General features: G+C 40.8%; 94 protein-coding genes and 1 pseudogene (2 of these 95 cut by a window edge). 44 read left to right on the top strand and 51 right to left on the bottom strand.

The window, feature by feature from the left end:
* The 4 genes from WDB87_RS14325 to WDB87_RS14310 all read left to right on the top strand — a co-directional run.
* Window positions 1-1,244 carry the 3' end of a CotH kinase family protein gene (locus tag WDB87_RS14325; RefSeq protein WP_337850239.1) on the top strand. 1,312 nt of this gene lie to the left of the window's left edge, so only the last 1,244 of its 2,556 coding nucleotides appear in the window; its start codon lies off the left edge, out of view; its stop codon occupies window positions 1,242-1,244.
* 77 nt (window positions 1,245-1,321) lie between these two features.
* A complete protein-coding gene (locus WDB87_RS14320) occupies window positions 1,322-2,236 on the top strand; it encodes a polyphosphate polymerase domain-containing protein (protein ID WP_337850238.1) in 915 nt (304 codons plus the stop codon).
* Window position 2,237: 1 nt separating this feature from the next.
* Window positions 2,238-2,825 (top strand): DUF4956 domain-containing protein, encoded by a 588-nt coding sequence (locus tag WDB87_RS14315; RefSeq protein ID WP_337850237.1) that lies wholly within the window; start codon window positions 2,238-2,240, stop codon window positions 2,823-2,825.
* A 1-nt stretch (window position 2,826) separates the two neighbouring features.
* Entirely contained in the window at window positions 2,827-3,918 is a 1,092-nt protein-coding gene (locus WDB87_RS14310; RefSeq protein ID WP_337850236.1) for an OprO/OprP family phosphate-selective porin, read from the top strand.
* 367 nt (window positions 3,919-4,285) lie between these two features.
* Here the strand turns inward: WDB87_RS14310 and WDB87_RS14305 are convergent, their stop codons facing one another.
* The 4 genes and pseudogenes from WDB87_RS14305 to WDB87_RS14295 form a co-directional block, all read right to left on the bottom strand.
* Window positions 4,286-5,167 carry an NAD-dependent epimerase/dehydratase family protein gene (locus WDB87_RS14305; protein ID WP_337850235.1) on the bottom strand — a complete coding sequence of 294 codons (882 nt, stop codon included), beginning with the start codon at window positions 5,165-5,167 and terminating at the stop codon, window positions 4,286-4,288.
* 106 nt (window positions 5,168-5,273) lie between these two features.
* The gene (locus tag WDB87_RS14300) at window positions 5,274-5,642 is read right to left on the bottom strand and encodes a DUF2200 domain-containing protein (RefSeq protein WP_286248684.1); all 369 of its coding nucleotides are present in this window, start codon (window positions 5,640-5,642) and stop codon (window positions 5,274-5,276) included.
* Between the two features lie 279 nt (window positions 5,643-5,921).
* Window positions 5,922-6,093 (bottom strand): annotated as a pseudogene (locus WDB87_RS15785) (transposase); the annotation flags it as partial.
* A 220-nt stretch (window positions 6,094-6,313) separates the two neighbouring features.
* On the bottom strand, window positions 6,314-6,694 hold the full coding sequence (locus WDB87_RS14295) for a hypothetical protein (protein WP_337850234.1): 381 nt from the start codon (window positions 6,692-6,694) through the stop codon (window positions 6,314-6,316).
* 820 nt (window positions 6,695-7,514) lie between these two features.
* On the opposite strand from WDB87_RS14295, the gene WDB87_RS14290 reads away from it, so the two are divergent.
* Window positions 7,515-8,000 (top strand): hypothetical protein, encoded by a 486-nt coding sequence (locus WDB87_RS14290; RefSeq protein WP_337850233.1) that lies wholly within the window; start codon window positions 7,515-7,517, stop codon window positions 7,998-8,000.
* Between the two features lie 27 nt (window positions 8,001-8,027).
* On the opposite strand, the gene WDB87_RS14285 is transcribed toward WDB87_RS14290, so the two are convergent.
* On the bottom strand, window positions 8,028-9,233 hold the full coding sequence (locus tag WDB87_RS14285; protein ID WP_337850232.1) for an anhydro-N-acetylmuramic acid kinase: 1,206 nt from the start codon (window positions 9,231-9,233) through the stop codon (window positions 8,028-8,030).
* A 147-nt stretch (window positions 9,234-9,380) separates the two neighbouring features.
* Between WDB87_RS14285 and WDB87_RS14280 the strand changes: the two genes are divergently transcribed.
* The 4 genes from WDB87_RS14280 (at window position 9,381) to WDB87_RS14265 (ending at window position 13,585) form a co-directional block, all read left to right on the top strand.
* On the top strand, window positions 9,381-9,869 hold the full coding sequence (locus WDB87_RS14280) for a GNAT family N-acetyltransferase (RefSeq protein ID WP_337850231.1): 489 nt from the start codon (window positions 9,381-9,383) through the stop codon (window positions 9,867-9,869).
* Window positions 9,870-10,046: 177 nt separating this feature from the next.
* Window positions 10,047-11,075, top strand: a complete 1,029-nt coding sequence (locus tag WDB87_RS14275; RefSeq protein ID WP_337850230.1) for an NADP-dependent oxidoreductase — start codon at window positions 10,047-10,049, stop codon at window positions 11,073-11,075.
* Between the two features lie 48 nt (window positions 11,076-11,123).
* Window positions 11,124-11,741, top strand: coding sequence for a glutathione S-transferase family protein (locus tag WDB87_RS14270; RefSeq protein WP_286248672.1), 618 nt, complete (start codon window positions 11,124-11,126; stop codon window positions 11,739-11,741).
* A gap of 221 nt (window positions 11,742-11,962) precedes the next feature.
* Complete coding sequence (locus WDB87_RS14265) at window positions 11,963-13,585, top strand: methyl-accepting chemotaxis protein (RefSeq protein ID WP_337850229.1); 1,623 nt, start codon at window positions 11,963-11,965, stop codon at window positions 13,583-13,585.
* Window positions 13,586-13,807: 222 nt separating this feature from the next.
* Here the strand turns inward: WDB87_RS14265 and WDB87_RS14260 are convergent, their stop codons facing one another.
* Window positions 13,808-14,116 carry a YkgJ family cysteine cluster protein gene (locus WDB87_RS14260; protein WP_286248668.1) on the bottom strand — a complete coding sequence of 103 codons (309 nt, stop codon included), beginning with the start codon at window positions 14,114-14,116 and terminating at the stop codon, window positions 13,808-13,810.
* A 45-nt stretch (window positions 14,117-14,161) separates the two neighbouring features.
* Window positions 14,162-16,090 carry a RecQ family ATP-dependent DNA helicase gene (locus WDB87_RS14255; protein WP_337850228.1) on the bottom strand — a complete coding sequence of 643 codons (1,929 nt, stop codon included), beginning with the start codon at window positions 16,088-16,090 and terminating at the stop codon, window positions 14,162-14,164.
* 235 nt (window positions 16,091-16,325) lie between these two features.
* On the opposite strand from WDB87_RS14255, the gene WDB87_RS14250 reads away from it, so the two are divergent.
* The 3 genes from WDB87_RS14250 (at window position 16,326) to WDB87_RS14240 (ending at window position 21,467) form a co-directional block, all read left to right on the top strand.
* Complete coding sequence (locus WDB87_RS14250) at window positions 16,326-17,630, top strand: NAD(P)/FAD-dependent oxidoreductase (protein WP_286248666.1); 1,305 nt, start codon at window positions 16,326-16,328, stop codon at window positions 17,628-17,630.
* A 134-nt stretch (window positions 17,631-17,764) separates the two neighbouring features.
* Entirely contained in the window at window positions 17,765-19,855 is a 2,091-nt protein-coding gene (locus tag WDB87_RS14245) for a cupric reductase (RefSeq protein ID WP_337850227.1), read from the top strand.
* 112 nt (window positions 19,856-19,967) lie between these two features.
* Window positions 19,968-21,467, top strand: coding sequence for a phospholipase effector Tle1 domain-containing protein (locus WDB87_RS14240; protein ID WP_286248661.1), 1,500 nt, complete (start codon window positions 19,968-19,970; stop codon window positions 21,465-21,467).
* A 332-nt stretch (window positions 21,468-21,799) separates the two neighbouring features.
* Here WDB87_RS14240 and eat read toward each other — a convergent pair whose 3' ends face one another.
* Genes eat through WDB87_RS14225 form a run of 3 tightly spaced genes read right to left on the bottom strand, consistent with a single transcriptional unit; the run spans window position 21,800 to window position 25,505 of the window.
* On the bottom strand, window positions 21,800-23,203 hold the full coding sequence (gene eat / locus WDB87_RS14235; RefSeq protein WP_286248660.1) for an ethanolamine permease: 1,404 nt from the start codon (window positions 23,201-23,203) through the stop codon (window positions 21,800-21,802).
* A 20-nt stretch (window positions 23,204-23,223) separates the two neighbouring features.
* Entirely contained in the window at window positions 23,224-24,102 is an 879-nt protein-coding gene (gene eutC / locus WDB87_RS14230; RefSeq protein ID WP_337850226.1) for an ethanolamine ammonia-lyase subunit EutC, read from the bottom strand.
* Window positions 24,102-25,505 (bottom strand): ethanolamine ammonia-lyase subunit EutB, encoded by a 1,404-nt coding sequence (locus WDB87_RS14225; protein ID WP_337850225.1) that lies wholly within the window; start codon window positions 25,503-25,505, stop codon window positions 24,102-24,104. The genes eutC and WDB87_RS14225 overlap by 1 nt, the downstream gene beginning before the upstream one ends.
* Window positions 25,506-25,724: 219 nt before the next feature.
* Here WDB87_RS14225 and WDB87_RS14220 point away from each other — a divergent pair, with 219 nt between their 5' ends.
* A complete protein-coding gene (locus WDB87_RS14220) occupies window positions 25,725-26,693 on the top strand; it encodes a helix-turn-helix domain-containing protein (protein ID WP_337850224.1) in 969 nt (322 codons plus the stop codon).
* 978 nt (window positions 26,694-27,671) lie between these two features.
* Complete coding sequence (locus WDB87_RS14215; protein WP_286248652.1) at window positions 27,672-28,235, top strand: cytochrome b; 564 nt, start codon at window positions 27,672-27,674, stop codon at window positions 28,233-28,235.
* A gap of 31 nt (window positions 28,236-28,266) precedes the next feature.
* On the opposite strand, the gene arfA is transcribed toward WDB87_RS14215, so the two are convergent.
* From arfA to WDB87_RS14200, 3 genes are all read right to left on the bottom strand, one after another.
* A complete protein-coding gene (gene arfA / locus WDB87_RS14210) occupies window positions 28,267-28,467 on the bottom strand; it encodes a ribosome alternative rescue factor ArfA (RefSeq protein WP_286248651.1) in 201 nt (66 codons plus the stop codon).
* Window positions 28,468-28,633: 166 nt separating this feature from the next.
* Window positions 28,634-31,174 carry a TonB-dependent receptor plug domain-containing protein gene (locus WDB87_RS14205; RefSeq protein ID WP_337850223.1) on the bottom strand — a complete coding sequence of 847 codons (2,541 nt, stop codon included), beginning with the start codon at window positions 31,172-31,174 and terminating at the stop codon, window positions 28,634-28,636.
* A gap of 227 nt (window positions 31,175-31,401) precedes the next feature.
* Window positions 31,402-32,379, bottom strand: coding sequence for a sensor histidine kinase (locus WDB87_RS14200; RefSeq protein WP_337850222.1), 978 nt, complete (start codon window positions 32,377-32,379; stop codon window positions 31,402-31,404).
* Between the two features lie 110 nt (window positions 32,380-32,489).
* Between WDB87_RS14200 and WDB87_RS14195 the strand changes: the two genes are divergently transcribed.
* On the top strand, window positions 32,490-33,821 hold the full coding sequence (locus tag WDB87_RS14195; RefSeq protein WP_286248645.1) for an HD domain-containing phosphohydrolase: 1,332 nt from the start codon (window positions 32,490-32,492) through the stop codon (window positions 33,819-33,821).
* Window positions 33,822-34,151: 330 nt separating this feature from the next.
* On the top strand, window positions 34,152-35,171 hold the full coding sequence (hemH, locus tag WDB87_RS14190; protein ID WP_337850221.1) for a ferrochelatase: 1,020 nt from the start codon (window positions 34,152-34,154) through the stop codon (window positions 35,169-35,171).
* A 1,271-nt stretch (window positions 35,172-36,442) separates the two neighbouring features.
* On the opposite strand, the gene WDB87_RS14185 is transcribed toward hemH, so the two are convergent.
* Complete coding sequence (locus WDB87_RS14185; RefSeq protein WP_337850220.1) at window positions 36,443-37,600, bottom strand: benzoate/H(+) symporter BenE family transporter; 1,158 nt, start codon at window positions 37,598-37,600, stop codon at window positions 36,443-36,445.
* Between the two features lie 375 nt (window positions 37,601-37,975).
* Here WDB87_RS14185 and WDB87_RS14180 point away from each other — a divergent pair, with 375 nt between their 5' ends.
* On the top strand, window positions 37,976-38,692 hold the full coding sequence (locus tag WDB87_RS14180; RefSeq protein WP_337850219.1) for a hypothetical protein: 717 nt from the start codon (window positions 37,976-37,978) through the stop codon (window positions 38,690-38,692).
* Between the two features lie 56 nt (window positions 38,693-38,748).
* Entirely contained in the window at window positions 38,749-39,492 is a 744-nt protein-coding gene (locus WDB87_RS14175; RefSeq protein ID WP_055016617.1) for a zinc-dependent metalloprotease family protein, read from the top strand.
* Window positions 39,493-39,536: 44 nt separating this feature from the next.
* On the opposite strand, the gene WDB87_RS14170 is transcribed toward WDB87_RS14175, so the two are convergent.
* Window positions 39,537-40,757, bottom strand: coding sequence for an alkaline phosphatase family protein (locus tag WDB87_RS14170; RefSeq protein WP_337850218.1), 1,221 nt, complete (start codon window positions 40,755-40,757; stop codon window positions 39,537-39,539).
* 122 nt (window positions 40,758-40,879) lie between these two features.
* On the opposite strand from WDB87_RS14170, the gene dgt reads away from it, so the two are divergent.
* Both dgt and WDB87_RS14160 read left to right on the top strand, forming a co-directional pair.
* A complete protein-coding gene (gene dgt, locus WDB87_RS14165; protein WP_337850217.1) occupies window positions 40,880-42,343 on the top strand; it encodes a dGTPase in 1,464 nt (487 codons plus the stop codon).
* A 184-nt stretch (window positions 42,344-42,527) separates the two neighbouring features.
* A complete protein-coding gene (locus WDB87_RS14160; RefSeq protein ID WP_337850216.1) occupies window positions 42,528-44,156 on the top strand; it encodes a cell surface protein in 1,629 nt (542 codons plus the stop codon).
* A 264-nt stretch (window positions 44,157-44,420) separates the two neighbouring features.
* On the opposite strand, the gene WDB87_RS14155 is transcribed toward WDB87_RS14160, so the two are convergent.
* The 6 genes from WDB87_RS14155 to WDB87_RS14130 all read right to left on the bottom strand — a co-directional run bounded on the left by WDB87_RS14155 (window position 44,421) and on the right by WDB87_RS14130 (window position 49,847).
* Entirely contained in the window at window positions 44,421-44,984 is a 564-nt protein-coding gene (locus tag WDB87_RS14155; protein WP_337850215.1) for a hypothetical protein, read from the bottom strand.
* A 929-nt stretch (window positions 44,985-45,913) separates the two neighbouring features.
* Window positions 45,914-47,302, bottom strand: coding sequence for a HipA domain-containing protein (locus WDB87_RS14150; RefSeq protein WP_337850214.1), 1,389 nt, complete (start codon window positions 47,300-47,302; stop codon window positions 45,914-45,916).
* Window positions 47,286-47,612 (bottom strand): helix-turn-helix domain-containing protein, encoded by a 327-nt coding sequence (locus tag WDB87_RS14145; protein ID WP_337850213.1) that lies wholly within the window; start codon window positions 47,610-47,612, stop codon window positions 47,286-47,288. The genes WDB87_RS14150 and WDB87_RS14145 overlap by 17 nt, the downstream gene beginning before the upstream one ends.
* A gap of 234 nt (window positions 47,613-47,846) precedes the next feature.
* Window positions 47,847-47,996: a hypothetical protein gene (locus tag WDB87_RS14140; protein ID WP_337850212.1), complete on the bottom strand. Its 150-nt coding sequence runs from the start codon at window positions 47,994-47,996 to the stop codon at window positions 47,847-47,849.
* Between the two features lie 241 nt (window positions 47,997-48,237).
* On the bottom strand, window positions 48,238-49,371 hold the full coding sequence (locus tag WDB87_RS14135) for a DUF1570 domain-containing protein (protein WP_337850211.1): 1,134 nt from the start codon (window positions 49,369-49,371) through the stop codon (window positions 48,238-48,240).
* 2 nt (window positions 49,372-49,373) lie between these two features.
* Window positions 49,374-49,847, bottom strand: a complete 474-nt coding sequence (locus tag WDB87_RS14130) for a hypothetical protein (RefSeq protein ID WP_337850210.1) — start codon at window positions 49,845-49,847, stop codon at window positions 49,374-49,376.
* Window positions 49,848-50,572: 725 nt separating this feature from the next.
* Here WDB87_RS14130 and WDB87_RS14125 point away from each other — a divergent pair.
* The gene (locus tag WDB87_RS14125; protein ID WP_337850209.1) at window positions 50,573-53,725 is read left to right on the top strand and encodes a DUF3427 domain-containing protein; all 3,153 of its coding nucleotides are present in this window, start codon (window positions 50,573-50,575) and stop codon (window positions 53,723-53,725) included.
* A 405-nt stretch (window positions 53,726-54,130) separates the two neighbouring features.
* On the opposite strand, the gene WDB87_RS14120 is transcribed toward WDB87_RS14125, so the two are convergent.
* From WDB87_RS14120 to WDB87_RS14100, 5 genes are all read right to left on the bottom strand, one after another.
* Window positions 54,131-56,125 carry a hypothetical protein gene (locus WDB87_RS14120; protein WP_337850208.1) on the bottom strand — a complete coding sequence of 665 codons (1,995 nt, stop codon included), beginning with the start codon at window positions 56,123-56,125 and terminating at the stop codon, window positions 54,131-54,133.
* Complete coding sequence (locus tag WDB87_RS14115; RefSeq protein ID WP_337850207.1) at window positions 56,118-57,956, bottom strand: RNA-directed DNA polymerase; 1,839 nt, start codon at window positions 57,954-57,956, stop codon at window positions 56,118-56,120. Before WDB87_RS14115 ends, WDB87_RS14120 begins: the two co-directional genes overlap by 8 nt.
* Window positions 57,957-58,496: 540 nt before the next feature.
* Complete coding sequence (locus WDB87_RS14110) at window positions 58,497-59,300, bottom strand: hypothetical protein (RefSeq protein WP_337850206.1); 804 nt, start codon at window positions 59,298-59,300, stop codon at window positions 58,497-58,499.
* 456 nt (window positions 59,301-59,756) lie between these two features.
* A complete protein-coding gene (locus tag WDB87_RS14105) occupies window positions 59,757-62,708 on the bottom strand; it encodes a DEAD/DEAH box helicase family protein (RefSeq protein WP_337850205.1) in 2,952 nt (983 codons plus the stop codon).
* The gene (locus WDB87_RS14100) at window positions 62,709-63,311 is read right to left on the bottom strand and encodes a class I SAM-dependent methyltransferase (RefSeq protein ID WP_286248592.1); all 603 of its coding nucleotides are present in this window, start codon (window positions 63,309-63,311) and stop codon (window positions 62,709-62,711) included.
* A 285-nt stretch (window positions 63,312-63,596) separates the two neighbouring features.
* Here WDB87_RS14100 and WDB87_RS14095 point away from each other — a divergent pair, with 285 nt between their 5' ends.
* The 3 genes from WDB87_RS14095 to WDB87_RS14085 all read left to right on the top strand — a co-directional run bounded on the left by WDB87_RS14095 (window position 63,597) and on the right by WDB87_RS14085 (window position 66,033).
* The gene (locus WDB87_RS14095) at window positions 63,597-64,334 is read left to right on the top strand and encodes a substrate-binding periplasmic protein (RefSeq protein ID WP_337850204.1); all 738 of its coding nucleotides are present in this window, start codon (window positions 63,597-63,599) and stop codon (window positions 64,332-64,334) included.
* Window positions 64,331-65,080: a substrate-binding periplasmic protein gene (locus WDB87_RS14090; RefSeq protein WP_337850203.1), complete on the top strand. Its 750-nt coding sequence runs from the start codon at window positions 64,331-64,333 to the stop codon at window positions 65,078-65,080. Before WDB87_RS14095 ends, WDB87_RS14090 begins: the two co-directional genes overlap by 4 nt.
* 224 nt (window positions 65,081-65,304) lie before the next feature.
* Complete coding sequence (locus WDB87_RS14085) at window positions 65,305-66,033, top strand: substrate-binding periplasmic protein (protein ID WP_337850202.1); 729 nt, start codon at window positions 65,305-65,307, stop codon at window positions 66,031-66,033.
* 580 nt (window positions 66,034-66,613) lie between these two features.
* Here the strand turns inward: WDB87_RS14085 and hepT are convergent.
* The 3 genes from hepT to WDB87_RS14070 form a co-directional block, all read right to left on the bottom strand.
* Window positions 66,614-67,033: a type VII toxin-antitoxin system HepT family RNase toxin gene (gene hepT, locus WDB87_RS14080; RefSeq protein ID WP_337850201.1), complete on the bottom strand. Its 420-nt coding sequence runs from the start codon at window positions 67,031-67,033 to the stop codon at window positions 66,614-66,616.
* A complete protein-coding gene (gene mntA / locus WDB87_RS14075; protein WP_337850200.1) occupies window positions 67,026-67,415 on the bottom strand; it encodes a type VII toxin-antitoxin system MntA family adenylyltransferase antitoxin in 390 nt (129 codons plus the stop codon). The genes hepT and mntA overlap by 8 nt, the downstream gene beginning before the upstream one ends.
* 325 nt (window positions 67,416-67,740) lie before the next feature.
* On the bottom strand, window positions 67,741-69,009 hold the full coding sequence (locus WDB87_RS14070; protein WP_337850199.1) for a UPF0149 family protein: 1,269 nt from the start codon (window positions 69,007-69,009) through the stop codon (window positions 67,741-67,743).
* A gap of 195 nt (window positions 69,010-69,204) precedes the next feature.
* Between WDB87_RS14070 and WDB87_RS14065 the strand changes: the two genes are divergently transcribed.
* A complete protein-coding gene (locus tag WDB87_RS14065) occupies window positions 69,205-70,800 on the top strand; it encodes an ABC-F family ATPase (RefSeq protein ID WP_337850198.1) in 1,596 nt (531 codons plus the stop codon).
* 528 nt (window positions 70,801-71,328) lie between these two features.
* Complete coding sequence (locus WDB87_RS14060) at window positions 71,329-71,784, top strand: REP-associated tyrosine transposase (RefSeq protein WP_337850197.1); 456 nt, start codon at window positions 71,329-71,331, stop codon at window positions 71,782-71,784.
* A gap of 522 nt (window positions 71,785-72,306) precedes the next feature.
* On the opposite strand, the gene katG is transcribed toward WDB87_RS14060, so the two are convergent.
* Window positions 72,307-74,487, bottom strand: a complete 2,181-nt coding sequence (katG, locus tag WDB87_RS14055) for a catalase/peroxidase HPI (protein ID WP_337850196.1) — start codon at window positions 74,485-74,487, stop codon at window positions 72,307-72,309.
* A 192-nt stretch (window positions 74,488-74,679) separates the two neighbouring features.
* Here katG and WDB87_RS14050 point away from each other — a divergent pair, with 192 nt between their 5' ends.
* Window positions 74,680-75,426 carry a substrate-binding periplasmic protein gene (locus WDB87_RS14050; protein ID WP_337850195.1) on the top strand — a complete coding sequence of 249 codons (747 nt, stop codon included), beginning with the start codon at window positions 74,680-74,682 and terminating at the stop codon, window positions 75,424-75,426.
* Between the two features lie 457 nt (window positions 75,427-75,883).
* Entirely contained in the window at window positions 75,884-76,762 is an 879-nt protein-coding gene (locus WDB87_RS14045) for a tetratricopeptide repeat protein (RefSeq protein WP_286248571.1), read from the top strand.
* A gap of 672 nt (window positions 76,763-77,434) precedes the next feature.
* On the opposite strand, the gene WDB87_RS14040 is transcribed toward WDB87_RS14045, so the two are convergent.
* From WDB87_RS14040 to WDB87_RS14015, 6 genes are all read right to left on the bottom strand, one after another.
* A complete protein-coding gene (locus tag WDB87_RS14040; RefSeq protein WP_286249270.1) occupies window positions 77,435-77,602 on the bottom strand; it encodes a hypothetical protein in 168 nt (55 codons plus the stop codon).
* A gap of 168 nt (window positions 77,603-77,770) precedes the next feature.
* Window positions 77,771-78,091, bottom strand: coding sequence for a hypothetical protein (locus WDB87_RS14035; protein ID WP_004589283.1), 321 nt, complete (start codon window positions 78,089-78,091; stop codon window positions 77,771-77,773).
* Window positions 78,092-78,107: 16 nt separating this feature from the next.
* On the bottom strand, window positions 78,108-78,839 hold the full coding sequence (locus WDB87_RS14030) for a nuclear transport factor 2 family protein (protein ID WP_337850194.1): 732 nt from the start codon (window positions 78,837-78,839) through the stop codon (window positions 78,108-78,110).
* Between the two features lie 92 nt (window positions 78,840-78,931).
* The gene (locus tag WDB87_RS14025) at window positions 78,932-79,675 is read right to left on the bottom strand and encodes a ferredoxin--NADP reductase (protein WP_286248563.1); all 744 of its coding nucleotides are present in this window, start codon (window positions 79,673-79,675) and stop codon (window positions 78,932-78,934) included.
* Between the two features lie 390 nt (window positions 79,676-80,065).
* Window positions 80,066-80,767, bottom strand: coding sequence for a purine-nucleoside phosphorylase (gene deoD, locus WDB87_RS14020; protein WP_286248559.1), 702 nt, complete (start codon window positions 80,765-80,767; stop codon window positions 80,066-80,068).
* A 15-nt stretch (window positions 80,768-80,782) separates the two neighbouring features.
* Window positions 80,783-82,000: a phosphopentomutase gene (locus WDB87_RS14015; RefSeq protein ID WP_337850193.1), complete on the bottom strand. Its 1,218-nt coding sequence runs from the start codon at window positions 81,998-82,000 to the stop codon at window positions 80,783-80,785.
* Between the two features lie 194 nt (window positions 82,001-82,194).
* Between WDB87_RS14015 and udk the strand changes: the two genes are divergently transcribed.
* The 3 genes from udk to WDB87_RS14000 all read left to right on the top strand — a co-directional run bounded on the left by udk (window position 82,195) and on the right by WDB87_RS14000 (window position 85,297).
* Complete coding sequence (gene udk / locus WDB87_RS14010) at window positions 82,195-82,824, top strand: uridine kinase (RefSeq protein ID WP_004587190.1); 630 nt, start codon at window positions 82,195-82,197, stop codon at window positions 82,822-82,824.
* Between the two features lie 17 nt (window positions 82,825-82,841).
* Window positions 82,842-84,065 (top strand): NupC/NupG family nucleoside CNT transporter, encoded by a 1,224-nt coding sequence (locus WDB87_RS14005; RefSeq protein ID WP_055013477.1) that lies wholly within the window; start codon window positions 82,842-82,844, stop codon window positions 84,063-84,065.
* A gap of 512 nt (window positions 84,066-84,577) precedes the next feature.
* Window positions 84,578-85,297, top strand: a complete 720-nt coding sequence (locus tag WDB87_RS14000) for a substrate-binding periplasmic protein (RefSeq protein ID WP_286248551.1) — start codon at window positions 84,578-84,580, stop codon at window positions 85,295-85,297.
* Between the two features lie 269 nt (window positions 85,298-85,566).
* Here the strand turns inward: WDB87_RS14000 and WDB87_RS13995 are convergent, their stop codons facing one another.
* Window positions 85,567-86,247 (bottom strand): substrate-binding periplasmic protein, encoded by a 681-nt coding sequence (locus WDB87_RS13995; protein WP_337850248.1) that lies wholly within the window; start codon window positions 86,245-86,247, stop codon window positions 85,567-85,569.
* A gap of 196 nt (window positions 86,248-86,443) precedes the next feature.
* Window positions 86,444-86,653, bottom strand: coding sequence for a cold-shock protein (locus WDB87_RS13990; RefSeq protein WP_004587186.1), 210 nt, complete (start codon window positions 86,651-86,653; stop codon window positions 86,444-86,446).
* A 428-nt stretch (window positions 86,654-87,081) separates the two neighbouring features.
* Between WDB87_RS13990 and WDB87_RS13985 the strand changes: the two genes are divergently transcribed.
* From WDB87_RS13985 to WDB87_RS13975, 3 genes are all read left to right on the top strand, one after another.
* Complete coding sequence (locus WDB87_RS13985; protein ID WP_337850192.1) at window positions 87,082-88,878, top strand: glycoside hydrolase family 3 protein; 1,797 nt, start codon at window positions 87,082-87,084, stop codon at window positions 88,876-88,878.
* Between the two features lie 18 nt (window positions 88,879-88,896).
* The gene (locus tag WDB87_RS13980) at window positions 88,897-89,628 is read left to right on the top strand and encodes a 5-oxoprolinase subunit PxpA (protein ID WP_286248543.1); all 732 of its coding nucleotides are present in this window, start codon (window positions 88,897-88,899) and stop codon (window positions 89,626-89,628) included.
* Window positions 89,629-89,767: 139 nt separating this feature from the next.
* Window positions 89,768-91,804, top strand: a complete 2,037-nt coding sequence (locus WDB87_RS13975; protein WP_337850191.1) for a S9 family peptidase — start codon at window positions 89,768-89,770, stop codon at window positions 91,802-91,804.
* 478 nt (window positions 91,805-92,282) lie between these two features.
* Here the strand turns inward: WDB87_RS13975 and WDB87_RS13970 are convergent, their stop codons facing one another.
* On the bottom strand, window positions 92,283-93,884 hold the full coding sequence (locus WDB87_RS13970) for an isocitrate lyase (protein ID WP_337850190.1): 1,602 nt from the start codon (window positions 93,882-93,884) through the stop codon (window positions 92,283-92,285).
* A 245-nt stretch (window positions 93,885-94,129) separates the two neighbouring features.
* Between WDB87_RS13970 and WDB87_RS13965 the strand changes: the two genes are divergently transcribed.
* Entirely contained in the window at window positions 94,130-96,322 is a 2,193-nt protein-coding gene (locus WDB87_RS13965; protein ID WP_337850189.1) for a malate synthase G, read from the top strand.
* 95 nt (window positions 96,323-96,417) lie between these two features.
* On the opposite strand, the gene WDB87_RS13960 is transcribed toward WDB87_RS13965, so the two are convergent.
* The 4 genes from WDB87_RS13960 to WDB87_RS13945 form a co-directional block, all read right to left on the bottom strand.
* Entirely contained in the window at window positions 96,418-97,143 is a 726-nt protein-coding gene (locus WDB87_RS13960) for a YebC/PmpR family DNA-binding transcriptional regulator (RefSeq protein ID WP_286248537.1), read from the bottom strand.
* A gap of 121 nt (window positions 97,144-97,264) precedes the next feature.
* Window positions 97,265-97,882: an HAD family hydrolase gene (locus WDB87_RS13955; RefSeq protein ID WP_286248535.1), complete on the bottom strand. Its 618-nt coding sequence runs from the start codon at window positions 97,880-97,882 to the stop codon at window positions 97,265-97,267.
* A gap of 257 nt (window positions 97,883-98,139) precedes the next feature.
* Entirely contained in the window at window positions 98,140-98,631 is a 492-nt protein-coding gene (locus WDB87_RS13950) for a DUF6702 family protein (protein ID WP_337850188.1), read from the bottom strand.
* Window positions 98,631-101,063, bottom strand: a complete 2,433-nt coding sequence (locus tag WDB87_RS13945; RefSeq protein WP_286248530.1) for a M1 family metallopeptidase — start codon at window positions 101,061-101,063, stop codon at window positions 98,631-98,633. The genes WDB87_RS13950 and WDB87_RS13945 overlap by 1 nt, the downstream gene beginning before the upstream one ends.
* A 382-nt stretch (window positions 101,064-101,445) precedes the next feature.
* Here WDB87_RS13945 and WDB87_RS13940 point away from each other — a divergent pair, with 382 nt between their 5' ends.
* The 5 genes from WDB87_RS13940 (at window position 101,446) to WDB87_RS13920 (ending at window position 107,696) form a co-directional block, all read left to right on the top strand.
* Window positions 101,446-101,682: a hypothetical protein gene (locus tag WDB87_RS13940; RefSeq protein WP_154945621.1), complete on the top strand. Its 237-nt coding sequence runs from the start codon at window positions 101,446-101,448 to the stop codon at window positions 101,680-101,682.
* A gap of 135 nt (window positions 101,683-101,817) precedes the next feature.
* Complete coding sequence (locus tag WDB87_RS13935) at window positions 101,818-102,054, top strand: hypothetical protein (protein ID WP_286248525.1); 237 nt, start codon at window positions 101,818-101,820, stop codon at window positions 102,052-102,054.
* Between the two features lie 78 nt (window positions 102,055-102,132).
* Window positions 102,133-103,380: an exonuclease SbcCD subunit D gene (locus WDB87_RS13930; protein ID WP_286248523.1), complete on the top strand. Its 1,248-nt coding sequence runs from the start codon at window positions 102,133-102,135 to the stop codon at window positions 103,378-103,380.
* On the top strand, window positions 103,377-107,027 hold the full coding sequence (locus tag WDB87_RS13925; protein ID WP_337850187.1) for an AAA family ATPase: 3,651 nt from the start codon (window positions 103,377-103,379) through the stop codon (window positions 107,025-107,027). The genes WDB87_RS13930 and WDB87_RS13925 overlap by 4 nt, the downstream gene beginning before the upstream one ends.
* Window positions 107,028-107,039: 12 nt before the next feature.
* Entirely contained in the window at window positions 107,040-107,696 is a 657-nt protein-coding gene (locus WDB87_RS13920) for a class I SAM-dependent methyltransferase (RefSeq protein ID WP_337850186.1), read from the top strand.
* A 1-nt stretch (window position 107,697) separates the two neighbouring features.
* Here WDB87_RS13920 and WDB87_RS13915 read toward each other — a convergent pair whose 3' ends face one another.
* Together WDB87_RS13915 and WDB87_RS13910 are read right to left on the bottom strand one after the other, a co-directional pair.
* The gene (locus WDB87_RS13915) at window positions 107,698-107,868 is read right to left on the bottom strand and encodes a hypothetical protein (protein WP_164504452.1); all 171 of its coding nucleotides are present in this window, start codon (window positions 107,866-107,868) and stop codon (window positions 107,698-107,700) included.
* Between the two features lie 98 nt (window positions 107,869-107,966).
* Window positions 107,967-108,572, bottom strand: coding sequence for a short chain dehydrogenase (locus WDB87_RS13910; protein WP_337850185.1), 606 nt, complete (start codon window positions 108,570-108,572; stop codon window positions 107,967-107,969).
* A gap of 144 nt (window positions 108,573-108,716) precedes the next feature.
* Here WDB87_RS13910 and WDB87_RS13905 point away from each other — a divergent pair, with 144 nt between their 5' ends.
* Together WDB87_RS13905 and WDB87_RS13900 are read left to right on the top strand one after the other, a co-directional pair.
* Complete coding sequence (locus WDB87_RS13905; RefSeq protein ID WP_337850184.1) at window positions 108,717-109,598, top strand: LysR family transcriptional regulator; 882 nt, start codon at window positions 108,717-108,719, stop codon at window positions 109,596-109,598.
* Between the two features lie 116 nt (window positions 109,599-109,714).
* Window positions 109,715-110,146: a hypothetical protein gene (locus tag WDB87_RS13900; protein WP_286248511.1), complete on the top strand. Its 432-nt coding sequence runs from the start codon at window positions 109,715-109,717 to the stop codon at window positions 110,144-110,146.
* A gap of 63 nt (window positions 110,147-110,209) precedes the next feature.
* Here WDB87_RS13900 and WDB87_RS13895 read toward each other — a convergent pair whose 3' ends face one another.
* From WDB87_RS13895 to WDB87_RS13885, 3 genes are read right to left on the bottom strand one after another with little or no spacing between them, the layout of a single operon-like run.
* Window positions 110,210-110,608: an ACT domain-containing protein gene (locus WDB87_RS13895; RefSeq protein ID WP_337850183.1), complete on the bottom strand. Its 399-nt coding sequence runs from the start codon at window positions 110,606-110,608 to the stop codon at window positions 110,210-110,212.
* 17 nt (window positions 110,609-110,625) lie between these two features.
* Entirely contained in the window at window positions 110,626-111,168 is a 543-nt protein-coding gene (locus WDB87_RS13890; RefSeq protein ID WP_337850182.1) for a DUF6942 family protein, read from the bottom strand.
* 1 nt (window position 111,169) lies between these two features.
* Window positions 111,170-111,625 (bottom strand): YaiI/YqxD family protein, encoded by a 456-nt coding sequence (locus WDB87_RS13885; RefSeq protein ID WP_286248505.1) that lies wholly within the window; start codon window positions 111,623-111,625, stop codon window positions 111,170-111,172.
* A gap of 118 nt (window positions 111,626-111,743) precedes the next feature.
* On the opposite strand from WDB87_RS13885, the gene WDB87_RS13880 reads away from it, so the two are divergent.
* The gene (locus WDB87_RS13880; protein ID WP_337850181.1) at window positions 111,744-112,265 is read left to right on the top strand and encodes a lipocalin family protein; all 522 of its coding nucleotides are present in this window, start codon (window positions 111,744-111,746) and stop codon (window positions 112,263-112,265) included.
* Window positions 112,266-112,500: 235 nt separating this feature from the next.
* Here the strand turns inward: WDB87_RS13880 and WDB87_RS13875 are convergent, their stop codons facing one another.
* Genes WDB87_RS13875 through WDB87_RS13865 form a run of 3 tightly spaced genes read right to left on the bottom strand, consistent with a single transcriptional unit; the run spans window position 112,501 to window position 114,769 of the window.
* On the bottom strand, window positions 112,501-112,842 hold the full coding sequence (locus WDB87_RS13875) for a DUF3325 domain-containing protein (protein WP_337850180.1): 342 nt from the start codon (window positions 112,840-112,842) through the stop codon (window positions 112,501-112,503).
* Complete coding sequence (locus WDB87_RS13870) at window positions 112,839-114,434, bottom strand: PepSY-associated TM helix domain-containing protein (protein ID WP_286248496.1); 1,596 nt, start codon at window positions 114,432-114,434, stop codon at window positions 112,839-112,841. The genes WDB87_RS13875 and WDB87_RS13870 overlap by 4 nt, the downstream gene beginning before the upstream one ends.
* Window positions 114,431-114,769, bottom strand: coding sequence for a hypothetical protein (locus WDB87_RS13865; RefSeq protein ID WP_286248494.1), 339 nt, complete (start codon window positions 114,767-114,769; stop codon window positions 114,431-114,433). Before WDB87_RS13865 ends, WDB87_RS13870 begins: the two co-directional genes overlap by 4 nt.
* A 224-nt stretch (window positions 114,770-114,993) precedes the next feature.
* Between WDB87_RS13865 and WDB87_RS13860 the strand changes: the two genes are divergently transcribed.
* Window positions 114,994-115,343, top strand: partial view of a VOC family protein gene (locus WDB87_RS13860; protein ID WP_138682757.1) — the 5' portion only. Its footprint extends 7 nt past the window's final position; the window shows 350 of its 357 coding nt (coding positions 1-350); the start codon lies at window positions 114,994-114,996; the stop codon falls past the right edge of the window.

The following is a 115,343-nucleotide window of genomic DNA, read 5'->3' as shown; positions in this document are numbered from 1 at the left end:
GTAACAGTACCGGCTTTACTCATGCGTTTTTAACACCGACTCCAAGTAGTGAAAATACAGTTGCAACCGCCTTTACACCTACAGCGGTTAATACGCTTTCTATTACAATTAGCGACGAAAACTGGCAAGACATTCTAGATTACCCACTTGATGAGGAATATCACGAAACCGCTATTACCTTTAATGGGGTAACACTCGATAGCGTAGCCATTCGCACTAAAGGCGGCTCAAGTTTAAGCAGCGTTGCCAACTCTAGTAGCGACCGTTACAGCTTTAAGGTTGATATTAACAAATATGTGTCGGGGCAAACGTTTTTTGGGCTAAAAAAATTCACACTACAAAACTCGTTTAACGACCCGTCGTACATGCGTGAAGTAATTGCCTACGACCTAATGGACGAAATGGATGTACCTACCCCTGAGCATGCCTACGTTAATTTTTATGTAAACGGCGAACTATTTGGTTTGTATTTAATGGTAGAAGCCGTAGATGGCGAATTTGTTGAAAAACACTTTGCCAACAGTAATGGCGATTTATACAAGCCAGATGGCACAGGCAGCGATTTGCTATGGCTAGGTGACGACATACAAAGCTACACCGATATAAACCTGCAAACCAACGAAGAAACCACCGATAACGGCGCATTTATTAACTTTGTAGAGTCGCTCGATAAAGGCGAAACCAGCGCCATAGAGGTAGACACGCTGCTGCGTTATATGTCGGTAAGTACTTCACTGTCTAATTTAGATAGCTACCACGGGCCGCTTGCTCATAACTACTATATTTACGATGACGATGGCGTATTTAGCATTTTGCCGTGGGATTTTAACGAGTCATTCGGCACATTTAACATGGATTGTAATGGCGTAGATGTAAGAGAGCTCTACATTGATGAGCCTGTAAGCGGCGCATTAAGCGAGCGCCCGTTAATTGCTAATGTATTTGCCGAGCAAAGTAACCTTGATGTGTACCACAGCTATTTAACGCAGCTTATTAATGGCTCACTTTCAAGCGACACATTTAACGCACGCGTAAATGAAATAGCCGACCTAATTCGTGAGCACGTACAAAACGACCCAACCAGCTTTTATGGCTCAACCTACTTTGAGCAAAACCTTACCTCTACAACGGGGCAGTTTTACGGCTTAACGTCTTTTATGGAGTATCGCGTAGCAAATATGGCCGCGCAGCTCGATGGCACATTGCCCTCAGCTGGCGATGGCAGCGGATTTTGCTCTAGATAAACAACCCATCCTTCATGCGGTGTCAGCACGCTGGCACTGCACTCTATTACTTTGCAATTTAATAATCTGAGAAAATTATGACAATTCAAGCACGTTTTAAGGATGAACTTTTTGAAAAGGACGCTTCAATCTCACCTGTAGCAATTACTGCTATAAACACTAAAAATAAGCAGGCTCAGCCTGAAAAACCAGATGCGCTAGGCTCATTAACAAGCTTAATTAACGAGTTGCTCGCCCCGTTTGAAGGTTACGGATTAAACGATCTTAATAATGCTAATTTAATGAACCGTGTAGATAGCAAGTTTATGCTACCACTGTCTTTTTTACCTGAGCTACTTACTCATATACAAGGCCAGTATCGGGTACTTGATATACAAGGTAAGCGTTTATTTTCTTACTATAATCAGTACTTTGATACGCCCGAACTTGATTTATATAAAGCCCACCATAACGGTAAGCTTAATCGCTACAAAGTACGCCAAAGGCGCTACGTTGATACAGCTACCGAATACCTAGAAGTAAAACTAAAAAACAACCAAAGCCGCACAGTAAAAACGCGTATAAAGCTCGAAAACAATAACGAGCAAGCCCATTGTACTGCGTTTATGAAAGAGCAAATGAAAAACAGCTTTGCACATTTAAACGTAATCCAGCAAAGCGGCTATAACCGCATAGCCCTAGCTAACGAAGAAAAAGCAGAGCGCTTAACGCTTGATTTTAACCTGTGGTACAACACCCCAAAAGGCGATAACAAAATAACCTTACCGGGCTTTTTTATTGCCGAGCTTAAGCAAAGTAAAAAAACAAAACACTCCCCTTTTTATAAGCTGATGAGCAAACACCACATATTTCCGGCCTCGTTTAGTAAATACTGTATTGGCTGTGCTTTGCTCTACCCCGAGCGCTTAAAAGTAAACCGCTTTAAACCTGTTTTAGCCCGTTTAAAACACCTTAACCGCACTCACCCGCATTTACCTTTAGAGAATAATTAAAATGACCAAATTAGATCTTATTTTTCTTTCACGCTTTTTAGTAAACATCCTATCGCTGGCTGTACTTTGCTATGGCTGTTACTTTCGTATTAGTAAAAATGCAGTGGTGGCAGGCTCGTTTATTTTATTTGGTGTAGGCGTTTTTATTATTACCTTTTTGCTGCACGGCGTTGATATGTCGATGGAATTTGCCTTTGGCCTATTTGCCGTATTTACCATGCTTAGGTACCGCACTGAGTCTATTTCTATTAAAGAAATGACCTACTTATTCCTTGTTACTGCCATTGCTTTACTTACCTCTGTAGGGCAAATGAGCCTAATTGAGCTAAGCATTCTTAATGGCATAATTTGCTTAATTGCCTTTTTGATTGACTCAAGCGTATTTGTAAAACGCTACGAAGTACAAAGCGTTTGCTACGAGCGCATAGAAAACATAACCCCGCAAAACCAAGCCACACTCATCAACGATTTAAAACAGCGCACAGGCCTAAACGTAGTTGCCGTAGATATAGAACACATCGACTTTTTAAGAGACGTAGCGCAACTAAAAGTAAGTTACTTAGCCGAAAAACAAACAAAGGCAGCCTAACATGACCTCTAAACAAACGATTACCTATGCGGCACTTTCAGCTCTTTGCCTTGTTAGTAACGCAACATTTGCCAAAATTAACGACGACATAGACCTAAGCGGCTATATCATGCTCGACTACAACAAGTTTGATACCTCTTTGTTAGAGGGGCAATACGACAGCAACAGCTCAGAAAGTGCCTCAGAAATACGCCGCGCACGCCTAAGTTTTAAATCAGACATAAGCAAAGACTGGAAAAGTAAATTTCAACTTGGCTTTGCCGATGGCGAAACCGAAATAAAAGACGCCTACCTTGAATACTCTGGCTGGAAATATGCCGATTTAACCCTAGGCCAACAAAAAGAAGGTTTTGGCCTAGAAAAACTAACTAGCTCTCGTAATTTATTAATGCTCGAACGCAGCATGATAAGTGAAGCGTTTTCGCCAGGGCGTAGCTTAGGTATAAGCCTTTCCGGGGACATAGCCTCAGTAAATTGGCAACTAGGTTATTACGAGCCCGATGAAGACGAAGCAACATCTGCTATTACAGGGCGCGTAGCCTGGGTGCCATGGCAGCAAGATACTAACTTATTACACCTTGGGGTTGCATTTAGTGAAAGGCAGTACGATGGCAACGAATTTAGAGTAAATGAACCTCTTGAAGTTTATACCGCCGACTCATTAATAGAAGGCGATAAAATCAATACAGATAGCCTTTCGCAACAAGGCGTAGAGCTACTATGGCTTAAGGATAGATTTACCATGATGGCCGAGTGGCAACAAGCACAAGTAACCAGTATTGAAGAGTCAACCAATGATTACGAAGGCGGCTATTTGCAATTTGGTTATCAACTATCAGGCGGATACCGAAAATATAAAAACGCAAAACTAGGCGCAAGCTCAGAGCCAGGCTGGGAAATTACAGGCCGCTATAGCTTACTTAAGCTCAAGCAAGAAAACCAAGACGCTAAAACCTACGCCCTTGGCGTTAACTACACCGTAAACAAAAACATAAAGTTTATGGCCGACTACATTAAAGCCGATTACTACGAGGCAGCCGGCACTATCACATCGGGCAATGCAATCTCATTAAGGCTGCAGTATTCGTTTTAATGCGCTTTGCGTGTTTAATCGGTTAACCTAAAACTATAAAGCCCCTGTGTTACACGTTACGTTTAATACAGGGGCTATTTTAATAGCGCTGTTATAAACAATATTATTACACAGTCTCTGAAAGTTACTTATCAAGCTGGAACTTACTCCACTAGCTTTAAAGTACTAATTACAGTGAAACTTAGTGAACAAAAGATGGGCCATGGGCTAATACAGGCAGCTATCGATAAACTAAACTTGCAAACGGGTTTAGGGGAAAAGTAAAAACTTTTAAAAAAGTGTACTGAGGGCGAACTCGCCTTGCCTAATGTTAAAGCCAATGCATAGTAAAAATGCTGCCCATGCCGAATCATTCTTAATTGCTTTGTTAGCTGCGTTTCGAAATTGGCAATACTTCTGGTGTTTCAGTATCTAGCATTTCCAAAACGCTTTTAAAACCATGTATAGGTGACCACCCTAATTTCTCACATGCAGACGATGAATCATATACGCGATCCAATCTCTGGGGTAGTTGCCAATTTCTTTGTTTAAATGCTAGGGCGATGTCAGGACATTGACGCTCGATGACAGATGCAGCATCAGTATATAGAGCTTCACAATCAGAAAGTTGAAAAGGTGTAGCGCCTGAGATTATAAAACGATTAAAACCACTTAAGCGTTTTTCCACAGAACATAAATGTGCGTTTGCTACATCGCGAGCATCTATGCCACGAGTAAGGCGAAATACTGCCATTAAATCCGCAGGTTCAGGAAAGCATCTCGACATTTGCAGCACAGTAACTGGAAGCTGAAACAACTTTGAAATTTCTTCTAGCTTAGCTTCAGCCGCAATTTTACTTTTATGATAAATCGACTTGGGTTGAGGAGTGACGTCTTCATTTATCCAACCTGCAATACCTTTAGGTGTCGAAGCATAGCCGTACAATGCAGTAGTGCTGGTAAAAATAAAGTGCTTAATACCTGCTTTTAATCCAGCCAGGGCAAGTTTTTCGGTCGCGTCTACGTTGATAGATTGAAACGCTGAATCAGGTACTAAACCAACATGGGGAGCATGAAGAGCCGCTGTATGAATGACGGCATCAACATTTTTAAGAGCCCGATCAATCAGATCACTATCAAGAATATCGCCAATGTAATCAGTTGTTGAGCAAGGCGTTTTATCAATGCCGACCACGTCATGGGTGCGCATTAATTTAATATAGATTGCACGCCCGACTCTACCCGCAGAGCCTGTTACTAAAATTCTCACTATGACACCTTACTAATGATTGACCTCAAAGCAGCTAACGCCACCAACAAATCTGTCAGAGTGCATAGCGAACGATATTGCTTGGCCTTGTTATATGCGTACATTGCTATTTTGGCTTTCTCAGGATTTTCTCCATTGCTTTTCCTTTGGCAAGTTCATCTACTAACTTGTCTAGATACCTTACTTGCTGAGTCAAAGGCGTTTTAATGCCTTCAACTTTATAACCACAGATTTTTCCTGTTATTAGTTTTGCATTTGGATTGAGCGTCGCCTTTGCAAAAAACTCTGTAAATGTGACCTGACTATCTATCATTGTTTGCAGGACTGTCTTGTTGTACCCCGTAAGCCATAAAATCACTTCCTGAAGCTCTTCTTCACTTCGATTTTTTCGCTCTATTTTTGCAACGTATAAAGGGTAAATGTCTGCAAAAACCATGCGTGCAATTTGCTCATCTTGTTTTTGTGCGTCTTCCATTTTAAATCCTTACCCTCATCTTCATTGCATATACCGAGCCCGTAGATTAACTCGTTTTTTATTTATTTTTATTGATAAATAGACCATAGCTGAGTTCCTATTTTGGTTCAATTGATTACTGTATTTTTACACAGAATATAGATGTGTTTGATATTGTTTTAATTGCTGTTTTGGAAGGAATTACGGGGGTTGAAGTGGCTTTATTTTAGGTTAAAAGGGCTTTCTCTTCTTAATGCATCGTGTTTCGCAGTTTTTATATATTATGAACAAGGCAATGTCTGCCGCGCCCGTTTTGTCGTTGTTATACCACGCGTCAAATCCCAATAAATCGATTTTATTTTCGACAATTTAACAAAGGGCATATTCAAATGTGCCAGGCAAAATTTACTCAGCGAAATTGATAGGAATGAATTTATTTTTGACAGGATAAGTCAGGCTTATAGTTAGCCATAACAGTTTACCGTGGGTGAATAATATCTATTAGATCACAGTGAATAGATGGATTCAAGGTTAAAAGCAACAAAGAATAGTAGGATACCTTCCTAAAAAGAGTAATTCTACAGCCTCAACTTTTCAATAACGGGCACAGGCACATAGGGCATAATGGCGAAGCCACCCTGCGTGTAGGCGTCCCAGCGAACGAAGTGAGCGAGTTGTTATATGCGTGCCTATTACAACACATGGACGTCGTTGATAGTTGCTGCATAAAATCCATTACCTTGCGGGATAAACTCAAACTCCACGGTTAAATCCGTAATCTCACTATTAGACGGAAGATAAAAACCAAAAATTAGGTTTCCAGATTCGGTTTCAAAGTATTCAGGAAAACATTTGGAAAGGTCTTCATTATGGAATGTTACTGGCGATGTATTGTTGTAATATTCCTGTACAGCAAACATTAATTTGGCTTCAGTCCAAGTTTCTCCGTAGCTGTTTGGACAATCCAATAGTTTCTGGGCTTCGTTGAACTTTTGTAGAGAGAGCAGCCTTAACCAATTCTGACAGTAAGACTTTACATACACTTCTTTGTTTTGCTCAGCGATAGATAGCATGAATTCCTCAAAACCAACATTTTAGTATTTATGCGACACGCTGTTTGTGTTGCATGATCGCTTGTTGGACTGAGCCGCTACCTGCTCGGTGTGTCAGAGTTGGTGTTGTTTATGCTATGGGAATTTGCTTTTTGGAGGCTCTCACTTTCCTCGCTGATTTAATCAGCTAAGCTAGTGTTATGTAAGCTTTCCCTGCATTGCTCAGTGCTTATTATGTATTCATTACACCTAAATTTTCCTTAATAAGCAATTATATTTTTTACACGTACAGGGGCCGCTAGCCTGAGCAGTTAAGCAGGTTAACTCATTGATTTTAAGCAGCTACCTAGCTGCTAACTCGTTCGCTCTACTTTGGTCTCAATGAGCAGTTATCGCTCATAAACGTCTTACTACATTTTTAACATCAAATAGCTTGGTTTGTGCGGGCACTCTTTTAATACGGACTACAACAATAAACCGCTATCCAGAAAGTATTAAATCAAAAAAGATAAGTATGGAATATTAATTTAGGATCTTTATTTAATGCTTTGATTAGGTAAAGCCTAAAAACCAAATTCTATTCCCTATGAAGAGAAGCCTATGAGAAAAACCCAAATTAGGGGCTGCAACGCTATCGCTACAAGCCTTGCCAGATATGGCTCTTAATTCCAGGTTTGTGAAAAATCATTCCAAAACCGAATGAGAAAGAACATATAGCGATCTTTTTTGATCTAAAAAACTGCGATTATCCGCTTAAGTGCAATTTGTCATAAAACTGCAATCAAAATAGGTGATAATTTAAACTCGAACTGTATTTTTTATAATCTAGAAGTTGAAGTAAATGAGCACACCAATGACGCAACTCACATTTGCGTTACAGTCTTTTGAAGATCCCCTATCTGCGGCGATGGGCCACACAATGGAATACGAGCAGTTAACCTTGCAAGCCAGTGCTATGCATGAAATAACGCTGCAATGCGTATTGCCTGACGACGCCCACGAAAACGATATTATTTCGTTGAGCGCAACGTATCCTAGTGCGCGTGATGCACAATATTTTACTGAAAAAACATTGAATAATGCCGATTTAGAACGCGGTTATGTGTATTTAACATTAAGTAAAATTACCCAAAGCCACTGCTTAGTAATGCAATTAATGCTGCATGGCTTAAACACCACTTTAAAAAATAGTTTGCAGTTTGATATGCAAGTAACTGCATTTGAGGCTGGTTATAAAAAACAGCAACAGCTTAAAAGCCAAGTTAAGCCACACGGCGTTAAAAAATACTTTCGTAATATGAGCTCAAGTTTATTTTCGTTTTTTTAATGTGTTGGTATACGAACTTATAAAAGCTTAATCTGCAAAACTTACTTTACCCATAGTAACTCCAGCAATACCCTGCGCAGTGTTATTTAGGTGCTGCTGCTCACCGGCTAGGCACTCGTTGGCTAAAATAGCAAATAACACGGCTTCTTTGGCATCAGGGTTTATGCCTAAATCATCAGTATTTTTAAACGCTTTTATACTTGGGCACAGCGCATTAAGATGCGCCATTAATAACGGGTTATGAATACCGCCACCACTTGCGTACACCACACACTCGTTAGCACTTTGCGCGCATTCATTTAATGCATTTGCAATTGCCGCCGCGCTAAACATATTTAAAGTTGCCATTACATCTTCATGGCTTAAGTGCTGTGTATTTGTTTGCAGCTGAGCAGCATGCAAATACGCTAAATTAAATACCTCAGGCCCCGTTGTTTTAGGCAGCGCAAGCTTAAAAAACGCGTTGCTACACAATGCATTTAATAAGGGTGTATTTACCTTACCGGTTTTTGCTATTTTTGCACCATCATCAAAATGCATGCCTTTAAAATGCCGCTGCACGTATGCATCCATAATGGTATTACCTGGGCCAATGTCGCTACTAAACACGCTACTTGCATCACCGCTTTTAGGTAAAAACGTTAAATTAGCAATCCCCCCCATGTTTAATAAAATACGGTTCTCATTGGGGTTTGCAAAAAATAAGTAATCACCATATACCGCAAGCGGTGCACCTTCGCCCCCTGCTGCTATGTGCTTTTGCCTAAAATCACCAATCGTTGTTATACCGGTAGTAACGGCTATTTGGTCGCTATCGCCAATTTGTAGTGTGCCATTAGTAAAGCTTTTATGATTATGCTGCGACTGTGGGCAGTGGTAAATTGTTTGCCCATGGCTGGCTATTACATCAATACTTGCCGGATTTACCTGCCAAGTATGTAAGCACTGATTAACCATATCGCCATGGAGTTTACCAACCCACGGGTGCAGTAAGGTTACTAATTCTAAATCGCACTCTCGTTTAGCAAATACCTGCTTTATTTTAGTTTTATACTCGTTGTTATACTCAACGGTGGTAAAATTTAAAACTTCAATTTGAGTATTTATACCCGCCCCCGTTACTTTACACAGTGCTACATCGAGCCCATCTAGCGAGGTACCGCTCATTAAACCTATAATTAAACGGCTTGGCTTTTGGGCGCTATTATAAAGGGCGGCTATGTGTGGGTGCATAAAGGTATCTTAAACAGGTATCATATTTTGCTTATATTAGAGTACTTTAAAACAAAGTTATAGGCGTAAACGGTTAATCTTTGAGATTGTGCAATCCCTAATTGCTTGCTAAGTTGGCTCACATGCAAAAGACACTTAATTAAAACAATGATCACCCTAAGAGACTTTAAACCACAAGACGCGCCACACATTATTAATACACTAAATGATGAACATGTTACGCGTTTTCTATCGTCTAAAATTCCGTTTCCGTATACGCAAGCCGACGCGGATTGGTGGATAAACCAAGGCTCTAAAAACGGCATTATTAAGGCCATTATTGTAAATGAGCAATTTGCAGGGTGCATTGGCATAACGCCCGGAGAGTTTGAGTACAACCGCAGTGGCGAAATAGGCTATTGGCTTAATAGCCACTTTTGGGGGCAAGGAGTAATAACTCACGCAATTACACAAATTTGCGATGATGCATTTAAAAGCTCAAACCTAAACCGCATTTTTGGCGCTGTATTTACTGGCAATACAGGCTCTATAAAGGCACTGACTAAATGCGGCTTTGAAGCCGAAGCCATACTAAAACAAGCTATTTATAAAGATGGTGTATTTTACGATAGCCATATTTTTAGCAAGCTAAAATAAACCATTTAGAATAAATACTCTGTAAAGGTTGAATTAACAGCCCCCCGCCCAAAACTCCTGTTATAAGGTACAAATTTGTACATATTTATACTACTTAGCGCGCATTATTGTTTATGCCAATCAGGTTATTAAACGCATAAACATTCGTTAAGTGGGTTAACCCAAAAGGAGATTTTTATGTCTGCGACTAGTCGTCAACTTACTTTAGCATCACGCCCACATGGCGCCCCTACCGATGAAAACTTTGAACTTAAAACAGTAGAGTTACCAGCGCTTAAAGATGGCGAGGTGCTGCTGCGCACTATTTACCTATCACTTGACCCATACATGCGTGGCCGCATGAGCGATGCAAAGTCGTATGCCGATCCGGTCAATGTAGGCGATGTAATGGTAGGCGCTACCGTATGCCAAGTAGAAGAGTCTAAAAACGATAAATTTAGCGAAGGTGAATGGGTACTTGCCTACACCGGTTGGCAAGACTACGCCATCACTAACGGCGAAGGCTTAATGCAATTAGGTAAAGAGCCAGAGAATCCTTCGTACGCACTCGGTATTATGGGTATGCCAGGATTTACAGCCTACATGGGTTTACTTGATATTGGCGCACCTAAAGAAGGCGAAACGGTAGTAGTAGCCGCAGCAACGGGGCCCGTTGGTGCAACAGTTGGTCAAATAGCTAAAATTAAAGGCTGTAAAGTGGTAGGCGTTGCTGGTGGCAGCGAAAAATGTGCCCATGCCGTTGAAAAGCTAGGCTTTGATGCCTGTATTGACCACAAAGCCGATGACTTTGCAGAGCAACTAGAAAAAGCGTGTGATAACGGCATAGATGTTTATTACGAAAATGTGGGCGGCAAAGTGTTTGACGCCGTATTACCCCTACTTAATACCGCAGCACGTGTACCGCTGTGTGGTTTAGTATCGCAGTATAACGCAACAAGCTTACCAGAGGGGCCTGATCGTATGGGTATGCTAATGGGGCAATTGCTTACTAAGCGTATTAAAATGCAAGGCTTTATAATTTTTGACGATTACGGCCACCGCTACGACGAATTTGCACAAGACATGCAAAAATGGCTACGCGATGGCAAAGTACAATACCGCGAGCACATGGTAGAAGGTATAGAAAACACCATAAGCGCATTTAACGACATGCTTAGTGGTAAAAACTTTGGCAAAACCGTTGTTAAAATTAACGAGCCTCTTTAAATTTTACAAAGCGTTACTGCACATGCAGTAACGCCAACAAGGACTGACATGATAAAACTACACCATTTAAATAAATCGCGTTCTAAACGTATTATTTGGCTTTTAGAAGAGCTTGATGTTGATTACGAAATTGTTGCCTACCAGCGCAATACAGAAACCTTCTTAGCCCCTGACGAACTAAAAAAAGTGCACCAACTAGGTAAGTCGCCAGTGATTGAAGACGATGGCCTAATTGTTACCGAATCTGGCGCCATTACCGATTACCTAATTACTAAGTACGGTAACGGAAAATTTGCGCCAAATGCTGGCACTGCTGAATATGTAGATTATCAGCAATGGCTACACTTTGCTGAAAGCTCAGCTATTTTACCGCTATTACTTAAAATGTTTGTTTTAAAAGATGGCGCTAAAACAACCTTTTTAGAAAATTACGCCGACGCAGAAACCGTAAAAGTAATTAGCTACTTTAACGACCGACTACAAGGTAAGCGTTACTTAGTAGGCGACACCCTTACCGGTGCCGATATTATGATGTCGTTTATTGTAGAAATAGTTAAAAACTCAGGCCAGCTTGCGCACTTTAAACACCTTGTAAAGTACGATGAGCAATTACAAAGCCACGAAAAGTTTCATACTGCTAATGAGTTAGAAGCTAAATACGATTAAGTACAAAACACAGATAAACCAAAGGGGCTTTTAAGCCCCTTTTTTAATGCATCTGCTTTAATAATTCCCAACCAATGCACTCCTTCCAATAAATTTTGTAAAATAAATTAACAATTACCGGTCTATTATTGCTTAAATGCGCTTTTTTTGGTGCATAATATTCTTATTATTATAAATACCTCATTAATCACCTTGGTTAGTGTTTAAATTGGAAAATAACTATGACCATAAATATGCGCTTAGTAACGGGCTTTGGCATTATTTTAGCTATGATGCTTATGTTAACTGTAATTGGTATATCGCGGGTAAGCCTTATTAATAGCAACATAACGCATATGACCGACGTAAACTCGGTAAAGCAGCGCTACGCAATTAACTTTAGAGGTAGCGTACACGACCGTGCTATAGCACTTAGAGATGTAGTATTAATAACCGAGCAAAGCACTTTAAATACAGTGTTAACTGATATACAAGAGCTCGATGCATTTTATCAAACCTCAAGCCGCGCTATGCGTGCTTTAGTGAGTGAAATGAGCAGCGAAGAACGCGCTTTAATTAATAAAATAAACCAAATTGAGCAACAAACCCAACCGTATATTGAAGATGTTATTAATGCTAAAAATAGCGAGAACTTAAACGAGGCGTCGCGTATTTTGTTAACCGATGCCCGCCCTGCATTTACGCTTTGGTTAAACACTATAAACCAGTTTATAGATTTACAAGAGCAAGCAAATCAGGCCACAACCGTTGAAACCCGCGAAGTAGCTAGTTCCTTTGAAGTATGGATGATTGCGCTTACTGCGCTTGCTATTTTAATTGGTGCAAGCGTGGCGTACGTAATTAGTTTGCGTATAAGAGATTCTGTAGGTGGTGAGCCACAAGAGGCCGCTAAAGTAATAGCCCTAATCTCACAAGGCGATTTAACTGCAAATGTAGATTCGTGCTGCCCAAATAGCATGATGGCCTCAGTAGCCGTTATGCAAAGTAAATTAAAAACTATTGTAGATAGCATTATTAATTCATCTGATGAGCTCTCTACTCACTCGGCAAGTGTTGCCTCTGGCTCGCAACAAGCACTTAGCGCAGCCGATGCACAGGTTACCTACACAAACTCTGCAGTAAGTAGCTTAGAAGACATGATCCGCAGTATAAACGCAGTTGCAGGCTCTGTTAAACAAACAGAAGATAACTCAAAAGTAACTGCACAATTATCGCAGCAAGGTAGTATTGCAGTGCAAAAGGTGGCAGCCGAAATTGAGCAAATTTCAGTAACGGTTAAAGCCACCGTAAATCAAGTAAATGTGCTGCAAGAACATGTAAAACACATTGGCGATATTTTAAGTGTGATCCGCAGTATTTCAGATCAAACTAATTTATTAGCACTTAATGCAGCAATAGAAGCAGCAAGAGCGGGTGAGTCTGGCCGAGGCTTTGCTGTTGTAGCTGACGAAGTAAGGCAGCTTGCCCAACGCACTGGCGATGCCACCGGCGATATTGAAAAAATGATTTTACAGGTGCAAGAAAACACGCAAGCGTCGGTAAGTGCAATGGAAACCACCGTACCACAGGTAGAAAATGGCTTAACTCTAACCCACGAGGCAAATGAGCTGCTTAACCAAATACAACAACAAGCCAACGACTCATTAAGTAACGTGCTTGAAATTGTAGAAGCCACATCAAACCAAGTAGCAACCGTTGCACAAATTAGTTCAGGCGTTGAAGAAATTGCCAATATGTCGCAAGAAACCAGCCAATCGCTTAATAACAATGCGCAAAAAGCCGTTGCATTAGCCGACCTTTCAACAACACTAAAACAATACATTAGTTACTTTAAAGTGAAGTAATTTTTTAACGCAAATAACAAAGGGGCTTTAAAGCCCCTTTTTTTGTACGTATGTTTTTATTATGCCAATCCACATAATTAAGTGATCTATTTTGAGGATGGATAAACGTGTTGATAGCAAGGCAAAAAATTCGCTATTTAGTTGTTCTAAATGAGAATTTTTTAACGCAGATAGTGGCACGTTTAGCCCCTGAAAACGATTAAGTATTATTACGGGTTGGTATTAAATACCCGCTATTTCGCGCTCAGTAATACACTCGTTTGAGGCCATTTCGAACTCGCGGCACGTAAGTGGGCGGTTTTCGTAAATGGTACACATTAGGGTATTACGGTCAAGTGCTTGGCACCAGCCATCGTCACCACGTTTCATTACTTCGCTGCCCCACTTGTCGTAATCAATGTACTGAAAAGGCACGCCGGTGTCGGTCACTATGCGTACTTCTAATTGGCAGCAACAGGCTTGGCAATTAGCACAGGTTACAGGCTCTGGGGTAGTAGAGATATTTTCAACGGGAATAACAATATGAGGCATAGTGGCTTACTTTTTTGAATAAGCCACTAGGATACAGTAACTAGTTTAACGTGCTAGTAGTTTTGCTTTTATATCGCTGTAACGCATTTGCTCGCAAAGCGCAAAGCCGCTGAGTTGGCGTACTTTATTACGAGCAAATAATGGCACGCTCATGCCCGCTAAAAAGCGGCATTGGGTTTCAATACCTACATTATGAATACCTTTTGTTGCCATATGCGCTAAAAATTCATCCACTTTTTGATAAATTACTTGCTCGGCAATGTGAGCAGGCTCTATTGAATACTCAAGCTTTACCGCATTACCACGGCATACACTGCAATGCCCGCATTGCGCTGGCGCATTTTGATCATCAAAATAACGCGCTAAGTTATAGCTTAAGCAGCTTTGTAGCTCAAAAAAGCGTACAAGTGCAGCTATACGTTTAATTTCGGCTTGTTCTTTTTCGCTAAAGTAGCTGTGTAATTGCTTTGCAAGTTCAGGGTTGTTTATAACCTCGCTATGCACTTTGTAAACTTGGGTAATACGTTTGGTTTCAAGGGTTATTAGGTTTTTTTCGGCTAGGTAGTCAAGCGCGGCTACTACGCGTTTACGGTCAACCTGCGCGGCTTGTGTGAGGGTGTCAAAATTAAGCGTGCCCCATATTTTTTTAAAATCGGTATGGCTAAATATTTGCGTTAAAAAGGCTTGGCGCTGCTCGTCAAACTGGCTAAGTAGCTCGTTTTTATCTACCAAAAACTTGTATTTAAAATCGGCGTAATAGGCATACTGCGGCGTTATTGCGCCTTGCATTTCTAGTTGTACCAGTAAGGTTTTTAGCGCTAGCTGCCTAATATTACTTTCGCTCGATAAGCTGTATTCTTGCATTTCCCATTGCTGCGGCTGAGCTTTAATATCGTTAATTACGTATTCAATGCCGCTAAGCTCAGGGGTATCGCCGTACACAAAGTTTTCAACCGTATTCAGCCCATCTAAATTAGCAAGGGTGTAGCAGTTTGATGGGTTACCATCGCGCCCTGCTCGGCCAATTTCTTGGCTGTAGTTTTCAATTGATTTTGGTAAATCGTAATGTATAACAAAACGAATATCTGATTTATCAACGCCCATACCAAAGGCTATTGTTGCTACTACTACGTTAATTTTACCCGCCATAAAATCATCTTGAATTTGCCAGCGTAGTGTATCTTCAAGCCCCGCATGGTACGCAACCGCCTGTATACCTTGCGCACTTAGCGTATTGGCCACTTGCTCAGCACTTTGCTGAAGCGTTACATACACAATACCTGGGCCATTTTGCGCACGCACTATCTTTGTAAGCTCAGTGTTTTTATCTGCCGTTTTTACACTTAATACGCTTAAATCGAGGTTAGCGCGGTAAAAACCCGTTTGAACAATACACTCTGGGGCAATATTAAAACGCTCGCTCATATCGCGTTTTACTTTTTTAGTGGCTGTGGCGGTAAGTAATAATACCAGTGGAATATTTAGCTCTTCGCGGTAACGTGGCAATTTAAGGTAGTCGGGTCTAAAGTTATGGCCCCATTCAGATATACAGTGCGCTTCGTCTACCACCAGCATAGACAGCGCAACTTGGCTGATAAACTCTCTAAAACGCTCGTTTTTAAAACGCTCAACCGACACCATTAATACTTTAATTTTACCATTTCGCACATCATTCATTACCGTGCTGCTTTGCATTTGGTCTTGGCTTGAATCAAGGCTTGCCGCGTAAATACCTTTGCTATTTAAAAAGCTAATTTGATCTTTCATCAATGCAAGTAAAGGCGACACCACCAAGGTTAAGTTTGGTAAATGCATAGCCGTTAGCTGATAACACAACGACTTACCCGACCCCGTAGGAAATATAGCCAGAGATGATTGCCCATTTAAAAGCTGCTCAATGGTTTGCTGTTGCCCTGCTCTAAATTGGCTAAAACCAAAATGTTGCTCAAGTGATGTAATTAATGGCGAGGTCATAAATAATCCTTTTCGGTGTTTTTAACAGCAATTTAACTGCACAGCTAAACGATAAGAAAATGAGTATAACTTATATGCCTTTATTCAGCATTTTTTGCTGACATAGTCGTTATTTAGGCGCAAAATACACTGTAGATGCTCAACAACTTTCAAAGCAGACTTAATTTTATACCCAAGTAATTTTTAACCAGAATAAGCAGATTATTTGGGTATATTATTTTTACGGGGCATTGCTATGAATATAACTAAACCTAAAATCGTCGTTATTGGCGGTGGCGCAGGCGGACTAGAGCTGGCAACACAATTAGGGCATAAACTAGGGAAGAAAAAACAAGCAGAAATTCTTTTAATTGATAAAAACCGCACCCACATATGGAAGCCGTTACTACACGAAGTAGCGACCGGCTCTATTGACCCCGATTTAGATGGCGTTGTGTATTCAGCTCACGCTGCAAAGCATCATTATAATTTTCAGCTTGGTACATTTTGCGACATAGACCAAAGCAATAAAACCATCACCCTCGCGCCGCATCTTGATGAATTAGGCCACACTATTTTGCCAAAGCGTAGCGTACGCTACGACCACCTTGTTATTGCTATTGGCAGTGTAAGTAACGACTTTAATACCCCAGGCATAAAAGATCATTGCTACTTTTTAGACTCAAACCAGCAAGCTGAGCGTTTTCAACATTCATTACTCGACAGCTTTACTCGCCTGCACCAAGACGACAACCAACAGCAATCATTAAATATTGCCATTGTGGGCGGCGGCGCAACCGGCGTTGAACTCTCGGCAGAGCTTTACCATGTATCTGAATTACTTAAGCTTTACGGCCTTACAAATATGTCGTCTAAGCGTTTACATATTCATTTAATAGAAGCAGGGCCACGTATTTTGCCCGCTCTACCCGAGCGCATAGCCGATAGCGCAAAACGCGAGTTATTAAAACTTGGCGTAAATGTACGAGAGCAAACTTTGGTAAAAGAAGCCACCGAGCAAGGGTTTATAACAAAAGACGAAGAACACATAGACGCCGATATAATGGTATGGGCTGCCGGTGTAAAAGCACCAGACTTTATTAAAGATTTAGGTATTTTTGAGCTTACCCGTAGCAACCAAATTCAAGTAAACGAGTTTTTACAAAGCACCGTAGATGAAAGCATTTTTGTACTTGGCGATTGCTGCGCCTTTACCCAAGAAGACGGAAAGCTCGTTCCACCGCGCGCGCAATCGGCGCATCAAATGGCGCTATGTGTAGAAAAAAACCTCATTGCCACGTTAAAACAACAGCCATTGTGCGGCTTTAAATATAGCGACCATGGTTCACTGGTAAACTTATCGCGCTACAGCACCGTAGGTAATTTAATGGGTAATTTAACCAGCAACACCTTTTTTATAGAGGGTAAAATTGCTCGTTTTATGTATATATCGCTGTATCGCATGCACCAGCGCGCCATACACGGCAGCGCAAAAACCTTTGCATTATGGATTAGCGAAAAAGTACTGCGCGTAGTACGCCCTAAAATGAAACTGCACTAGTACATAAACAGTAGCTAAATAGTAAAAAAGCTTTAATAGGTAATGTAAATTATCTTTTAGAGCTTTTTGCATTGTGCGTATCTAAAATAGTACCATGCGGTTAGATGTAATTGTAATTCAAGGGATTGACGCTAATGAAAAAAGTACTTTTTGGAATTGTAATAACCACTGCTTTGGCTGTTTATTTTTTTCAAACCCAACCGCACACTGTAGCTGTAGAGCAAGCAGAACAAGTGAAACCAACCATCACTGAGACCAGTGTAGTTAATAAGAAGCAGCCAAAGGAGGACTCACCCCTACAGGTAGTTAATAAACTAAAAAAACAGATTAGCCTGTGTAGAGATCAGTCACAACAACAAAGCAATAAAGTACAAACATTGAATCAGTCGCTTGTTTCATTTTTTGAAAGTGAGCTTAAAAAAGGGACATCGGTATCCGCGCTTTTAAAGTATTCAAAGTTATCAAAACTTAATCAGCGTACTTACATTGCTCTTTTAAAAGATGCCATTGTTGCTGAGCAAGAGCAGCAGTTTAATATTACTCACTCTTTAAACGAGTTAGCTAATTGGCAAGGTATTGAGGCCATTGGGGGCTTCACCAATGATAAAGTAAAAGACATGATTCAACAGCTTGGAGATAATAAGCATAGCCCTCCAGGACTTACTCTGAGTGTACCCCTTGATGAAAATGTACAAAAAGAAACCCTTTATGCTTTATTAAACAACACAGATACATTTACCACTTACTCTAAAACGTTTATTAAACTTGAAGGCAGTGAGGTTATTTCCCCAGCAACATTGTTTGTGCTTAATGCAAATAAATTTACGCCAAAAGAGTTTGAGCAGGCAATTTCATCTAACCAATTTACAGTGAATGAAGTGGCTACCGCTATAAAAAACGATATTCCAAATGAGTATATTATTGCGCTTTTACAGCAAGTTCCCGTGCTAGATGCCATGCCGTTATACGAAAAAAACACTGTTTTATATAACTTAGCCGATATTGCGGTCAGTAAATTTAATTTACCCCTTGTAAAAGCACTGCAAACAAAAGGGATTACGCCAACCAATGAGCCTGGTTTATTTACAGGGTTAGACGTGGCTATTGTAAACCTGCCTAAAAGCGGTAACTTAACCCTAGCCCCATTAGACACTAAGCACACCCAGCTTTTGGACTATCTTAAAAAGCGTGGTTACAAAGCACATAGCCGCAATGCGAATGACGACCTAAATGGCAAAGGGGTATTTTTTGTAAGCGATTTTATTTACCAGCAAGGGGCCTATATTAATAAGCAGGACAACCCAGCGCAATACGCTTATTTTAGCCCGGTAGGGAGAATAAGTGACGTAGAATTACCTAAAGTAAAAACTAGTGATGACTCAGACATAGCTACATTTTTAATAGATATAGAACAACAAAAAAATGAGCTACAAGCGCGTAGTAACAATTGTAATGATCTACATAAAGAGTTAGAAACCGCCGAACAGTTAGTTGGAATAAGGCAAGCTTATAACCAAGTATGGAATGCAAATGAAGAGCACGGTGATCAAAGCGCAGCTGTTTTGCACACAATAGACCCAGTGTTAGTTAACTACTGGTTTACTTCACTAAACAATAAGTATTCATACGATAGAAGCCAAAGCGCATTTAGCGAATTATTATCTAAAGAGAAATACCAAAAAGCGTATGAGTACAGCCTCAGTACAGTATTAACTCAAGCCGAAACGGATACGCTTTTTTCTTTATTACTGTTAAAGCCTGATGATTTAATAACTCTTTGGCAAAGCCGAGTTGAACCTAAGCCACCGAGTGATTTACTACGATTGAGCAGTCTTCCACTTAGCCAATGGCAAAAACTAAAACAAGCTGGTTTTGATTTTTCGATTACCGATATACATGGGCGAGACGTTTATACACAAGCTGCATCGTCTTCTGTCGAGGCAGTGCAATTTTTAATTGATAATAAAATACCGACTGTTCCCAGTAAGCTTGGTGTAGATATACTCGACTTAGCACTAGAGCAAAGTTATACAAAAGGTGAGTTAAGCCCAATGATTCCTTTAGCTTTACAGCTTGTGGAAAAATTTGAGCCAAACCACTTAGCCCGCGTTGCCAGATTAAAAATGTTTTACCCTGATGTTTATCAACAGATAATTCAGCTAAACCCAGCGCTTAAGCCTGCCCAAGGCACAGAGCTAAATCATTATATGTTTGATAATCACTAAATAACCCGCTAAGCACGCTAACGCCACTTAGCGTGCTATTTAACCAAATTAATGTCTTTAATATTTAACATTGCCTGTGTAGAGTATTTAAAACAATTAAAGGATTAGGGCTATGACGGGTAAAACGCTAATTTTTAATTTTGATGGTACTGGGGGCGAGCCTCGCGATGCAGAGCAATTTAGCTCAGACCATTTTAAAGAAGACAGTAGTATTTCTAATATTCTTAAGCTGCATTTATTATTAGGCGGCAAACTCAATGACTCCCCCACCACCCCATTTACAAACCAGCTTAGTTTTTATTATCAAGGTATTGGCACTAAAGGTAGCCGCTTAAAACGTATTTTAAACCAAACTTTAGCACCACGCGGTGACGATGTTGCCAGTATTTTAAATCAGGCCATGAGTGATTTTAAAACGCATTACCAAATGGGCGATACCCTTTTACTTACCGGTTTTAGCCGAGGCGGCGCACTTGCTAGGCGTTTTGCAAAAATCCTAGAGCCGTTAATTAGTGATAATGTTTACGTATGTGTATTTGATACCGTGGCCTCAATTGGTTTATCAAAAGTTAGTAAAGCAACGCGCGGTGCCGAGCATGTAATATTTGAAAACCACACCATTGCTAATAATATTTCGCAAGCGCTGCACTGTGTTGCGCTTGATGAAAAACGCCGTGCGTTTGAACCCACCTTAATGAACCATCAAAATAATATTACCGAACTTTGGTTTGCAGGGGCGCATTCCGACATTGGCGGCGGTTATTACCGCGATGGCCTAGCTGATATTTGCCTGCGCTATGCGCTTGAATGGTTGATTGAGCAACCACTTAATATATCGCTATTAACCAGCCACGATATTGACTACGAAACCTTATTGCCTGGTAGTAAATTAGTCGACCAAGATGATGTAACCGTAACGCCCGATCCTCTGGCTTTAAGCCATCAGCAAAATTACTTTTGGTTTAATCCCTTTTTTAAATTGGTAGATAGGGAGTGCTATGTACTTATTGATAACGAAGCCAGCAACTTAGAACCTCATATACATCAAAGCGTAGCTACACGAATTAATAAACTCACTAGTTATCGCCCAGAATCGCTTAAAAACCTGCATTACAAAATTAGGTATAACGATAACAGCACATTAAGCTTTACTGGTTTAAGCCAGCACATTGCCCTTGAAAACCAAAACATGAGCGTATTACACGTTTCGCAAAGCCAAGATGTGATGGTGTTTGCCAGCGAGGCACATAACAATACAGGGCTTATGTTAGTTAAAGGCGCAACCTATCAGTTTGAACCCTACCCTAATCAATTTTGGTATGACGACGGCATAAAATGTAGTGCAAGTGGCTGGCATCGCGATAATGTGCAACTAGGGGTTAAAGAAATCCCCATGGCATTACTTGAACCATTTAGGCGACTTCCAAGCGCTCAGTGGTTTTCTTTGGTTGGCGCAATTAACAATAACGACGAATATTTATTTGAAATAGCCAATGGCACTACAGTGACTGTTGCTAAATCAGGTGAATTTAGCCCCTTTGCCAATGATTTAAGCCGCTTTTACGGCGCCAATGCCGGAAAAATAAAAGTAAAAGTAACCCGCATAAGTTAAGTGGGGTGTAAACACGCAGCTTGATGACGTTTAAAAGCAACGCTTTTACCTAGGTATAAAGTGATTGTTTCACCACAGAGATGCGAAGGAGAATACCTGGAAAAGTGACTAAACGCTACGGGTGCTTTCTCTTTGTAGCGCGATGCGCCTCGGTGTACTCGGTGGTGGAATTAATGAGAAGCTGCGCTTCTAACGTGAGCAAGCTCGACGTCTACAAGCGCGATATAAAATAGCGCCTACATTGAGCCTTAACAGCAGAGCTGAATGATCCCTGTAGACGCGCAGCTTGCTGGCGTTTTAAAAGCAACGCTTTTACCTAGGTGCTTGCCCACTTAATTTGAAGCGGCTAAGTCCGCTTCAGCATCGGCAAGCATGGCAAACTCTTCATCTGCACTTTTAGCGACTAAATGCTTAGCACTGTAGCCAAAGTAATATGCCGCACCAATCACAAATAGCACTACTGTGTATAAAAATGCACGAGGGTCAAACGCATACACACCCGTTAATGCAATAAGCGATAATACTAACGCAATACCCGATGTAACCACGCCACCTGGCGTTTTATAAGGGCGAGCTAAATTAGGCTGCTTAATACGTAACATAATATGGCTCAGCGCCATTAACGCATACGATACCGTTGCACCTACCACCGCCATGGCTAGCATTAAATCGCCCTCGCCACTCAGTGAGGCAATAAACCCAAAAATAGCGGGTACAATTAACGCACGCGCTGGTACTTTGCGCTCTGTAGTAATTGATAACGAACGCGGTAAATAGCCCGCACGCGAAAGCGCAAACACTAAACGGCTATAACCATAAATAATCGAGAAAAACGACGCGACCAATCCCGCTAAGCCTAAAATATTTACCACAGTGGCTAAGCTTGTATTGCCCGTGGCGTTAAGCGCATCAACTAAAGGCACTGCACTTGCGCCCATTGCGTTTGCACCACCAGCAGCGGGAACTAATACCACAACAAGTAAAGCGGTAAATAACAAAAATAACATAGCGCCAATAATGCCTTTAGGTACATCTTTAGCCGGATTTTTAGCTTCTTCTGCTGCAAGCGGCACGCCTTCTACGGCTAAAAATAACCACATAGCAAAAGGCAATGCAGCCCATACACCATACCAACCAAGTGGTAAAAATTCATTTGCACCTGCGGAATTAGTTACCGCAACATCAAATAAATTAGTCGCGTCAAAATTAGCAATTAACGCCACGGCAGTGGCAATAATAGCCAATACTGCTAAGCCACTTATCACCATCATCACTTTTAAGGCCTCACCCACACCCGCTAAGTGAATACCTACAAACGTTAAATAAAACAATGCATATACCCACGGGCCATTAAAACCCGTTAATGCCTCAACCGCCGAGCCAATAAATATAACAATAGCCGCAGGAGCTAATGCATATTCAATTAATACCGCAAGGCCGGTTAAATAACCGCCTGCCGGTCCCATTGCTTGACGCGCAAAACTATAACCGCCACCGGCTGCTGGAATAGCAGCCGACATTTCAGAAAGCGATAGCACCAACGTTAAATACATTATTGCCATTAACACGGCAGCAATTGCAAAGCCGCCCCAGCCGGCTTCGGCTATGCCAAAGTTCCAGCCTGCAAAGTCGCCCGAAATTACATACGACACCCCTAGCCCTGCAAGCAATAACCACCCCGCAGTGCCACTTTTTAACTGCCTTTGTGCAAGATACTCTTTATTGTTATTAGACATGTTGACCTCTTTTTATGGTTTTATTCTGCGATTAAAAAATTAGTTGTTTGAACCTGATGCTCTATTACATCGTCCTGTGTTCTGTCTTTTAAATTAACCCCTGTAAGCCCAAGCTTTTTAGCCTCTTGTAGTAAATACACAGCTCTGCGCGCCGCTTCAAAGTAACTAAGCCCTGCTGGGCGAATATTAGAGATACAATTACGACAGGCATCGTTAAGCCCCGTTTTTGGCGCCCATGTTAAATAAAGACCAAGGCTGTCGGGAGAGCTAAGCCCCGGGCGCTCACCAATGAGTACCATTACTACTTGCGCATTTAGCAGCTCGCCAATGTCATCACCAATCGCTACGCGGCCTTGCTCTACAAGGGTCACAGGCGCTAATTTATAAGGCATTGAATTGCTATGTAGTTGGTTAAGCAGCTCGCTAATAAACGGCGCAGCATTTTTTTGTACCGCCAACGATGAAAGCCCATCGACTATCACAATGGCTAAATCGTATTGCGCTTGCGCTCTGCTTTGCTTACTTTGCATTGTGTTTAAAAGCGTTGTACGCCCTGCTTGGTTTAGCTTTCGGCCTAAATCGGGGCGCTGTAAATAAGTAACCCGATCAACAGCCTCACTGTGTACATTTAGTGGTTTTTCACCCTTGCTAAGCGCATCAATACCACTGAGCGCTTTTATCATTTCGTTAATATCTAACGGAAAGTTAACCGCATCGCGCGCCTGAGCATGCGATAACTGAAACGCTAACATTTCGGCTGTAGGTAAGCTTATACCCGCTCGGCCAAGGCCAATTCGGGCATCGGTAAAGCGGCGTAAATCGCTCCATGGGTTTTCAACCACTTTGCCGTTATCGTGAGCGCTGCTGCTTTGTGTGTTTATGCTTTTAACCGCTTTCATTACATCCCTCCTTGTACTGCTTTTAATGGCTTAGCAAAGGCAGTTGGTAAGGTATTTGATAAAATAGTTTCTGCGGTATTTTCCATAATTTTCATTTTGCTAAGCCACGCTTCAAACTCGGGAGCTGGGCGCGAGCCTAAAACCCGGCGCACATAGAGCGCATCATGAAATGAGGTCGTTTGGTAATTAAGCATAATATCGTCCGAGCCCGGGATACCCATTACAAATGAGCAACCCGCCACACCTAGTAACGTAAGTAAGTTATCCATATCGTTTTGGTCAGCTTCGGCGTGGTTGGTGTAACACACATCACACCCCATAGGTATGCCCAAGAGCTTGGCGCAAAAGTGATCTTCAAGCCCTGCGCGGGTAATTTCTTTACCATCAAATAAATACTCAGGGCCAATAAACCCTACAACGGTATTAACTAATAAAGGGTTAAACTTACGCGCTACAGCATAGGCACGCGCCTCACAGGTTTGTTGGTCAAGCTCATGATGTGCATTAGCCGAAAGCGAGCTGCCTTGCCCTGTTTCAAAATACATAACATTATTTCCAACCGTGCCACGTTTTAAGCTCTGCGCAGCATCTTGCGCCTCAGCTAGCGTATTTAAATTAAAGCCAAAGCTTGAATTAGTGGCCTCTGTACCGCCAATAGACTGAAAAACCAAATCAACCGGCGCGCCTGCTTCTATACATTCTATAGTGTTGGTTACATGGGTAAGCACACAGCTTTGTGTTGGAATTTCGTATTTTTGAATTACATCATCCATCAGCGTCATTAATTTAATGGCTTGCGCTACGTTGTCGGTGGCAGGGTTAATTCCTATAACCGCATCGCCATTGCCGTATAAAAGGCCATCGAGCATACAGGCGGCTATACCATTTATGTCATCAGTTGGATGGTTAGGTTGCAAGCGGGTAGATAAATGCCCAGGCAGCCCTATGGTGTTTCTAAACGCGCTTTTAACGTGGCACTTTTTAGCAACTAAAATAAGATCCTGATTACGCATTATTTTGCTCACCGCAGCGGCCATTTCAGGGGTAATGGCCTGCCTAACATTTGCAAGAACCGCAGGCGTTGCAAAATCACTTAATAACCAGTTTCTAAAATCTCCCACGGTTAAGTGCGATATAAGCTTAAAAGCGTTTGCATCATGCTCATCAATAATAAGGCGTGTAATTTCGTCTTGTTCGTAGGGAATAAGTACATCATTTAAAAATGCTTTTAGTGGTACTTCGGCTAATGTCATTTGTGCTACAGCACGTTCTTGCGCCGATTGTGCAATCACTCCGGCTAATCTATCACCCGAGCGCTGCGGCGTAGCTTTAGCCATTAACTGCGCTAAACTCTTGAATTTATAAGTATGTGTTCCTAACGTATAACTGTACGTATGCCCCATGATTTACTCCGCATAACTCATATTACAAGCCTTGGTATAGGTCTTGCTTCGTACAAGCTATAAATCAATTTTGAATAGTCACAAAGGAGCTTAATTTATACCAAGTGACTATCGAATTTTGGCAAATCAGGTTTTATTATTTCATTTCAGTAAGTTGCAGCCTTTATTTGGCGCTAACTTAAACTAAAAATATGTTTACTTTAAAAGAGCATCACCTATATGGCGCAGCAAGGCAGCAATAATGCACCACAAAAGAGCAAGGTATATACTCACGATATTGACGAGCAAGCTCACAACCTAACTCAATGGCAGCAAAAGTATGACCAGGTAAGCGATGGACGCTTTTATGGCTATATAGAAGGTGTTAATTACAGTAATATTCATGCCTTTAAAGAGTACACCGAGCGCTCACTTCGCCAGCAATGCAATATAGCGCCTAACTCTATTTGGCTTGGGATACCGAGTCAGTTGCAGCAAAGTAAAATTAATGGCCTTGATGTAGCGGATAATCAATTTATGTGCCGTACCAGCAACAGCGACTTTGAACTAATTACCCCTGAACGATTTGATATTTACGGTTTGGTTGTTAATTGGCATTCAATTGAGTACATGGCGCAGTTACAGGGCGTAACAATCAAAAACCTGTCATCTGCACAGTCTGCTCGTTTGTCGGTAAGTGACTCATCGCTGCAAACGGCAAGGCAAATTATTAACAGTATGGTTGTAAATAAAGGTTTTGGGCTTAGGCCTGAGTCTCAGCAAGATATGCTTAGTATGCTAGCACTACATTTATTGCAAGCCGATAACCCGCAGCAAAACATAGCCCCAAGTTACAGACACCGTAAAGCAGTGGTCGATAAAGTAAAAGAGTACGTCGCAGCCAACCCACAAAAAACAATTACTATAACTGAGCTTTGCGAGCTTACTTTTGTTAGTAGGCGTACGTTGCAATACAGTTTCGAAAGCATTTTAGGCATTAACCCGCTTAGGTTTTTACGTTTAACCCGTTTAAATAACGTAAGGCGGGAGCTTAAAGTGGTTGGTCAAACTAAGCCAATTTCAACTATAGCTGCCAACTGGGGGTTTTGGCATGCAGGGCAATTTACTAAAGATTACACGCAGTTATTTGGCGAAAACCCCTCTCAAACCATTGCAAATAATTTAAAAGAAGGTGACTTAGATTATTAGATGCTACGCACCTCGGTGGTGATATACAAATAACTTATACCAATTTACTTTGGCTGCTCATTTTCTTCTCTATCCCTTCTCTTTGTGCATTTTTGTATTAAAGATCAATAAATCACAAAGAGGTTTAGAGGCGCTTCGCTTTAAGAGAAGTAACTAACATTTTGCGCGAGCAAGCGTAGCGCCTACAAAGTTAACACCGAGGTAAACTACCTTGTAGACGCGCAGCTTGCTGGCGTTTAAAAGCAACGCTTTAACCTAGGCATAAAGTGATCGTTTCACCACAGAGATGCGAAGGAGAATACCTGGAAAAGTGACTAAACGTTACGCGTGTTTCTCTGTGTAGCGCGAAGCGCCTCAGTGTCCTCGGTGGTGGAATTAATGAGAAGCTGCGCTTCTAACGTGAGCAAGCTCGACGCCTACAAGCGCGATATAAAATCGCGGCTACGGCTTACATTCCACGCCAGTGTAAAATTTAATCTTGTAGACGCGCAGCTTGCTGGCGTTTTAAAAGCAACGCTTTTACCTAGGTATAAAGTGATTGTTTCACCACAGAGAAGCGAAAAAGAATAACCGGAGAAGTGACTAAACGTTACGCGTGTTTCTCTGTGCAGCGCGAAGCGCCTCGGTGTCCTCGGTGGTGGAATTAATGATAAGCTGCGCTTCTAACGTGAGCAAGCTCGACGTCTACAATTTTCACTGCTCATTTACTTCTCTATCCCTTCTCTTTGTGCATTTTTGTATTAAAGATCAATAAATCATAAAGAGGTTAAGAGGCGCTTTGCTTTTAGAGAAGTAACTAGCATCTTGCGCGATCAAGCTTCGCGCCTAGCGCCCAAATTAAACCCAAAAAATTATTTTGTATACGCCAATTTAGTTAACCCTACTTTAACCCTCTATAGTTTAAGCTAGCTGCATTAATGTAGATTATTCAATTGTACACGCAACTAAGCGCCACTTTTTAAGTTAGGAATAACCACAATGAAACTTACAAAAGATACAACAAGTACGTTAAGCAAAACCACCATAAGCCTGCATTGGATTGTGGCTATTCTAATTATTGGGTTATTAGGCTCAGGCTTGTATATAGAAAACTTTAAAGCGTTTTTTCTAATGAGCTGGCACAAATCATTTGGTGTAATATTACTTGCTTTTGCATTACTAAGAGTAACATGGCGTATTATGAATGGCTGGCCAAAGCACAACGTTAAACACCCAAATTATGAGCAAGTATTAGCTAAAATTGTGCATTACGTTCTTATAATAAGCATGTTACTTATGCCTATTTCGGGGCTAATTATGTCGGGCTTTGGTGGGCATGGTGTAGAGGTGTTTGGGCTAGAGCTTATACCGCACAACCCAAACCCAGAAAACCCACAAAAAAGCCTCGCTTTTAACCAAGGCTTAGCAGAGTTAGGTAAAACCATTCATGGCATAACAGCTAATGCGCTACTAGTTGCGCTAGGCTTGCACATTGTGGGCGCTATAAAACATCACATTATAGATAAAGACAACACACTTACGCGTATGCTTGGCAAAAATTAGGCAGTTAAAAGTCTTATTTGATCGGTGCTATTTAAGCCGCGATTAAATAAGACTCTCGTCCTGCGTGTTTGTTATTGCGCTTAAACGAGCCTTTCCCTTTTTTAGCTTTAACCACTTGAGGTTTAAATACTTTAGAGGTTACTAACGCCGCCAGTGCATTATGATTAATAACACCTCGGCCGGTATCTACCGCGTTTTTATTTACCGATTTGTTTTTCGATTTTTTAGCCATTTTATTTCCTATAAATTAAATACTCACCAACATTAGTAAGCACTTTAAGAAGTGGCGATTGTATGCTTAATTTTCAACCTTGCAAGTGTTTTAGCGCTCTTTTTCATAAAAAATAAACATAAAAAAAGCGCAGTAAAACACTGCGCTTATGCTCTAACTCAAATAATTAAAATTCAAAACTTACTTTTGCATAATAAGTACGCCCGTCAAAGCCGTAAGGCAATGCACGTACAGGGTATTTAAACGCGCCGTTGGTAATAAAGTTAAGCACTTCGTCATCACCTAACTCATCTGGGGTTTCATCAAAAATATTATCAGCCCCTACAGATACGTTAAATATTTCGTTAATTTGGTAACTAACGTTTAAATCTACTAATACTGCTGATTCAACTGTACTTGTTGGTTTAAACGACCCCGTAGGCGAAAGCTCACCCGGTAGTGAAATATGGTCGTTACCAAAATACTTAACGTCTGTTTCGCCAAAGTAATTAAAGCGAAGCGTTGTTTCATACGCATCACGCTCGTAATCAAACGTTAATGTTGCACGTTCACTTGGCTGCCCATCAGTAAAAAAGCTACGTTGTAAATCATCAAACGCAACCGACTCAGGAATACCCTCTTCAGCATTTACGTTATCAATTTTAGTGTCGTTTAAGTTACCCGCAAAGGTCACACCAAAATTACCGCCCTCTACATCTGTACGGTAAGATGCGATAATATCAACGCCTTGTGTCGTTGAATCTACAGAGTTTGAAAAGTAATTAGCCTGCACAGCGCCCGTAGCTTGTAAAGCGGCTACGGCTTCATCGCTAAAGGCAACATCGTCTGCAGAAAGTAAACTACCAAGCGTAATACGGTCTTTAATTTCTACACGGTAAAAATCAACCGTTAACGAAAGCTCGCTGGTTACATCGTAAACAAAACCTGCACTGTAGTTAGTTGAGGTTTCAAGCTCTAAGCTATCTACACCCAGCGCACTTGGAAAAGCAGTACCCGTATTTGCAGTAAACGATTGGGTAAGTGTGCCGTCTGAGCCTAGGTTAGTTGTAAACGCGGTATAACCACTTTGCTGAAGCGATGGCGCTCTAAAGCCAGTCGATACCGCACCACGCACTGCAAAGTCATCGTTAAATTCATAACGCGTTGCTAATTTACCAATTAAATCGTCACCCGCATCCGAAAAGTCTTCATAGCGCAGCGCACCGCTTACGTTCCATGCGTCAGTGATCATGGTTTCTACGTCTACATAAAACGCGTAGCTGTTACGATCGCTTTGGTTTGTTGCCTCTGGGCGCAAACCGTTATAAGCCTGAAAACCACACTCAGCAAATTGATCAGCATCGTTTACTGATGGGTACGAAGTATCCATATTTGCCAAACCACATGCGTAAGAGGCTTCATCCCCGGGCACTATTTCGTAGTTTTCTTTACGGTATTCTGCACCAATAGTTACATATAAAGGCTCGCTGCGGCCAATATCAACTATACCGTTAAAATCAGCATTAACTGTTGTTTGATCAAATCTAAAACCACCCGAATAACCACCGGTTGGGCCTGCATTTGCAGCTATATCGGCATCGCTTGCATCTGGGTTATTAAATACGTATTCCGCCGCATAAGAGGCATTTATAGTATTGCGTGAAGTAAAATCGTATTGGTTTTCGCCATACACTGCCGATACATCGTATCCCCAATCTGGGTTTATATCGCCTCTAAAGCCAACCGCTACTGAAATATCTTCAGCTTCGTTATAAATACGGGGCAAAAAACCATCGCTGTATACTTGCGTTACATTTTTAGACGCTTCGTTAAAGTTGCGGTAAAAACCGTTCCCCAATGCGGTGCGCTCAGAGTAGCCTCCAAACGAGTACAATTCGCCCTCACCCATTGGCAAAGCCATGTTGTAAAACAATGAGGTAAATTCACTTTCTGAATTACCTTGGCCCCAACGTACATCTTCACTTAGCGTACCTGGTTCAACATTTAACGAGCCACCTGTATCGCGCTCTGCACGGTTAGTGCCATCAGCATCACGGTATTCAAGTGATAAATTAATAAAACCGCCTTCGTTGCCTAAATCAAAACCACGATTTAAACCTGCAGAAAGCGTATCGCCGTCACCCTCGCTGGTGCCGCCGTACTGTACGTAACCTGTTGTTACACCTGTTGAATTATTAAGTGATAAGTTAATTACGCCTGCTATCGCATCCGATCCGTATTTAGCTGCTGCGCCATCGCGTAACACTTCTACGCCTTTAAGCGCAGTTAGCGGAATAGCATTCATGTCGGTACCTGCAGCGCCTGCACCTACAGTGCCGTTAAGGCCAAAAATAGATTGATTGTGGCGGCGCTTACCATTAACTAAAACTAACGTTTGATCGGGTTGTAAACCGCGCAGCGTTGCTGGTCTAAATAAATCAGAGCCATCAGATACTTGCGTACGAGAAAAATTAAACGATGGGGCAGTCGCTTGCAGGCTCTGCCCTAGTTCTGTAAAGCCACCTTTGTTTAAATCATCAGCGTCTATTAAATCAATAGGTGACGAAGACTCAGTAGAGGTACGGTTAGAAACGCGCGACCCTAGTACAGATATTTGTTCTATGTTTTGCTGTGCCTGAACAGACGCTTCTTGCGCGCTTACAACGCTTGGTGCGCTTACGGCAAACGCAACAGCGGCAGCTAATGTATTTAAACGGTATGTTGACATGGTGACGACCCTGTTTAGTGTGTTCTTTAATATTTGTTATTGCGATGTAACACATCGCACTGAGGAACATCCTAGCAACATATGCAAATAAAAAGAAATGAAAAAAACTAAATAATAGGTCTAACTATGCAAATAAATTTAAAAACCAAAAAATAACACTTAAACTTGATTAAAACACATACAATTAAGGATTTTAATTTCAAACCTAATTTAAATTAACACTCTATTTACAATGGGTTTATCCCTCTTTCATGTGCTTTTACAGGTAACCAGCAACAAATGGTAGTACCTGTTCCTAAAGTACTGCTAACTTCTACTTTTCCGCTGTGATCTTGCAAAATAAAGTTAACAACGGTCATTCCTATTCCTAATGAGTGGGCGGTTTTATGTGTAGTAAAAAAAGGTCTAAACAAGTGTGCTTGGGTATGTTCATCCATTCCACAACCGTTATCTTTCACTTTTATACATACCCCCTCATTTTGCTGCCTCACGCTTATTTCAATAATGGTGCCTTTTTCTAATTCATGTTCACATGCGTGCTGAGCATTTAATAATAACTCTACAAAAATTTGATGAATAGACGACGGCTCGCCCCAAATAAGTGGCACCTGCTCAAAATTGGTTTTTATTTCGCAGTATTTAAGCTGCCCTTGCAATGCATCTAATGCAGAGCCTGCAACCTCGCTTACATCTAAATATTGCTTGTTGTGGGTACTTGTAAATTGGCTTAGATTTAACAAATTATGCACGGTTTGTTTTATGCGTTTTAAGCCGTCTAGGCTTTCGCTCAACTGCGAGTATATTTGGTGTCCATTCCAAGCTAGTTCGTATTGTTTTTTTAAGTCAACTAACACGTTTTTAAATTGCCCTGCATTTAATTGGCCGCTTAAAAACTGCTCGTTATAGTGAAGAGATTTAGATAAAAGAGGACTCACATACTGCAAGCTTTCTATATTACTTATTACATAAGCAAGCGGATTATTTATTTCATGCGCAATACTGCAAGACAAAGCACCCACACTTGCCATTTTGTTGGCCTGAACAAACATTTGCTGATACAAAGACAGCTCAGCAACATTTTTGGTTAGTTCGCCGTTTAGCACAACTAACAATTGGCTTTTATCAGCAAGCAATTGCTCTGCAGCTATGCGTTTATGTTGCTCATCTAAAAAAGCTTGTTTGTAATCGTCGGTTAATGTGCTCATCCTTTCGCTCCATAAATACGTATCCATGTATAACGTTTAGTTTGCCATACGTAATTATGCAAACTAGGGGCAATTTTTAAGCTATGCTTATTATTTTAAAAGGTAGCATTATGACCAAACCTGCAGAGCCTGCACATTCAATCACTGCCGTAGATGTACTTTGTGTTGATGACGACGAAATTGTTCTGCGCTCACTCACCTCCTTATTAAAAAATAATAACTTTAGTTTTATGACCTGCAAAAGCCCAGTGCAAGCGCTTGAGCTTTTAAACAATTACGAATTTAGCTTAATCATTAGCGACATGAAAATGCCCAGCATGAATGGCGCGCAATTTTTAGAGCAAGCCCGTAACAAAGCCCCCGAAACACAACGTATTTTATTAACAGGCTACGCCGAAATAGAAACCACCCTCGCCGCTGTTAACCTAGCGCAAATTAACGGCTACATACAAAAGCCATGGCAAAACGATATGCTTTTGCGCAGCATTAACGACAGCATAGAAAAATTTCAACTAAAAAAACAAAACAAACAACTTGAGCTGCAAGTAAAACAGCAAAATAAAGAGCTTATCGAATTAAATAACTCGTTAGAGCAACGAGTAGAAAAGCGCACCAAACAAATTAAACAGGTACTTAAGCAACTAGAAGACGCTAACGAGCGCGAAAAAAACGAACACAAAGCCACCGTAGAGCTGCTTTATAACTTTATAAACGCTAATCCTTATTTAGATGGCAACAGAGCACAAAAAATTGCCGACACTTGTACCCAAATAGCACTGTATTTAAACTTATCGCAAAAAAGTATAGATTTAGCCCCCATGGCAGGTTATTTAGCGCAAATAGGCTTACTAGCCATGGACCCAGAGCTTTATAAAAAGCCAGTAAGCCGGCTAAACGAGCAACAACGAAAAGCCTTTTATACGCACCCTAGCACTGCACAATTAATGCTTATGCCTGCTATACACTTACACGATGTATCAGATGCAATTTATCATCAATATGAGCGTTTTAACGGTAACGGTTTACCAAAGGGTCTAGCCGGGAACGATATTCCTATTGGCGCTATGGTACTTAGTGTAGCCCGCGATTATTGGAACGCCTTTGAACAAAGCCAAAGTACCACCGACAAAGAACGCCACAGCGATGCCCTCGAAAGCGTTAAACTGTACAGCGGCACCTTTTACCACCCTAAAATTGTACGCGCACTTGAAGCAAGCCATAGCAAATTAAACGAGCAACTTAATAATGCGGGTTCTATTGTTATATGCAGCGCCAAAGAGCTAAAAGCTAATATGATTTTAGGCCATACGTTACACAGCCATAGCGGAATTATGCTGTTACCCAAAGGCCATGTATTTGGTAAAAAATCTATTGATAAACTACAACAGCTAGAAGCCAAAAAACCGACCCCATTTAGAATAATGGTAAAAAGCGCTAAATGATTGATCTAAACCATGGTTTTTTCCGTTACAATTACCGTAAATAAGCTAAACTAATTCAAACAGGTACCTGTTAATCCGGGTATAAATTTTAAACTGTTTAATACCAATCCGCTTAATTAAGTGATTTATTTTGAGGATGGAAAAACGTGTTGATAGCTAGGCAAAATTCGCTATTTAGTTGTTCTCGGCAATTGCTCCTGCATTGCTTTGCCTTCTGCATCCATGCAGTCGTAAATGAGAATTTTTAAACACTGATAGCAACACGTTTAAGCCCGCAAAATGATTAAGTATTATTGCTAATTGGTATCACATTGCTTTAAGGAGCACACCGTGTCGCGATTTTCTGCTGTTACTGACAATCCCCACGACGGACGTTTTAATCAAAAAACGGGCATTTTACTTACCAACCTAGGCAGTCCAGACGCGCCAACCCCAGCAGCACTGCGGACCTACTTACGTGAGTTTTTATCAGACCCTCGCATAGTAGAAATTCCACGTTTGGTGTGGATGATAATACTGCACGGTATAATTTTGCGTATTCGCCCTAAGCGCTCAGCAAAACTATACGAAAGCATTTGGACCGAAAACGGCTCGCCGCTAACGCATATTACCCGCCTGCAACGCGACAAACTAAACGCCCTACTTCAAGAGCAAGGTTATACCAATACCGAAGTTGTTATGGCCATGCGTTATGGTAGCCCTTCAATAGAAGCAGGCCTTAAAGAACTGCGCGATAAAGGCCTAACCCGCATCATTGTATTGCCGCTTTACCCGCAATACTCTAGCCCTACCACCGGCTCAACATTTGATGCCGTATCAAGAGTATTACAAAAATGGCGCTGGGTGCCCGAGCTACATTTTGTAAATGGCTATCACAAAAACACCGCATACATTGATTCATTAGCAAGCAGCATAAGTGAAGATTTAGAAAAGAACGGCATGCCACAAAAACTGGTTTTTTCATATCACGGTATGCCACAGCTATTTTTAGATAGAGGTGACCCTTACCACTGCCTATGTTTACAAACCACGCGCCTAGTGGTTGAAAAACTAGGCCTTGATAAAGATAAAGTAATTAGCACTTTTCAAAGCCGCTTTGGTAAAGCCGAATGGTTAAAGCCATACACCGACGCTACGCTTGCATCGTTACCGGATGAAAACATTACCGACGTAGCAATTTTAAGCCCTGCTTTTAGCGCCGATTGCCTAGAAACACTCGAAGAGCTTGAAGAAGAAAACCGCGAAATATTTGAAAATGCCGGCGGCGAAAAATACCGCTACATAGCCGCTTTAAACGACAGAGACGATCACATTAACGCTTTATATGATGTACTAAAACCAATGCTTTAAACACATCATTGTTGCTTTAACGTAAAAAAGCGGTGTTAAATTTTACACCGCTTTTTTATTGTAAGATAAGCATTTATTAACTGCCATAGCCAATTTTACGCGAGCAGGCTTCGCGGTTACGGCTTACATCCACGCCAGAGTAAAATTTAATCTTGTAGACGCGCAGCTTGCTGGCGTTTTAAAAGCAACGCTTTTACCTAGGTATAAAGTGAGCGTTTCACCACAGCAAAGCGAAGGCGAATACCTAGAAAACTGACTAAACGTTACGCTTGTTTCTCTGTGTAGCGCGAAGCGCCTCAGTGTACTCGGTGGTGGAATTAATGAGAAGCTGCGCTTCTAACGTGAGCAAGCTCGACGTCTACAAGCGAAATTTACCACAGAGAAGTAAATGAGCAGTGAATAACTAATCCCTAGGTTTCTTCTGTATATCGCTAAGTGCCTCTGTGCCCTCGGTGTTACAATTAATGAGAAGCTACGCTTCTAACGTGAGCAAGCTCAACGTCTACAAGCAAAATTAACCACAGAGAAGTAAAGGAGCAGAACAGGAGCAGTGAATAACTAATCCCAGTGTTTTCTCTGTGTAGCGCTAAGCGCCTCTGTGTCCTCGGTGGTGGAATTAATGAGAAGCTGCGCTTCTAACGTGAGCAAGCTCGACGTCTACAAGCGCGATATAAAATCGCGGCTACGGCTTACATTCCACGCCAGTGTAAAATTTAATCTTGTAGACGCGCAGCTTGCTGGCGTTTAAAAGCAACGCTTTTACCTTGGCATAAAGTGATCGTTTCACCACAGAGATGCGAAGGAGAATATCTGGAAAAGTGACTAAACGTTACGCGTGTTTCTCTGTGTAGCGCGAAGCGCCTCAGTGTCCTCGGTGGTGGAATTAATGAGAAGCTGCGCTTCTAACGTGAGCAAGCTCGACGCCTACAAGCTCGATATAAAATCGCGCCTACATTAAGCCTTAACAGCAGAGCTGAATGATCCCTGTAGACGCGCAGCTTGCTGGCGTTTTAAAAGCAACGCTTTAACCTAGGTAAAAAGTGATTGTTTCACCACAGTGAAGCGAAGAAGAATAACCGGAGAAGTGACTAAACGCTACGGGTGCTTTCTCTTTGCAGCGCCAAGCGCCTCGGTGTACTTGGTGGTGGAGTTAATGAGAAGCTGCGCTTCTAACGTGAGCAAGCTCGACGTCTACAAGCGCGATATAAAATCGCGGCTACGGCTTACATTCCACGCCAGTGTAAAATTTAATCTTGTAGACGCGCATTGCTTTAACCTTTACGAGTGATCATCAGCGTACACACCCCAGCAATAATTCCCCAAAATGCAGAACCCACCGACAGCATAGTTAAGTCAGATGCAGTTACCAAAAACGTCACTATTGCCGCCTCGGTATATTGGGCTGAACTCAACGCTTGTTGCAAGCTGTTAGCAATGGTGCCAAACAATGCAATACCCGCTAAGGCTAAAATTAATTCTTGCGGTAAACTTGCCACTAAGCCAACAAGCGTTGCCGCACAAAGCGCCATAACAATATAAAATACGCCTGCGGCAATACTTGCCCAATAGCGTTTATCGGGGCTTTTATCGGCCTCGTCGCTCATACAAATAGCGGCGGTAATAGCGGCTAAATTAATAGAGTACGTACCAAACGGAGCCGTTAAAATATTAATAAAACCGGTTACATTAAGTGTAGCTGAGATAGGCGCTTTATAATTATGAGCCTTTAATACAGCAATACCTGGTAAGTTTTGTGAGGTCATGGTCACTATATAAAGTGGTAAGCCAATACTTATACACGCTTGCAAATTAAACACTGGCGCTATGTATGTAAACTCGCTTATTTTCCAATGAATGGCGCCAGTATCAATATGGCCCATTTGCCAGGCCAGTAGCACGCCTGCAATTAATACGCTTAGCATGGCAAAACGCGCAAAAAAACGTTTTCCTAAAAAATACATAAGCACCATCAAGCCTATAACCAGGGGTAGCTCATTCATAAAATTAAATACATCTATACCAAAGGTGACCAATACGCCTGCCAGCATGGCACAGGCAAGTTCGCTTGGAATACGGTTCATTATTTTTTCAAACCAACCGGTAACCCCCGACACAAAAACCAAGGTAGCGGCAAACATAAATGCACCAATGGCTTCACCTAAATGGTAGCCCTGCGCGCTGGAAATAAGTAACGCCGCCCCGGTGGTAGACCACGCAATTAAAACCGGTACTTTATAATAATACGACAACCCAATCGTGGTTATGCCCATTACCAGCCCTAGCATTAAAAGCCAGCTTGCAACTAAATCGGGCGTGCCGCCAAGGGTTATAACAACTTGATAAATAAGCGCAATGGAACTTGAAAAACCAATAATAACAGCCACTAACCCAGCGGTTGCTCGATTAAGCAGCTGATCGGAAAACGTCATAAAATCCCTCTTAAATTTAGATTTTTAAGCCCACAACATACGTTGCCTATTTATGCTTTGCAATTAGCGCTTACGCTATTAAGCGTGAAAAAAATTCATTATTTTAAAATTTTTTTTAAAATAAAGGTCACACCTTTCATTGCTAAATTAAAAACAAAAATAATTATCCGCTTACGCTTGCACACCGCTAAAACCCTGTAAAAACCCATCCTTTAAACTCAAAAAACAAAACCTATTATAGGTAAATTCTTTATTTACAACCATTTACAATACAAATAATTAATACTTTTGCACTACCAACACTAACTTGATCTAATTCTCCATATGATATAAAACATAACAATTAGTTAACTAAAAAACCCATAAGAGAAACAAATGAAACGCGCTCTTTTAATAATTGTTGCCCTTGGACTATCTGCATTTGCCATTTATAAGCTGTTATTTAATACCGAAAAACCTCAGCAAGTAACGGCGTCCGTTGCAGTGGATATAGTGCCCGTTGACTCTCAATTTGCAGCAAATAAAAAAGCACCGCAGCCTATAGATATGAGTAAAGATCCTGTTAACGTGCAGCCTAAAACGATTGAGGCACCCGCGCAAAGCAGCCAATTTGAAGCCATTAACAAGGTATCAGCAAAAGCCAAAGAGGTACTTACCAACGCCAAGGTGCTACCAAGCGATTTAAACAACGAAGCCTACATAGAGTTTGACCTAAACACGTTGCAAGCGCTTGAAACTGGCGACTCATTTGATATTTCAATTCCGCAAACTGCCGAAACCTACAGCGCCGAAATTACTTCACTATCAGAGGCTAGCAATGGCGATAAAAGCATATTTGGTCAAGTAATAGGTGCCAATGGCCAACTACACACCACGGTAATGACCGTAGGAAACGATGCAATTTATGGGCAATTTACCGCACCTAGCGGCAATTACGTTTTTGAAAGTAAAGGTAAATATGGCTGGATAGCAGCAAAACGTGATTTATATAAAAGCCACATAGAGCATCACGTAGATGCGCCCACACCAAAAACAGATAAAACCATAGATATGTTTGCCCCAAAAAAAACTGAACAACCCAACACGCAGTAACCCAACTAAATCAGCAGTAAAACTTCCAACCACTACATAAGTAAGGAAATACAAAAATGAAAAAACTAATCACTACGGCAGCCATTGCCAGCGCACTATTTGCAACCAGTGCAGCACAGGCAGTAACGATTGATATTGGTATTTTATATACCGACCAATCGGCCGCAGCTACGAGTAATATAAATACCAAAATAAACCAGCTGATCGCATTTAGTAACCAGGTTTATAGCCAAAATGGGGTAGACATTACGCTGCGTTTAGCCGGCACAGAAAACCTAGGCGATTACGCAATTACACCGTCTGAAGATTGGTTAGATGCAGTGACTAACAGCAGCTACGTAGATGGTTTACGCACTAGCTGGAAAGCCGACATGGTGGCTGTGCTTGGTACCGGCCAAAGTGCGGGCAATGGTTTAATCTCGTGTGGTTTAGCTTGGGTTGGCCAAGGTACAAACGGTAATTTATACAGCTCAATGAGCGACCGCATGTACTCAATTACGGCTATTGATTGTGGCGCAACTACGTTTGTACACGAGCTGGGCCACAACCAAGGCTTAGCGCACTCACGCAAACAAGGTGACACCTCAGGCGGTGTGTATGTTGATGGTATGGGTCATGGCGTGCAAAACGAGTTTGCCAGCATTATGGCCTACCCGCATGTTTACGGTAGCGCAACACAGTACGATTACTTCTCTAACCCTAATTGGAGCGTAAATGGCTTAGCTTTTGGTGTAACTGGCCAAGCGTACGCTATTCGTACCGTTACCGATACAAAAACAAGTATCGCTAATTTTAAATAAGCCAAGTTAGCCTTATTCCCTTTAGAGCGCCTTGGCGCTCTTTTTTAATGCACTACTATTTTTTGCTTAATAGCTGGCATAAGTGTTTTACCATCGCCATCTACTTTATTTAACAGCTTAAGCCCCATTACTTTTGCAAGTACAGGGTAAATATCAAGATTGCTTACTTTTTCAAGGCTTAGCCCTTGTTTAAAAGCAGGCCCTACCGCAATGAACGTAGCCGCCATATCATCGGTATAGGCATAGCCATGTGTACCTAAGTACATCGCTTTGCCCTCATTAGTAAACACAGCAGGTGCATTCGTTTGCGCAACAATGTCCCCTACACGCGTACCTTTATTGTAATGATAATCCGCCAATTGCTGGTCATTTAACACCGTATATCGGCCGTTTGCTGCGTGCTGTAATGCTTGCTTGTAAGTTGCAATTTGCGCACTGGATACCCTAGGTTTTGCATAAATAAGTAAACGCGGGCCGGTATTTTTAACTATAAAGTTATCGCTTTTAGGTAAGGTTGCAATATCAATACTTTGCTTAGGATCTACATGCGCCATACCGTGATCAGACACAATAACAAGGTTAATATCTTGCTCTAATTTACTCAAACGTGCTTGCAGTTGCCCCATTAGTTCATCTAATTGCTTAACTGCATCGCGGGTTTGTGGTGCGTCTGGCCCAAACTCATGCCCCATGCTATCAACCAGCGAGAAATAACTTGCCACAAAACGCGGGCGCTGCGCTTTAGGTAAGCTTAGCCATTGAACTATTTGATCAACGCGGCTTTGGTAGTCACTGTATTTAGAATAATGAAAATAATAGTCGGGCGTCATACCGTTAAAGCGTGCATCAGACTCAGGCCAAAAATAAGTAGCCGACTTTAAGCCTTGCATTTTAGCTAAATTCCAAAGTGGAATGCCGCTGACCCAAGTGCTGTCGTTTTGCGCTTTCCCCATGCTATAACACTCGTTTTTACGTGCTTTGTCACAAAATTTGTTATCAACAATGCCATGATTTACCGGCAACAACCCAGTAATAATAGAAATATGATTAGGAAATGTTTTAGTTGGGTAAACAGGCATCAACTTTTGTGCGCGAACACCTTTAGCAGCCATTGCTTTTAAATTAGGCGCGCCGTGTTTTTCTATGTAATCCCAACGCATGCCATCTATTGATATAAGTACAACAGTTTGCTCTTTCGCGGCAAACGCGCTATTCGTCCCTAGAGCAAGGCAAAACAACATTACCTTTAAAATCCACAGCTTCATTTTTACTACCTTAAATGCAAAAAAATTATTTTAAAGCAAGTTGTTACTTTATGATACAAACTGCTAGATTAAACCCAGTTTATTAAATATCAATGACGCAGCGCGCTATTCACGGAGAAACCATGATCGACTTTAGTAAAAAAATAACCCCAGCGCGTATGTATCGCACCACCGCAAATTTGCAAATGGCAATGGAAAGCGACCGCGGGCGCATAATTAACAGTGCCGCTATTCGCCGCCTGCAGCAAAAAACCCAGGTTTTTCCGCTAGAGCGTAACGCAGCGGTGCGCTCGCGCTTAACTCACTCACTAGAAGTTCAGCAAGTTGGCCGTTTTATAGTACAGCGTATTTTTGCTAATTTAAGTTTTGAGCAACAAAGCGAGTTTGGCTTAAAAGGGCTAGAACGCCCGCTTGAAAGCCTAGTAGAAATGGCCTGCCTAATGCACGATATAGGCAACCCACCCTTTGGGCATTTTGGTGAAGCCGCCATAAACCACTGGTTTAATAACAATTTAGCAAGCGTTACACCTGCGCGCTGCCAAGAGCAAAATACCGGCATAGGGGTTATTTTTAAACACTTAGCGCACGATATTTGTAACTTTGAAGGCAACGCGCAAGGCATACGTATAATTCATTCATTATTGGGCTTAAACTTAACCTATTGCCAAAGTGCAGGCATTTTAAAATACACCCGCCCTGCAGGCTTAAACCCAAAAGACATACCACAAAATAAAAACTACTTAATGAAAAAAGTAGGTTACTACTACAGCGAAAAAACCTTTGTAGAGGCATTACAAAACGAGCTAGTTATAGAGCCATATTGCCGCCACCCAGCAAGTTATATTATGGAAGCTGCCGACGATATTTCGTATTGCCTAGCCGACATAGAAGACGCCGTAGAAAAAGACATAATAACCACCGAGCTGCTTTGCCAACAGTTAAAAAGTGAATATAAAAAAGCCCTAATAAACCTAACCATTGACGACACCGAGCACCTAAACTTTGTAAATAAAGCAGTTGATTACGCGCTAGAGCGCGCCAACGCGCAGCCTTATAATTTTAATAGCGAATTTTTTATTTACCTGCGTGTAGCTTTGCTTCACCCGCTTGTAAACCACGCCGCTAAGCGTTTTATAGAGCACATTGAACCTATTTACCATGGCGATTTTAACCAAGCTCTACTAGAAGATAGCAGCCACTTACACGCCGTTACTAAAACCCTAAAACAAGTTGCGCTTAAGCATGTATTTTCTCACAAAGAGGTAGAAAAACTCGAGCTACAAGGCTATCGCATAATTAACGGCCTGCTCGATTGTTATAAACCACTGCTACAACTTAATAGCGACGAATTTAAACGCGCACTCAATGGCGATTCGCGCTTATTAATCGAATCGCGGCTGATTAAAAAGCTTTCTAAAAAGCACTTAAATAGTTACCAACACGCCATTGATGCCATGCAAGAAGAGCCAGACCACTTTGCCGCTTACGAGTTTTACTACCGCTGTAGGCTCATTCAAGATTATATAAGTGGCATGACCGACCAATTTGCTTACGATGAATACCGCAGCCTAATGGTGATTGACTAACTAGGGCGTGTTGTTGGATGGTTTGTACTTATTTCACTAGGTTACAAACCTCGCGCCGCGATTTAATAGCCCCTAGATTGCACAAATTTCAATCCGCAAAAATCAACACGCCCTAAGCTATAGCCTAGATATATTTTTATTTTGCGCTTAAAATCAAACTATTGATACTTAAGTGCCGTGTTTTATGATTACCAGACTCTCTCAACTTATTTTTTGCTTTGCTTTATTTTACAGCAGCCAAAGTGCCGCCTATAACGAAGCCATGTGCATTTTAATAAAACAAGAAATGCAGCAGTACAGTAATAATAAAGCCAGCCAACAGTACCGAAAGGCCTCGCGGGATTTTAAAAGAAACTGTAATAAACCTAAGCAAGTACAAACAAAACCTATAGCGCCCCAAGTTGTTGAACAAGAGCCTGAACCGTCTGCGCTTACTCCTGAGCAAGAGCAAGCCCTGCTTGAGCAAATAAATGCAGCAGAAGAAGCCATAAAACAAAGTGCGAGCAAGGCCACAACATCTACTCAACCCGCTAACCAAATTAGCGAGCAAAACTCAGAAATTAATGAGCCTGCACCTATTAATACACAAAAAGATACACCAAGTACGCCTACAACCGAGCTTGCGCCTAACAGCAGCGAGTTAACACCCCAAGTTACCCAAACAAAAGCGCAGCCACCAGCATCTTCAACGGCTCTAAAAACAGAGCCTAAAACTGAGCAGCCAACGGTTAATACTACGCCAAAACCTGCGCCAGTAGTTATACCTGCGCCTGCCGCAGAGCCGCCAAGTTCATTACTGTTACCAAGTTTACTACTGCTTATTGTGGTATTAATTGGCGCAATGGTAGTTATACGTTTACGCCGCGCTAAGCAAAATAAGCCCGAGCCACCTATTGCTCCACCGGCTACAGCTCCAAAAAATAACAACAAAAGCGCAGCGCAAGTAGCACCACCCAAAACGGCTCCAGCCCCAAGTGATGAACTTTCAAAACCAGTTGTGCCAACGGTTTCGGCCCCGAGCGAGCCTGAGAGCCCTGATGCGCCAATAAGCGAGGCAATGCCTGCCAAGGCGCCTGCAACAGAGGTTGAGCCACAGCAAGCTAAACCAGAAGAAGATACACCAACACCTGAACCTAAAAAAGTAGCGCCAGAGCCAAACACTGCCGAGTTTGAAGCCGCCGCTAAAAACACCTTAGCGCGTATACAAAATGCAAACGGTTTTGCAGAGCCCGAAGTGAGAGAGTTTGACCCTGATGCGCCTACGGTTAAGCGCACGCGTAAGCCTCAAAGCAGTGCGGCTGAAACTCCAAAAGCAGCTCCTATTGAAGAAGTTAAACCGCAAGAGTCAACGCTTATAAACGAACCTGCCGCGCCAAGTAACCCTATAACAGAGCCAGATACCAGCGCGCACTTGCATGAGACTAATGACAATAGCGCGCTTGAGCAAACCACGTTTAATGGCGAACACGACTTTAAAGAGCCCGAAATTCGTACCTACGATCCTGATGCGCCCTTAAAAGCAAGCAAAGAAAGCGCACAAACAGCAGCTTCAGTAAAACCGGAAAACGAACCAAGGTTAGATACACCAATAAACACAGCTCACGAGGCACAACCTGCTCAATCAGCGCCAGCCCCCGAGAGTTCGCCTAAGCAAGCTGATGCAAACAACCCGTTTGCAAACCTTTCGCTAGATGAAAGCTGGGACCCAAACTCAGACAAAAAGCCCGTTATAGAGCAAAAAAAGAAAGCGCCTAAATCTCAGGCCTTAATAGATGCAGAAGAACGCGCTAAAAACATGAAAACAAAAGATTAGATAAATAATTAATAGGTAATTTAAGGGAACAAAACGTGTTGATAGCGAGGAAAAATTCGCTACTTAAAATTGCTCCTGCATTGCTCTACCCTCTGCATCCATGCAGTCGTAAACATGATTTTTTAACGCAGATAGTGACACGTTTAATATTATTACGGATTGGTATAACTGCCCTTTTAGGCTTTGTATTAAATAAAGCAATTACAAATGCGCTACAGGCACAAAAAAAGCGGCTATAAAGCCGCTGTTTGTTTAAACGTTTTTTTATTCGTGAGGCATATTTTTAATGTTTAAATCGTATTGCAAAATACCATCATTATTAACCGCCACACCCGCTAATTGCACAGAGTGATTAGCAAACTCCTCCGACGCCGATAAATCGGCTAACACGCCGGCTATGTCTTCGTGTTTTGGTTGGCCGTCGGTTGCTACAATACCCGCATTACAATCGTTTTGTTTACATTCAAAGCTATATAAAAATAATGACTTTTCAGCAAAACTACTTTGCACTTTATTTAAAAACACTTGCTCTGACTGGGCCAAATCAACCGTATTTTGTGCATTAACACCGCCTTCTAGCTCAGAGTATTCACCCACTTCTTGTGGCGTAATTACTATTTGCTCAGTAAGGGCTGCGCCGTTTTGATTAGTTGTATCGGGGTTGGTAGGCATTGCTTTTATATCTACTACCAGAGGTTGAGCAGGCTGCACAGCCGTGGTGTTAGTTATAGAGTTGGATAGGGTATTCTGAGCTAAGGTGGTCAAATCGTTTTTAAACACATACAAAGTTGCAGCAGTAACAGTGCATACAATGAGTAATTTGTTCATAATACTTCCCTCCTTTAACCAGTTTACGCAATACAATTAGGCAAAATGCTTTTTAAGTGTAGCCAATGTTAATATTATGTTTTGTTTGGGTGTGTACTGTCAATCTTTAATACTAGGTTGCGTTAATTAAATGCACAACGCAATCAATGTTAAAATTTAATGAACTACTGGTAAGCGCAGCGCACCACACTGCACCGCTGGCAACAGCTGTGCGCTCATTTTGCAACCAGCCAACACGTTATTTATTTGTAACAAACAATAAAAAGCAACTCTTTTTATGACACCACCGCAACTAAAAAGTTTACGTTTATTGTTACTAAAACTTAAATAAATTACTCAGAGTAAAAAACACAAAGAAAAGCACTAACATACAGGCGCAATTTTATACCGCGCTCATAGACGTCGAGCTTGCTCACGTTAGAAGCGCAGCTTCTCATTAATTGCACCACGAGAACACAGAGGCACTTAGCGCTACACAGAAGAAAACACAGGGATTAGTTATTCACTGCTCCTGTTCTGCTCCTTTACTTCTCTGTGGTTAATTTTGCTTGTAGACGTCGAGCTTGCTCACGTTAGAAGCGCAGCATCTCATTAATTGCACCACCTAGGACACAGAGGCACTTCGCGCTATACAGAAGAAACCTAGGGATTAGTTATTCACTGCTCATTTACTTCTCTGTGGTAAATTTCGCTTGTAGACGTCGAGCTTGCTCACGTTAGAAGCGCAGCTTCTCATTAATTGCACCACCGAGGGCACAGAGGCACTTAGCGATATACAGAGAAAACAAAGGATTAGTTATTCACTGCTCCTTTACTTCTCTGTGGTGATATAACTGTGTGATTTTTCAAGTTTGAAAAGGTAATGTTTGTGAATTAAAAAACCTGTAGTAACCGGTTTCAGCTGTGATTCTCCCACTTAAGCCTAGCGCTTAAATAAACGCTTTCATACTCGGTAATAGTTCAATCTGCTCACTCAATTTGCCAGATGCGTTATTGATTATTTTTATACATAGATCAATGTGCGTTAATTCAGCCGTAGATAAATTATTTTCTACAGCTGCTGATTTAGCCGTATCAATTGCAGCCAATACTGACTGGACTGTTTGCCCCATAAGTAGCTGCATACGCGCAAGAGAAATATTAAACTCTTCAGCAAAATCAGCTAACATATAAGCCGTAATTTCATTGCTAAAGTTGCCTGCACTTTGTGAACTATAATCACCTAACGACATTGCATAATGCCTTGAAATAGAGGGTTGCGAACCTTCTTTTGCACAATCAATACGCGTCTGTTCGATAATAGCTTCTATATTAACCAAGTCATAAAACGGTGTTAGCTCTAAACCATTTTTACCAACAAAAAAGCTAATGTTTTTACCATGGGCATCATAATTACGCACTAAAATATTAAATGTCATCCAGCGAATAAGTTGCGCCTGATAAGCTTGCTCATTCACTGTTTTAATATTAAAAAGCTTAGAAAAAGAAACCCCATCTCGAATATAAATACCATCGCCTTCATCACCGTGCTGACGCTCGTATTTATAAGAAGGGGGTAAATTGGTTGCTTGGCAACCATCAATAACATGCCGACGCAAGACTCGGTTTTGCTCTTTGACAACACGCCTATCAAAACGATCGATAACAAAAGCCCGCATTTCACCAAAGGTACGCAATTCAACGTTAGGTACATCAAGTCCAGCGCCTCTTGCCAGCAGCATAGTAAATAGCTCATTTACGGCAATAAAAGGCGCAGCACCCGTTTCAAACTTAAAGATTTTATTAGAGCATAACAGGCCTTCACCAAACCCTAGTTTGCCATCTATTTCGAGTAGATTAAGCTTATCTTGAACCCCAGCAACCGAGAGCCTGGTTCGTCCATCCCAGAGTGAAATTGGCTCGCCAGCTTGCTTAAAACGGTTCAACTTTTGGCTTAACTCATCTTTGGTTACTTCACGAAAGGAGCTTTGCTTTACAGCGTAATTACTAGCTTGAAATGATAAAGCACCTGATGTTTCTTCACCAATCACTTTGATCAAACCAAAGGTATTATTCTTAGAAATAGTAGTACTGCTAACTATTTCTTCAAGGCCCCTTCCTTCAGGTAATAAGTTTTGTAAATAATTACGTATTGCACGTGAGTCAAAATCGCCATTGAGTGGCAAGTGGGGTGAAACCGCAAAGCCATCATTTATCCACTTCGTTTCATAGGTAAATGAAATCTCATTTTCAGAGCCTATTGCCAGCGTTATCTCAGCCACTTTTTCCGATTGACCGATAAACACATCTAAACTACTTGTGTTAATACCACTGCTCATCACTCACCCCTTCATCGTTTTGGTGGTGTGATAAGTCATCACTAACAAGGCTAAACGACAGCCCTAAAAATTCCATCACTTTAAGTACATTAAAAAGTTGTACGCTAACATCGCCTTTTTCAATCTTTATCAGCGTCGGCTTTGAAATATTTAATGCTTGCGACACATCAACTAACGTTAGCTTCATACCTGTGCGTTTTGCAGTAACCGCTTTGGCTAACAGCTCTGGTGAAAAAGGCATTGAAAGTTCTGGCATTTGGGTGGGCTTAACCACTCTTCCGAGTGTTTTTTTTGCAGGGGCTTCGCTCATTTTAGTCAACTATAATTTACTTATATAACAAATTCTAGGATACCCAAACCAAAAGTCAACTTAAACTTACTTTTAGGGTGAGGAATAGATAAAGCAACTCATAAGTAAAGCAAAGCTTACTTATTAGGAGTTAAAGTAAAGCCAAACACCATAAGTAAATTTTAATTAACTTTTATCTAAAGTACGATGCTGACAAATTAAAACACTCAATCAACGAGCCAGTTTAATGCTTGTTCAGATCTCATAAATGACTACCAAATCGGTCATTAATACATTAATGATTAGTTTGGCGGTGTTTAACATGATTGCAGTATTATTTAAATAGATACGCAGTGAGTCTTGGGCGCGGCGCTCAAGTTTATCGTAGGCGCCAAGCTTGCTCACGTTAGAAGCGAAGCTTGTTATTAATTACACCACCGAGGACACAGAGGCACTTCGCGCTACACAGAAGAAACCCAGGTATTCGTTGGTCACTTCCCCTGTTATTCCCCTTTACTTCTCTGTGGTTAATTTCGCTTGTAGACGTCGAGCTTGCTCACGTTAGAAGCGCAGCTTCTCATTATTTAATAAAATAACAACGTAAAAGCCTGCTTTTAAACCAAAGCAATGCGCGTCTAACAAAAAACTAAAATTTATGTGGCTTAAATGGCATTTTTAACCATTTTGAATAATCATGATTAAATGCAGGAAACTGTTTAAATAACATCGCGTTTAATTGATCTTTCGAAAGCTTATTACAGGGATTTTTCTGCTCTGCCAGCATAATATTTTTAAGTAATATTCTGCCTGATTGGGTATCCATTAAAAAATAAATTGCAGCCCAGCTACTAGCGTAAAGCATACTACTGTCGCTTTTTTGCCACGTATCATTTAACCCCGTTAACCGATTAAGTCTAAACACGTTTCTAGTAAACTTATTATTGCGTACCCAGGTTTGATTTGGCTCTACAATAGCAGTTTGCATATTGTTATGGGTAAACTCAAAATACTCAGCGACCCCTTCATTTAACCACCTAGGCGTGTACCCTAAAACTGCTTTATTAATGGCATGTACTGCTTCGTGGACTGCCGTTCTCATGGTGTTTTGTTCGCCACTAAAATTAATAAACGCAGAGTTAGTTGCATGAAAATACATCCCTGCTGTATTTTCTGGATTGCCGCCATTGTTCCTAATAACGGCGTTATAAGCCCTACGATTAGGTAATACAGTTAAATTTAGCTTTACTTTTTTTAAGGCATGCGCACCAATAATTTGTCCATACACCTTAAATACGGTATTAAGTTTTACTTGTAGCTTTTGCCTAAATGAAGGGGGTAAATTAGGTGTGTTTAAAGTAAGGTCAAAATAATCCAGTGGCTCAGCAAAATTACTTTCGTACTTAGATACCGCAAAGTTAGGCTTAGTATCACTAAAATGCGCAACTCCCGCCTTATCGGTCCAAGTGTATATATCGCCGTTACGTTTATATTTTACCTCGCCTAAAGATATATCTGTACATTGTGTTTTATCTGCTTGAGGCGAGTGGTTCCGCGCAGGTACAAAAGAGCTGCTCGCAGGCGTTTTTTTAGAGCTTACAGGTTGTGATTTAGCTAATGGCTTACTTGGCTGAGTTACGTTTAAATCGTTGTAAATACGCTTAACTTCACCTATCGGGTCGTGATAATTAAACACTCGCCCTGTAAAATGATTAGCAATAAGCGCTGATGCAATAAGCATCACAACAAACATAAATACTATGCGAAGCTTAGTACTAAACATAGTTACGGGCGCCCCTGCCATTGGGTTTCAAATACTTGCTTTTGCGCCACTCTGTACTCGCTACACCAAACAAAATCGCTTGTTTCCATTTCTTTTTTACGACACTGCTTAGGCAGTTTATAAAATTTAGACCACGCCTCAAGCTTAGCTTTGTTTTTATAGCTGGCGCTGTGCAAGGTCATGTTTGATACCTTTTGATTAAGTAACCATTTGGTATTTACTGAACGTGAAGCATGTGGACGGTATGAGTGATTACTCTTTCTAAGTTTATTACAGTGCTTTGCCAATTGGCTAAACAACACTTTGTCGCGAGCCGTTAATCGCTCACCTTTTTTAACGCTATAACCTTGCCTAAATTCAGAGCGAATAGATTCACGCTCCTTTTTTATGCTTGCGCACTTACTTTGCGTGTAAGCCTCGCCTGCATAAGCGTATGTTGAAATAAAACTAAGCAAAACTAAAATCCATTTATTCATTATTCACTCCTTTAAATAACACCTCAAATAAGTGTACCTATTTAAGGTTAGCAGTGCATTAAATATTGCCCTGTTTTGCCTCATTAGTACTTACCGTTTAGGAAAAATTAGCCGCAGAGTTGGCTCAAGTTAAATGGTCGATGGTTAATTTCGCTTGTAGACGTCGAGCTTGCTCACGTTAGAAGCGCAGCTTCTCATTGCTTAATAATATTAACACCGTAAAAGCCCTGCTTTTATAACGCCAACAAGTTGCGCGTCTACAGGTTATATCAAAGTGTTCTGTTAAAACTCGACGTAGGCGCGAAGCTTGCTCGCGCGAAAAACGAAGCTTTTGAAATAATTTACTTATATCGCGTTGGCGATGGCAACCAAAGAGAAGTAGCCGCCGACTTCTCTTTGGAATCTCTCGGCGCCCCGAGGATCACACTATCTCCTCAATTTAAATTAATGATATGAACGTAAACGCGATGAACACACAACTTTCACATCCCTGTACGCTGCCCAGTTCGGGTATCCCTACCCTCTCGTTCAAAACTACGTTTTTCACCCATTTGTAAGCATCACTTAACGCGCATCCATGCTGCTATTACTCATCATTAATTAAATTTCGGATGTGATCACGGGGGAGTGGCCTAAGCATCAGCCTTCAATTCAATAATGAGTTAATGCTTGTTTACAATGCACTTTTAAGTAAACTAACTACTCGCTAACAGGGAGTGGTTTTAATGCAGCAAATTGGTATTTACGAGCAGTTAATTACGCAAGTAATTGAGCAAAACTTAAATCGTGATCAATTTTATGTTGGCGAACGCCAGCTTGAAACGGCCGAAGCCGCAACATGGCTTTCACGCTTTTTAGGTAAACTCGTAGAGCATGCCATTAATGCTATTCCTAACTCTAACGAGCGTTTGCAAGAACAAATCAACCTCGCAAACAGCCTTGTACTTTGGCTTAAAGATCATATTCGCGATGATGAGCTAATTAACGAAAATCTTATCGACAGCCAAGGCCGAATACTTACCGCGTTGTTTAATACCCAAAACCCCATTGCAGCCAACCTTAAAGATTACTCAAGCGATATTTTTCCGCTAACAGGGCTTACACAAAGCGAGTTATTTAGCGGTGCTAATGCGGGCATATCGCTCGAAACCGAACTAAAACGCGAGATTAAATCGTCCGACACTATTTACTGGCTGGTCTCATTTATAAAATGGACGGGGCTGCGCATTTTTAAAAATGAGCTTGAAGCGTTTACCAAAAGCGGCAATAAACTCAAAGTAATTACCACATCGTATATGGGTGCAACGGATGCTAAAGCAGTTGACTTTTTAGCCAACCTACCAAATACAGAGGTAAAGCTAAGCTACAACAACCAGCAAGAACGCCTACACGCAAAGTCATACTTGTTTATGCGTAATACAGGTTTTCATACCGGTTATATTGGCTCCTCTAATTTATCGCACTCGGCGCTTACCAGCGGCCTTGAGTGGAACTTAAAAATTACCGCCCAAGAAATACCGCACATCATAGCCAAAACCAAAAGTACCTTTGAAACCTATTGGCAATCGCCAGATTTCGAGTTGTTTACTGGCAAAGCTGAATGTAAAGAAAAGCTCATTAATTCACTTAACGAGCAACGCGGTGTTGGCCAAGCAAGCAGCCAGTTTTATTTTGATATAACACCAAAAACACATCAGCTCGCCATTTTAGAAAAACTAAGCGTTGAGCGCAGCGTGCATAATCGCTTTAAAAATTTAGTGGTTGCTGCAACGGGCACGGGTAAAACAATCATATCGGCGTTCGACTTTAAAACCGTTTACGATAAAAATCCAAACGCACACTTTTTGTTTGTAGCCCACCGTGAAGAAATACTCAAACAAGCGCAGAGCGCTTATCGTGGCGTGCTTAAAAATAACGACTTTGGCGAGCTGTGGGTAGGTAACTATAAACCACAACGCTACAACCAATTATTTGCATCAATCCAAACATTAAACAGCCAAATTGAATCGCTAAAACTAACCCACGATTACTACGACTACATAGTAATAGACGAAGTACATCACGTAAGCGCTGCAAGTTACCGCGCTATATTAAATCACTTTACGCCCACTATATTACTTGGCTTAACCGCCACACCTGAGCGCCAAGATGGCGCAAATATACTCGATGATTTTTGCGGCGTAATAGCCGCCGAAATTCGCTTGCCAGAGGCAATCAACCAGCGCCATTTATGCCCATTTCAATATTTTGGATTAGATGACGACACCGACCTAAGCCAAATAACATGGCGCGGCGGCCGTTACGATATAAGCGAGCTAAGTAACCTTTATACAGGGGAGAACAGCCGCGCTAACAAAATTATATCCAGCCTTGCTGATATAGTTACCAATGTTCACGCTATTAAAGCACTGGCGTTTTGTGTAAGCCAAAAACACGCTGAATTTATGGCTAAAAAGTTTAACTTAGCAGGCATAAACGCCGACGTACTGACCAGTAAAAACACCAATGAGCGCGCGGCCAAACAACAAGCGCTGCGCCAAGGCGAAATACAAATACTTTGCGTGGTTGATATTTTTAACGAAGGGGTCGATATCCCAGAGGTCGATACTCTGTTATTTTTACGCCCAACCGAAAGCCTAACGCTGTTTTTACAGCAACTCGGCCGTGGCCTACGCCTGCCCGACAACAGCCAAAAGCAGTGCTGTACCGTACTCGATTTTGTAGGCAATGCTCGCCCAGAGTACGACTTTGCCAGTAAGTTTCGCGCGCTTATAGGTAAAAGTAACCAACCAATAAAAACCGAGATTGAAAACAACTTCCCGCATTTACCGCTAGGTTGCCGCATTGAGCTACAAAAGCGCACTCAACAAACAATATTAAAAAATATTCAGCAAGCTATAAACTCTAAACGCCGTTTACAACAGCTGATAAATAGCTATTCGCAGCATACCAATGACACGCTAACGCTAAGTAACTTTTTACGTATAAACCCACAAGTCACGCTTGAAGATATATACAAACCAAAAGATAAAAAGCTCGGCGGCTGGCACTGGCTAAAAGGCGATGAAATACCAACAGAACAGGCCGATATTTATGCCGCGTATTACCGCGCAATCAACACCCAATTACTCGGCTGCGACTCGCTCAGTTACTTATGCTTTTTACGTGACTTATGTAATAACGACTTTAGCTTTACCCCAACACCACAAAACCAACAGTACGCGCTTATGGCGCATTACAACTTTTGGGATACCACTGGCACAAGTTTAGACTTTAAAACGCTCGAACAAAGCTTACAAGCACTTAAACACAAAGAGCTTCAGCACGAACTTGCTCAAGTAATTACGCTATTAATAAACCGTATTCACCAGCAAGAAAGTGATTTAGCGTGCCTACCTAATCATGCAATAAAATTACATAGCCGCTACACGCGACAACAAATACTTGCAGCTTTTGGCGCACACTCATTTGATAAAAAATCGACCGCTCGAGAAGGCGTTTTAGAATTTAAAAACCAAAACCTAGAGCTACTATTCGTAACACTCAACAAGTGTGAAAAAACCTACTCGCCCACCACGCTGTATCACGACTACGCAATCAGCCCCACCCTGTTTCATTGGCAAACGCAAAACAGCGCCCGCCCAGAACATGGCCGTGGCCTAAGTTACATACAACACCAAAAAACAGGCAAAACCATCCTGTTATTTGTCCGCGAGCAAGGCAAAGATGAAAACGGCCGAACCATGGGGTTTGTAAACTACGGCGAGGTTAAATACCAAAGCCACAACAGCAGCCAGCCGATGAATATAACGTGGGAGTTAACCAACCCCATGCCAAGTGAAATGTGGCATGAGGCGGGGAAGTTGGCGGTTGGATAATGGATATGAATTTAATAGCTTGAATGCTATGTGCCTAATCTACTAATAGGCTTATCAATACTATTTCTAATAGCTGGCGGGTAAGTACCAGAAGCAGATATAGCCTAAGTACATTATGAACGTTGTAAAACGTGATCCCATGACTCTTGCTTTTTTAACTGGAGTAGTACTTTACGAACGTTCTAACAGCTGTATTTTATGAGTAAGCTCTTTGTTACTTACATTATTGTATGGTACCTACTGAGTCGGATAACTCGTTCAAGTGCTTTCTATCACACGACTATACAAAATAAATTGGACAACCATTATTAAATACTTTTAGCGCAAAAAACCTAGCTTTGATCGTTACAAATAAAAATGACTGCCCATTTGACGTTTAGAAGACAATGATGGGGACCGCTCTATCTAGATCCCCGCAGGTTTAGCTTTAGTTTCTATCTTACTGCGCATCCCTTCACCAACTTTATCTCTCCTGAAATCAAACATATTCATCTCAAAGGTATTAATTGAAACCTGATCATTGCCATGTACATGGGCAATAAGACGCTTGTGTGGTTGCTTGTAAGGTGCTTTTGCAAACGAACCGCCAAACTCCCCTGAATTTAATAATACGACATGCTGGTACATGTGATAGTGAAGCGCCTCCACCATTGAATCAAAAGTATTTACATCTTGATTAAGAGCACTAACCAAATAAGCATTTGATTTATCACGCAAGTCTGCGCTTAAGGCAATATCTGTGGCGTCATAACAAATAGAACCAGTTAAAACGAAACCCTTTTCACCTTTAAAGGCTGGATGTACTAGCTCAAGTAGTAATTGATATGGACGCCAAGGTTGAATTTTACCTTTTTCATCAGCCATCATATTTTGCTTGCCCTGCAAACGTATCATTTCTCGCTGATTTGACTGATGCTTCGTGGGTACAATCCAGACTGCGCAATTATTTGGGCCTTTAACTCCATCTTGCTCAATAAAACCAAGACCAGCAAATACTATGGCCTTAGTCTTTCTTGACAAAGCTACCAACACATCTAAATCGTCATTGTTGATCGCAAGCTCAGGCCAAACGATAAGGTCCGCACGTTGTTTTTTTTCTTTTTCATTAGTGTTTTGTGCTTCGAGATGCTTCAGAACTAACTCAGCAACAGATGCGATATGTTTTCTGTGCTTCGAACGATATTTAAAATCAGCCAACATTATGCCGAATTTAGAAAAATCCTTTTTCAACGGCATTTTCGACTGCACCATCACCACAGATAACGCTTTTTTATCTTTTGACCAGTCTAAAGCCTGCTTCTCAAGCAAGCTTGGCATACCAGATAGCGTGCAATACGCTTCTTTCAATAGCTTTAATCGCTCATCGACCAACTTAGTCACCACCTCTACAGACCATAATGAAGGCCATTTATATCCATGATCATTGACGCTAATTCCCGGCCATTTCAACAATTTCGAAATTAAACCCGTTATCCAACCTGACACTTGCGCTCCCACTCCTGATATAGATTCAGGAGTAGTCATTAAGCCTAGCTGTCTTTTATAAGCACTTGTTCGAATACCTCTATAACCCGCTTTCGCATCAAAGGTTTGACCAAAAGAAGTCCAGTCTTGACCGCCAACTAATACAGCTCGTATAAACTCACCCAAAGACCTTAAAAATACAATGTCTGCTTCAACTTCAGAACTAAAGTTTTCCCAAGTTTGGTCTAACTTACCTTTGAGCTTGAATGCAAAAGTAAGCTCAAGCTCTGCATCAAAAGCTTCTTTCTTAACTATGGTGGAAAAATGTAAAAACTTAACCTTTGTAGCAGCAAGATCAATTGTGTGTTCACCGTTGTTCTTCAATTGTTCAACGTTTGCTAAAGCAGCTTGCATCAATTTTAACGCCATCACCTCATTAGCGAATGGATTATCATCTCGAAGAATTAGTCGTAACAGACTTATATTCTCCTTGATCTGATCAAGAGACTTAGCTAAAGGTTTAACTTCAAGACACAGCGACTCATTTAAATCCTTTGCAACTTCGCTTAATTGCCAAGTTTGCTTTACACCTCTGGCATGACGAATCAAAGTCGTTACCAATTGTTTATCTTGCTTGGCAAGTAAAGTGAGGCATTCTTCAAAAGATGCCTGCTGTTTTATTTTTTCAATTAGACATGACGTTGCACGAATAAAACATTTACTCATGTCATTAATCTGGCTCGCCATTAAAATTGCAGCAGCCAAACCTTGCCCTGTAATATTCTCAGGCAGTGTAATTTCTCTAAAGCCTCGGTTGAGCTTAGAAATCAAATCAAACTTCTCATCACTGCTTTTTTGTTCAAGCTTGGTATCGCCTCGAACCAGTAATAGGAAACGGGCCTGTTCTTTTAGTAAATCGAAATTATCACTAGGCATAATTGGCCGCCGAATGTTGAAGTAACTCAAAAAACTCATCCACATTGGCATGAGCAGGAATTGCCAAAGAGTCTTTTTTGTGAATCACAGTGGCAGCATGACGGAAAACCTCTGATAGACAGTATCTTGCCACAGCTTGTTGTTTGGGCTCATTTTCTCGCAACATTAACGCTTCAAGCTGCTGTAAAACAGGCTCAAGCAACTTAGTCGAAGGGAAAAGCTCTAATCCTTTTTTAAGCAATAAAACCAATGCCGGATCGTAACTCCAGCAAGCAATAAAGCGTCTAGCAATACGCTCTTGCAAATAATCCCAATCTCCTGGCTGTAACTGGCCGTTTTCATCAGGCTCTTGTGTAGTAAAGTGCCGCATTTCGTTTAGCACCTTTACCAACTTGTTTGCCGCAAAGCGCTTCAATGTATCTTCCCGCACATCAAAACGTTGATTTTCGATATTGGCGAGTAAATTAACGGGAAAACCATTTTCTTTAGATTTAACTAACACTTTATTTGATAGTGACAACAGAGACTCTAGTTGACCTAATTGATTTTCTGCTTCATCAAAAGAAATTGGACCACTTAATCGGCTTTGAATTTCTTCTAAGTTCTTGGAAAGGCCAACTTTACGGCCATGAAAAATTTCTACCTTAGTTTTTTCACTGTTTAGTTTAAGATTTAACTGTTCCCAGCAGTCTAGGTTCTCAACTAATATGTTAACGGCCTCAGTCACTACGCTTATGCGGTTTTTGTTGTCAAAGCTTTTAGGTCCTACGACCACCAAACGAATATCGTCAACATAGCGACAATAATCGACCAGTCGCAAGTTGCTATTTGAGAAGCACTTACCGATATACTCTTGAAATTGATCATCAAAATCAAGCATGTATACATTAGATAAGAAACCTGCAGCAACTAGACCTTGTGGCAGGCCTTTTGGTGCGGAAGGTACTTCATTTGATTTGCAAAGCTCCTCGTATGCATTAGCCGCATTTTTAGTCCATGCCCATTGTTCAAATGCAGCCAGCAAATGATCTAAACACTTATAATCACCGTCTAGGTCTTGGCGTCCGCTTAGCTTATTGATCTTTTTGATTAGCCATTCACGCTTGATCAAATCAAAGAACTTAGACAAATCAAGCTCTATTAGGTAAACACGCTCATCTGGTGATATTTCACCAAGCTGCTGCGTTGCAAAGTAGTAAGGCCGCTCTAAAAAACGCCGATAATCAACAAAGTACTTACTGTAGATTGTCGTCGCACCATAACTATGATTGGCTTGCCCATCGTCTCGGTATTGACAATATAAACGATTTCCATAACTCACTACTCCTTTTTCATGCACGTCACTAAAAGGCACTTCAGGATTGCCTTGAGCTGTTTCAACTTTATTTGCTAACCCCATCATAAGTAGAGTCATCATCGACTGTTCACGAATAGGTATGTGTGCCAACGGCCTTATATTCAAAGGTGATTCTGAGTTGTTCTTCTTGTGATCAGGTTTAGGTTGCCAGATTAAGTTGTGGTCTTTAGGCGTTTCCGGTTCGCCAATAGCGTCAAAAATCTCGGCTTCGACAAACTCCCATTGATAAGTTTTAGGGGCTGGCACCAATTCAAGTTTTGAAAATTCAATCGGCTGAGCAAGACTTGTAACCCATTGGTCACAGTGGTCAACCAAATTAAGCGCAGACAAGTCTAGCTCAAAATTATCGGCATACCAGTTAGTGGTGCGAATATATTGGTGACTCTTTTTCCATGCTAATGCCATGAGAAGCGGATCGCCTAAATACTCATCTGCAAGCGATATTTCCTCATATTTTTTATCAATCACTGGCATAGATATTCCTTATAGTTTCAACAAACTCACAGAATGTCGAATGCCACTCCTGTGTAACGGGTAATCCTATTTTTCCATTTTTTCTAACCACAATACTTCCTCAAACACTGAGCTTCCAAGACACCTAATGCTTCAAGAACTGGTGCTGCTTGCAGCATCCGAGTTACTTGATTTGTTAGCTTTACATTCTCCGTCACTTGATGAGATAAACTCCCGCCTGCATTTATAAACACCAATCGACCAGCACACGTCAATTCCCCGTGATCACACCTGAAACTTAGTTAATGATGAGTAATTTACAGCATGGATGCTGTACAAAGCGTAGCTTGGCCATGGATGGCCTATCTACGCTGGTTACGTTCACATCATTAACGTAAGTTGAAGATACAGTGTGATCCTCGGGTGCGCCGAGAGAGTCCAGAGAGAGGTCGGCGGCAGCCTCTCTTTGGTTGCCATCGCCAACGCGATAAAACCTCGAATAGAGGTTTTTGAATCCCTTTTCCCAAAACTAAAGTTAACTATATTTAGATTTTTGGGTAATCAATTAACAACTTTGATCTTGTTATCCAACCTGCTTAGTAACAATAGATCTTTAATAAAGACTCTCAGTACTTCATCTGACTCAGAGCGCTTACTTTCTAACCGTATGATAATTATTGAATTTATTAATCCAACAAAACGAATTAAAGCTTTTACAGTCTCTATGAAAACATGCAACCCAAATGAAAAAAGTAAAATTAGAAAAAAGCCTGAAATCAAATTATTTAGTTCAAGGAGTTCGAAGAACACCTCTGAATCACTCACACCTTTCATTACTAATAAAAAACAAATAGACATTAAAAAAATGAATAAGCTTAAGATTCTTGCCTTTGAGCTATCACTAAATAAACTAGAGAAGAACGTTTGCCAATAATTCTCATAAGGTGTTTTTCTTTCAAAGTAATACTTAAGCATTTTTTCATACTGCTCTGCTGTAACAAAAAACTCTGTACTTTTAATGCCAAGCTCTTTTAGAAGCCACTTTCTTTTAGCACGAAATAATGCACGTTTATCACCACTTTTTTCACCATGCTTTTCAAGAATCAACTTTTTCTTTTTTTCTTGCAAACTTGTGAAAGAAAAAAGAAAAGCAAACTCACTAAAAAATAACGCAGCTATACCGAGCCACTTCTGAGTCGTACTAGACTCTATAATTAAAAGGTAAAATGTTAAAAAACACATTCCTAGAAAAAGAGGGGCTAGAGCAATTGTAAAAAACCAGTTCCGCTTCATTTTAAAATTTAAGCCTTTACTGCTTTCAAAAGCAAAATAATATCTAGTCGCAATATGAAAAAGCTGTTCCAATTTTTAAATCCCTTTTAATTTTTAATACAAGAAGACAGGTAATTTTCTTTAATATTGATCTACAACTTATGAGAAAACTCCCGCCCTCATTCATAAACAACAATCTACCAACACACTCCAACTCCCCGTGATCACACTCGAAAGTTATAAATTGATGAATAATCACTTGCATGGATGCAAGTTAAGCCGTGACTTCGCCATGGATGGCGAATACACGGCGGTTACATTCACATCAATTGTTAACTTGAGGAAACAGTGTGATCCTCGGGTGCGCCGTGGGATTCCAAAGGGTGGACGGCGGTATTCACCCTTTGGTTGCCATCGCCAACGCGATAAAACCTCGAATAGAGGTTATTAAATCCCTAAAGCTCTCACGCAAAAACCTATTTTAAAAGCTTCGCTTTTAACGCCAGCAAGCTGCGCGTCTACACGTCAAAGCGCGATATAAAATCGCGACTACAAAACCACTTGTTTAAACCGTGCGAACGTTCGCATGCTTTCATCTGCAATCATTACTTCGTAATCTGGGTTTTGAGCGATTAGCTCATATTGCCCGTTTGGTAATTTATTAACTTTACGCAGTAAATACTGCCCGTCTCCGCTTATATCGTCTCGCTCTATAACAACTATTTGATCGCGAAGCGAACCCGCTTTGTCGGAGGTTATAAGTTCAAGTAACAATAAGTCGCCATCAAGTATTGGGTGTTTTCCGCCATTCATAGAGTTACCCGATGCGTGTGCTAAAAAATGTATTTGCGGGTCGAGCTTGCCTGCGCCAAATGGCGCGTCCATTAATTCCATATCGCTTTCATCCCCAGTTTTAAAATGTCCGCAGGCAATTTTAATATTAGGGAAGTACGGCAGTTTTAGTGCGTTATCTTGTTCTTTTGCTGTATCGGCAATCTCTTTAAACGCTAGCTGAGTTACATTGTCAGCATTTTGCTCTGTATTTTGTTTCGTGATTGGCGTTTTTACTTTTAGCCGTTGGCTGTATTTAGCTAAGGTGTATTCAACCAGTTCTAACACGGCGTTGTTTAGTAATTCGCATTCTTCTGCGGGTACGTCAAACGTGGCTTTTATGGTGTTGTTTTGTAAGGTAAACCATTGTGTGCCGTCTTTATTTTTATTGGTGTAGGCTTTAATTGGATTTTTACGCCAGTAGCTTTGCCATGTTTGTGAATTTGCAGCTGCTTGCTGTTCTTTAATTGGTAAATCGTGTTGCTTTAAATTTGGATGACGCGCTAAAACCTTAGCACTCATAGCCGCAAGTTCTACAACTGTTGGGGGTTTGGCAAAGCCATTTAAAGCAACAAATGCTTCAAGCAAAATAGCTTTGAAGCATTTGGTCATACTGGTTGTTTGTATACCTTTATGTAAAAAGTCGTAAAACGGGGCTAATTGCTTGGCACTTTGCTGTGCTTCGTCATCAATATTTTGTGTTTTAGCAATTAGATCAAACCAACTAGTGTAGTTGCTGTTTACCTTTTTTATATCGCCGTAGTGGTAGTAAAACTCACTTAATGTAGGTAAATGACCTAATTGCTCGGCAAGTTGTGTTATATCTTCTAACGCTGTGGTGCGCTGTATTTTGGCTAGCTGCTGCCAAAAGTTGGTAACTTTTAAGTCAATATTTATAAAGCAGCCATTAGCAAGGTTTGGCTTTTTAAGCTTTTTAACTACACCAGTTGGCGTGGTCTCATGAAGTAGTGCATAGGGTTTATTTAAAAAGCTGTGGTGGTTACCAATAAAATCAAGCACCACTAAATGTGTTTTACCTTCAAGGGTGCGTAAACCCCGTCCTAATTGCTGTAAAAAGAGTATTTTAGAGTCGCTTGGGCGCAGCATTAATATGGTATCAATGCTTGGTAAATCAGTCCCTTCGTTAAACAAATCAACAGTAAATAGTACTTCTACTTGGCGCTGTTCTAATTGTTTTAGTGCATCATTACGGCGTACTTTTGACTGGCTATGTACAGATAGCGCTTTTACACCCGCTTTATTAAACGCATCAGCCATGTAATCGGCATGTTTGGTGGAAATACAAAAGCCTAATGTGCGCTGCTGCTTGTATTGCTGCCACTGCAAAAGTGCGTGGTCTGCCCGTTTTTGTGTCGCAAATTTATTTTCAAGCGCTGTTGGGTCAAATCGGCCATTACGCCACGGAATGGCTTGGTAGTTTACGTTTTCATCCCAAATACCGTAGTAATGAAATGGCACTAACGTTTTTTGGTCTATTCCCTGCGTTAAGTTACGCTCAAATACTAGGTTGTTGTCGCATAACCCTAAAATATCAGCTTGGTCGGTACGCTCTGGTGTAGCTGTTAAACCCAGTAAAAATTGAGGTTCAAAGTAATTTAGAAGCTGGCGATATACACGCGCACTTGCATGGTGAAATTCGTCGACAATAATGTAATCAAATGCTGTTGGTGCAAACTGCTTTAAGTGATTACTTCGGCCAATGGTTTGAATCGAGGCAAATAAACACTCAGCGTTTTTGTCTCGCTGTTTGCCGTTATAAAACCCAGTAGATAGAGTGAGTAATTCAGAAAATGTTCGCTGTGCTTGCAAAAGTATTTCTTCGCGGTGCGCTACAAATAAAACACGTTTTGCTTTGAACTGTTTTACATCAAATGCACTTAACCATGTTTTACCCATACCCGTTGCTAAAACCACTAAACCACGCTTAAAGCCCTCGGTACGCGTTTGCGCTAAGGCATTAAGCGCTTCAATTTGAGCTGGTCTTGGTGTTTTAGCTTCATTCTTTTCAATAACTTGCTCAGCTGTATCAGCGTGGTTTACCGATACAAATTGCTGTGTTTTACGCCTAGTAATGTAGCTATTTATCCATTTATGGCTTAAGTGGGTAACAAATTCGTGATTAAAAATATTTTCAAAAGCTGTGCGAATACTTAAAAACTGCTTTGCTGCTTGGCTTGTTTTTGGTTGTGTATAATCGTGTCTAAAATTCCACTCATGCCCTTTGGTTAATGCGCTGGCACTAATATTACTTGAGCCAATAAAGGCACAGCCATCAGTAATCTCGTTTTGGTCGTTTGTTTTGACAAATATATACGACTTCATATGAAAGCTTTGATTACTATGCGTTTGGTAAATGCGCACATCGGCTCCTCGATCTACTAACGCCATAAGTTCTCTTAACGCATTGGGATGAGTAATATCGAGGTAGTCTGAGGTAAGTAATTTAAGCGTTGCGCCACTTTGTAACGCTTCGCTTAGTGGGTCGAACAACAGCGCTAAGCCACTTGGCTGAATAAATGAAACTGTAATTTCAATCTCAGTGGCATTGTTTATGGCATGCACAAGGTTAGGTAATAACGGGTCATTATCACCCGTAATAAGCTGTTGGTTATTACTTTGCAGGTGTTGATGTTCGCTAAAACTATTCACTTATAATTTCGCTTTGCTATGCGTTAACAAGGCATTTAGCCACACTTCGCTTTCGCGCCCTGGTCGTTGATCGACTGTTTGCCATTGTTTTATTATTTTAAGCTCGGTGTGTTGATCAATTAATGCATTTAAAGCAGTTTCGGTTAAATCGGTAAATTCACGGCCATTATGTTCGCGCTCTTGCGTGCCGTATTTAAACGATACATACAAAACACCATTAGGTTTAAGCGCATTTTGTAGGTTTAAAAACGCCTGCGGTAACTCAGCCTTTGGAACGTGTAATAAACTAGCGCAACACCAAATGCCATCGTATTTGTTAACACACTTAAGCTCTTGAAAGGTTTTAACCGCTACTGGTTGTTGTAGGTAATTACTGGCTAACTTTGCAAGTGCTGGGCTTGCATCAAATGCAATAACAATAAAACCTTGGTTTTTAAAATACATAGCGTCGCGGGCAGAACCACAACCAGCATCTAGCACATGGCCGTTTTGTTCAATATACGGCAAAAACTCAGCATAAAGCGCCGACATATCAACATTAAGTGTTGAGTCGCTAAAGGTTTGTGCATGTTGGTTATAATAATTTAGTGTGGTATTGGGCACTGCTTATACCGCTCCTTGGCTTTTGCGCGTTTACAACGTTAATACTGCATTCATGTTTGTTTAATCTACAGGAACAGGCCAATAAATTAAAGAACTTATAAGTAGGTTTTTTTAGCTTAATACGCTGATTGTATTGAATTTCGCACTAATCATTTCTCTCAACCGTAAACTTCTTTGGTTTTAGATACATTTTTTTACAACTTTAACGTCTCATTCATTATTATATTGTTTGGCTAGGTTATACTGTTTAAATACTAATTATTAAAAAAGTACCCCAGAGATTTAATGAATAAATTAATAACCTTATTTGTGTGTGTATTGTTTAGTGCCTCTTGGGGTGTGTTTGCCTGCGAAAAAACGCTAACGGTTGCCTCGCACGATGCTTTTTGGCCACCCTATGTAATGGGTATTAATGGGCAGTTACAAGGTAAAGAGGTGGATGCATTAAATATTATTTTTAAAGATTCGCCTTTTTGTTTTGAAGTAAAAATGCTGCCTAACTCTAAACGGGCTTTTACCGAGCTGCGCCATGGCCGAATAGACATAGGCTGGGCGGCTAGTTTTACCCATGAACGCGCAAAATATGTGCACTTTACTGAAGCCTACCGCACCGAGGTAATGCGTTTATACGAAAACAAAAACAATCAGCATAAGGTTAATAACTTGGCTGATATTTTTAACCAAGGTTTAACCATAGGCGCTAACTTTGGTAGTTATTATGGCGAGGAGTTTGAGCAATATAAAACCAGCCATAAAAAACAAATTGAGTACACTAGTGCAACGAGTAAGCGCTTTGAAATGCTTAACAAACAACGTATAGACTACGCGGTAGAAGACGCGTTAGTAGGCGATTACTTTAGTAAGCGCGGCAAAAACTTAATGGCGGCCCCTACCCTGCCCGCGGTTAATAAAAATCCAATACATTTAATGCTGAGCAAAAGAACTGTAACTCCTAATGAGGTTAACATTATTAATGCGCACATATTAAAAAACAAAGCGGCACTTAAGGCCCTGTTTGAATGAATGGTATTAGCAGTACACGTACATTTTTATTGCTATTGATAACGTTAGGGTTGTTTGCTGTAAAAGCACAAGCTTGCGATAAAACAATTAATATAGGCACTAACGAGCGCTATTGGCCGCCGTATGTGGTGTTAAAAAATGAGAATTTAACGGGCCTTGAAATAAATATAATTAAAACCATTTTTAAAGACTCCCCTTTTTGTATAAATTTTACGCTACTGCCTAACTCACTTCGCGCTTTAGAAGAGCTAAAATACGGCCGTATTGATTTAATGTTTGCGGCGAGTAAAACCCGCCAACGAGAGGTTTACGCGCACTTTAGTGAGCCTTATCGCGAAGAGGTGATGTTGTTATTTCAGCATACTGACTCTGCAAATATAAGCTCGTTAACGCAGTTATTTAAGCAAGGTTTTACAACCGGAGTTAACCGCGGCAGCTTTTTAGGGCATGCATTTAAAGCATTGAGTGATAAATATAGTAAGCAAATAGTACTTACCGCCGATGCCGATAAACGCTTTGCTTTATTAAATAAAAAGCGAGTTGATTTTGTAGTAGATGACGCGTTAGTAGCAAACTACTTTGCTAACAAATACACAGCAATTTTACCCGTTGAGCAAGTAGCGCCTGTAAATGTAAATAATGTGCACTTTATGATGAGTAAAAAAACAATAACGCTTGACGAAGTTAATATAATTAACGCGCATATAGTAAAAAACAAAGCGGCGCTTAAGGCGTTATTTAAGTAATAATACCAATCTACATTAATACTTAATCATTTTTAGGGGCTAAACGTGTCGCTATCTGCGTTAAAAAACTCTCATTTACGACTGCATGGATGCAGAAGGTAGAGCAATGCAGGAGCAATTGCCGAGAACAACTAAATAGCGAATTTTTTGCCTTACTATCAACACGTTTATCCATCCTCAAAATAGATCACTTAATTATGCGGATTGGTATAAAAGGACGTTTTATGAAAATGTTACTATTAATACTTTTGTTTGCGCAGTTTAATACGCTAGCGTGCACTAAAACGTTAAAAATGGGCACTAACGAAACCAACTGGGCACCTTATTTAATTAAGCAGGGTAATACCTTTATAGGTGCAGAGGTAGATACGGTTAACGCTGTTTTTAAAAATTCGCCTTTTTGTATTGAGTGGGTTTATTTTCCGAGCTTATCGCGGGTTCAGCAAGAGCTAAAAACTGGCCATATTGATATTACCTTTGCGGCAAGTTATACAAAAGCGCGCGCCGAGTACTCCTATTTTACTGATGTTTATCGCGATGAAATTATGCTGCTTTATAAGCATAAAAACGCTAAAAATGTGGTTGATTTGGTCACTCTTTTTGAAAATGGCGCCACGGTTGCTATTAACCGTGGCAGTTTTTTTGGCGCTGCGTTTGAAAAAATAAAAAAACACTACCCCAACCAAATAGTACTTACCGCAGATGCAAATACCCGCTTTGGTATGTTAAACAAAAAGCGCGTTGATTACGTGATTGACGACTCTGTTGTTGCAAAATATTTTGCTAAACGCTACAACACAATTTTACCGGTAAAAACAGCGCCAGCTATTAATGTTAATGGCGTACATTTTATGATGAGTAAACAGTCGATCACGCTTGACGAAGTAGCTGTAATTAATGGCCTTATTAAAAATAATAAAGCGGCCATAGAGCGCATTTACAAACCCTATTAACTTGGGGTTATATTCATTTAGTGTTTTCGCGCGAGCAAGCTCTAAGACTACAAATACCCTGACACAGGGGATTAATAAGTAGCAGCGGCTTTATGCCGCGAAAAATTTAATACCAAACGCGAGGTACGCTCCTGCTACGCGCCATACTCATTCCCCGTTGACGCGTTTAAAAAGTGATTATGTCACCACCGAGAAGTGAAGGAGAAGAGCAAGAGAAGTGACTTATTTATACCTGTGTTTCTCTGTGAAGCGCGAAGCGCCTCTGTGCCCTCTGTGGTTAAAACAAGTTAAGCCAATTATTCCTAAGAGGTTAAGAGACGCTGCGCTTTTAGAGAAGTGACTCGCATTTTGCGCGAGCAAGCTCTAAGCCTACAACTTTCACTGCTCATTGACTTTTCTTTCTCTGTGTATCGCGAAGCGCCTCTGTGCCCTCTGTGGTTAAAAACAAGTTAAGCCAATTATTCACAAAGAGGTTTGATGCGCATGCTGTAAATAGAAGGCCTAAAGTTCAAGGTCAGAAGTGCTGGGAAGCCCAATACCCGCCGCTTGTGAACTTTTACTCTTCCACCTTTAATCTAAATTAGCTTGCTAATTCGGCCATCGCTTTTTGGCTAAACAAGTGCATAGTTACATAATGTTGGTTTTTAATAATCGTCTTCACAATTTCCTGATCTATATTCAAATAATCATGCACAAGCGCATTTCGTAAACTGATTATTTTAAGCCATGAAAGCAACTCATTATCAGTTAAAGCACCGAGTTGAGTTAGTTCGCTAAATGTTTGGTAGGCGTTACTGCTTGTCGTATTTTTATACTTTTTAAGCCAATGTTTAGATAAGCCAATACATACTTCTGTCATTAACTGTAGCAAACGCTCTGCGGCACGATAGTCTCTATTATTAAGTTGATCTACTTGGCTTAATTCGTCGAGCTCTTGCATATATTCATCAATATGTCGTGTTACTTCTCTTATATAAAGCGCTATTCCTGTATCAGTCATGGTTACTCGCTATCATCTCAAATTCAAACTGGCTATAAATACGCTGCTGCTCTCTCATCGCTCTAAGGCTATTTTTACCTAAAATTGCCTCCCCGTATTCCACGATATTGAATGCAAGGTAACTGGGGATTAAGTTTATATCAACGATTGAAATAAGCTGTTCGTTTAAACTAAGTTCATTATTGATTTCTAATTCGAGCTCTTTTGGCCTTAGTCGTTTATCAAAAGAGCTAAGGTCAAAATTTTTAAAAGCGATCGCCAGATCAATATCACTATGAGGTTGCGCTGTACCTTTGGCGTGAGAGCCATACAGCCACACCACTTCAATGTCGCTATTTTTCTGCAAGTAATTAACTATTTGTTGAAAAACATTATTGCTCAAAACAAAAAAACATTAGTAAAAACTAAGATAATCATAACTTATCTATTTTATACTGAACACTAAAACCGATAATGCATACTTATTTGTGTAAGTTGATTTTAAATGATGTATTCACTAAAGAAGCGCTAGATAAAAGACTCTAGGCTGTTTACGCAGACCCGTTACCCAAAGCCCCTGCTTTTTTCATCTCATTTACCATCATTCATTTCTCTTTGTGCAATTTGCTCTCAAGTGAACTTTCTACAAAGAGAGCGAAGAGGCGCTGCGCTAAAAGAGTCAATTATAGATTGTGCTCAAAACCCGCTGTTTGTAACCTTTTGTTTGTTTAGATCTTTTTGCGTAACCAAAACAAACTGCCTTCGGTTGCTATCCAGGCTTGTTTACCAAGTGAATGTAGGTATAAAGCCACTTCTTCTTTACTACCTAAGTTGCAAAACTCAAAGCCGTCAGCTTTTAGTTTTTCTTGCCCGGTGAGTATTTTTATAAAATGTTTATTAAGCTGTTTAAGTTGCTTTTTGTATTGCTTGGCTTGTTTAGAGTCACCATTTTTATAAAACTCACTCAAGGCGCGGCTTGCTGTGGCATGGAGCTCTTCGCTGTCAAAGTCGGCCAAAAATGCATCTAACTTTTGCCACTGCCCTTTAATTATATAGCAGTTCATTAGCCAATAGCGATTAGCTTGATTATCCATGGGGTTTAGTTGCCACAGTGTTTCTAATTCATCAATGGCAAATTGTATATTACCTTGTAACGCATTGATTTGCGCGCGGTGCGCCCGTAAGATCATATAAGGCCGTGTTTCGTGGATCAGCCAAAAATGGCCTTGATTTTGTGCTATGTATTGATCTGTTATAAAACCATCGAACAGTTCAAGTAACGCTTCTATCGGTTCAAACGCACTTGGAGTAAAGTCACTAAGGATTGTTTCCATTAACTGTTCTATCATTTCGTCGTCAATCATTTTACCAGCTGCAAAATCATCGTTGTGCTGCTGATTTGTAAATTGTTCGTTAAACGCAGCTTCGTCTTCATCGCTCCAGTGGGTGTCTTCAATAAAACGAATGTTATAAAGCACATCGGCTACAAAGTAGGTGTAATTCTTTTTAAATGATTGCGCTAAGCCTTGATCGCCAGCAAATTTTTTCATTGCGGCTTGTTCAGAGCTAAACGCAATAAGTACTTCATTCAAACTTACTAGCGCCTCTTTTTGATGTTTATTTAGGCTACGTTTATCAATCAATTTAAGTGCCTGTAATGCCCCTTTACAGTAATTTGGTAATGGCATATTAGCTTTAAGTGAATCGCGGTAATCGGTTTTCGATAAGCTGCATTTAGTGGGCATTTTAAAATCTTCGAGCATCACTTTTTGCATGCTGTTATTGTAATTTTCCATCAGGCTTTCGACATACTTTAACTCTGCGTCAGATTTGAAATTAATTTCACCTAATAGGTCTGGCTGCCATTGGCTGGGCATTATTATGTCGGGCAGTAAGCCTAATCCTAAAAAGTAACCTTGAATAAAGTAATAATCTGGCTGCTTTACACTTAACTTACTCAGTTTTATGACTTCACTGCGAATTTTAGCTGGCGACATAACTCACTCTTTTTTGATATTTTTTACTACAATAAAGCCGTGTTCAAAAGCAATCAACTGAATTAACGTTTAAATAGGCTAGCCTTTAATATGCTTGGCCTGTATAATTTGCCGCCTTATTTACTCCTATTGCTTGGTCTATTTTCGCACCTGCTGCGCCCATAACCCTGTCAGTATTTTTCTAGGACACCTTTTTTGATCTCCACCGCAAATATTACAATGCAGTTTGGCGCAGAGCCGTTGTTTGAAAACATTTCAGCTAAATTTGGTAACGGCAACCGTTACGGTTTAATTGGCGCTAACGGCTGTGGTAAGTCGACCTTCATGAAAATTTTAAGCGGTGCGCTTGTGCCAAGTGCGGGTAATGTGTCGATTACGCCGGGGCTTAAAGTAGGTAACCTAAGCCAAGACCAATTTGCTTTTGAGCAATACAGCGTTGTAGATGCCGTAATTATGGGCGACGTTGAGCTTTGGAAAGTAAAGCAAGAGCGCGACCGTATTTATTCATTACCAGAAATGAGTGAAGAAGACGGCATGAAAGTAGCCGACCTTGAAAGCGTTTTTGCCGAAATGGATGGTTACACAGCCGAAAGCCGCGCTGAAGAAATACTAATAGAAGCGGGTATAGATAAAGAGTTTCATTATGGGTTAATGGCAAACGTGGCGCCTGGTTGGAAACTACGTGTGCTTTTAGCTCAAGCACTGTTTGCAAACCCAGACATACTGCTACTCGATGAGCCTACCAATAACTTGGATATTCATACCATTACGTGGCTAGCTAATGAGCTAAACAAACGTAAATGTACCATGATTATTATTTCGCATGACCGCCATTTTTTAAACTCGGTATGTACTCACATGGCCGACATTGACTACGGCGAGCTGCGCATTTACCCAGGTAACTACGAAAAGTTTTTAGAAGCGTCTAGCTTGCAGCGTGAGCAGTTATTAGCCGAAAACGCTAAAAAGAGCGCTGAGATTGACGAGCTACAAGACTTTGTTAACCGTTTTGGGGCTAACGCGTCTAAGGCTAAACAAGCCAGTTCGCGTGCTAAAAAAATGGAAAAAATAAAGCTAGATGATGTTAAAGCATCAAGCCGTATGAGCCCATCGTTAAGTTTTGACGAAGGTAAAAAAATGTACCGCCAAGCGCTTGAAGTTAATAAGCTTGGCCATGGTTTTGACGGCGAAACATTATTTAGCGGCGGCGACTTTTTATTAGAAGCGGGCGCAAAGCTTGCCATTATTGGTGAAAACGGTGTGGGTAAAACCACCTTTTTGCGCTGCTTGGTAAACGAGCTTAAATGCAATGAAGGCGAAATTAAGTGGTCAGAAAATGCGACCTTTGGTTACTGCCCGCAAGACAGCACAAAAGATTTTGATAACGATTTAACATTATTTGATTGGATGTCGCAGTGGCGTACCGCTAAGCATAACGATTTAATGGTACGCGGCATGTTAGGGCGATTATTGTTTACCGCAGACGATGCAAATAAAAAAGCGCGTAACTGTTCAGGTGGTGAAAAAAACCGTTTGTTATTTGGTAAGTTAATGATGCAAGACGTAAACGTACTGGTAATGGACGAGCCAACCAACCACATGGATATGGAAGCCATTGAAGCACTAAATAATGCATTAAAAGACTTTAAAGGTACGCTTATTTTTGTAAGCCACGACCGCGAGTTTGTATCGTCATTAGCCACCCGTATTATTGACATTAAAGACAAACAAGTTATTGATTTTCAAGGTACGTTTGACGAATACCTAGCAAGCATAGAAGAAAAAAAATAGCTTAAGTCGTAGCAGCGATTTTATATCGCGTCTGTTTTGGGTTTATGTTTTTAGGTTTCAAACGTTAAAAATAGCCATGAGAAGCTGCGCTTCTAACGTGAGCAAGCGCAACAAATACAAGAAAAATTAACGCCGAAGCTAAGCCCAATCCTGTAGACGTGCATTGCTTTCGTTTAAAAGCAACGCTTTTACCTGAGTGTAAACCCTCGGCTAAAGCCATGAGAAGCTTCGCTTCTAACGTGAGCAAGCTCGACGTCTACAAGAAAAATTAACGCCGAAGCTAAGCCCAATCCTGTAGACGCACAGCTTGCTGGCGTTTTAAAAGCAACGCTTTTCCCCTAGTGTAAACCCCTCGGCTAAAGCCATGAGAAGCTTCGCTTCTAACGTGAGCAAGCTCGACGTCTACAAGAAAAATTAACGATGGAGCTTAACCCAGCCCTGTAGACGCACAGCTTGCTGGCGTTTTAAAAGCTTGTGAAATAAACAGGTTTTCCTATATTTATTAAAATATATTAAGAAATGGCTCTCATGGTTTCTTCAACAAAACTATTAAAAGGTCGTTGCTCGTCTGCACACAAATATTATTCAGTCACCATATGCTGTGCGCAAAGAGCCAATTTATTTGAAAACTTTGAGAATGCCTGTGTAGCCGCTCGCGCGATCTTTTATATGCAAAAAAATGTTAATACTATTTGCTATACCGTAATGCCCGATCACCTTCATTGGCTTTTTCAGATTAAGGCGCTCTCACTATCTGAGGTAGTTAGGCAGTTTAAAAGCTTAACAACCGTTAAGATTAATGCACTTAGTGGTAATAAAGGTCCAATTTGGCAACAAAATTATTTTGAGCATCAAATCCGCAATGAAAGAGATTTAATAATTCAGGCTCGTTATATTGTTGCAAACCCATTAAGAGCTGGGATTGTGCAAAAGATTGAACAATACCCTTTTTGGGATTGTATATATTTGAACGACGGGGGTTGAGGGTATTATTTTTCAAGAACAAACAATGCTTTTACCCTTATGTTAAACCCCTTTACCAAAGCCCTGAGAAGCTGCGCTTCTAACGTGAGCAAGCTCGACGTCTACAAGTCAAACTAACGCTGGATCTATCCTTCTAACCTGAGCAAGCGCAACAAATACAAGTCAGATTAACGCCGGAGCTTAACCCTACCTTGTAGACGCGCAGCTTGCTGGCGTTTTAAAAGCAACGCTTTTACCTGAGTGTAAACCCTCGGCTAAAGCCATGAGAAGCTGCGCTTCTAACGTGAGCAATCGTAACAAATACAAGTCAGATTAACGCCGAAGCTAAGCCCTGACCTGTAGACGCGCAGCTCGCTGGCGTTTAAAAGCAATGCTTTTACCTTTATGTTAAACCCCTTTACCAAAGCCCTGAGAAGCTGCGCTTCTAACCTGAGCAAGCACAACAAATACAAGCTCAAAGCTAAAATTTAGATAATAAAAAAGGGGAGCGATATTGCTCCCCTTTGTGCCTATAATATTAATTTATTTAAGATCAAATCTGTCGGCGTTCATTACTTTTACCCATGCATTTACGAAATCATGTACAAAACGTTCGTTGTTGTCGTCTTGTGCGTAAAATTCGCTTAGTGCACGTAATATAGAGTTTGAACCAAACACTAAATCTATACGTGTTGCGGTCCATTTAATGGTGCCTGTTTTACGCTCAACAATGTTGTAAACACCTGGCTCAGACGGTTTCCAGTTATTGGCCATGTCGGTTAGGTTTACAAAAAAGTCGGTAGAAAGCGTGCCTACGTTATCGGTAAATACACCGTGCTTGCTACCTGCGTAGTTTGTACCTAGTACGCGCATTCCGCCAAACAGTACGGTCATTTCTGGTGCTGTTAGCCCCATTAATTGGCTACGCTCTAAAAGTAGCTCTTCTGGCGATACGCTAAAGTCGCCTTTAAGGTAGTTTCTAAAGCCATCGTGCACTGGCTCTAATGGTTCGAACGACTCGGCATCAGTCATTTCATCGGTTGCATCGCCGCGACCTGGCGCAAACGGTACTGTTACATTAACACCTGCTTGTTTTGCAGCTTGCTCTACAGCTGCTGTTCCACCTAATACTATTAAATCAGCAATGCTGATAGGCTTTGCCAAACCTGCTTTAAATTTTTCAAGGGCGCTAAGTACACTTGCTAGACGCTCTGGCTCATTGCCTTGCCAATCTTTTTGAGGAGCTAGGCGAATACGCGCACCATTTGCACCACCACGGCGGTCTGAGCCACGATAAGTACGTGCGCTATCCCATGCTGTAGTAATTAAGTCGCTAGCGCTTATGCCGCAGTTAAGTATTTGTGCTTTTAGCTCGCTAATTTCGTCATCAGACAGGGTGTAGTCAACGCTTGGAATTGGGTCTTGCCAAATTAGGTCTTCGCTTGGTACATCTTTACCTAAGTAACACGCTTTAGGACCTAAGTCGCGGTGTGTTAGTTTAAACCACGCGCGGGCAAACACGTCAGAAAAATACTCAAAGTCGTCGTTAAAACGCTCAATAATTTTACGGTAAATTGGGTCTACCTTCATGGCCATATCGGCGTCGGTCATCATTGGGTTTAAACGAATTGATGGATCTTCTACATCGACTGGCTTATCTTCTTCTTTAATGTTTACAGGCTCCCATTGGTGCGCGCCTGCTGGGCTTTTAGTTAGTTCCCACTCGTAGTTTAATAGTAAGTGACAGTAGCCGTTATCCCATTTTGTTGGGTGGGTAGTCCACGCGCCTTCTAGGCCCGATGTTACAGTATGTCGGCCAACGCCGCCTTCTTTTGTGCTGTTCCAACCTAGGCCTTGCTCATGTACGTCGGCAGCTTCTGGCTCTGGGCCTAAGTGCTGGGCTTTACCATTACCGTGAGTTTTACCCACTGTGTGGCCACCTACGGTAAGCGCTGCGGTTTCTTCGTCGTTCATTGCCATGCGGGCAAATGTTTCACGTACGTGCTGCGCGGTTTTAAGTGGATCGGGTATACCATTAACGCCTTCTGGGTTTACGTAAATTAGGCCCATTTGTACCGCAGCTAATGGGTTTTCCATTGTATCGGGTTTTTCTACGTTGTCGTAACGCTCATCACTCGGTGCTAGCCATTCTTTTTCTGCGCCCCAGTAAATATCTTTTTCTGGATGCCAAATGTCTTCACGGCCACCTGCAAAGCCATAAATCTTTAATCCCATTGATTCGTATGCCATGTTACCGGCTAAAATAAATAAGTCTGCCCATGATAATTTATTACCGTATTTTTTCTTGATTGGCCATAGTAAGCGGCGTGCTTTATCTAGGCTTGCGTTATCTGGCCACGAATTTAGCGGCGAAAAACGCTGATTACCGGTGCTTGCGCCACCACGGCCGTCTGATAAACGGTACGTACCTGCAGAGTGCCATGCCATGCGGATCATTAAGCCACCGTAATGACCCCAATCGGCAGGCCACCAATCTTGGCTATCGGTCATAAAGGCTTTTAGATCTGCTTTTACTGCGTCTAAATCGAGAGATTTGAATGCTTCGGCGTAGTTAAAGTCTGTGCCGTAGGGGGTTGATTTAGTATCGTGCTGATGAAGAATGTCTAAATTTAGAGTATTAGGCCACCAATCTGTGTTTACTTTTGAAACAACTGAATTACTACCATGCATTACAGGGCATTTACCCGCTGTTGGCTTGCTCATTGCGAAATCCTTATTTATTTAAAATGACTTGTTTAGCACTTTATTTATAAATCGCTATTTAACGATTAGAAAATATACCGTAATAATATAGGCATACATTAGAGTGTACGCTACCTTTAAATAGGGATTTAAATCGATTGATACCATTGATAATTTTGATGTGCTCTATAGTTAATACAGCGGGAACCCAAAGTGATCATTAAATGGCTAGTTAATTACGCTCTAATTGTTGCTACTACGTGTAGCACCTTGGCTCATGCTTGTTCTAAAACACTTATTATGGGCACAAATGAAACTAACTGGCCCAGTAATCTAACTCATTTAAGTAGTGGCTATGCTGGTGCTGAGCTTAAGGTAATTAAGTTAATTTTTAATGGGGCTGATTTTTGTGTAAAAATCCAACACACCCCTAGCCTTTCCCGTATTCATAAAGAATTAAAACTGGGGCGTATTGATTTTACTTTTTCAGCCAGTTACACAACAGAACGCGCTGAGTATGGCTATTTTTCTGAGCCATACCGCTTAGAAAAAATGAAGCTTTTTAAACATGCATCCAATCCTGATGTAAACACTTTAGCGCAAGTATTTGAACAAGGTTTTACACTTGCTATAAACCGAGGCAGTTACTATGGCCCAGAGGTAGCTGAATATAAAAAGCGCTTTGCAGATCAAATTGTATATACTTCGCATGCCAATAACAGGGCTGATATGGTAAGTAAACACAGGGTAGATTACTCTATTGAAGAGCTAAGAGTAGCGAGTCCTTTTTTAAAAAAATACGCTAATATGTTAATGGTAAAAAGTATAAAAAATATTTACACCAACCCAGTGCACTTTATGTTCAGCAAGCAATCGGTCACGTTGCAAGAGGTAATGACCATAAATAAATTTATACTGAGCAAACAAGCTGACATAGACAAAATATATCAACAGCACTGATGCTAATTTAAAAGCCACTGATCTAATTTATAAAAACTGCCGTAATGGTATATGAAGGGCTTGAAAGTGGCTTTTAATTAAGCGCACATTGGAATACCCCCCTTCACCATGAAATTAAAGTTGTTTATAAAGGTGCATTACTAAGCCCAATGCACCTTTACTTTATAACTCATTGAAATGTATTTTGAATAATTAAGTAAATGTTCAGATTAACTTGATTATTATGGCCACTCACTCCTGTTATTTCCCTGCGACAATTTATTGTTGTTTTAAGCAGTTTTGCCAGCCCACTTTGGGCTGGCTTTTTTTTGCCTAAAATTTAGTACGCTTTAAGGCTATGTGAACAATTATGCAAAATTGCTATGTTGTTTTAAGTTCAAAGCCAACACGCCCTAGTGCCAATAAGCCTTGCATGTTAAAGTGCGGTTAGTCACTAATAATTAACTTAGGCGTACCGATGCGTTTTTACATATCTATTCTATTTATTTGTTTTTTTTCGCTTTTAAATACTGTTAATGCACAAGAGTCTGCTGCACCAACAGAACAGCAACAGCAACAAGCGCTAGAACAATTAAATGAGCCCATGTATAAACCGCTTTTAGAACGCTATATTCTTGATGAGTTAAAAGCCGTTCGCCAAGACCAACAACAATTACGTGAAGATGTAACTAAACAAGTAACACACGCCCAGTTAGATACCGCCGACAGAGCGCTTATTTACACCACAGACACTATTAATAACGTGTTTTTTATTATTACTGCTACGGCCTCTATTTTGGTTTTAGTAGGTTGGAATTCGCTACGCGATGTTAAAAACAAAGTAGAAGATATAGTTAATACACGTGTAAGTGTGATCACTGACGAGTACGAAGATCGCTTAAAAATTCTTGAAGAAAAACTGCGTGTTCGCTCAGAAGAAATACTCAGTAACCAAGAGCGTATTTCGGTAACTAACGAAGTACACTCGTTATGGATGCGTGCAAACCTAGAAAGCGATTTTGCGAACAAAATAGAAATATTTGACGAAATTTTAAAACGTAAGCCAGAAGATGTAGAAGCCATTGCCTACAAAGCCGATGCATTATTAGAGCTAAACGAAACCGCCAAAGCCATTGAGTTATGTAACCAAGCCATTGATATAGATAGCGACTACGGCTATGCCTACTGGCAGCGTGCGTGTGCGTATGCACTTACACACAAACATGCCGATGCTTTAGCCGATATAAAAATGGCTCTTGAATACTCACCAAACTTACGTAATGAGTTACTACACGAAAGCGCCTTTGCCAGCCTACACGACAACGACAGTTTTAATACCATAGTAGCGGGTAGCTAGAGAGTGATAGGCGGGTTATCAGCGTAAAGTGCAAAGCTCACAATAGCAGTAGCAGCGGCTTTATGCCGCGAAAAAATTCAATATGAAACTTTTATCATTGCGTTAGCTCGACGTCTACAAGTCAAATTAACGCAGGAGCTAAGCCCTGCCCTGTAGACGCGCAGCTTGCTGGCGTTTAAAAGCAACGCTTTTACCCTTATGTTAATCCCCTCGGCTAAAGCCATGAGAAGCTGCGCTTCTAATAACGTGAGCAAGCGCAACAAATACAAGTTAAATTAACCCCGAAGCTAAACCCTGCCCTGTAGGCGCGCATTGCTTTCGTTTAAATGCAACGCTTTTAGCCTTATGTTAAACCACTCGGCTATAGCCATGAGAAGCTGCGCTTCTAACGTGAGCAAGCTCAACGTCTACAAGTTAAACTAGCGCCGGAGCTAAACCCTGCCCTGTAGACGCGCAGCTTGCTGGCGTAACGAGCGATAGCTCGTAAATATTAAACCAATACAATCACAAAGAGGTGACCGCGCTTCGCTTTAGAGAAGTAACTAACATCTAGCGCGAGCAAGCTTAGCGCCAACCTTCACTCCTCTTTTTTTCTCTTTGTGCAATACATCATTTGAGTAATGAGAAGCTGCGCTTCTAACGTGAGCAAGCTCGACGTCTACAATGTTAACATTAGCGTTTAAAGTATAAATCGATGGCTTTGGTGAGGAGCTCGTCGAGTTGCTCTTCGAAGGTATCTATATCAATTTCAAAATGGTTTAAATCGGCTAAGCCCTGCCCTGTAGACGCGCAGCTCGCTGGCGTAACGAGCGATAGCTCGTAAATATTAAACCAATACAATCACAAAGAGGTGACCGCGCTTCGCTTTAGAGAAGTAACTAACATCTAGCGCGAGCAAGCTTAGCACCAACCTTCACTCCTCTTTTTTTCTCTTTGTGCAATACATCATTTAAGTAATGAGAAGCTTCGCTTCTAACGTGAGCAAGCTCGACGTCTACAATGTTAACATTAGCGTTTAAAGTATAAATCGATGGCTTTGGTGAGGAGTTCGTCGAGTTGCTCTTCGAAGGTATCTATATCAATTTCAAAATGGTTTAAATAGGCTTTGGCCTGCACTCGCGATAGATTGCGGTTTTTTACGCTGTATTGACGTTCATCTTTTTGTTTATCAAAGCGTGGTAAAAACAAAAATTGCCCGTAATAAGGTGATTTAATATGCTTATTAGCATAACGACAAAAATCTTCTATGTGATCTGCGCCTTGCGGCCCTAAACACCCGGGCTCAACACGGTACATTAAGCGAATTTTTTTGTCGTCTGCTAACTGCATAGTATGCCTTTTATTATTATCTAAAAAATAATACGCGGATTATTTTTCCATCTTTTATTTGGTAGCTCGAAACTAACTCTGAGCGTTTATCTACCACGTTTTCATCTGTTGAACAGGTTTCTGATAGCTCGTGATCTATTACTATGTCGCCGTGAACAATACGCTTTATTGGCGAGCTATTAATGCACTTTAATTTTTTAAACATTAAGCCATAACGAGCTATTAGTTTTTCTTTTCCTTTAAATAATAGCTCATTAGGAAAAATATAAAACTCTACATCTTCATCGTACATTCGAATAAATTGTTCGATATTGCGGGCGTTATAGGCTTCAACTAGTTGCTCTATAACAGCAAGCGACTCACGGGATTGCTTTGCTTTAGCTTGCTGTTTAGCGGTTAATGCTTCTTTGGCTTGCGTTACGGCTTTTTCTGCCTCGGCCACTGCCGCTGCTTTTTCTACTTTATTTTTTGGTTTTTCTACCGGTTTTGGGGTTTCGTTGCCCAGTACTTTTGAATCATCAGGTTTTGTCGTATCTACTTTTGGCTTTTTAAGCTCAGGGGCTTGATACTCAAGTGTGTTTAACTTTTCATCTTTTGTTTGTGTTTGTGAATTGCTTACTTGAGTAGAGCTTGATGCTTGCTCGGTGCTTTTTTGCTCTTCTTGAGTCTCTTCGGTTTGCTCTGCTGCATAACTGATCAGGGCAACAGTAGCAATAAGTGAGGCAAAAATAATAGATAACGATTTCATAACTTTCCTAATATGAACATATAACGCTGTTAATGCTGCAACATAACAAATTTGAGCGTTTTCGGGTAGCTATTAAATGATTGTTATACATTTTACCAATACTGCTCAACCGTTATGTGCCCTGGGTCTCTACGTCGGTTTCGTTTAAAATTTTTGTCTAAAAGTATCTGGGTGGTGTCTTTTACCATTTGTGGGTTACCACAAATCATAAATTGGGCATTATTTGGGCTTGGGGCTTTGCGCGCCTTTCTAAATAGCTCGCCGTTTTGAATTACTGTAGTAATACGCCCTTTTAAGCCCTGCTGTGGCTCTTCACGGCTTACTACCGGCATATAGCTAAGTTGTAAAGGATGTGCGTTTATAAGGGTGTGTATTAAATTTTGATAACTTAAATCGGCATTAAAACGTACGCCGTGCACTAAATTTATCTGCGTGTATTTTTGCCATACCTCTTGTTGCTGCAAAATAGATAAAAACGGCCCTATTGCGGTGCCTGTGCCTAGCATCCATAACTGCTCACTCGGTGGTATTTCGTCTAGGGTAAAAAAGCCTGTGGCGCGTTGCTCTATTAATACAGTGTCGCCTGGTGTTAATTGCGCCAACCGAGGCGATAATAAGCCATCCTCTACATTAATTAGGTAAAATTCTAAATCGGGGTTATTAGGCGCGTTTACATAAGAGTAAGCCCGAGCAATACGTTTATCGCCCTCTATTATCGAGAGCTTAGTAAACTGCCCTGCTTTAAATGGCTCTACATTTGCATTCACTACTAAGCTAAAAAGCGTATCGCTCCACCACGTTACTTTTTTTACGGTTGCATCTACCCAGTTAGACATAGTCAACTCCATAGCTTAACGGTTAAACAACAAAAACAATAAATGGTTGTAATTTATACACTAGCATTAACTTAGTAAGAGTAACACTGCGAGCAGTTACTTTTTAAAGGTAGCGCTTTTACTTTGGGTAACATTAGTTTGATTAAAAAGATGAGTAGCAGCTGCTTTATGCCACGAACAAGTTTAATACCAAACGCGAGTTAAACTCGCTGCTACTTGTTTGTTAATGCGCAACTCGCTTTCGTTTAAAGCAACGCTTTTATAGGCATAAAAAAAGCCGCATAAAATGCGGCTTTGGGGGTTTAGTCTCACTTCACTTTGGGCGTGTCTCCAAAACTTAGTGAATACGTTACCAAGGAACTGTTTGCTAATTTAATAAAATTGCGTTTATTAAATAGACTCTAATGCAATTTTAACCATTTCGTTAAACGTGCTTTGACGCTCATCGGCTGGTGTTGCTTCACCGGTGATCACGTGATCGCTTACCGTGAATAACGCCATTGCATTTGCACCGTACTCTGCTGCTACACCGTATAAACCGGCTGTTTCCATATCGACAGCAAGTACACCTAGTTTGTCTAGGTCTTTGTAGAATGTGTCGTCAGCTTGGTAGAAGGTATCGGTAGTAAATACGTTACCTACTTTTGCTTTAATACCTAGCTCTTTAGCGGCGTTAACGCCGTTTAATAGTAGGTCAAAGTTAGCAATTGCTGAAAAATCGTAACCACGGACGCGTGCACGGTTTACGTTTGAGTCGGTGCTTGCGCCTTGTGCAAAAATTACGTCGCGAATTTTAATATCTGTACCAATACCACCACAGGTACCAATACGGATAATGTTTTTAACGCCAAAGCTTGCAATTAACTCTCGCGCATAAATAGACATAGATGGTATGCCCATGCCCGAACCCATAATACTTACAGGTTTACCTTTATATGTGCCTGTAAAGCCGTACATGTTACGTACGCCTGTTACTTGTACAGCATCATCTAAAAAGTTTTCAGCAATGTATTGTGCACGAAGCGGATCGCCCGGCATTAATACTGTTTCAGCGAAGTCACCAACGTTTGCACTAATATGCGGAGTACTCATTAATTGTTTTCCTTTTTATTTAGGCGCGTTTAGCTTGTTTATAAAGCCGTCACCGTATTCAAGTGCAGGTAAGTTAAACCACTGTGCTAGGGTTTGACCGATATCTGCAAAGCTATTGCGCTCGCCAAGCGGGGTATTTTGCATGCCCGGTTGATAAGCTATAACTGGTACATATTCGCGGGTGTGCTCAGAACCTGGAAAGGTTGGGTCACAGCCGTGATCTGCAGTGATCATTAACACGTCATCTGCATTTAATTGGTTTAGTATAGTTGGTAAGTAATCGTCAAATTCTTTTAACGCTTTTGCATAACCAACAGGGTTGCGGCGGTGGCCAAATTTTTCGTCAAAATCAACTAAATTGGTAAAAATTAAGCTGTTGTCTGGCGCGCTTGCTAATACTTCGCTGCTTTTTTCAAGTAAATTCATTAGCCCTGGGGCTTTGTGCTTTTGTGTAATGCCTTGGTGTGCGTATATATCTGAAATTTTACCAATGCTTATTACTTCACCGCCGTGTTTTGATAATACATCTAATAACGTAGGTGATGGCGGCAGCACAGAATAGTCTCGGCGGTTACCTGTACGCGCAAAATCTGCACTATTTGTACCTAAAAACGGCCTAGCAATAACACGACCTATATTTAGCTCGTCAAGTAACTCGCGGGCAATTTCACACACTTCGTAAAGGCGCTCAAGGCCAAAAGACTCTTCATGTGCGGCAATTTGAAACACGCTATCTGCTGAGGTGTAACAAATTGGTTTACCTGATTTTACGTGCTCTTCGCCTAATTGTTCTAGAATAGTGGTACCTGATGCATGGCAATTGCCTAAAATGCCAGGTATACCGGTACGCGCTATAAATTTGTCTACAAATTCTTGTGGAAAACTCGGCTGTGTTTTAGGGAAGTAGCCCCAATCAAATAACACAGGTACGCCGGCCATTTCCCAGTGCCCTGATGGCGTATCTTTACCGCTTGAAAGCTCTTTTGCATAACCCCATGCACCTTGCGATGCTTGACGCTCAGAAACTAAACACGTTTCACCGCCCGCTGCCTCACAGGCATCGATTAAACCTAATTTAGATAAATTAGGTAACGATAACGCTTTACCCGTTTTGTCGTGGTATGCTTTTAATAAGTGGGCGAGTGTATTTGCTCCAACATCACCAAATTTGTCTGCATCGGGTGCTGCGCCTATACCTAGGCTGTCTGCCATTAAGATGATTGCTCTTGCCATGTTGACCTCACTTTGCTTCTAGGTGGTTACTTTATCCGCTGATCGAATTTTCCGTACAGGACATAAGTCCTGTTTCATAAAAGCTAAACATTATAAATTTGCGTTCTTAAGCAAAGCAAAAGAGATTATTCGTGTCTTTTTTGCTATTGTGATCAACCAAACAACTTTTCCTTTCTGTGTGGGTGAGAACTTTAGTGACACGAACTATTATAGCTATTGCTGGCGCATCGGCGTCGGGCAAATCTCTTTTTAGCCAAACTATTTATAATGAGTTGGTTAATGAGCTTGAACCAGGCGCTATCGCCATTATTGAAGAAGATGCTTATTACAAGGATCAGTCGCATTTGCCTATGGAACACCGTACGCAAACTAACTACGACCATCCTGATGCATTTGAACATGAGTTAATGCTTGAACATTTAACTCAGCTTCGTAGTGGTAACTCTGTCGAAGTACCTACTTATGATTATGCACAACATACACGAAGCGATGAAACTCGTCGCGTTGCTGCAGCTAAAATTTTAATAGTAGAAGGTATTTTATTATTAAGTGATAAAGCACTTAATAAAGAATTTGATATTAAGGTATTTATAGATACACCCCTTGATATTTGCTTAATGCGTCGTATGCAACGAGACATGGAAAAAAGAGGCAGAACATTACAATCTGTTGTTGAGCAGTATCAAGCAACTGTTAGACCGATGTTTTATCAATTTATTGAGCCTTCAAAGCATAACGCTGATTTGGTTGTGACTCGAGGCGGAATGAACCGCGTTGCGATTGATATTATTAAAAGTAAAATTAAGTATTTACTACAAGAATAATAACGGGAAACATCTGTATGACAACATTTATGAGCTTAGTAGGCATGTTTGTACTACTAAGTATTGCTTTTGCGGCGTCGACTAACCGCAAAGCAATTAACTTACGCACCGTAGCGATAGCCTTTGCCATGCAAGTAGTTATTGGTGGGTTTGTGCTGTTTTTTGAAGCAGGCAAAAACGTGTTAGCAAGTATGTCTAGTGCCGTCTCTTCGGTTATTAGCTTTGCAAACGACGGGATTGGGTTTTTATTTGGCCCGCTTGCTTCGCAAGACACTCTCGGTTTTATTTTTGCTATTCAAGTTTTACCGGTCATTGTGTTTTTCTCAGCACTTGTTGCTGTGCTTTATCACATTGGCATTATGGATTGGATAATTAAAATTCTGGGCGGTGGTTTACAAAAACTTTTGAAAACCTCTCGTACAGAATCGCTCTCAGCTACGGCTAATATTTTTGTTGGCCAAACTGAAGCACCTTTGATTGTTAAGCCGTTTATAGCAACCATGACTAAGTCTGAGTTGTTTGCCGTAATGGTCGGCGGTTTAGCTACCGTAGCAGGCTCTGTAATGGCAGGTTACGTAATTATTGGTGTAGAGCTTAAGTATTTAATTGCCGCCAGCTTTATGGCTGCACCAGGTGGGTTTTTAATGGCCAAAATGATTGTGCCAGAGACCGAAACACCTAAAGATACGCTTGCAGAGTTAGACAGCGATGAAGACAAGCCGGTTAATGTTATTGATGCAGCGGCATCAGGCGCAGCTAACGGTATGCATTTAGCGCTAAATGTGGGCGCAATGCTATTAGCTTTCGTAGCATTAATAGCATTATTAAATGGTTTATTAGGCGGTATTGGGGGTTGGTTTGATTACCCTACTTTAACGCTACAAGAAATTTTAGGTTATGTATTTGCTCCTGTTGCATGGTTACTTGGCGTACCATGGGATGAGGCAATCATAGCAGGCAGTTTTATTGGTCAAAAGTTAGTAGTAAATGAATTTGTTGCTTACTTAGACTTTATAAATTATCGCGATACGTTAAGTGCGCACACTCAAGCAATTGTAACATTTGCGTTATGTGGGTTTGCTAATCTATCGTCGATAGCTATTTTACTAGGTGGATTAGGCGGTATGGCGCCTAGTCGGCGAAAGGATATCGCACGCTTAGGGCTCAGAGCAGTGTTAGCAGGATCTATGGCTAACCTTATGAGCGCAGCAATTGCTGGGTTTTTCCTCTCGCTAGCTTAGAAACTTAATGAGATGAACACCGGTGTTGCAAAACAAGAAGATAGTACTTTAAGGGGTTAAAGCACTATCTGACTTGAACGATACTTCACCAAGGGCCGCAAGGCCCTTTTATCGTTTTAGAGATGCTCTTTTATACTCTACTCACCCACTTTCCCCACCTCTAAATACTTATACAACTTGCGGAAATAATTACGCTTTCCTCCACTTCATTTAGCAAATCAATTGGTAAATTTGTAATCTTATACCACACTAGTATTAGCCAATATCAACTAATACCAATTAGCTTAATTAAGTGATCTATTTTAAGGCTGGAAAATCGTGCTGGTAATTAGGCAAAAATTAGCTACTTAGCTGTTCTAAGTGAGAATACTTTAACGTATCTAGCGACACGTGTAGCTCTGTAAAAATGATTAAGTATTATTGCAGATTTGTATAATTAGCCTGCTATACGTTATGCTAAAGCGTATCAATAAAAAATGGATTATAGAAACACTAGAAGGTAAGCCAAATTAATGCGTGTATTTATATTTTTGTTCTTGTTATGTTCTTTTTTTAGCGCAGCATCACAAAAGCAACTTTTAGTCGTGACTGAACTTGCTCCTCCCCATCAGGTACTAAACGATGGAGAAGTCACAGGTGCAGGTACAGAGTTTATTAGGCAGGTTTTTGAAGCCGCAAATTACACTGCAGACATACATATTTACCCTTGGGCACGCGCTTTTATGGTTGCATCAAAAGTAAAAAACACCTTTATATACAGCATTGCACGAACGCCCGAGCGAGAAAAACAATTTATTTGGATAGGCGAACCTATTGGTTATTTTGAACTAGGTTTTATAGCTTTAAGCTCACGCCAAGATATTAAAGTAACAAAAACAGAAGACGCTAAATCTTACAAAATAGCTATGCAACGTCATGATTACGCCACAAAAATTTTAACCTCACTTGGTTTTGAGGTTGTATTAACATCGGATATAAAGCAATCCTACGCTTTGTTAATAGCAAAAAAGGTTGATTTAATAGTTGATGATCCGGCATTTATGCTGCAAATGGCAGAGTACCTCAAACTAGAAAAAAACTTTTTGAGTGTTATTCATATCGTTGATGAGCTCAAGGTGCATTCTTATTTAGCTGCTAATTTAGGAACAGCCCCCCAGTATATAGATGCTCTAAATAAGGCTTTTTTTGAAGTAACTAAACACACCCCCTCACCTTATATTCAAGCCCCATAACATCAACTTAATTAAATAATAACTCTGTATATGCACATCAAATACAATACAGGTTTAGTATTATACCAGCCCGCTTAATTAAGCGATTTATTTTGAGGTAGAAAAACATGTTGATAGCTAGGCAAAATATTTGCTATTTAGTTGTTCTCAGCAAATGCTCCTGCATTGCTCTATCTTCTGCATCCATGCAGTCGTAAATGAAAATTTTTAAATGCCGGTAGCGTCACGTTTAGTCCCTAAAAATGCTTAAATATTATTATGGATTGGTATTAGTAGTTGCTATAGGGCTGAATAAAAGAGGCTAGTTCTCGCTCTTCTTTAAGTAATTTAAATGCATATTCAAACTGTTGTACTATATGCTGAGGAACAGCCTTATTAAAAGCTAGATAGTTGTCTTTTAAGTCGCTACTAACAGGTAGTTCAATTAACTTTTTGACATTATCTAAATTAATATTATAAGGCCTAAGTTGATTATATATAACATGCTCAGAGCCTAATATAAGGTCTATTTTGTTATTAATAAAAAGCTGAATATACTGCTGCTCTTCTCCAAAGGTCATTAGATTTTGCCCTTCTATAAACCCGATATTTTTAACTAACGACTGGTAAATATCAGCCCTTACCATACCTAATATGTATTTTTTTGTATCGGTGATTGTATTAACTGTAATATCTGAACGGCTGTTTAATTTATAAAAATAGGTTCGCGCGGTAGTTAATGGGCCAAGCCAATTATAAAGGGGGATCCTGTTAGTCTGTTTAGCAATAGAGAATATAGCTGAGTGGGGTGTTTTATTTACTAATGTGGCCGCGCGTTTCCAGGGCATTACTTTAAAGTCGCACTCTACTTCTGCTTTAATACACAATGCGTTGACTATATCGTAGTTAGCGCCAACAAGTTGGCCGTGCTCGTTTATAAAATTATAGGGTGCAAACTGATCTGTATAAATAACTAACTTAAAATGGTTTGCATAGCTAAACGTGCTTAGGAAGGGACAAGCAATAAGAAAGAAGAGTTTTAGAATAACCGCACCACTACATTAATTTATATTATTAAATGATAGATGGCAGTGTAGTACAGTCAAATTTTAGGCACAAAAAAAGCGCCTTAAGCGCTTTTTTTTATTTTTACTTTAAAAGTAAAAATTATAACGGAGTAATGTTATCCGCTTGAGGACCTTTTTGACCTTGTGAAAGAGTGAACTCTACACGTTGGCCTTCAGCTAAAGTTTTGAAACCTTCGCTTTTGATTGCTGAGAAATGTGCGAAAACGTCTGGGCCGTTTTCTTGCTCGATGAAACCAAAACCTTTAGATTCGTTAAACCACTTAACTGTACCTGATACGATGTTAGACATTGTAATATCCTGATATAAAAATAAAAAATATGCTCATAAGAGCGGGTGTAGCAAAAAATGAGATGGTACTTAAAAACTTCAGGACGGTACTACAAGTATTACTTATACAACAACGAAATAAAGATTTATAAACTATCATGCTTTCTTTCTAGCTGCGGCCCACTATATAGAGTTAACTATATATGTCAAGCCTTTATGTTCAGCAACAGAATTAATTTATGATAAGGGCATAAATCGTAAACCTAATGCATCGGTGTATTCAGCCATTATACACCCCTAACTCGTTACTCTATCCGTATAAACAGCTGTACTTTGCAGTTGTACACAAAAATAGATAAGCTACCTGCCACTTATCTATTTAGCGTTGGAGTGTATTTTTGCTAAATAAATGCTTTATTTCATCTATTGTTTTTTTATCTGGGTGCTTAATGCCATTACAATCTTCTTTTGCTAAATCTTCATTGTCTCTTGAGCAACAGCTTGGCCAAAAACTCATTCTTGATTTACGCTACTTTTGTCAGCAAGGGATTAGCAAACATTGTAGAACACCGGTTACTTCCCTCCCCGATGAGCTATCAGCGGCCATTACAAAACATAATATTGGCGGCGTTATTTTATTTTCTGAAAACACCCAATCTATTGAGCAAACCATTACCCTTAACAGTCAACTACAAGCTGCTGCAAGTAAATCAAGCTCTAAGCTGCCGTTATTTATTTCGATAGACCAAGAAGGCGGACGCGTAGCGCGTTTACCACGTGATGTAGCCACTTCGTTTACAGGAAATATGTCTATTGGTGCTACTTATAAAAAGCATGGCACCAAATACGCAACCCAATCAGCCACTGTTATAGCTAAAGAGCTTAAATCGTTAGGTATTAATGTTAACTATGCCCCCACGGTAGATGTAAACATGAACCCCGACAATCCGGTCATTAATGTACGCTCGTTTGGTGAAAACCCAGCGTTGGTGAGCAAATTGGGCGCTTCACAAGTAGCGGGGTTTGAAAGCAATGGTGTTATTAGCTCGTTAAAGCATTTTCCGGGGCACGGCGATACCAACGTAGATAGCCACACAGGGTTACCACAAGTCAATCACTCAAAAGAAGACATATACCAACAAGACTTAGCTCCCTTTAAACATATAATTGCCACGCAAAACCCAGGTATGATTATGACGGCGCATATTCAATACCCACAACTCGATAGCAGTACATTTGTAAGTGTTGATGGCAAAAGCATGATAAAACCCGCCACTATGTCACGTACCATTATTACTGATATTTTAAGAGAAGAGCTAAATTATCAAGGTGTGGTGGTAACCGACGCTTTAGATATGGCTGGTATTAGCCATTTTTTCACCCCGACTCAAGCGGTGATCAACACCTTTGCTGCAGGCGTTGATCTTGCGCTTATGCCAATAGAAATCAGAACGCCGGCTGATTTAAACGCACTCGACAACCTAATGGATGAACTAGTTGCATCGGTTAATAGTAATCAGCTAAATAAAGACGAAGTAGCTCAGTCAGCTGCGCGTATAACAGCTTTAAAAAATAAGTTTAAATTAACGACAAAGTTAGACCCATTAAGCATGTTAGCCAAAGCAAAAGATATTATTGGCTCTCAAGCACATCGAAAAATAGAAGCAGAGCTTGCCGTAAATGCTATAACTGAGGTTAAAAATAACGCAAATATATTGCCCCTTAGTTTAAACAAAGGCCAACACATTCATATTATTATGCCCGATACTCGAAAATGCATGGCCATGCAACAGGCACTGAGTAGTATAAGTACAGCCACACTTAAATACAGTTGTAGTAGTTTGCAAGGGTTTGACCCAGTAAAAGCACACAGCTTAATTAAAAATGCAGATGTTGTAATTGCAGGCAACGCTACGCCTAACCAAAGCGCTGTAGAGATTGGCGGAATGGATGATTTAAAAGACGACCCTCACTTTGCACTCAATACTGCTGAGCAACCTAAAGCCTTATCGTCATTACTCGATATTGCTGCATCATTAGATAAAAAAATAATTTTTATAAGCTTACGTGCCCCCTACGATATAGCGCAGTTTGGTAATAGCGCTAACGCAGTACTGGCATCTTATGCTTATAATATTGATACAGATAAAAACAATGTCGTAGCAGGGCCTGCATTTACAGCGCTTGCTAAAGTATTGTTAGGCAAGGCACACGCGCTTGGTACATTACCAGTTACCATAAAATAATAATAACAAGGGATAAAAATGAAACTTAATTGCGATTTAGGCGAAAGCTTTGGCGCATGGAAAATGGGGTTAGATGATGAAGTAATGCCTCATATTGATATGGCAAATATTGCGTGCGGGTTTCACGCAGGAGACCCAGATGTAATTGCCGATACATTGCATTTAGCAAAGCGCCACAAAGTACAAATAGGTGCGCACCCCAGTTACCCCGACCAGCAAGGCTTTGGCAGGCGTTCTATGGCGCTTAGCGCGCAAGAGCTTACTAATTGTTTACATTACCAAATTGCCGCCCTTGATGGCATGGCTAAAGTGCAAGGCTTAACACTTAGCTATGTTAAGCCTCATGGTGCTTTGTATAACGATATGATGAAAAACGACCATATTTTGCAAACCGTTATTACAGCCATTGCTCATTACCCCTCGCCACTAAAGCTCATGCTGTTAGCTACTAAAGACTCAGCTAAACATGCTCTTGCCGCTAAAACGTTAGGCGTAGAACTTATTTTAGAAGCCTTTGCCGACAGGCAATATACAGATGAAGGGCATTTAGTTTCTCGCCAGCTTGAGGGCAGTGTTCACGACAAACCTGCTCTTTTAGCGCAAGTAAAACAACTATTAAGCGACGGCAGTGTCACTACCCGCTCAGGAAATACACTAAATTTAAATGCTAATAGCTTATGTGTACATGGCGATAACGCAGCCGGTATTGCACTCATTAGAGAAATAAAATCACTGTGTGAGTTAGCTTAATAGCTCATACTCCCAAGCTGTAAAGCCCCTTTACAGCTTTAACTCGTAGTTACAAATTATAGTTTCACCGCATCGCGCTTTTCATCCCTTCCCTGCTGACATATAACTATGTATACAAAAACCACAACAGGGAATACAAATGAAGACGCTTATGGCACTTAGTTTGAGTAGCAGTTTATTACTCGGTAGCAGTCAGCTTGCTTTTGCAAAAAACAACACACTACAGTTGCAAGATGTGTTTAATCTTGAATACGCCAATCAGATTGATATAACTGAGGATGGTAAAACGGTGTACTTTGTACGTAATCGTATGGATATAAAAACCGATCGCAAAGTCAGTAATATTTGGTCAGTAGATTATAAAACCAAACAACTACAGCCGCTTACATCTGGCGTGCATATGGATCACTCCCCAGTACTTTCACCTGATGGCCAACGCCTTGCATTTATATCTAACCGCGATGGTAGCAGTCAAATTTATATGAAGTGGCTTAAAACAGGTGCTGTAGCAAAAATTAGTAACCTAACCAGCAGCCCACGAGCCATTACTTGGAGCCCTAATTCTAATCAGCTTATTTTTAGCATGTTTGTACCAAGTAGTAGTGCACCACCCGTTAACTTACCTGGCAAGCCAAAAGGTGCTACATGGGCAGAGCCAGCTAAATTTATAGATGATGTTTACTACCGAGCCGACGGTGGAGGATACACACAAAAAGGCTATAGCCAATTATTTACAATTGATGCAAACGGCGGCAATGCAAAGCAGCTCACTGATGATGAATTTGATAATGCAGGTGAGGTAAGTTTTAGTAAAGACGGTAAATCACTTTATTTTTCAGCTAATAGGCACGCTCAAAATCAATTAAAACCTACCAATAGCGAAGTGTATAAACTTAATTTAAACACGCTAGCTGTTGAGGCAGTAACCAATAGAAATGGCCCTGACCAACAACCTAAAATATCTCCCGATGGGCGTTACTTAGCCTACACAGGCTATGACGATAAACGCACTAATTACGAAAATACGCAGCTTTATATTCGTGATTTAAAAACCGGCGATACTAAAAGCCTAACCCCTAGTTTTGATAGAAGCGTGGGGCAAATTAAATGGAGTGCCAATTCTAAAGGCGTTTATTTTAGCTACGCAGACGAAGGGCAAACCGCTCTTGCCTATCAACCACGTAGTGGTAAACGTAAAGTGCTAACCGAGCAAATAGGTAGCGTTGCTTTTGGACGCCCTTACTCAGGAGGCGATTTTGATGTAAGTGAAGATGGCGAAATTGTTTTTACACTTGCTGACACTCAACGCCCGGCCGATATAGCCACTTTAAAACGAGACAAAGCTCAGCGCCTCACTACGCTTAATGCCGATGCGCTAGGCGATAAAGAATTGGCGAGAGTAGAAGAAATCTGGCTTAAATCAAGCCACGACCAACTGCCAATTCAAGGTTGGATCGCATACCCTCCGGGGTTCGATAAAACAAAAAAATACCCACTTGTTTTAGAAATTCATGGCGGCCCTGTGGCTAATTACGGCCCTCATTTTAGTACCGAGGTACAATTGTTTGCAGCCAAAGGGAACGTAGTTTTATATATGAACCCGCGAGGCAGTGACTCATACGGTAAAACGTTTGCTCAAACAATTCATCATAATTACCCAAGTAATGATTTTGACGACTTAATGAGTGGCGTTGATGCACTAATAGCGAAAGGCTTTATTGATGAATCTAAACTATTTGTAACTGGTGGTTCTGGTGGCGGCGTTTTAACCGCGTGGATTGTAGGGCACACCGATAGGTTTGCTGCAGCGGTGGTTGCTAAACCTGTTATTAATTGGATCAGCTTTGTACTAACTGCAGATTTTTATCCGTTTTTTGCCGATTACTGGTTTCCGGGTAAGCCTTGGGATCATATTGAGCACTACATGAAACGCTCACCGATTAGCTATGTAGGTAATGTAACAACGCCAACCATGCTTTTAACGGGTGAGTCAGATTACCGCACTCCTATTTCTGAAACCGAGCAATTTTACCAAGCTCTTAAGCTGCAAGGTGTTGATACCGCTATGGTGCGCATTCCTAATGCGTCGCACGGAATTACAGCGCGCCCTTCTAACTTAATGACCAAAGTAGCCTACATTCAATGGTGGTTTGATAAACATACAAATGAAAAGTAAGTTGTGTATTTAAATTTAATATTAGCCACCCCTGTGTGGCTAATATTTTGCCCAATGTAAAACTGTAAACCCCCTTTACAGTTTATATACTAAACCATATCGGACTTAGCTGTTTTTCAGTTAGTAAAATTTCGGTTTATTGCACTTTTTGCGGCATGAGTTAGTAAAAAACCGGTTTGAGCCACTGTTTATAAGCATTCAGTTAGTAAAAAAATGTTTTATAACGGCATTAAGTTAGTAAAAATTCGGTTTATTATTTTGTAGTAGCCACCTTAAAATATAAAAAACAGCCTATTTAGCTAAATATTTACCGCATTTTATCCCTTTTAAAGTAAAAATACGCCATTAAAGCGCTTTAAGTCATCAGCTAGTTAAACACTGATCTAAAAATTTTTAGGCTAGTTAAAACGTGATCCAGTAAATTACTAGGCAACAAAAAAGGGCCATATGGCCCTTGAGTAACACTATCTAGAAAAAGTTAAAACTGGTTCATGGTGTTATCTTCACCACCGGCTTTGAGGGCATTGTCACCAGAGAAGTACTCTTTATGCGTATCGCCAATATTAGAGCCTGCTAAGTCTTGATGCTTAACAGAGGCTTGTTCGCGGCGAATTTCTTGGCGTTGAACGTCGCGTACATAAGCAAGCATCCCCATGTCACCAAAGTAGCCTTCTGACAAAATATCAGTGCTCAGTGCAGCCGTATGGTAAGTAGGCAGCGTAATTAAGTGATGGAAAATACCCGCTTCACGTGCACCATCGCGCTGGAAGTTTTGCACTAATACATCAGCTTCGGCAGCAAGCTCTGTAGCGTCCATTTCTGGTGCCATAAAGCCTTTGTTATCACCAAGGCTTGGGTATGCACTTACATCTTTACCTTCATCTACCCATTGTTGATACACTTGCTCACGGAACTTAAGCGTCCAGTTGAACGACGGTGAATTGTTATAAACAAGTTTCGCATCAGGCACTTGCTCTTTAACACGGTTTACTAGCTCTGCAATTTGCTTAACATGTGGTTTTTCGGTTTCAATCCACAATAAATCAGCACCTGACTGTAAGCTTGTTACACAGTCTAGTACTACACGGTCTTTTTCAGTGCCTTCACGGAACTGGTACAAACCATTTTCTAAACGCGTTGGCTTACATAATTGGCCATTAATCTTCATTGCCGTATCGCCTTCGTTTAAGTCATCTACACCGTTAATAGGTGTGGTTTCTAAAAACGCATTGTATTGGCTAGCTAAATCTCCTGGCGTTTGTGATACAGGCACTTTTTGCGTCAGGCTTGCACCTAATGAGTCGGTACGCGCAACAATAATACCGTTATCAATACCAAGCTCTAAAAATGCGTAACGTACAGCATTAATTTTTGCTAAAAAGTCTTCGTGCGGAACAGTTACTTTACCTGCTTGATGGCCACACTGTTTAGCGTCTGACACTTGGTTTTCTATTTGAATGGCACATGCACCCGCTTCAATCATCTTTTTAGCAAGTAAGTAAGTTGCTTCTTCGTTACCAAAACCAGCATCAATATCGGCAATAATAGGCACTACATGCGTTTCAAAATTATCAATTTTATCTAGCACCGCTTGCACATTGCCGCCATTGGCTTTGGCTTCATCAAGCTCGTTAAATAAGTGGTCTAGCTCTCGCGCATCAGCTTGTTTTAAAAACGTATAAATTTCTTCAATAAGCGCAGGCACAGAGGTTTTTTCGTGCATACTTTGATCGGGTAACGGCCCAAATGCAGAGCGAAGGGCTGCAACCATCCAGCCACTTAAGTAAACATAACTGCGCTTAGTGGTTTTTTGATGGCGCTTTATTGCCATCATCATCTGCTGTGCAGTAAAACCATGCCAACAACCTAAAGACTGTGTGTATTGGCTGGTGTCTTTATCATAAGCGGCCATATCTTCACGCATTACATCTGCGGTGTATTGGGCAATTTCAATCCCAGTACGAAAACGGTTTTGTAAACGCATGCGGCTTGCATATTCTGGGTTAATGGCTTTCCATGCACTGCCTTGAGATTGGCAAAGTGTTGCTAGAGTATCGGTTTCACGTGTGTATGTTGTCATAATAAAATCCTTCGAACGGGTCTATAAATTATTTAAATTATTTAAATTATTGTGAGAGTGGCTAGGAGTGTGTGCTCCGTATCGCTTAATTCAACATTAGGCTTATTTTTTAGATTTAGTAAATTTATAGTTGTTATTGCCGCTATATTTTTTGTGAATGGTTAAAATGCATGCACTGAGCCTTTTTTGCGTTATTGTTGTTTTAACGCACACAACAACACCGCGACCGTTTAAGGAAGGTAAATATGGCACACACTCTCACACACTCAGGGCTAAGCGTAGATACACAGCTGGCCAACTTTGTAAAAACACAGCTACTCCCAGGCACTCATTTATCTGAGCAACAATTTTGGCAAAGCTTTGCAAACATAGTGCAAACGCTTACCCCGCAAAATAACGCCCTTTTAGCTAAGCGCGAGCAGCTACAACAACAAATAGATGACTACCATAAAGCAAATAAAACGTGGGATAGCGCGAAGTACCAAGCATTTTTAACAGACATTGGCTATCTAGTACCAGAGCCTGCAAACTTTACAATTGAAACGCAAAATGTAGAGCCCGAAATAGCACTTAGCGCAGGCCCACAGCTTGTTGTGCCTGTTAGTAACGCACGCTTTGCGCTTAATGCGGCTAACGCGCGCTGGGGTTCGTTATACGACGCTCTTTACGGCACCGACGTACTAAGTGAAGACGATGGCGCCGAAAAAGGCACTACGTATAATCCGGTTCGTGGTTTTAAAGTAATGGCGTATGCGCGTCAGTTTTTAGATAAAGCCCTGCCCCTTAAGAATGGCTCACATATAGAAAGCACCAACTACTCAATTGTTGAAGGTGCTCTGTCTATTACCTTAAGAGACAGCTCACATACCCAATTAAAAAACCCCGAGCAATTGATTGGATACCAAGGCGAGGCGCAAAACCCAAGTGCAATTTTATTAAAAAACAATGGTCTGCATGTAGAGCTACAAATAGACCACCACCACCCTATTGGCCAAGCCGACAAAGCAGGCTTAAAAGATGTGCTACTTGAAGCCGCACTAACAACCATTATGGATTGCGAAGACTCAGTTGCTGCAGTAGATGCCGAGGATAAAGTACAAGTTTACAAAAACTGGCTTGGTTTAATGCAAGGTAACTTGGTTGAATCGTTTAAAAAAGGCGATAAAACCATAGAACGTACCTTACAAAACGATAGGCAGTATACCGCCCTTGATGGCAGCAGCCTTACGCTCAAAGGCCGCAGCATGATGTTTGTACGCAATGTAGGCCACTTAATGACAAACCCTGCCATTACCGACATATACGGCCAACCGGTATTTGAAGGAATTATGGATGCTATGTTTAGCGCAACCGCCGCTCTGCACGATTTAAATAAAAAAACAGGCATTAAAAATACCAGTGCACAAAGCATTAATATTGTTAAACCCAAAATGCATGGCCCTGATGAAGTTGCCTTTACCAATACGCTTTTTACCATGGTAGAAGAAGCGCTTAGTTTGCCAAAAAACACCTTAAAAATGGGAATAATGGATGAAGAGCGCCGCACCTCAGTCAATTTAAAAGCCTGCATTCATGCAGCCAAAGAGCGCGCGGTATTTATAAATACCGGCTTTTTAGACCGTACGGGCGATGAGATTCATACCTCTATGCACGCGGGGGTGGCTTTGCCAAAAGCAGCGATTAAAACTCAACCGTGGATCAAAGCATACGAAGATCGTAACGTTGATACAGGCCTTGCTTGTGGCCTAAGCGGTAAAGCGCAAATAGGTAAAGGTATGTGGCCCATGCCAGATAAAATGGCACTTATGATGGAACAAAAGCTGGCTCATGTGCAATCTGGTGCTAATACCGCATGGGTGCCCTCGCCTACCGCTGCAACTTTGCATGCTATGCATTATCACGATGTAGATGTATTTAGCGATCAAAAAGAAATAGCCAAACGCGGCATCGCAAGCCTTACAGATTTACTTACACCGCCTTTAATGGCACAGCCACAAACGCTTAGTAAAGAAGACATACAAAGTGAGCTTGAGAACAATGCACAAGGTATTTTAGGCTACGTAGTACGTTGGATAGACCAAGGTATTGGCTGCTCAAAAGTGCCTGATATTAACCATATAGGCTTAATGGAAGACAGAGCAACTTTGCGTATTTCAAGCCAACATATGGCCAATTGGCTACAGCATGGCGTGTGCACACAACAACAAATAGAGTCTGTTATGGCTAAAATGGCCAAAGTGGTGGATGGCCAAAATGAGCACGATAGCGCGTATAAGCCAATGGCACAAAGCGAAGAGTCACTTAAAAATAGTATTGCTTATCAAGCCGCTTTAGCACTTGTATTAGAAGGTGCTAAGCAGCCAAGTGGCTACACTGAGCCGCTACTTCATAGCTATCGATTAAGATATAAAGTAAAACATCATAACCTAGCTGAATAGCTAACATTTTTTTAATACTAAAAAAGCGCGTTTTGCCTACACAAAACGCGCTTTTTGTTTATCGTTATGTTTACTAACTGTAGCTATGCTCTAAATTAATTTTTAACGATGGCATTGTGATACACATTTTGTACGTCATCACAGTCTTCAAGCATGTTGATGAACTTGTCAAAATTAGCAATCACTTCTTCATCTTCAATTTCAACATGTACTTGCGGCACAAACGTAATTTCATCTACTTCAAAGTTTATTCCTTCAAAGTTTTCCTCAAGTGCTGTTTTAGCTTTATAGTACTCAGTATGTGGTGCAAATACCGACACTTTACCATTTTCAACTTCAACGTCGGTTACATCAACATCAGCCATCATAAGTGCTTCAAGTACTACTTCATCATCGTCACCGGCAAAACCTAGTACAGCAAGGTGATCGAACATGTGTGCAACACAACCCGGAGTACCAATTTTTGACTCTGTTTTGGTAAACGGTAAGCGCACATCTTTAATTGTGCGGTTTGGGTTATCTGTTAAACAATCAACAATAACCATGCAGTTACCTGGGCCATAGCCTTCGTAACGTGCAGGCGAATAATCTTCCCCTGCCCCGCCGGCAGCTTTTTCAATTGCTTTTTCTATTACGTGAGCGGGTACTTGGTCTTTTTTTGCTTTTTCTATAAGGCGACGCAGTGATTGATTGACATCAGGATCTGGTTCGCCATTTTTAGCGGCAACATAAATTTCTTTACCGTACTTTGAGTTAACTTTAGTTTTTGCGTTGGCTGTTTTAGCCATCGAGCTCTTACGGACTTCAAATGCTCTGCCCATCTTGTGCCTCTAATCAATACGTTAATTTTGCCAATATTTTACCAATTCAAACCCTATTGGGCTAGTTTTGAAATTTAAATAAAGCGAGGATTATTACACGAAAATATTATTAAAAGCCTATTTAACATAACTCAACTTTTTTAGAATAACTTTCAACTAAAGTTACTAACTCAGTAAAGTCGCGCAAAACGTAGTCTGCTTGATCAGCATAAATAGGAGTAGCTTGGGGGGCGTACAAACACGCACGCATTTTAGCATTATGCGCCGCTTGTATATCGTATAAAAAATCGCCCACATACACTAAATTGCTTGGGCTTATATTCCAAAGCGTAGAAATTGCATTTAGCGCACTGGGATCGGGTTTTGCTGGCGCATCGCTACGGGTTAAAACCGTTTCAATGGGAAGCGGGTTATTTTGTAATTTTATTGCTGCCGCTTTATCAAAATTGCGGGTCACAATAGCCATGGGGATATTTTTGACTTTAAGGGCATTAACAGCTTCGGTTACACCTGGCAATATAGTGGCACACTGCGCGTCTTGCAGTTCGTGTTGATGCACTATATTCATTGCCTCTTCGCGCATATAGGGCGAAGGAAGCTGGGCAATATAATCAAGTAGGTCTTGCTCGCATGGGCAACCTATTTGTGCTTTTATAAGCGAAAAATCTAACTCAGACGAAACTAACGTGCCATCTAAGTCAAAGATAACTCCTTGAATAGCCTCTACTTGCGCTTTCATATCATTCCTTGAATGGGGTAAAAATCAATACAACATGTGTACACATAATGACTCTACTTCATGAGAATAATTTAGCAAATGTTTATCAAACAAATTATTAGAAAAGTATTCACTTATCTATTACTTAGCCTTATAAACACTAATTAATTACTAAAATTCTACGAACAGTTATTAATAACAGATCAAAAATGAACACAGCATAAACAATAGGAGAATACGCGCACATAAACTGCAGTGCGCGTAGGTTGGGGAAGCATTTATTGCTCGAATTTAGCCTCGAGCCAAGTATCGTTTTGGGTAAAATGAAGGGTTTTAATCTTGCCTTTACCTTCTACGTTTACCATGTTTACTTGTGAAGGCCATAAGTCACGCAACGCCCCGTTACTCATTTTTATGCCTTCAATCCCTTTAGGGATAGGCGCTTCTTGATACACCCAAAAAAACTTTCCATCAATTTGCGCACCTACTTGGCTAAGCGTTAATGGCTCGCCTTTTAAGGTTTGCAATGCAACATGCGACTCAACATAGTCAACAAAACGTTGTTGGTCTGTCTTGTTGCTGATGATATCGGCTTTTCCATCAAATAAATGCGCTACGGCATGCTCAGTATCATGTAGATAAAAACGGTGCATGAGCTCAATATTATGGGTGCTTTTATTAAAAAGCACCGTAGTAACCGATGACTTTAGTTGATGCGCCAAACTTGGCGCAGCAACTAAAAGGCAAACAATAATAAGCATAAAGCGCATTATTGTTGCTCCTCATCTTTTTTCTCGTCTTTTTTAAGCTCAGTTTTAATGTCTTGCATAATATCGCGACTCACTTTCGCTTTACTCTTTTCCTTTTTATACACTTCGATGCGTGAAGGAATAATACGACGAGGGTAGTTGTTGTTCTCAACATCTACATCAGCAGTTTCCCAGCGCGGGTCAACGGTTACCGATACAAGCGGCTTATTCTTATCTGTAACAATAAGCTTTTGTACATTTTTATGGTTACGGCGCCAAATTTCGGCTGGAATGTAACGTTCTTCTTTAGTGCCATCTTCATACGTTAGCTCTAATAAAATAGGCATTACCAAGCCACCTAGGTTAGAAAACTCCATTACATAGTAATTTTTGTCTTCTTCAAGCGCGCGCTCTAGCGTTTTACGCTCCCACGGCTCTAAGCCTTTTAAAAATTTATTGTACGAGTTACGTTCTTTATTGGTAACAGTAAAGCGATCGTTTTCGTCGTAAAAGTCAGTAATATCAGGGTTTTTCTCAACCCACGTTTTTTTACCTTCTTCACGGTTACGCTTAACAAATAGTGATGTTGGCTTATCAGCTTCAATATCGCGTAGGCGTTTAAAATCAATATCAGGGTTTTTGGTATCTAAACGTAATTGATAAACCTTATCTAACGAGATATCTACATGGTCTGTACTGTAAAACCAACCACGCCAAAACCAATCTAAATCAACACCTGATGCTTCTTCCATGGTACGGAAAAAATCAGCTGGAGTAGGGCGCTTGTACTTCCAGCGCTGTGCGTACTCTTTAAAAGCAAAGTCGAATAAGTCACGACCTAAAATAACTTCACGTAAAATATTAAGCGCCGCAGCTGGCTTGGTATACGCATTTGGGCCTAAACGCAGTACGCTGTCTGACTGTGTCATAATAGGTACTTGGTTTTGCGATTTCATGTAACTTACGATGTCACGTGGCTCAACACCCCATGGAATTGTTGGATCCCATTCACGCCCGGCAACACCATCTAAAAAGCTATTTAAACCTTCATCCATCCAGGTCCATTGGCGCTCATCAGAGTTTACAATCATAGGGAAGTAAATATGGCCAACTTCATGAATAACCACACCAATTAAAAAGCGTTTTTCAGCTTGAGAATAAGTACGTGAGCCATCATCTTGAAGCTCTGTACGTGGGCCATTAAAAGTGATCATTGGGTATTCCATACCACCAACAGGGCCATTTACCGATTGCGCCACAGGGTATGGGTAGTCAAATGAGTAGCGAGAATAGACTTCCATTGTATGTACTACAGATTCGGTTGAATATTTTTTCCATAAATCGCCACCTTCTTTAGGGTAAAACGACATAGCCATAACTAAAGGCTGTTCATCACCACCTTGCTGGTAACCTTTTGCATCCCACATAAATTTACGCGACGACGCCCAAGCAAAGTCACGCACATTTTCTGCTTTAAAGTGCCACGTTTTTGTTTTATCGGTACCTTGTTTTTCGTTTTCGAGTGCTTCTTCTTCAGTAACAATAAATACAGGGCGTTTTGCTGTTTCGGCTTTTTCTAAGCGGTTACGCTGCGTGCGAGTAAGCACTTTGCTTGCGTTATCTAACTTACCTGTTGCCGATACAATATGATCAGCAGGTACAGTAATTTCTACATCGTAATCACCAAACTCAAGGGTAAACTCACCACGGCCTAAAAACGGCTTGTTTGTCCATGCTTCGTAATCGGTGTACGCAGCTAAACGCGGAAACCACTGCGCAAGTAAAAATATATCGTTGCCATCTTCTTCAAAGTGCTCATAGCCAGAACGTGCGCCTACAGCATCTTCTTCAACAATGTTAAAAGCAAAGTTCATACTAAACTCAACTTCTTTGCCTGGTTTTAGCGGCTCGTTTAAATCGATACGCATTAGCGTATCAACCACAGTTACGCGAAGCTCCTCACCATTGTCATCTTTTACATTGCTAATTGTATAGCCTAACTCGTTGTCGCTCATAAATTGCTGACGACGTAGCTCCCCTAAACTCAATTTAGCCGGTTTTTGCGCAGGTAAACTATTTAGCGTACTTTTAAATGTTTTAGTGGTTTCGGCTATTGAGTCGCTTTTAAAAATATTTTGATCTAACTGTAACCACAAATACTTAAGTGTATGCGGCGAGTTATTTTTATATTCGATACTTTGGCTTGCTGTTAAGCGACGCTTTTTTTCGTCAAGCTTTACATCTATGTCGTAATTAACACGCTGCTGCCAGTATTTTTCGCCAGGCTCACCTGCGGCACTACGATAAACATTGGGGGTAGGAAGTGCTTCGTCTAACTGACGAAACTTATCAACAAATGAGCCTTTAGTTTGCTCAACGGATGACGCAAGCACAGCGCTCGACATTGCCAAAGGCAACACAAACGCGCTTAGCGTAAGAACTGTTTTTTTCATTATGAGTCCTAGTGTATTTTTGTGAGCGTACTGTGACAAAGTTACTATTTTTGTTCAATTAATTAGCGACCAACCGCCCATTAAACACGGTAATATTCACGTTGTTTTAACATGCATTTTTAATCAGTAAATTGAGCTGTTTTTAAAACTGTAAAGGGGGTTTACAGTAAGTATTCAAACAAAATGTATTATTTAAGGTACAAACCCTGCATTTATAAGGGTTCAGGCCTAATTCATGCCATTAGCTTAGGATTAAATTAAGGTGTAAAAATATGTTGTTTAAATTGAGCTTAAATTTTTAGTATTAGGACTGCTTTAACGGTTTTATTGCACTTAGGTTCAATACAAATTAATCAGCAAATTTTAACTTAAGGAGCCCGATATGAAATTTTACATTGTAAAAAAAGATCATCAGCTCGAAGCTATCCCTGCTGATAAAGACTTACTAGAGCGCTACGAATCAAACCAATATTCGTATGTTAATGTGGTGTCGGCATGCAATAAGCAAGATGCACTAAAACGACTATCTACTGAACAAAAACACAGTAAAAAGTGGCTAATAATTGGCGCAAATATTGCCGTGTTCTCACTAATATTAACTATTTATACGATAAATTAAAAATAGTGAAATTTTAGGTTGATATTTAGTGCATTTTATATTTAAAATCGCCCACTTTTTTTATTTGAGCATAATAAAATCGTTACAATTATTCTCAAATATGTACTTATTACCAGTAAGCAATGTGGTGGGTGTATGGATTTTTATATCCTAAAAAAACAACAAGAGCTAATAGCCATTCCAGCAAATCAGCAAAGTTGTAAGCAGTATCTAGACTCAGGTTATTTTTATATTGATAAAGTAGCCGCCTGTAACGAAACAAATGCCATAAAAGCATTGCAAGCAAAGCAAACTAAAAGTTTAAAAATGCCGCTTGGTTTGGCTTTATTAGCGCTTCCTGTCATTATTATTGCTATATATAGTTTTACCTAAACTAAAGCCCCCCCTGAGGCTTGCATCTTTACTTGCCTTGGGTATATTGGCGCTCTTATGGTTTTTTAAGAGCGCAATATGAAAGTTCTCCACACCTCAGATTGGCACCTAGGCCAACAATTTTATGAACATGACCGCCGTGATGAGCACGCCGCGTTTTTCACTTGGCTACTTAGCACCCTTGTAGAGCAACACATAGATATACTTTTAGTTTCAGGCGATATTTATCATACAGCCACACCGAGTGCCAGCGCCGAAAACCAGCTTTACCAATTTATAAAAGACGCTAAGAAGCGTTGCCCGCAATTACATGTTGTTATTATTGCCGGCAACCACGACTCAGCAAATCGTATATTAGCGGCGCAACCATTACTTGCTCAGTTTGACACCCATGTAGTGGGGCGCTTTGAAGTAACGGACCCAGCCAATACCGTGATTGAAATAAATACGCAAAATAAACGCGCTGTAGTCGTCGCTATGCCCTTTTTACGTACCAGCGATATAAGTTCACTCAGTCACACTAAAAACGGCCCTAGTTACGCACAAGGCGTTGAAAAAGCCTATAAGCTTGCCCTTGATCACGCTTATAGCATTAACGCGCAAAATTCGCCGTTAATTGTAATGGGGCACTTACATGCCAAAGGCGGTGATATTTCAAGTGACTCAGAACGTAATTTAGTGATTGGTGGGGAGGAGTCTATTTCGGCCAGTGTATTTGGTAACAAGGCAGACTACGTAGCACTGGGGCATTTACACAAAGCGCAGCAAGTCGCTAAAAAAGACGTTATACGTTACAGCGGTACGCCTATTCCTATGTCGTTTTCAGAGCGTAAGTACACACACCAAGTTAATGTAGTAAAATTTAAAGGTGATGAAAAACAAACTATTAGCACATCTGTAAACCCCCTTTACATTCCACGCTCTGCTGAAGTAATTATTTTACCAAAAGGGGAGTGCGTGCCATTAAGCGACTTATGCGAGCAAATTAAAGCGCTCGATATATCACAACATACTATTGCCCCTTATTTACGCGTAAAACTAAAATCAAGTGATACCGATACCACCTTTAGAGAACAAATAGAGCAAGCACTTGAAGGTAAAAACGTAAAGTTTTGCGGCATTGAACGGGTACGAGAGCAAATTACAACAAACGATAACAGCGCCGTATTTGAAGATTTAAGCGAAATTGAAATGCTCAACCCATTAAACTTATTAGAACAAGCCTTTGCAAACGACAAAGATATGGCCGGCCAAGCTGTACCAGATGAGCTAAAAACACTGTTAAACGATGTAATAAGTGAGCTGACGGAGCAAGAGCAACTATGAAAATAACCGCAGTTCGTATTCATAATTTAGCCTCAATAGTCGATGCCGAAATCGACTTTACCCAAGCTCCTTTAAAAGACGCAGGCTTATTTGCTATAACCGGCGACACAGGCGCAGGTAAAAGTACCTTTTTAGACGCTATTTGTTTAGCGCTTTATACCAAAACTGCACGCTTAAAAGGTGATAAAGGCAACTTAATTGATTTTAATGGCGACAGTATAAAATTAAACGATGCGCGTAACTTATTACGCCGAGGAAAATGGGAAGGTTTTGCCGAAGTTGATTTTATAGGGCAAGACAAAGCACTATACCGTGCACGTTATTCAATACAACGTACCCACAAAAAGGCAACAGGCAAGCTAAAAGTAGCTGAACATACGTTAGTGACCTTGCCCGATGAAACCCTAATTGCTGATAAAAGCCAAACCATAAAAGTAGTAGAGAGCAAAATAGGACTAAGCTTTGATCAGTTTTCGCGGGCGGTATTATTAGCGCAGCACGAATTTGCCGCCTTTTTAAAAGCCACGGGCGATGAACGCGCACAACTTTTAGAGTGTTTAACTGGCACCGATAAATTTAGCTTAATTGGTAAACGTATTTTTGAGCGTAATAAAGCGCTAAAAGATAAATATGAAATACTTAATGCAAGCCTGGCAAGCTACACCTTGTTAAGCGATGACGAGCTAACTGCTAAACAAACCCTGCGCGATGAGTTACTTAAAAAAATTGAGCAAACTAAAAAAACGCATGCAACAACAGAGCAAAATTTAAATTGGTACAAGCAAGCCGCTAGCTTATCGCAAGCCCTTGAACACGCAATAAAGCAGCAACAACACGCGCAGCAACAGCTTGATTCAATAGCAAAGCAATCTGAGCAAGCAAAGCAAGCACAAAGCGCTCTTGAAATAAAAGACAACCGCAAACGTCATGAATATTTAACGGCGCAAAACAAAACACTTAGCACGCAAATAAGCGAATTAATAGCGATTGACCATGCAGCGCTTATAGAAGAGCAGACCGCAACACTTACAACAAAGCAAAGCGAGTTAAAAACAGCGCAAGAGCAAAAGCAATCTGCTGAGCCTATTATTGCTAAAGCCCGCGAGCTCGACAGCCAAATTGCTATACACGCACAAACCATTAAAAACCTAACTCAGCAAAGCGAAAAAGGGCAGCAGCAACTTAGCGAATTACAAACGCAGTACACGCAAAGTCAAAAAGCACTTGATGAGGCAACAAAACTCAGCACTGGGCATCAAACGTGGTTAAACGAGCACACACAGCTTAAGCCACTGGCTAATGATTGGAATTATTACCAACACAGCTTTAATACATATTTAAGTGCCAATGAGCAACTAAAAGCCGCTACTTCGCAAAACAAACAGCTGTTAGAAGAGCAAACTAAACAAGCGGCGCAGTTAGCTGAGCAAACTAAAAAAGTAGCGTTGCACGAGCAACAACTAGCGCGGCAACAAACAGATCTTAACCAGCTAAATGAACAACAACGCCAATTTAATATTGAACAATGCGATAGCAAACTTAAAAATATTGAATATTTAAAAGATCAGCGCCTGCGCTACCAGCAGTTTAATCAAGAAATAAAACACAGCACGCAACAACAAGCGGCGGTTGCGGCCAAGCTTTTACACAGCGAGCAAACACAAGCAACATTGCAACAAAGCCTAGCCTCGTGCGAGCAAGCACTTAAGCACAGTGAATATGCATTAAACCAAGCTCGCTTGCGTGCTAGCGAAAACGTAGAGCATTTACGTACGCAGCTTACTTCTAACGAGCCCTGTGTTGTGTGCGGTTCAAAAGAGCACCCATATGCAAGCAGCCAAAATCCGCAATTAAATAACCTAATAGCCGATTTTGAAACAAGTTATAACCAAGCTAAACAGCAGGTCGATAGCGCCCAAGCTAAGCTGCATCAGCACCAAACACAACATGCGATACTTGTCACTGAACATACTCAACACAGCCAAGCTATACAGAACGCTCAGGCAAAGCAGCTAGAAATTAAAACGACAATGCAAGGGGCGCGTACAGAGCTTAACGAGTTAACAGCACAGCAGCTTGATGAAATCTACACGCAGCTTAGCACGCAAAAGTCGCGCTATTTTGAGTCACAAAAACAGCAAACAGCCCTGCAAGATAAAGTAAATCAGCTAATAAATAACTTAAAAGCTGAGCAACATACACAGCAGCAAGTGCATAATCAGCATGTTGAATTAACCAATAAGCTTGGCCAAATAAGCACTAGACACGCAGAGCTAAGTACACAAATTAGCGAACTTACCAGCACGCTTAATGCACAGTTTGAGCACAGTGACTTTTGGCAGCAGTTGCAAAGCAACACGCTTAATATGCGCGATTTAAGCCAGCAGGTTGAGCAGTACCAACAAACTCAAACGCAGCTTGAACAAAGTCAAAAACAAAAAGACAGCGCTGAGCAGCAATTGCAGCAACTCACACCGTTAATTGCTAAAAGTGAGCAGGCGCTTAAAGTTTTAAAAGACGATTTAGCCAAAGCGCAACAACTGCAAAACACGACGCACACAGAGCGCCTTGCGTTATTTAACAACGAGTCGCTAAGTGCCGATGCTTACCAAGCAAAACTAAATACGCAGCTTGAGCAATGCCAAAAGGAGTTACATACAAGCCAACAAGCCCACGACAGCGCAATTAAAAAACGCGATGAGCACGCTATAACACTTAAAAATATTGAGCAGCGCTTGGCAGAGCAAACTCAAGAGCAAAGCACACTTGAAGAGCGCTACACTGCCTGGTTTAGCGACTTTAAAGCCCAGTATAGCGAGGTAAATCATGAACAGATCGCTATTTTACTAACTCTGACTAGTGAGCAAATAAAAGCACAATTAATGCAGTTTGAGCAGCGTTTAGCTGCACTTACAGATGCAAATGCAGCGCTTAAGCAACAGCAAAAAGCGCAAACAGATCACCAAAATACTAACAAACCCGAAAAAAGCGAAAGCCAATTAGCAGAGCAAGAAACGTTTTTAGCTAATCAGCAAACTGAGCTACAAAACAGTTTGCTCGCAACTAATACCGCGCTTGAGCAACACAATCAAAACGCCAAAACACTTAAGGGCAAACACGCTGAACTTGCTACACTTAAAAAACAAGTAGAGCAATGGCACTTATTAAATAAAGTGCTGGGCGATGCAACCGGCAAAACCATGCGTAATTTAGCACAAACGCAAACCCTTAAAATATTACTGCATTATGCCAATAGCCATTTAAAAACTCTGAATAAACGCTATGAGCTAACTGCTATTGAGCAATCGCTCGATATCGCCATTATTGACCGCGATATGGCGGATGAACAGCGCTCGGTTAATACGCTCTCTGGTGGTGAATCATTTTTAGTATCACTAGCACTGGCATTAGGCCTTGCATCGCTTTCGTCAAATAAAGTGCAAATCAACTCTTTGTTTATTGACGAAGGGTTTGGTACGTTAGATAGCGAAACTCTCAGCGTTGCTATGGACGCGCTCGATTCATTACAAGCACAAGGCCGTAAAGTAGGGGTTATATCGCATGTGAGTGAAATGAGTGAACGCGTAGCCACGCAAGTACATGTAAGTAAAAAAAGTGGTGGATACTCCACTGTTGAAGTTTTATAAAGGAGTTAATAAATGCCCACATTCACAGGCGAGCAAGCAACGCATTACAACGACCGTATTACCCGCTTAGTACCTGGTTATGAGCTATTGCACCAACTGACTAATGCTCAACTTAAAGCAACCCTTAAAGATAACGCACATATTTTAGTTGTGGGCGCAGGCACTGGCAAAGAAATACTTGCCCTTGCCGCGCTTAACCCTACTTGGCAATTTACTGCGCAAGACACCTCAAGTGATATGCTTGCAATTGCTAAACAAAAGTTTGAAGAGCACGGCATAACAAAGCGCGTTAACGTTATCGAAGGCGAGCTCGATAAACTCTCTAACAAGGCCGATGCCGCACTATGCCTACTTGTTTTGCACTTTTTAGCAGACGACGGCAGCAAAAAGCAGCTACTTAAAAACATTAAAGCTAATTTAAATAAGGGCGCAAACCTATTTATTAGCGATTTAATGAAACCCGAAACCGACTTTGAACGTGAAGCGCAAATTACTGTGTGTGCCAAGCTAGGCTTAAGTGATGCAGGGCAAGCCTACACAGCTCAAAACTTAGAAAGCGAATTTTATCCACTTGATAGAATGCGCTTTAGCGAGTTACTTAACGAGTGTAAATACGGCATTCCTAAGCTTTATTTTAAAGCGCTTGGTTTTAGCGGGTACGTTGTTTAACTTATCTTGAAGGATGCGGCCTACACCATTTAACCGTATGTTTATGGCGCGGTATGGTTTTACATTCTTTATTTGAATCGGCACCTGGCTCGCTAACATATTGCGAGCTTGGGGCTACATTGGCACAGCCTGCGGCCAGTAATATCGCAAATACGGGTATTAATTTTTTCATTTCATCGCCTATTAAAATCTGTATTTAAGCGCTTTGCAGTTACTGTTAATGCAAAGCGCTTATTAGTTTGCCAATTGCATCACCAATTTAGCGGGTACTTATGCATCTACAAAAATAACTTCGCCAGTAATAAAGCCATCAACTGAGCGCTCAAACGCTTTACCTACAAGCTTACTTGGCACGGGTTGAAAACCTGGCATCATTTCGCCATATACGTCCCACGCTTCTTCAAGCACAGTAGGGTTAACCACATTAATACGCGTGCCTCGCGGCATTTCTAGTGATACGCATTTTGCAAACGTATCTATTGCGCCGCTTGTTGTTGCATCGGCAATCGCAAAAGGAATGGGTTTAACGTTTAAAATACCGCTAATTAGCGTAAATGAGCCGCCATCGGCAATGTACTTTTGACCAATACGTACAAGGTTAATTTGCCCTATCATTTTGCTCATAATGGTTGTCATCCACTGCTCTTCGCTCATATCAGCAAAGGTTTCGTATTCACATAAACCCACTGTATTTACTAGGGCATCAAAGTGGCCTACTTTTTCGTACAAAGCGGTAATTGACGCTTCGCTGGTTATATCTACAATATGATCCACATCGCCCGAGCGACCCGCTGTAATTACTTTATGCTTAGATAAACCGGTTAATGCCGCTTGACCCATTTTGCCCAGTGCGCCTATTAAAATTACTGTTTTCATTGTTTGCTCCAATCATTCAATTTAGTGTGTAGGGGCATAGTAAGGGGGTAGCTCAACAATTAGAAACAACCCTTTCATGTAAGTGATACAAAAATAAATGGTAATGTGATACGTTAATCATGCTTAAACAACAAAGGCATTGCCATGAGTAAGTTAGACAGGCTAGATATAAAACAGCTACGTATTTTTCAAGCGCTCATTCGCGAAAAAAACGCATCAAAAGCGGCCGGTAAATTGGGCTTAACCCAGCAAGCAGTGAGTGAGCAACTAAAAAAGCTGCGTGATGTATTTAACGACCAGCTGTTTTTAAGAAAAACCACCGGCTTTGTGCCAACGCCTTATGCAGAGGAGTTATCGGTAGACATAGACAAACTACTAAACGACTTTCAGGCGTTATTAGCGCCTAAAATATTTGACCCAAAAACGGTTGATGGTGCCTTTGTAATAGCGGCTACCGACTACGCCCAGCAAGTTGTTTTGCCAGCGCTTGTAAAAAAGCTAAGAGAGCAAGCGCCTAATTTAAAATTAATAATAAGAGACTTTGAACTCGACAGCCTGCACGATTTAATGGAAAACGGTAAAGTTGATTTAGCCATTGCTTTCCCCGACTACATCCCAAATACTTACCCCATTATTAAGCTTTTTGAAGAGCAGCATATTTGCGTTACCTCAGCTAACTCATCAATAGCAGGGACACAACCCACCCTTGCACAAATAGCCAGCTACCCAAGCATTATTGCCTCGCCTTCGCGCCCAAATTTTAAAGGCTCTATTGACGATTGGTTTAAAAGCTTTGATTTAACGCGCAATGTTGTTGTGTCGGCACCGTGTTTTTCTATTGTGCCTATGTACTTAGAAACCACCGACTCCATCGCGTTTTTACCCTCTCGCGCAGTAAGTTCAGATCTGGTAAAAATAGAACTACAGCAGCTACCAGCTCCGTTTGATGTAATAGCCGCATGGCACCCACGCTATAATAAAAACCCCTTGCATAAATGGGTGGTTTCAAAGTTGGTGGTTGAGTAATGTGTGTATTTCACTACACACGCTTACAACTTCTAACAGCTACAAACATACTCCTCACATATTTTTTATGCTTGCATGCTTACAATCTTCCTATTAAATATTAATAGGGGTTCAACATGAAAAAGTATCTTATCGCGGTATTACTACTCTCAGGCTGCGCATCACAAGGGGTAGATCGGAACAATCAAAACCAAATAGTTAAGCGTTACTACGCATCGGTAGAATCAATGCAACCTGTAACGCTTTCATCTGAAGTAGGCACAGGCATAGCAGCAGGCGCCGGGTTTGGCTTTGTAGATAGCTTAGATGGTAACACTGAAGAAATGCTCGGCGGAGCAATAATTGGTGGGTTAGTAGGAGGGGTATTTACAGCACTATTTGAAGGCGGGAATGACGCCTATCAATATAATTTATACGCTGCCAACGAGGGCGAATTTACTGTAATTCAAAAGCAAAAACTCGATAAAAACACGCAATGTGTAGCCGTAACTGCAGCCGATAAAGTAAAACTTGAGTCTGTAGCGCATCACTTTTGCAGCAATAAATAAAACAAAAGCCGATACTGCAATATCGGCTTTGTTTTTTACCTAAGCAGATCATATTTTTACAAACTAAATATAACCAATCTCACCAAGTGCTTTCATGGCCGCCTGCGCTTTATCTGTTTGTACAAAAATATGGTCGTGATAAAACGCAGCTACTACATTGGCGCTAATATTATGCTCGGTTAATTTGGCCGATACCGCAGCGGTTAACCCTACCGCCTCTAAGCTTGAATGCACATTAAGGGTAATTAAATTATATTTACCCTCGTAAGTAATACCGGCTTTGTCGGCGGTATCTGCATTTAAAATAAGGGTTAGCCCTTCTTCTTCAACGTAACTGGCAAGCGGGTTTAAATGAGCGTAGTCAGCAAGGCTGCCTGCTAAACAACAAAATATATATTCACCTTGTTTAAGCTCGGGGCTCATTGATTTTAATAACGTATTTAGATCTAAAATTCCCGCCATGTTGACTCCTTACATTTTCAATTAGATGTTTTAAGCTTGGCAACTAAATCGCTTAATCGGGCTATTTTAATATTACTTAACTGCCTGTAATCAAAGTACGGGCACACAATAATGTTATTCGTTGTATCAATTGCAAACTCATCGTCGAGCCAATTAAATTGCGCTTTAAGCTTACCTTGTTGAAGTAAGTTTTTTGCATGCGTACGACCAGCAATAATATGTAGCTGGTTTTTATTAGTGCTGTTAATAATGGGTGCACTAAATAAAAGGGCTGTTTTACTGTTATTTTGCAGTAAAAATGTATCGCGATACGCTTGCCAGCTAGCGGCTTGTTTAGCAAAGCTGTAATGTTCGCTCGGTAGCGCAAACAATACTTTAGCGTATACGTTAAACACCTTGCGCCAACCATTTCCACAGTGCTGATTTATGGTATTTATTTGCTCGTTTATTACAGGCTCAATACGTTGCAAGGTTTCAAAATAAGGCATAGGCGGGGCTTTAGCAACATACACGGCTACGCTAAAGGCACGATCACCTAAGCCAATTAAATGCTCACTCACGCTAGCCTGCCTTGTTTTGCGCTAAAATACGGTCAAGGTTGTTGGCAAAGTTTTGGCGGTCAGTTTGGCTAAGCGGTGGTGGCCCACCACTCATTTCTACGCCGCTTGAACGCATAGTATCCATAAAGTCGCGTACGTTTAATAGCGAGCGAATGTTCTCTTTCGTGTAAAGCTCACCACGTGGATTTAATGCTTGGCAGTCTTTATCGATTACTTCGCTGGCAAGGGGTATGTCGCCAGTAATCACTAAATCGCCTTTTTCTGCGCGTTTTACTATTTCGTCATCGGCCACATCAAACCCACTCGAAACCTGTAATCGGCTAATAAACTTTGAAGGCGGAATACGCATTGCATGGTTAGCCACTAAAATAGTTGGTGTTTGCGTGCGCTCAGCGGCTCTAAAAAGAATTTCTTTTATTACCACGGGGCACGCGTCGGCATCTACCCATATTTTCATGCTTTAATCTTTTAATTGCTCTAGTATTTTACTGATCCTATAGCAATTTATTTTAATCGGCTAGCAAACTTTATTTGCTTAGAACCGTATAAACACCATCACTTAAAAAGGAGCTTTCATGAAGGCCATTACGACGATTTTACTTATTACAGGGTTATTTTTACTCACTGCCTGCACAAGTGCACCTGAAGGTATAACCCCCGTTAAAAACTTTGACCTTGAGCAATACAAAGGTAAATGGTATGAAATTGCTCGCCTCAATCACTCATTTGAGGAGGGCATGGAGCAAGTAACTGCCACTTACACAGTTAACGATGACGGTACAGTAAAGGTGCTTAACAAAGGGTATATCACTAAAGAACAAAAGTGGGATGAAGCGCAGGGCTTAGCTAAATTTGTAGAAGGTAGTGACACAGGCCATTTTAAAGTGTCGTTTTTTGGTCCATTTTATGGTGCTTACGTCGTTTTTGAGCTCGACCAACCCGACTACCAATATGCCTTTATTACGAGTTATAACCGCGACTACTTGTGGTTTTTATCGCGCACACCAACCGTTAGCGACCAACTTAAACAACATTTTATAACTAAAGCTAAAAAACTGGGTTTTGCCACAGAGCAAATTATTTGGGTTAAGCAGTAAACACCTTAGCTTTGTAAAGGGGCTTTACAGTTGTTGTGCATGTGATTGTTACAGCTGTAATAAAACCTTCATTTCACTGTAAGGTAAGTTAAATATGTTAGGGCTATATTAGCTGCACTTGCAACGAGACATGCAAGTGTTGGACATACTGAATATCCCCCTATTGTTGGCAAGCTTTATAGCTTGCCATTTTTTTGCCTAAAATTAACTGCATTTGAGATCAGGTTTTTACTAACTAAAGTGCATTTATTACCAATAACAACCCTGATAAGCCAATCAGTAGCATATTTAAAATGCTAAATGGCTTAATTAGCTTATCTATAAAATTATAAAAAATCATTATAATTAATACACTTAAGCTCATGAATCCACAAAACAGTAAAGCGCCGTACCCCTGCTTTGTAGCAACACAAAATATTAAACTTAGTAAAATACTGATCCATGCAACTATTAGCAGTAAATTACTTTGTTGCTGAGAGGGACGCGTTTTGAATACCGTTTTAAAATGCGCAGGTTTTGCCAAAGCAAAACCATTAAAAGCAAACAGACAGAGGCTAAAGCTTAGTAAATCAATCATGCTTTTTGCCTCTTTTTATTATTGGTTAGGTTATTAGCTGTTTTTTTAGACGCGTTAGAAGCAGTACGTAATTTTTCGGTTTGTACTAAAAACAGTATGCTAAATAGTAAAAATAACGCATCGAAAATAAATAACGCCCATTGTTTGTTAAGTAAATAACTCACTATGTTGCCCTGTGTTGTAAGTGCATTTATTGCCGGCACACTCAAACACGCTAACGCATTTATGGCAGCCATTACACGCCATTGCAGTTTATCTCGCTTTAAAAGCGCCATAGCGGCAAGCACTAACCACGCTAAAAAGAACGCCGTTACCTCTTTTTCACCACGTCCGGCTACGGTTGGACCAAGTAACCTATTGGCAATAAAAAAGGCACAGGTTGCCAGTGGTAAGCCCATAATGGTGGCAAGGTTTAATCCTTCTACTAGTTGTAAACCAAATGAGGCTTTACCTTTGTTACGCTCGCGTATACGTTTAGCCCACATTATGCAACCTGAGGCAATCATTACACAGCCAGCAATGCCGCCAAGCACGTATAACCAGCGTAATAAAGGTGTGGCAAAGCGCCCTGTATGCATAGAGTTAAGTGATTCATAAAGTGCTTTACTATTAGTGAGCTCATCGGCCGATTGGTCAACAAGCTCACCCGTGGCACCACTAAATAAAAGCCTTGGCGTTTGATCGCGCAACTCCTTACCAGGGTCTACCAATACAGTAACCGTTGAGGCCGCCATATTAGGCTCGCTTACTCTAACACTGCGTATATCAGCATCTGGCCACTTAGTATAAACCTGATCCAAGATAGTGTTTATAGGGAGCAAATCTGCACTGCCTTGCGCTTTATTAGTCACGTTATTACTAGGTGTTACATCGTTAAAAAAACCACGTACGCCATTGTCGTAGGTTGTTAATGCTGGGTAGGGGAACAACATAAATATAAGCGTAATAATACCTGTGTAGGTAATCATTAAATGAAACGGCAAAGCCAACACCGAGCTTAAATTATGCGCATCTAACCAAGAGCGTGTGCCTTTATTACCCCTAAAGGTAAACATATCTTTAAAAATGCGCTTATGAATTACCACACCCGATATAATTGCCAGCAACATAAAAAAGCTGGCAAAACACACGACCCAACGCCCGGTTATGGCATCTAAATAGTAAAGCTGATAATGCAATCGGTAAAAAAAGTTACCGCCTTTGGTTTCTACAAAAGGTGGCAGTTCTTGCATGGTGTTTGGATTTAACTGGGTATTTACAAATTGGCTGCGTCGCTGTCCCGGCTCTTTAGGTTTTGCATAACCATATACTAAATACGATATACGCTCTTCGGGTAAGGTAATACGCCAACTAGGGGAATTTGCAGCGTGCTGATTTAAGTAATCAAAGCCCTTAATAATTTGCTGCCTTTGCGCAGCCACTCTATCGGTTTGGGCTTGCACATTGTGTATAGCGGGCTGGTTCCACAGGTTTATTTCGTCTCTAAAAAAGCTAACCGTGCCTGCAAAAAATATTGTGTAAATAATCCAGCAAGTAAGTAAGCCTACCCACGTATGTAGCCAGGTCATCGACCTAAAAAAACTGTCTTTCATAGCCAACCCTTAAGTAATGCCAATACAACAACAAAAAAACTTATACTTAGTAAAATACTGATCCAAACAGTTTTTAACGACTTAACAGAAAAAGCATAAATAAACACTGCAGCGTAAATCAAAATACTGATAGACACACACAGTAATACGGCATCTTGTTTGGCAATTGGCAACACAACACTTAATAATGCAATGCTCGCTGAGGTAAACGCATAACCGCCCACTATGGCGATAAAAAAGCGTAAAAATACTAATACCTTGTAACTTCTAGCAATATTTAATAATGCAGCAAGGTTTAACTTAGTCAAAGATGCACGATGCAAGGGTGCCTGCATAATTAACAAATCCTTTATTTAAACATGGAGGATAAAATGAAGGCGCTATTATATAGGCTTCAAATACAAAAGATAGCGATTCTCATTTGTATGATTAAGTAAATCCAAATTAAAATTTAAATAACTTAGTAAAATACTGATCTGGGTAGTTTTAGCATTGTTGATTAGCCAATAGCTTAGGTTTAAAGTGGTAATTACAGGCCAACATAAAGAGCAAAATTATAATGAGCAACCACGAAAAACTAAATTATGTCGAATTTCCAGCATGCGATTTAACAGCCACAAAAAGCTTTTTTACGAACGTGTTTAATTGGCAATTTACCGACTACGGCCCAGAGTACACGGCGTTTAGCGGCCAAGGGCTTGATGGCGGATTTTTTAATGCGCCGCTTAAATCGCTTACTCAAAATGGGGCTGCTCTACTGGTGTTTTACAGTAACGATATTCATGCAACTTATAAAAAAGTCGTGCAGTTTGGCGGTGAAATAGTAAAACCTATTTTTGAATTTCCGGGTGGCTGCCGGTTTCATTTTACAGAGCCCAGTGGTAACGAGTTTGCCGTATGGTCTGAAAA

Origin of the sequence: Pseudoalteromonas sp. C12FD-1, assembly GCF_037414265.1 — a bacterium.
GTDB lineage: Bacteria > Pseudomonadota > Gammaproteobacteria > Enterobacterales > Alteromonadaceae > Pseudoalteromonas.
This window is presented reverse-complemented; position numbering and strand designations above follow the sequence as displayed.

Coding starts and splice junctions, on each gene's coding strand:
- WDB87_RS14320 (WP_337850238.1), top strand. CDS start 1,322: ATGACAATTCAAGCACGTTTTAAGGATGAACTTTTTGAAAAGGACGCT.
- WDB87_RS14315 (WP_337850237.1), top strand. CDS start 2,238: ATGACCAAATTAGATCTTATTTTTCTTTCACGCTTTTTAGTAAACATC.
- WDB87_RS14310 (WP_337850236.1), top strand. CDS start 2,827: ATGACCTCTAAACAAACGATTACCTATGCGGCACTTTCAGCTCTTTGC.
- WDB87_RS14300 (WP_286248684.1), bottom strand. CDS start 5,642: ATGGAAGACGCACAAAAACAAGATGAGCAAATTGCACGCATGGTTTTT.
- WDB87_RS14295 (WP_337850234.1), bottom strand. CDS start 6,694: ATGCTATCTATCGCTGAGCAAAACAAAGAAGTGTATGTAAAGTCTTAC.
- WDB87_RS14290 (WP_337850233.1), top strand. CDS start 7,515: ATGAGCACACCAATGACGCAACTCACATTTGCGTTACAGTCTTTTGAA.
- WDB87_RS14285 (WP_337850232.1), bottom strand. CDS start 9,233: ATGCACCCACACATAGCCGCCCTTTATAATAGCGCCCAAAAGCCAAGC.
- WDB87_RS14280 (WP_337850231.1), top strand. CDS start 9,381: ATGATCACCCTAAGAGACTTTAAACCACAAGACGCGCCACACATTATT.
- WDB87_RS14275 (WP_337850230.1), top strand. CDS start 10,047: ATGTCTGCGACTAGTCGTCAACTTACTTTAGCATCACGCCCACATGGC.
- WDB87_RS14270 (WP_286248672.1), top strand. CDS start 11,124: ATGATAAAACTACACCATTTAAATAAATCGCGTTCTAAACGTATTATT.
- WDB87_RS14265 (WP_337850229.1), top strand. CDS start 11,963: ATGACCATAAATATGCGCTTAGTAACGGGCTTTGGCATTATTTTAGCT.
- WDB87_RS14260 (WP_286248668.1), bottom strand. CDS start 14,116: ATGCCTCATATTGTTATTCCCGTTGAAAATATCTCTACTACCCCAGAG.
- WDB87_RS14255 (WP_337850228.1), bottom strand. CDS start 16,090: ATGACCTCGCCATTAATTACATCACTTGAGCAACATTTTGGTTTTAGC.
- WDB87_RS14250 (WP_286248666.1), top strand. CDS start 16,326: ATGAATATAACTAAACCTAAAATCGTCGTTATTGGCGGTGGCGCAGGC.
- WDB87_RS14245 (WP_337850227.1), top strand. CDS start 17,765: ATGAAAAAAGTACTTTTTGGAATTGTAATAACCACTGCTTTGGCTGTT.
- WDB87_RS14240 (WP_286248661.1), top strand. CDS start 19,968: ATGACGGGTAAAACGCTAATTTTTAATTTTGATGGTACTGGGGGCGAG.
- eat (WP_286248660.1), bottom strand. CDS start 23,203: ATGTCTAATAACAATAAAGAGTATCTTGCACAAAGGCAGTTAAAAAGT.
- eutC (WP_337850226.1), bottom strand. CDS start 24,102: ATGAAAGCGGTTAAAAGCATAAACACACAAAGCAGCAGCGCTCACGAT.
- WDB87_RS14225 (WP_337850225.1), bottom strand. CDS start 25,505: ATGGGGCATACGTACAGTTATACGTTAGGAACACATACTTATAAATTC.
- WDB87_RS14220 (WP_337850224.1), top strand. CDS start 25,725: ATGGCGCAGCAAGGCAGCAATAATGCACCACAAAAGAGCAAGGTATAT.
- WDB87_RS14215 (WP_286248652.1), top strand. CDS start 27,672: ATGAAACTTACAAAAGATACAACAAGTACGTTAAGCAAAACCACCATA.
- arfA (WP_286248651.1), bottom strand. CDS start 28,467: ATGGCTAAAAAATCGAAAAACAAATCGGTAAATAAAAACGCGGTAGAT.
- WDB87_RS14205 (WP_337850223.1), bottom strand. CDS start 31,174: ATGTCAACATACCGTTTAAATACATTAGCTGCCGCTGTTGCGTTTGCC.
- WDB87_RS14200 (WP_337850222.1), bottom strand. CDS start 32,379: ATGAGCACATTAACCGACGATTACAAACAAGCTTTTTTAGATGAGCAA.
- WDB87_RS14195 (WP_286248645.1), top strand. CDS start 32,490: ATGACCAAACCTGCAGAGCCTGCACATTCAATCACTGCCGTAGATGTA.
- WDB87_RS14185 (WP_337850220.1), bottom strand. CDS start 37,600: ATGACGTTTTCCGATCAGCTGCTTAATCGAGCAACCGCTGGGTTAGTG.
- WDB87_RS14180 (WP_337850219.1), top strand. CDS start 37,976: ATGAAACGCGCTCTTTTAATAATTGTTGCCCTTGGACTATCTGCATTT.
- WDB87_RS14175 (WP_055016617.1), top strand. CDS start 38,749: ATGAAAAAACTAATCACTACGGCAGCCATTGCCAGCGCACTATTTGCA.
- WDB87_RS14170 (WP_337850218.1), bottom strand. CDS start 40,757: ATGAAGCTGTGGATTTTAAAGGTAATGTTGTTTTGCCTTGCTCTAGGG.
- dgt (WP_337850217.1), top strand. CDS start 40,880: ATGATCGACTTTAGTAAAAAAATAACCCCAGCGCGTATGTATCGCACC.
- WDB87_RS14160 (WP_337850216.1), top strand. CDS start 42,528: ATGATTACCAGACTCTCTCAACTTATTTTTTGCTTTGCTTTATTTTAC.
- WDB87_RS14155 (WP_337850215.1), bottom strand. CDS start 44,984: ATGAACAAATTACTCATTGTATGCACTGTTACTGCTGCAACTTTGTAT.
- WDB87_RS14150 (WP_337850214.1), bottom strand. CDS start 47,302: ATGAGCAGTGGTATTAACACAAGTAGTTTAGATGTGTTTATCGGTCAA.
- WDB87_RS14145 (WP_337850213.1), bottom strand. CDS start 47,612: ATGAGCGAAGCCCCTGCAAAAAAAACACTCGGAAGAGTGGTTAAGCCC.
- WDB87_RS14135 (WP_337850211.1), bottom strand. CDS start 49,371: ATGTTTAGTACTAAGCTTCGCATAGTATTTATGTTTGTTGTGATGCTT.
- WDB87_RS14130 (WP_337850210.1), bottom strand. CDS start 49,847: ATGAATAAATGGATTTTAGTTTTGCTTAGTTTTATTTCAACATACGCT.
- WDB87_RS14125 (WP_337850209.1), top strand. CDS start 50,573: ATGCAGCAAATTGGTATTTACGAGCAGTTAATTACGCAAGTAATTGAG.
- WDB87_RS14120 (WP_337850208.1), bottom strand. CDS start 56,125: ATGCCTAGTGATAATTTCGATTTACTAAAAGAACAGGCCCGTTTCCTA.
- WDB87_RS14115 (WP_337850207.1), bottom strand. CDS start 57,956: ATGCCAGTGATTGATAAAAAATATGAGGAAATATCGCTTGCAGATGAG.
- WDB87_RS14095 (WP_337850204.1), top strand. CDS start 63,597: ATGAATAAATTAATAACCTTATTTGTGTGTGTATTGTTTAGTGCCTCT.
- WDB87_RS14090 (WP_337850203.1), top strand. CDS start 64,331: ATGAATGGTATTAGCAGTACACGTACATTTTTATTGCTATTGATAACG.
- WDB87_RS14085 (WP_337850202.1), top strand. CDS start 65,305: ATGAAAATGTTACTATTAATACTTTTGTTTGCGCAGTTTAATACGCTA.
- hepT (WP_337850201.1), bottom strand. CDS start 67,033: ATGACTGATACAGGAATAGCGCTTTATATAAGAGAAGTAACACGACAT.
- WDB87_RS14070 (WP_337850199.1), bottom strand. CDS start 69,009: ATGTCGCCAGCTAAAATTCGCAGTGAAGTCATAAAACTGAGTAAGTTA.
- WDB87_RS14060 (WP_337850197.1), top strand. CDS start 71,329: ATGGTTTCTTCAACAAAACTATTAAAAGGTCGTTGCTCGTCTGCACAC.
- katG (WP_337850196.1), bottom strand. CDS start 74,487: ATGAGCAAGCCAACAGCGGGTAAATGCCCTGTAATGCATGGTAGTAAT.
- WDB87_RS14045 (WP_286248571.1), top strand. CDS start 75,884: ATGCGTTTTTACATATCTATTCTATTTATTTGTTTTTTTTCGCTTTTA.
- WDB87_RS14035 (WP_004589283.1), bottom strand. CDS start 78,091: ATGCAGTTAGCAGACGACAAAAAAATTCGCTTAATGTACCGTGTTGAG.
- WDB87_RS14030 (WP_337850194.1), bottom strand. CDS start 78,839: ATGAAATCGTTATCTATTATTTTTGCCTCACTTATTGCTACTGTTGCC.
- WDB87_RS14025 (WP_286248563.1), bottom strand. CDS start 79,675: ATGTCTAACTGGGTAGATGCAACCGTAAAAAAAGTAACGTGGTGGAGC.
- deoD (WP_286248559.1), bottom strand. CDS start 80,767: ATGAGTACTCCGCATATTAGTGCAAACGTTGGTGACTTCGCTGAAACA.
- WDB87_RS14015 (WP_337850193.1), bottom strand. CDS start 82,000: ATGGCAAGAGCAATCATCTTAATGGCAGACAGCCTAGGTATAGGCGCA.
- WDB87_RS14005 (WP_055013477.1), top strand. CDS start 82,842: ATGACAACATTTATGAGCTTAGTAGGCATGTTTGTACTACTAAGTATT.
- WDB87_RS14000 (WP_286248551.1), top strand. CDS start 84,578: ATGCGTGTATTTATATTTTTGTTCTTGTTATGTTCTTTTTTTAGCGCA.
- WDB87_RS13990 (WP_004587186.1), bottom strand. CDS start 86,653: ATGTCTAACATCGTATCAGGTACAGTTAAGTGGTTTAACGAATCTAAA.
- WDB87_RS13985 (WP_337850192.1), top strand. CDS start 87,082: ATGCCATTACAATCTTCTTTTGCTAAATCTTCATTGTCTCTTGAGCAA.
- WDB87_RS13980 (WP_286248543.1), top strand. CDS start 88,897: ATGAAACTTAATTGCGATTTAGGCGAAAGCTTTGGCGCATGGAAAATG.
- WDB87_RS13975 (WP_337850191.1), top strand. CDS start 89,768: ATGAAGACGCTTATGGCACTTAGTTTGAGTAGCAGTTTATTACTCGGT.
- WDB87_RS13970 (WP_337850190.1), bottom strand. CDS start 93,884: ATGACAACATACACACGTGAAACCGATACTCTAGCAACACTTTGCCAA.
- WDB87_RS13965 (WP_337850189.1), top strand. CDS start 94,130: ATGGCACACACTCTCACACACTCAGGGCTAAGCGTAGATACACAGCTG.
- WDB87_RS13960 (WP_286248537.1), bottom strand. CDS start 97,143: ATGGGCAGAGCATTTGAAGTCCGTAAGAGCTCGATGGCTAAAACAGCC.
- WDB87_RS13955 (WP_286248535.1), bottom strand. CDS start 97,882: ATGAAAGCGCAAGTAGAGGCTATTCAAGGAGTTATCTTTGACTTAGAT.
- WDB87_RS13950 (WP_337850188.1), bottom strand. CDS start 98,631: ATGCGCTTTATGCTTATTATTGTTTGCCTTTTAGTTGCTGCGCCAAGT.
- WDB87_RS13945 (WP_286248530.1), bottom strand. CDS start 101,063: ATGAAAAAAACAGTTCTTACGCTAAGCGCGTTTGTGTTGCCTTTGGCA.
- WDB87_RS13940 (WP_154945621.1), top strand. CDS start 101,446: ATGAAATTTTACATTGTAAAAAAAGATCATCAGCTCGAAGCTATCCCT.
- WDB87_RS13935 (WP_286248525.1), top strand. CDS start 101,818: ATGGATTTTTATATCCTAAAAAAACAACAAGAGCTAATAGCCATTCCA.
- WDB87_RS13930 (WP_286248523.1), top strand. CDS start 102,133: ATGAAAGTTCTCCACACCTCAGATTGGCACCTAGGCCAACAATTTTAT.
- WDB87_RS13925 (WP_337850187.1), top strand. CDS start 103,377: ATGAAAATAACCGCAGTTCGTATTCATAATTTAGCCTCAATAGTCGAT.
- WDB87_RS13920 (WP_337850186.1), top strand. CDS start 107,040: ATGCCCACATTCACAGGCGAGCAAGCAACGCATTACAACGACCGTATT.
- WDB87_RS13915 (WP_164504452.1), bottom strand. CDS start 107,868: ATGAAAAAATTAATACCCGTATTTGCGATATTACTGGCCGCAGGCTGT.
- WDB87_RS13910 (WP_337850185.1), bottom strand. CDS start 108,572: ATGAAAACAGTAATTTTAATAGGCGCACTGGGCAAAATGGGTCAAGCG.
- WDB87_RS13905 (WP_337850184.1), top strand. CDS start 108,717: ATGAGTAAGTTAGACAGGCTAGATATAAAACAGCTACGTATTTTTCAA.
- WDB87_RS13900 (WP_286248511.1), top strand. CDS start 109,715: ATGAAAAAGTATCTTATCGCGGTATTACTACTCTCAGGCTGCGCATCA.
- WDB87_RS13895 (WP_337850183.1), bottom strand. CDS start 110,608: ATGGCGGGAATTTTAGATCTAAATACGTTATTAAAATCAATGAGCCCC.
- WDB87_RS13885 (WP_286248505.1), bottom strand. CDS start 111,625: ATGAAAATATGGGTAGATGCCGACGCGTGCCCCGTGGTAATAAAAGAA.
- WDB87_RS13880 (WP_337850181.1), top strand. CDS start 111,744: ATGAAGGCCATTACGACGATTTTACTTATTACAGGGTTATTTTTACTC.
- WDB87_RS13875 (WP_337850180.1), bottom strand. CDS start 112,842: ATGATTGATTTACTAAGCTTTAGCCTCTGTCTGTTTGCTTTTAATGGT.
- WDB87_RS13870 (WP_286248496.1), bottom strand. CDS start 114,434: ATGAAAGACAGTTTTTTTAGGTCGATGACCTGGCTACATACGTGGGTA.
- WDB87_RS13865 (WP_286248494.1), bottom strand. CDS start 114,769: ATGCAGGCACCCTTGCATCGTGCATCTTTGACTAAGTTAAACCTTGCT.